General features: G+C 73.4%; 73 protein-coding genes and 3 pseudogenes (2 of these 76 running past the window's edge). 36 read left to right on the top strand and 40 right to left on the bottom strand.

The window, feature by feature from the left end:
- The 9 genes from KPL59_RS25605 to KPL59_RS25565 form a co-directional block, all read right to left on the bottom strand.
- Nucleotides 1-1,054: the beginning of a non-ribosomal peptide synthetase gene (locus KPL59_RS25605; RefSeq protein WP_226362288.1), read on the bottom strand. The gene continues 13,160 nt to the left of window position 1, outside the view; only the first 1,054 of its 14,214 coding nucleotides appear in the window; its start codon is at nt 1,052-1,054; its stop codon lies off the left edge, out of view.
- A 118-nt stretch (nt 1,055-1,172) separates the two neighbouring features.
- A complete protein-coding gene (locus tag KPL59_RS25600; protein ID WP_226362287.1) occupies nt 1,173-4,628 on the bottom strand; it encodes a non-ribosomal peptide synthetase in 3,456 nt (1,151 codons plus the stop codon).
- Nucleotides 4,629-4,663: 35 nt separating this feature from the next.
- The gene (gene panD, locus KPL59_RS25595; protein ID WP_043282205.1) at nt 4,664-5,071 is read right to left on the bottom strand and encodes an aspartate 1-decarboxylase; all 408 of its coding nucleotides are present in this window, start codon (nt 5,069-5,071) and stop codon (nt 4,664-4,666) included.
- Between the two features lie 69 nt (nt 5,072-5,140).
- Nucleotides 5,141-5,350, bottom strand: coding sequence for an MbtH family protein (locus KPL59_RS25590; RefSeq protein WP_020627831.1), 210 nt, complete (start codon nt 5,348-5,350; stop codon nt 5,141-5,143).
- 612 nt (nt 5,351-5,962) lie between these two features.
- The gene (locus tag KPL59_RS25585; protein WP_170918283.1) at nt 5,963-6,955 is read right to left on the bottom strand and encodes an iron-siderophore ABC transporter substrate-binding protein; all 993 of its coding nucleotides are present in this window, start codon (nt 6,953-6,955) and stop codon (nt 5,963-5,965) included.
- A 717-nt stretch (nt 6,956-7,672) separates the two neighbouring features.
- Nucleotides 7,673-7,816, bottom strand: a complete 144-nt coding sequence (locus KPL59_RS25580; protein ID WP_226359095.1) for a hypothetical protein — start codon at nt 7,814-7,816, stop codon at nt 7,673-7,675.
- 210 nt (nt 7,817-8,026) lie between these two features.
- Nucleotides 8,027-8,299, bottom strand: a complete 273-nt coding sequence (locus tag KPL59_RS37140) for a DUF1918 domain-containing protein (protein WP_308187950.1) — start codon at nt 8,297-8,299, stop codon at nt 8,027-8,029.
- Between the two features lie 44 nt (nt 8,300-8,343).
- On the bottom strand, nt 8,344-8,736 hold the full coding sequence (locus KPL59_RS25570; RefSeq protein ID WP_226362286.1) for a hypothetical protein: 393 nt from the start codon (nt 8,734-8,736) through the stop codon (nt 8,344-8,346).
- Between the two features lie 626 nt (nt 8,737-9,362).
- Nucleotides 9,363-9,944: a TetR/AcrR family transcriptional regulator gene (locus KPL59_RS25565; protein WP_060712267.1), complete on the bottom strand. Its 582-nt coding sequence runs from the start codon at nt 9,942-9,944 to the stop codon at nt 9,363-9,365.
- A gap of 97 nt (nt 9,945-10,041) precedes the next feature.
- On the opposite strand from KPL59_RS25565, the gene KPL59_RS25560 reads away from it, so the two are divergent.
- Nucleotides 10,042-11,544, top strand: coding sequence for an MFS transporter (locus tag KPL59_RS25560; RefSeq protein ID WP_226362285.1), 1,503 nt, complete (start codon nt 10,042-10,044; stop codon nt 11,542-11,544).
- A gap of 161 nt (nt 11,545-11,705) precedes the next feature.
- Nucleotides 11,706-12,452 (top strand): Crp/Fnr family transcriptional regulator, encoded by a 747-nt coding sequence (locus tag KPL59_RS25555; protein WP_226362284.1) that lies wholly within the window; start codon nt 11,706-11,708, stop codon nt 12,450-12,452.
- A 137-nt stretch (nt 12,453-12,589) separates the two neighbouring features.
- Here KPL59_RS25555 and KPL59_RS25550 read toward each other — a convergent pair whose 3' ends face one another.
- Nucleotides 12,590-15,547, bottom strand: a complete 2,958-nt coding sequence (locus tag KPL59_RS25550) for a BTAD domain-containing putative transcriptional regulator (protein ID WP_226362283.1) — start codon at nt 15,545-15,547, stop codon at nt 12,590-12,592.
- Between the two features lie 194 nt (nt 15,548-15,741).
- Here KPL59_RS25550 and KPL59_RS25545 point away from each other — a divergent pair, with 194 nt between their 5' ends.
- Nucleotides 15,742-16,077 carry a hydroxyisourate hydrolase gene (locus KPL59_RS25545; RefSeq protein WP_226362282.1) on the top strand — a complete coding sequence of 112 codons (336 nt, stop codon included), beginning with the start codon at nt 15,742-15,744 and terminating at the stop codon, nt 16,075-16,077.
- On the opposite strand, the gene KPL59_RS25540 is transcribed toward KPL59_RS25545, so the two are convergent.
- Together KPL59_RS25540 and KPL59_RS25535 are read right to left on the bottom strand one after the other, a co-directional pair.
- Complete coding sequence (locus KPL59_RS25540) at nt 16,010-16,264, bottom strand: acyl-CoA carboxylase epsilon subunit (protein WP_226362817.1); 255 nt, start codon at nt 16,262-16,264, stop codon at nt 16,010-16,012. The two genes, KPL59_RS25545 and KPL59_RS25540, sit on opposite strands and share 68 nt — an antisense overlap.
- Nucleotides 16,265-16,284: 20 nt before the next feature.
- Nucleotides 16,285-17,868: an acyl-CoA carboxylase subunit beta gene (locus tag KPL59_RS25535; RefSeq protein ID WP_374111667.1), complete on the bottom strand. Its 1,584-nt coding sequence runs from the start codon at nt 17,866-17,868 to the stop codon at nt 16,285-16,287.
- Nucleotides 17,869-18,069: 201 nt separating this feature from the next.
- On the opposite strand from KPL59_RS25535, the gene KPL59_RS25530 reads away from it, so the two are divergent.
- The 13 genes and pseudogenes from KPL59_RS25530 (at nt 18,070) to KPL59_RS25470 (ending at nt 52,001) form a co-directional block, all read left to right on the top strand.
- Complete coding sequence (locus tag KPL59_RS25530; protein ID WP_226362281.1) at nt 18,070-19,311, top strand: NAD(P)/FAD-dependent oxidoreductase; 1,242 nt, start codon at nt 18,070-18,072, stop codon at nt 19,309-19,311.
- 30 nt (nt 19,312-19,341) lie between these two features.
- Nucleotides 19,342-20,499, top strand: a complete 1,158-nt coding sequence (locus tag KPL59_RS25525; protein ID WP_226362280.1) for an SRPBCC family protein — start codon at nt 19,342-19,344, stop codon at nt 20,497-20,499.
- The gene (locus KPL59_RS25520) at nt 20,496-24,416 is read left to right on the top strand and encodes an amino acid adenylation domain-containing protein (RefSeq protein WP_308187949.1); all 3,921 of its coding nucleotides are present in this window, start codon (nt 20,496-20,498) and stop codon (nt 24,414-24,416) included. Before KPL59_RS25525 ends, KPL59_RS25520 begins: the two co-directional genes overlap by 4 nt.
- Nucleotides 24,358-29,853 (top strand): polyketide synthase, encoded by a 5,496-nt coding sequence (locus KPL59_RS25515; RefSeq protein WP_308187948.1) that lies wholly within the window; start codon nt 24,358-24,360, stop codon nt 29,851-29,853. Before KPL59_RS25520 ends, KPL59_RS25515 begins: the two co-directional genes overlap by 59 nt.
- Nucleotides 29,850-38,519 carry an SDR family NAD(P)-dependent oxidoreductase gene (locus tag KPL59_RS25510; protein ID WP_226362279.1) on the top strand — a complete coding sequence of 2,890 codons (8,670 nt, stop codon included), beginning with the start codon at nt 29,850-29,852 and terminating at the stop codon, nt 38,517-38,519. Before KPL59_RS25515 ends, KPL59_RS25510 begins: the two co-directional genes overlap by 4 nt.
- Nucleotide 38,520: 1 nt before the next feature.
- A pseudogene (locus KPL59_RS37825) lies at nt 38,521-39,609 on the top strand (polyketide synthase); the annotation flags it as partial.
- A 211-nt stretch (nt 39,610-39,820) separates the two neighbouring features.
- A complete protein-coding gene (locus tag KPL59_RS25500) occupies nt 39,821-44,665 on the top strand; it encodes a type I polyketide synthase (protein ID WP_226362278.1) in 4,845 nt (1,614 codons plus the stop codon).
- Between the two features lie 45 nt (nt 44,666-44,710).
- Complete coding sequence (locus KPL59_RS25495) at nt 44,711-45,829, top strand: DNA alkylation repair protein (protein ID WP_226362277.1); 1,119 nt, start codon at nt 44,711-44,713, stop codon at nt 45,827-45,829.
- Complete coding sequence (locus KPL59_RS25490; protein WP_226362276.1) at nt 45,826-46,944, top strand: polyketide synthase dehydratase domain-containing protein; 1,119 nt, start codon at nt 45,826-45,828, stop codon at nt 46,942-46,944. The genes KPL59_RS25495 and KPL59_RS25490 overlap by 4 nt, the downstream gene beginning before the upstream one ends.
- Nucleotides 46,845-49,733 (top strand): aminotransferase class I/II-fold pyridoxal phosphate-dependent enzyme, encoded by a 2,889-nt coding sequence (locus tag KPL59_RS25485; RefSeq protein WP_308187980.1) that lies wholly within the window; start codon nt 46,845-46,847, stop codon nt 49,731-49,733. Before KPL59_RS25490 ends, KPL59_RS25485 begins: the two co-directional genes overlap by 100 nt.
- Before the next feature lie 30 nt (nt 49,734-49,763).
- Nucleotides 49,764-50,069 carry a hypothetical protein gene (locus KPL59_RS25480; protein ID WP_226362275.1) on the top strand — a complete coding sequence of 102 codons (306 nt, stop codon included), beginning with the start codon at nt 49,764-49,766 and terminating at the stop codon, nt 50,067-50,069.
- 1 nt (nt 50,070) lies between these two features.
- A complete protein-coding gene (locus tag KPL59_RS25475) occupies nt 50,071-51,207 on the top strand; it encodes a class II histone deacetylase (RefSeq protein WP_226362274.1) in 1,137 nt (378 codons plus the stop codon).
- Nucleotides 51,204-52,001: a thioesterase II family protein gene (locus KPL59_RS25470; RefSeq protein WP_226362273.1), complete on the top strand. Its 798-nt coding sequence runs from the start codon at nt 51,204-51,206 to the stop codon at nt 51,999-52,001. Before KPL59_RS25475 ends, KPL59_RS25470 begins: the two co-directional genes overlap by 4 nt.
- Here KPL59_RS25470 and KPL59_RS25465 read toward each other — a convergent pair.
- Entirely contained in the window at nt 51,977-52,402 is a 426-nt protein-coding gene (locus tag KPL59_RS25465; protein ID WP_075333341.1) for a VOC family protein, read from the bottom strand. The two genes, KPL59_RS25470 and KPL59_RS25465, sit on opposite strands and share 25 nt — an antisense overlap.
- 111 nt (nt 52,403-52,513) lie before the next feature.
- A complete protein-coding gene (rfbB, locus tag KPL59_RS25460) occupies nt 52,514-53,494 on the bottom strand; it encodes a dTDP-glucose 4,6-dehydratase (protein WP_226362272.1) in 981 nt (326 codons plus the stop codon).
- A 393-nt stretch (nt 53,495-53,887) separates the two neighbouring features.
- Here rfbB and rfbA point away from each other — a divergent pair, with 393 nt between their 5' ends.
- From rfbA to KPL59_RS25435, 5 genes are all read left to right on the top strand, one after another.
- Complete coding sequence (rfbA, locus tag KPL59_RS25455; protein WP_226362271.1) at nt 53,888-54,766, top strand: glucose-1-phosphate thymidylyltransferase RfbA; 879 nt, start codon at nt 53,888-53,890, stop codon at nt 54,764-54,766.
- A 112-nt stretch (nt 54,767-54,878) separates the two neighbouring features.
- A complete protein-coding gene (locus KPL59_RS25450; protein WP_226362270.1) occupies nt 54,879-55,574 on the top strand; it encodes a response regulator transcription factor in 696 nt (231 codons plus the stop codon).
- A gap of 77 nt (nt 55,575-55,651) precedes the next feature.
- On the top strand, nt 55,652-57,034 hold the full coding sequence (locus tag KPL59_RS25445; protein ID WP_226362269.1) for a HAMP domain-containing sensor histidine kinase: 1,383 nt from the start codon (nt 55,652-55,654) through the stop codon (nt 57,032-57,034).
- Nucleotides 57,031-57,525, top strand: coding sequence for a hypothetical protein (locus KPL59_RS25440; RefSeq protein WP_226362268.1), 495 nt, complete (start codon nt 57,031-57,033; stop codon nt 57,523-57,525). Before KPL59_RS25445 ends, KPL59_RS25440 begins: the two co-directional genes overlap by 4 nt.
- Nucleotides 57,526-57,654: 129 nt before the next feature.
- A complete protein-coding gene (locus KPL59_RS25435; RefSeq protein WP_226362267.1) occupies nt 57,655-57,810 on the top strand; it encodes a hypothetical protein in 156 nt (51 codons plus the stop codon).
- A gap of 11 nt (nt 57,811-57,821) precedes the next feature.
- Here the strand turns inward: KPL59_RS25435 and KPL59_RS25430 are convergent, their stop codons facing one another.
- Together KPL59_RS25430 and KPL59_RS25425 are read right to left on the bottom strand one after the other, a co-directional pair.
- Complete coding sequence (locus KPL59_RS25430; protein WP_226362266.1) at nt 57,822-58,880, bottom strand: hypothetical protein; 1,059 nt, start codon at nt 58,878-58,880, stop codon at nt 57,822-57,824.
- Nucleotides 58,881-59,002: 122 nt separating this feature from the next.
- Nucleotides 59,003-59,767 carry a transposase gene (locus KPL59_RS25425; RefSeq protein WP_226359944.1) on the bottom strand — a complete coding sequence of 255 codons (765 nt, stop codon included), beginning with the start codon at nt 59,765-59,767 and terminating at the stop codon, nt 59,003-59,005.
- 294 nt (nt 59,768-60,061) lie between these two features.
- Here KPL59_RS25425 and KPL59_RS25420 point away from each other — a divergent pair, with 294 nt between their 5' ends.
- Nucleotides 60,062-60,655: a hypothetical protein gene (locus tag KPL59_RS25420; RefSeq protein WP_226362265.1), complete on the top strand. Its 594-nt coding sequence runs from the start codon at nt 60,062-60,064 to the stop codon at nt 60,653-60,655.
- A 31-nt stretch (nt 60,656-60,686) separates the two neighbouring features.
- On the opposite strand, the gene KPL59_RS25415 is transcribed toward KPL59_RS25420, so the two are convergent.
- From KPL59_RS25415 to KPL59_RS25405, 3 genes are read right to left on the bottom strand one after another with little or no spacing between them, the layout of a single operon-like run.
- Nucleotides 60,687-61,832, bottom strand: a complete 1,146-nt coding sequence (locus tag KPL59_RS25415; protein ID WP_226362264.1) for a DUF1972 domain-containing protein — start codon at nt 61,830-61,832, stop codon at nt 60,687-60,689.
- A gap of 26 nt (nt 61,833-61,858) precedes the next feature.
- The gene (locus KPL59_RS25410; protein ID WP_226362263.1) at nt 61,859-62,611 is read right to left on the bottom strand and encodes a CDP-alcohol phosphatidyltransferase family protein; all 753 of its coding nucleotides are present in this window, start codon (nt 62,609-62,611) and stop codon (nt 61,859-61,861) included.
- The gene (locus KPL59_RS25405) at nt 62,608-62,754 is read right to left on the bottom strand and encodes a hypothetical protein (protein WP_226362262.1); all 147 of its coding nucleotides are present in this window, start codon (nt 62,752-62,754) and stop codon (nt 62,608-62,610) included. Before KPL59_RS25405 ends, KPL59_RS25410 begins: the two co-directional genes overlap by 4 nt.
- A gap of 346 nt (nt 62,755-63,100) precedes the next feature.
- Between KPL59_RS25405 and KPL59_RS25400 the strand changes: the two genes are divergently transcribed.
- From KPL59_RS25400 to KPL59_RS25390, 3 genes are read left to right on the top strand one after another with little or no spacing between them, the layout of a single operon-like run.
- Nucleotides 63,101-64,552, top strand: coding sequence for a polysaccharide biosynthesis tyrosine autokinase (locus KPL59_RS25400; protein WP_226362261.1), 1,452 nt, complete (start codon nt 63,101-63,103; stop codon nt 64,550-64,552).
- Nucleotides 64,549-65,922: an oligosaccharide flippase family protein gene (locus tag KPL59_RS25395; protein ID WP_226362260.1), complete on the top strand. Its 1,374-nt coding sequence runs from the start codon at nt 64,549-64,551 to the stop codon at nt 65,920-65,922. Before KPL59_RS25400 ends, KPL59_RS25395 begins: the two co-directional genes overlap by 4 nt.
- Complete coding sequence (locus KPL59_RS25390) at nt 65,919-66,950, top strand: hypothetical protein (RefSeq protein ID WP_226362259.1); 1,032 nt, start codon at nt 65,919-65,921, stop codon at nt 66,948-66,950. The genes KPL59_RS25395 and KPL59_RS25390 overlap by 4 nt, the downstream gene beginning before the upstream one ends.
- Nucleotides 66,951-66,952: 2 nt before the next feature.
- Here KPL59_RS25390 and KPL59_RS25385 read toward each other — a convergent pair whose 3' ends face one another.
- Entirely contained in the window at nt 66,953-67,927 is a 975-nt protein-coding gene (locus KPL59_RS25385) for a glycosyltransferase family 2 protein (protein WP_226362258.1), read from the bottom strand.
- 80 nt (nt 67,928-68,007) lie between these two features.
- Here KPL59_RS25385 and KPL59_RS25380 point away from each other — a divergent pair, with 80 nt between their 5' ends.
- Nucleotides 68,008-68,913, top strand: coding sequence for a glycosyltransferase family 2 protein (locus KPL59_RS25380; RefSeq protein ID WP_020628291.1), 906 nt, complete (start codon nt 68,008-68,010; stop codon nt 68,911-68,913).
- On the opposite strand, the gene KPL59_RS25375 is transcribed toward KPL59_RS25380, so the two are convergent.
- From KPL59_RS25375 to KPL59_RS25365, 3 genes are read right to left on the bottom strand one after another with little or no spacing between them, the layout of a single operon-like run.
- The gene (locus tag KPL59_RS25375) at nt 68,882-70,126 is read right to left on the bottom strand and encodes a hypothetical protein (protein WP_226362257.1); all 1,245 of its coding nucleotides are present in this window, start codon (nt 70,124-70,126) and stop codon (nt 68,882-68,884) included. The two genes, KPL59_RS25380 and KPL59_RS25375, sit on opposite strands and share 32 nt — an antisense overlap.
- Before the next feature lie 14 nt (nt 70,127-70,140).
- Nucleotides 70,141-70,590, bottom strand: coding sequence for an adenylyltransferase/cytidyltransferase family protein (locus KPL59_RS25370; RefSeq protein WP_226362256.1), 450 nt, complete (start codon nt 70,588-70,590; stop codon nt 70,141-70,143).
- Nucleotides 70,591-70,619: 29 nt separating this feature from the next.
- Entirely contained in the window at nt 70,620-72,371 is a 1,752-nt protein-coding gene (locus KPL59_RS25365) for a sugar transferase (protein WP_226362255.1), read from the bottom strand.
- A gap of 61 nt (nt 72,372-72,432) precedes the next feature.
- Between KPL59_RS25365 and KPL59_RS25360 the strand changes: the two genes are divergently transcribed.
- Both KPL59_RS25360 and KPL59_RS25355 read left to right on the top strand, forming a co-directional pair.
- Entirely contained in the window at nt 72,433-73,428 is a 996-nt protein-coding gene (locus KPL59_RS25360; RefSeq protein WP_226362254.1) for a hypothetical protein, read from the top strand.
- 251 nt (nt 73,429-73,679) lie between these two features.
- Nucleotides 73,680-74,789, top strand: coding sequence for an ROK family transcriptional regulator (locus KPL59_RS25355; protein ID WP_226362253.1), 1,110 nt, complete (start codon nt 73,680-73,682; stop codon nt 74,787-74,789).
- A gap of 65 nt (nt 74,790-74,854) precedes the next feature.
- On the opposite strand, the gene KPL59_RS25350 is transcribed toward KPL59_RS25355, so the two are convergent.
- Both KPL59_RS25350 and KPL59_RS25345 read right to left on the bottom strand, forming a co-directional pair.
- Nucleotides 74,855-75,619, bottom strand: a complete 765-nt coding sequence (locus tag KPL59_RS25350) for a transposase (RefSeq protein WP_226359769.1) — start codon at nt 75,617-75,619, stop codon at nt 74,855-74,857.
- Nucleotides 75,620-75,801: 182 nt separating this feature from the next.
- Entirely contained in the window at nt 75,802-76,224 is a 423-nt protein-coding gene (locus KPL59_RS25345) for a hypothetical protein (protein ID WP_226362252.1), read from the bottom strand.
- A gap of 147 nt (nt 76,225-76,371) precedes the next feature.
- On the opposite strand from KPL59_RS25345, the gene KPL59_RS25340 reads away from it, so the two are divergent.
- Nucleotides 76,372-77,136, top strand: coding sequence for a transposase (locus KPL59_RS25340; RefSeq protein WP_226359656.1), 765 nt, complete (start codon nt 76,372-76,374; stop codon nt 77,134-77,136).
- 12 nt (nt 77,137-77,148) lie between these two features.
- Here KPL59_RS25340 and KPL59_RS37820 read toward each other — a convergent pair.
- The 3 genes and pseudogenes from KPL59_RS37820 to KPL59_RS25325 form a co-directional block, all read right to left on the bottom strand.
- Nucleotides 77,149-77,874 (bottom strand): annotated as a pseudogene (locus KPL59_RS37820) (ABC transporter substrate-binding protein); the annotation flags it as partial.
- Nucleotides 77,875-78,088: 214 nt separating this feature from the next.
- Nucleotides 78,089-79,195, bottom strand: a complete 1,107-nt coding sequence (locus tag KPL59_RS25330) for a HAMP domain-containing sensor histidine kinase (RefSeq protein WP_226362251.1) — start codon at nt 79,193-79,195, stop codon at nt 78,089-78,091.
- The gene (locus KPL59_RS25325; protein ID WP_075306665.1) at nt 79,174-79,845 is read right to left on the bottom strand and encodes a response regulator transcription factor; all 672 of its coding nucleotides are present in this window, start codon (nt 79,843-79,845) and stop codon (nt 79,174-79,176) included. The genes KPL59_RS25330 and KPL59_RS25325 overlap by 22 nt, the downstream gene beginning before the upstream one ends.
- Before the next feature lie 97 nt (nt 79,846-79,942).
- On the opposite strand from KPL59_RS25325, the gene KPL59_RS25320 reads away from it, so the two are divergent.
- The 3 genes from KPL59_RS25320 (at nt 79,943) to KPL59_RS25310 (ending at nt 81,620) form a co-directional block, all read left to right on the top strand.
- Entirely contained in the window at nt 79,943-80,395 is a 453-nt protein-coding gene (locus KPL59_RS25320) for a hypothetical protein (protein ID WP_226362250.1), read from the top strand.
- A 101-nt stretch (nt 80,396-80,496) separates the two neighbouring features.
- Entirely contained in the window at nt 80,497-81,162 is a 666-nt protein-coding gene (locus KPL59_RS25315; RefSeq protein ID WP_226362249.1) for an NIPSNAP family protein, read from the top strand.
- Nucleotides 81,159-81,620, top strand: coding sequence for a MarR family winged helix-turn-helix transcriptional regulator (locus tag KPL59_RS25310; protein WP_226362248.1), 462 nt, complete (start codon nt 81,159-81,161; stop codon nt 81,618-81,620). Before KPL59_RS25315 ends, KPL59_RS25310 begins: the two co-directional genes overlap by 4 nt.
- A gap of 95 nt (nt 81,621-81,715) precedes the next feature.
- On the opposite strand, the gene KPL59_RS25305 is transcribed toward KPL59_RS25310, so the two are convergent.
- Entirely contained in the window at nt 81,716-82,330 is a 615-nt protein-coding gene (locus tag KPL59_RS25305) for a TetR/AcrR family transcriptional regulator (protein WP_226362247.1), read from the bottom strand.
- Between the two features lie 220 nt (nt 82,331-82,550).
- On the opposite strand from KPL59_RS25305, the gene KPL59_RS25300 reads away from it, so the two are divergent.
- Complete coding sequence (locus tag KPL59_RS25300; RefSeq protein WP_226362246.1) at nt 82,551-83,000, top strand: hypothetical protein; 450 nt, start codon at nt 82,551-82,553, stop codon at nt 82,998-83,000.
- A gap of 95 nt (nt 83,001-83,095) precedes the next feature.
- Here KPL59_RS25300 and KPL59_RS25295 read toward each other — a convergent pair whose 3' ends face one another.
- The 11 genes and pseudogenes from KPL59_RS25295 to KPL59_RS25245 form a co-directional block, all read right to left on the bottom strand.
- Nucleotides 83,096-84,094, bottom strand: a complete 999-nt coding sequence (locus tag KPL59_RS25295) for an ABC transporter substrate-binding protein (protein WP_043282725.1) — start codon at nt 84,092-84,094, stop codon at nt 83,096-83,098.
- A gap of 90 nt (nt 84,095-84,184) precedes the next feature.
- A complete protein-coding gene (locus KPL59_RS25290; RefSeq protein WP_226362245.1) occupies nt 84,185-84,883 on the bottom strand; it encodes a formyltransferase family protein in 699 nt (232 codons plus the stop codon).
- Nucleotides 84,880-86,175: an MFS transporter gene (locus tag KPL59_RS25285; protein ID WP_226362244.1), complete on the bottom strand. Its 1,296-nt coding sequence runs from the start codon at nt 86,173-86,175 to the stop codon at nt 84,880-84,882. Before KPL59_RS25285 ends, KPL59_RS25290 begins: the two co-directional genes overlap by 4 nt.
- Nucleotides 86,175-98,600: a non-ribosomal peptide synthetase gene (locus tag KPL59_RS25280; RefSeq protein WP_226362243.1), complete on the bottom strand. Its 12,426-nt coding sequence runs from the start codon at nt 98,598-98,600 to the stop codon at nt 86,175-86,177. Before KPL59_RS25280 ends, KPL59_RS25285 begins: the two co-directional genes overlap by 1 nt.
- Nucleotides 98,597-100,444, bottom strand: a complete 1,848-nt coding sequence (locus KPL59_RS25275; protein ID WP_308187947.1) for a condensation domain-containing protein — start codon at nt 100,442-100,444, stop codon at nt 98,597-98,599. Before KPL59_RS25275 ends, KPL59_RS25280 begins: the two co-directional genes overlap by 4 nt.
- A 230-nt stretch (nt 100,445-100,674) precedes the next feature.
- Nucleotides 100,675-106,467: pseudogene (locus tag KPL59_RS25270) on the bottom strand (amino acid adenylation domain-containing protein); the annotation flags it as partial.
- Nucleotides 106,468-106,586: 119 nt separating this feature from the next.
- Nucleotides 106,587-107,018, bottom strand: a complete 432-nt coding sequence (gene panD / locus KPL59_RS25265; RefSeq protein ID WP_226362242.1) for an aspartate 1-decarboxylase — start codon at nt 107,016-107,018, stop codon at nt 106,587-106,589.
- Between the two features lie 610 nt (nt 107,019-107,628).
- Nucleotides 107,629-109,500 (bottom strand): SIP domain-containing protein, encoded by a 1,872-nt coding sequence (locus KPL59_RS25260; RefSeq protein ID WP_226362241.1) that lies wholly within the window; start codon nt 109,498-109,500, stop codon nt 107,629-107,631.
- A gap of 184 nt (nt 109,501-109,684) precedes the next feature.
- Nucleotides 109,685-110,839: a 2-methylaconitate cis-trans isomerase PrpF family protein gene (locus KPL59_RS25255; protein ID WP_226362240.1), complete on the bottom strand. Its 1,155-nt coding sequence runs from the start codon at nt 110,837-110,839 to the stop codon at nt 109,685-109,687.
- Nucleotides 110,836-111,771, bottom strand: a complete 936-nt coding sequence (locus KPL59_RS25250) for an oxaloacetate decarboxylase (RefSeq protein ID WP_226362239.1) — start codon at nt 111,769-111,771, stop codon at nt 110,836-110,838. The genes KPL59_RS25255 and KPL59_RS25250 overlap by 4 nt, the downstream gene beginning before the upstream one ends.
- Nucleotides 111,772-111,863: 92 nt before the next feature.
- Nucleotides 111,864-112,757, bottom strand: coding sequence for a LysR family transcriptional regulator (locus tag KPL59_RS25245; protein WP_226362238.1), 894 nt, complete (start codon nt 112,755-112,757; stop codon nt 111,864-111,866).
- Between the two features lie 111 nt (nt 112,758-112,868).
- Here KPL59_RS25245 and KPL59_RS25240 point away from each other — a divergent pair, with 111 nt between their 5' ends.
- From KPL59_RS25240 to KPL59_RS25230, 3 genes are all read left to right on the top strand, one after another.
- The gene (locus KPL59_RS25240; RefSeq protein ID WP_226362237.1) at nt 112,869-114,260 is read left to right on the top strand and encodes an MmgE/PrpD family protein; all 1,392 of its coding nucleotides are present in this window, start codon (nt 112,869-112,871) and stop codon (nt 114,258-114,260) included.
- 140 nt (nt 114,261-114,400) lie between these two features.
- Nucleotides 114,401-115,216 carry a mycofactocin-coupled SDR family oxidoreductase gene (locus KPL59_RS25235; protein ID WP_226362236.1) on the top strand — a complete coding sequence of 272 codons (816 nt, stop codon included), beginning with the start codon at nt 114,401-114,403 and terminating at the stop codon, nt 115,214-115,216.
- Nucleotides 115,200-115,343, top strand: the 5' end (the start) of a protein-coding gene (locus KPL59_RS25230) for a TetR/AcrR family transcriptional regulator (protein ID WP_226362235.1). The gene runs 438 nt beyond the window's last position; the window shows 144 of its 582 coding nt (coding positions 1-144); its start codon is at nt 115,200-115,202; its stop codon lies off the right edge, out of view. The genes KPL59_RS25235 and KPL59_RS25230 overlap by 17 nt, the downstream gene beginning before the upstream one ends.

Here is a 115,343-nt window from a genome sequence, read left to right as displayed (position 1 = left end):
GGCCGGTGAGCGACCGGACGGTGTCGTCGGACCGCACCTGCGAGCGCAGTACGACCAGGTTGCCGAAGTTGCCGACGAGCTCGGTGACCCCGCCCTCCTCGCGGTTGACCACGGCGGTGCCGACGGCGACGTCGCCGGTGCCGGCGAACCGGCTCAGCACGGCGCTGTAGCAGGCGAGGACCACCGTGTACGGCGTCGTGCCCAGCTGCGCGGACAGCTCCCGGACCGCGCGGGCGGCGGCCGGGGAGAAGCGCCGGTCGACCCGTCCACCCGTCTCGACCCCGGCCGTGGGGTCCTCGGCCGGCAGCCGGTCGAACAGCGCGGGGACCGGTTCGGCGAGCCGCTCCCGCCAGAACGCGGCGTCGGCGTCGTGGCCGCTCCCCTGCCCGGCCGCGGCCCACGCCCGCTGTTCGGCATCGGCGAAGTCCGCGACCTGGCGCTGCGGTGGGGTCGTGGTCACCGCACCGTCCAGGGCCTGCCGGTAGGCGCGCTCCAGGTCGCGGGAGATCACGGCGAAGGTGAGGCCGTCCCAGGCGATGTGGTGGACCTGCAGCAACACCGTCGTGCGTGCCGGGCCCTCCCGGACCACCGCCACCCGCAGCGCGGAGTCCGCGGCGAGGTCGTAGGGCCGCGACGCCCGCTCGCGGGCCAGCTCGCGAACCCGGGCACGACGCGCGACGGCGGCGGCCCCGGGCGCGTCGAGGACCTCCCAGGGGTAGTCGAGCGAGTCGTGCACCCGCTGGAACGGGTCGCCGTCGTCGCCCGCGTGATAGGTGGTGCGCAACACCTCGTGCCGGGCCACCAGCGCGTCGAAGGCCGCCCGCAGGGCCGCCACGTCGAGGTCGCCGTCGACGGTCAGCTCGATGCACAGGTTGAACGCGGTGCTGCCCGGCACGATCTGGTGGTGCAGCCACATCCGTCGCTGCGCGAACGACAGCGGGAACTCGGTCCGACCGGCCCGGCGCGGCGCGGCGCCGGGGTCGCTGCGGCGCAGGCCGGACTCGGCCAGGCGCCGGGCGATCAGGGCGCGCTTGCGCTCGTCGAGACTGGTCATGGTGGTGGCCTCCGGTGTCCCGGGCGGGACGGATGGGTGCGGTCGTTCGGGTGCGGTCGTTCGGGTGCCGCAGTTCGGGCGCGGCGCGGCGGCGGGGCTCAGCAGTGCGGAGGACCGCTCACCGGTCGGCCAGCGCCCGGTCGACCTCGTCCTCGGCGAGCGACTCGATCTCGTCGACGACCTCGGCGACGGCGTCGAGGCGTTCGGGCTCCTGCGCGCGCAGGGCCCGGCACAGCTCCCGCACCGTCGGGTGGGCGAAGACCGTGCGTGCGGAGACGGCGTCGGTGTCGAGCAGCTCCCGCAGCTGGGAGACGATCACCGTGACCAGGACCGAGTCCCCGCCGAGGGCGAACAGCGGGGTCTCGACGCCCACCGGGCCGTCGTGCTCGAGCACCTGCGCCCACACCCGAGTCACCACCCGCTCCAGGGCGGAGTCGGGCTCGACCCGGTCTCCGCCCTCGGCCACCCGCTCGGCGACGGCGGCCCGCACGGCCCGGCGGTCGATCTTGCCGTTCGCGGTCAGCGGCATCCGGTCCAGCGCGACGACCGCCCGCGGGACCATGTGCGGCGGCAGCGCGTCCGGGAGCGCGGCCGCGACGGTGTCGGGGTCGGCGGTGCCGTGCACGGCGACCGCGAGCACCGCGTCGCCGACGACGACGGCGACCGCGCGGGCGACCCCGTCGACGGCGGCGGTGGCGGCCTCGACCTCCCCCAGCTCGACCCGGAAACCGTTCAGCTTGACCTGGTCGTCGCGACGGCCGAGGAACTCGACGGTGCCGTCGGATCGGTAGCGGGCGAGGTCCCCGGTGCGGTACCAGCGGCGCCCGTCGAGCGTCAGGAAGCGGTCCGCGGTGCGGTCCGGGTCGCCGCGGTAGCCGTGCGCCACCCCGGCGCCGCCGATCCACAGTTCGCCGGGAACGTGGTCGGGTGCGTCGCGGCCGAGGTGGTCGACGACGCGCAGCGCGACCCCGTCGAGCGGGGTGCCGTAGGGAACGCACCGCCACTCCGGGTCGACGGCACCGGGGCCGTCGCCGACCTCGGTGACGGTGGAGTGGATCGCGGTCTCGGTCGTGCCGCCGAGCCCGGCGAAGCCGCAGCCGGGCACCCGTTCGCGCAGCCGGCACGGCAGATCGGTGCCCACCCGGTCGCCGCCGAGCAGGACCTGGCGCAGGGTGTCGCCGAGGTCGTGCCCGGTGGCCAGCAGCGCGTCGAGCAGCGCCGGCACGCAGTTGAGGATCGTGACGCCGTGCTCGCGGATCGCGCGTGCCCAGTGGTCGGGGTCGCGCTGGGCGCCCTCGGGCACGACGACGGCGGCACCGCCGGTGCCGAGCACCGCGAACAGGTCGAACACCGACAGGTCGAAGTCGAGTGCGGAGACCGTGAGCGTCCGGTCGCCGCTCCCGATCCGGTAGCGGCGGACGAGGTCGTCGAGGGTGGCGACGGCGGCGCGGTGCGGGACCTCGACTCCCTTGGGCTCGCCGGTGGAGCCGGAGGTGAACAGCAGGTAGGCGGCCTGCTCCGGGTCCGGGCCGGCCGCCTCGGGCAGCGGCGCGTGGGCCAGGAGCTCGGTGAGCGTCACCCGGTCCTCCCCCGGCTCGGCGGTGATCGCCCACCGGTGCCCGGACACCGCCCGGATCCGCTCGACCCTGGCGGGGGGCTGCTCCACGCCCAGCGGCACGTAGGTGCCGCCCGCGGCGAGCACCCCGAGCACCGCGACGACCTGCTCCGGTCCGCGCGGCAGCGTCACCGCGACCGGCTCGCCCGGCGCGACCCCGCGCTCGCGCAGCCCGGCCGCGACCCGCAGTGCCCGGTCGGCCAGCTCGGCGTGGCCCAGCACCCCGGAGTCGGCGACGACGGCGGGGGCGTCCCCGCGGGCGACGGCGCCGGCGAAGAAGTCGTGGTGCAGCGGTCGCGCCGGCGGCAGCTCGGCGGTGGTGTTGACGCGCTCGCGCACGGCGAGCTGGTCGGCGGGCAGCAGCGCCGGGACGGGTACGGACCAGGTCCGCTCCTCGCCCAGACCGCGCACGAGCCGGCTGAACGCGGCGAACATGGCCTCGCCGACGCCGTCGGGCAGCAGGTCGGCGCGGACGTCCCAGTTGACCACGATCTGCCCGCCGACCTCGGTGATCTGCGCGTCGAGCAGGACCTGCGGCCCCTGCGAGATCATCCACACCGGGTCGCCGAACAGCGCCCGCGCCTGCTCGTCGAACAGCTCGCCGAGGTTCAGCCCGCTGGTGAAGACCACCGGTGCGAGTACCTGCTCGCCCGCGCGGCGGCCGAGCTCGCGCAGCACCTCCACACCGGAGAAGGCGGCGTGCTCGGCGTCGGAGTGCAGCCGGTGCTGGACGGCCCGTGCCCGTTCCAGGAACGTCGCGGGCGTGGTCAGGTCGACCTCGAGCAGGACCGAGCCGGTGAAGTCACCGACGACCCGGTCGATCTCGGGGTGGACCGGGTCGCGGTCGAACAGCGGGACGTTCACCACGAACCGTGGCTGCGCGCTCCACGCGCCGACCACCTCGGCGTAGGCGGTGGCGATGACGGCGGCCGCGGTCAGACCGTGGCGGCGGCACGCGGCGAAGACCGCGTCCCGCTCGTCGCCGGCCAGGGTGAACGCGAGCCGCTGGGCGCGCGGCCGGCCGGTGCCGTGTTCCACCGCGGGCAGCTCGGGCGCCCCGGGCAGGTCGGCGGCCCGGGTCTCCCCGTAGGCACGGGCGGCGTCGGACACCGCCCGGCGTGCAGCCGGCCTGGCCTGCAGGTACTCCCGGTAGGTGACGCCGATCGGTTCGGTCTCGGGCGCGTCGAGGCGGTGGGCGTAGCAGTGGGCCAGGTCGGCGAGCAGCACCCGGAAGCTGACGGCGTCCGCGGCGACCATGTCGACGTCGACGTGCAGCCGGGCTCCGTCGGGCAGCAGGCTCACCGCGACCCGGAAGACCTCGCCCCGCTCGATCGCGAGCATCTCGTGCGACATCGCGTCCCGGGTCGCGGCCAGCCGCTGCTCGCGCTCGGTGTCGGACACCGCACGCAGGTCGTGCACGACGGGCGTGCCCTGGCCGTCGGCGGGCAGGATCTCCTGGCGGCCGTTGTCGGTGATGCGGGCGCGCAGCATGGGGTGCCGGTCGACGAGCCGGCGGACGGCCGCGGCCAGCCGGTCGGGGTCGAGACCGGGCCCGTCGAACTCCAGGTACAGGTGCGGGGCCACCCCGCCCAGGGGCTGGGCCGGGTCGCGGCCGGCCCAGTACGCGTGCTGGAGCAGGGCCAGCCCGAACTCGGCGGACTCGTCGGTCGCGGCGGGCTGCCCCGCGTCGGTGGGCTGCTCGTCGGTGCCGTCCGTCGCCGGGGCGGCGTCGGGACGGCGGGCCAGGAGCGCGGCCCACGCCGCGACGGTCGGGCGGGCGGCGAGGTCGCCGAACCCCACGTCGAGCCCCTCGTCGCGCCAGCGCGAGACCAGGCGCATGAGCGCGATGGACTGCAGGCCGAGCTCGAACAGGTCGTCGTCGTCGCCGACGTCCGCGGGCTCCTCGTCGACCAGGTCGGCGATCAGCTCACGGAGCTCGTCGGTGGACACGGGGCTCATCGGGGTGGTTCCTCCTGCGCGGTGGTTGCGGACGCTCAGCGACCGGCGAACTGGTCGAGGGCTCCGGGCACCGGAGCGGCGGGGTCGGTGTCGAGCTCGACGATCCGGTTGTGGGCGTCGACGTGGACGACCCGCGGCACGTGGTCGGCGACAGCGGACTGCGGGACCTGCTGGTAGGCGACGATGATCGTGAGGTCGCCGGGGTGCACGAGGTGTGCCGCGGCCCCGTTGACACCGATCACGCCGGTACCGCGCTCACCGGTGATGACGTAGGTCTCGAGGCGGTTGCCGTTGTCGATGTCGAGGACCTGGACCTTCTCGCCCTCGACCAGCCCGGCCGCGTCCATGAGGTCCTCGTCGACGGTGAGCGAACCGACGTAGTGCAGGTCGGCCTGGGTGACCGTGGCGCGGTGGATCTTGCCGCTGAGCAGCGTGCGGTACACCTGCGGGACGACATCGGCGACGCCGGACATGGGGGTTCCTTCCGTTTCGGGGGTGAGGGGTGGAGCGGGTCAGCCGGTGCGGTCGGCCAAGCTGCGCGGTCGCAGGTCGGTCCAGTGCTGCTCGACGTGCGCGAGGCAGGACGCGCGGTCGGCCGGACCGTGCGCGACCTGCCAACCCGCGGGGACGGCGGCGAACCCGGGCCACAGGGAGTACTGACCCTCGTCATTGACCAGGGCGTAGAACGTCCCGGTCTCGTCGTCGAACGGGTTGACGGACATGGCTGTCTCCTCTGTCGTCGGTCGGGTCGGATCAGCGCGCGGCGCGACCGGCGGGACACGGACCGGACCGCTCGGTGCCGGCGGACACCGCCCGCTCGAGCTGGTCGTGGCCGTCGCGGGTCGACGGTCGGGGGCTGCTGGTATCACGGAGAGCGACCGGGCTCCCGAGGCTCGCGCTCCCCGTCGTGGTGTCCTCGGTGAGGCTGCCGTGGTGCCGCCCGACCTCGTCCCGACACTCGGCGACGCAGCCGGTCGTCCGACCGCCACCGCTTCGCACCCTCGCGGGGTCGGCCATCACTGTCCCTTGCACATGGTCGGCTGCACTTCTCTAAGGCGAGCCTAACTTCATCACATCGATCAACATCCCGCCTAGAGAGTGACATCACGCAGAACTCCCACACCGCCCGAAACGCCAGGTCGGAGTAGCGTGAGGAGGCCAGCGTCACTCGTTTGACTGATCTCGTCGCGCGTTGGCGTTACTGCGTCCTGGTGTGACGCCCCGGGCCTCCTCGGCCCGTTCGACGGAGGCCCCGGCCCCGGGGATCAACCCTCCGCACACGACTGCGGCCGGCACCGGGGATGCCGGAGCCGGCCGCAGTGGAGGACGAGGGACTACTTGGACACGGCGTCCGACAGACGCGGGGCGATCCGGTCGACGATCCATGGGATCGACAGCGGGGACGGGTTGCGCAGCCCGATGAACTCGTCGTAGTCGTAGGTCACGACCGCGCCGCGCTGCACCACCGGCAGCCGCTCGTACAGCGGGTTCTGCTGGAGGGTCCTGAGTGCCTCCGCGTCACCGCCGTCGAACAGGACGAGGGCGTCCGCGTCGAGCGAGGCGATCTGCTCGGAGGAGAGCTGCACCCCGAACGACTCCCCCTTCGGCAGCGCGAGGATCTGCGGCGACAGCGAGAGCCCCAGCGCCGCGGGCACCGAGTTCATCGCGTCGTCCGGGTCACGCAGGGCGGTCACCGCACCGGGCTGCACGAAGCCGAAGGTGTAGGTGGCACCCTGCAGCGCCGGGTGCGCGGCCCGCGTCTCGTCGAGCTTCGTCTGCACCTGGCCGATGACCCGCTCGGCGTCGGCCGGCCGGCCGAGCGCCGTCGCGAGCTGCGTCGTCATCTCCTGCCAGGTGTCCTGGGCCGGGCCCTTCTGGTAGCCGATCGTCGGCGCGATCGCACTGAGCTGCTGGTAGGACTTCTGCAGCGCGAAGTAGCCAGGGGCGAAGATCAGGTCCGGCTTCAGGGCGGCGACCTGCTCGATGTTCACCTCGGTGGCCTCGCCGGTCACGGGGAGCACCTCGACGTCCTTGGCCCCCGGGGCCTGCGACGTCCACGGGGAGAGACCGGACTCGCTGCCGCTGGAGGACGCTCCGACGACGGGCGCCTGCAGCGCCAGTGCGACGTCGAACCCGGTGGGCCCGAGCGCCACGATCCGTGAGACACCGGGCGGCACGGTCGTGGTGCCCAGTGCGTGGGTGACCGTGACCGAGCCCTGGGCGGTGTCGGGGGCACCGGAGGACTCACTGCCGCAGGCGACGGTTCCGAACAGCAGCGCGCCGCACACGGCGGCACCGAGGAGTCCTCGGCGACTTAACTTAGGCATACCTCGTAAGTTACGCAGGAGGTACTCGTCCGCGGAAGATCGGTCGCGGTATCGGTGCGGCACCGCACAGTCACGATGGTCCGATGAGGACCGACGCGCATGAGCAGGGGCCCCGGGCCGTGACGGCCCGGGGCCCCTGCTCATGCGGTCGGAGGCGAGCGTTGGTCGGGGCGCACTCTTCGGCGCCCGGCGTCGTGCCGCGTTGGTCGCGTTCCCGGTCCGGCGCCTCCCGGGCCGGCGCGGTCGGGCGTGTCCTCGCGGTCGGTGGCGGTGTCGGTGCGAGGACGCCGGATCGTGCGACGGCGGGCGGTCCGAAGCCGGGCTTCGGGCCACGGACCGGACGCGGCGACGATGGCGAAGAACGCGGCGTCGGTGTCGGGCCCGGTCTCGACGTGGGCGGTGACCCCGCAGTCGGGTGAGGTACGGCCGTCGAGCGGCATCTCGACGACGGGGGCCGTGTCGGCTCGGGCCGGAACACCCGAGGGCGCTACACACGGGGCGTCCAGCATCGTCATCACCTCACGAGGGTCGAGGAGCGGAGTCGCCCCGGTCGGAGCACCGCGGACGGTGCCCGACCCGTGGGCGACTCCACCGTGCGGTTCGAGTGATGGTCGGTCGATGATCAGAAGTCTCGAGGTGGCTGCCACCCCCTTCCGAACCTGTCGTCGTGGCCGTTCCGTGGCCGTTCGGTGGCCGTGACCTCGGCGGACCGCCGCGTCAGGGAGGACCGGACCAGGAGCTGTCGTCCGCGATCGTCGACCCGATCGCGACGTGCGTCGGCCAACCCGGGGCCGCCGGGACGAACGGTCTGGCGTCCGGGTCGAGGAACCGGTCCAGCGCACGGAACGGATTGGTACGCATCACCAGGTTCTCACCTCCCTTTCCGACCTTTTCCACGCACACCGGGAAACGGGGCACGGCACGGACGACGTCACCATATCTGTCGCCCGGACTCACTTCGGCCTACCATTCCCGGCCTGCTCGGAGGAACCGTCGCTCACACTCGGACGGTTGTCGTGCGGTGTCCGATCTCTCGGACACCTCCACTAATAAGACACTCCACGGCGGTTGTCAAGGACGCGGATCCGATACCGGAGAACCGTCGTCGCGAACCGGTTCCACCCACTCGACGTCGCCCTCCCCGATCACGGTTTCCTCCGGGTCGGGCTCGGGCGCGACGAGCCGCACCCGGGCGTCGGCGCCGGGACTGTAGAGCGACTCCGCCCCATCGGCCCACCGGACCCGGTACGGCGGCTCCCCGTTCTGTCCCAGCACGCCGAGCACCTCACCGAGTCGGGCGGTTCGCCCCAGCGTGGCGGACTCGACGACGATGTGGTCGCCCACGACTGCCTGCATCGTTCTCCACCTTCCTCCTTCTCCTGCGGTGCTCACCCTCGGGACCGGGGGCTCGGTGACGCGACGCCCCGGCACGGGCGCGGTGACCGGCCCCCGTCGCGATGGTCCGGGGCCGTGACCAGCGTGTCCAGTGCAGCCGACAGATCGGGGAACTGCCCGATCCGCTCCAGCACGGCGTGGGCCCGCACCCCGGCCCGTGCCGCGAGGTGCCCCGCACCGACGAGGTGGAAACCCACCCCGCGGCGCGCGGTCGCGTAGGTGGCGTGGCGCAGAGCGGACAGCCCCGGCGAGGTCGCAGCCGCGACCCCGGCCAGGTCGGCCAGGATGTGCCCGGCCCGCACACGGGCGTCGTCGAGCAGGGCGAGGCGGGCGTCGACCTGGCGCAGGATCCGCGCACCCGCTGTGGTGTCCAGGAAGCCCCACACCCGGATCCGATACACATCCGGATGCGGGGAGTCCACTCTGATCCGATCAACTCCCATCACAGAAGCCCTCCTTCTCGCACCCCTGTTCCGGCGATGTCCGCGCGGCACCCCGGTCCTCGCGGAACCGATCGCGCGGCGCTGTCACATCGCGTTCTCGACACAGACGAACCGATTCCGACGACGGCCCTATTCCTGGCGACGCACCATGGGGGGTCGATATCGAGGGGAACAGAGAGACTTATTCAGGGTGATCATGAAGTGCGGTGTTTCTCCAGGTCGGGACCGCAGCGAGGTAGCCCGCCAGGCGGCCCTGAATAAGCCTCAGAGGATCGCGCCGACCATCTGCCGGGAACCGGAATCCGCGCACCGCACGCGGCCCTGTTCCTCGACACGGTCGGCGGACGACGGCTCGACGCGCGATCACGTGGCCCACCGGATCCCGTCGAGCCGCGCCGGGAGGGCGGACACCCGCACCGGAGGGACCGAGCACGGAGCCGGACCCGGAGCTGCGACGGTCGTGGGTCATGACGAGCGGACTACCCGGCTGCGCCGAGGGCATGCCGGCGGAGAGACCTCTGCTGCCCGGAGCGGACGACCCGGCCGACACCCCGGTCGGCGGTCCGACGTCAGCGGAGCGAGCAGAGCAGGCCGTGGAACGCGGTCCAGACGGCCTCGCTGTCCACCGTCCCCCGCGCCTCGGCCAGCCACAGGGCAGCCTCGTTCATCGCACCGGACAACAGCCTGGTCAGCGGCTCGACCGGCTGCGCCGCGATCACCCCGTCGTCGACGAGCTGCTGCAGCGACTCCGCCAGATGCCGCGCGGAGGTCTGCTCGTCCAGCCGCCGCCACTCCGCCCACCCCAGGACCGCGGGCCCGTCGATCAGCATGATCCGGGACAGCTCGGGGTCGTTCGACACCGACAGGAACGCCCGGCACCCTTCGACGAAGGAGACCCAGGAGTCCGCGTCGTCGGACACCGATGTGGCCACCCGGTCGGCGACCTCCGACTGGACCTGCGCGAGGACCTCGCGGAACAGGCCGATCTTGCCGTCGAAGCTGTGGTAGAGGGCCCCCTTGGTGACACCGGCGGCGGCCACGATCTCGGCCAGCCCGACCGCGCCGTAGCCACGCTGGGCGAACAACGTCCGCGCCTCCTGGATCAGCGCCTGGCGCGTCTGCTCCCGCTGCCGGACCCGCACTCCGGTCATCGACCCTCCCCGATTTCATGTACCGACGGTATGTGAACGTGCTACGGTCCCCTTGTACGTACCGATGGTACGCCAACTTCGACCAAGGAGTCCCGTCATGACCACCGTCGCGCCTCGCGAGCAGCGCGCCGGTACCCGCGAATGGCTCGGCCTCGCGGTACTGGCACTTCCCACCCTCCTCGTCTCGATGGACGTCAGCGTCCTGCACCTGGCCGGTCCCGCGATCACCCTGGATCTCGGCGCCACCGCACAGCAGATGCTGTGGATCATCGACATCTACGGCTTCATGATCGCGGGCCTGCTGGTCACGATGGGCAGCCTCGGCGACCGCATCGGGCGGCGGAAGCTGCTCCTGATCGGCGCGGCCGCCTTCGGCGTCGCGTCGATCGTGGCCGCACTGGCGACCAGCCCGGAGGCTCTCCTGGTCAGCCGGGCCGCTCTGGGGATCGCCGGCGCGACCCTGATGCCCTCGACCCTGTCACTGATCAGCGCGATGTTCGGCGACCCGCGCCAGCGCGGCATGGCGATCGGGCTGTGGGTCACCATGTTCTCGGTCGGGATCGCGCTCGGTCCGGTGATCGGCGGCGCGCTGCTGCAGGTCTTCTGGTGGGGCTCGGTCTTCCTGATCGCGGTGCCGGTCATGGCGCTGCTGCTCGTCGCCGGACCGCTCCTGCTGCCGGAGTACCGCGCCGACCAGGCCGACCCGATCGATCTGGCGAGCGTCGCCCTGTCCCTCGGCGCGATCATGCCCGTCGTCTACGGCCTCAAGGAGCTCGCGGTGGGAGGCAACGCCGGCATCGCCGCGATGGCGATCGTCGCCGGTCTGACACTCGGCGTCGTCTTCGCCCGCCGGCAGCGGCGCCTGACGACCCCGCTGATCGACCTCACCCTGTTCCGGAGCCGGGCCTTCAGCACCGCCGCCGTGGCCATGCTGCTGGCGATGTTCGTCGCCGGCGGCACCTACCTCTACGTGACCCAGTACCTGCAGCTGGCACAGGGGCAGTCCCCCATGGCGGCCGGCCTCTGGCTGCTGCCCGCGGCGCTCGGGCTGATCGTGACCTCGATGGCCGCTCCGGCCCTGGCCGGACGCTTCGCGCCGGCCCACATCGTCGCCGGCGGTCTCCTGATCTCCATCGTCGGACACCTGATGCTCGCAACGGTCGGCCCGGAGACCGGACTGTGGGTGGCGGTGGTCGGATTCAGCCTGACCTACGCCGGTGGCGGCCCGCTGATCGCCCTGGGCACCGACCTGATCGTCGGCTCCTCCCCGCCGGAGAAGGCGGGCTCGGCGGCCGCCGTCTCCGAGACCGCGACCGAGCTGGGCATGGCACTGGGCGTCGCGGTGCTCGGCGCGCTCGGCACGTTCATCTACCGCACTCAGCTCGTGGGATCCCCTGTCGGAGGAGAGGCGGGAGGTGCCGACACCTTCGCCGGCACCGTGGAGGCTGCCGGCCGGCTCCCCGGCACGGAGGCCGGAGAGCTGGTCGCAGCGGGCACCCAGGCGTTCACCTCGTCGCTGTCGACGATCGGCCTGGTCAGTGCGGTGCTGTCCGCCGTGATGGCGGTGGCGATCGTGCTGGGTCTGCGCACCAGGAGCTGACCGGCTCGGCGCGGTGATCGGGCGACCCGCACCGATCACCGCTGCCGCCGCCGTATCGGACATACAGCTCGATAGGGCCCTGATAGCCCACACACCTACGGTCGGACGTACCGAACTCACCGCCCAGACCGGGCAGGAGTCCGATACGCCGTGGAGGCGCTGTGGGGGAGCTCGCGCACAGGGTGGTGGGTCAGGCGGAACCGTTGCCGGCCCGCCGCCCCGGGAACATCGGGACGTCGAGCCGGACGGAGTTCCCGGACCTGCTCGGCGAGCTTGTCCGGAGAGGACAGCTGTCCTACACCCGGACGTCGTTCGCCGAGGGGAGCACCGTGTACCGCGGACAGCACCCCGACGAGTCGATCTACCTCGTCCTCACCGGACGGGTGAAGACCATCGTGCACTCCCGGTCGGGGAAGATGTGCCTGCTCCGCATCTACGGTGCCGGGGAGGTCGTCGGGGAGCTCGCACTCCTCGACGGCGCACGCACCGAGACGGCCGTGGCGATGGACCCGGTCGACATGCTGAGGTTCTCCGCCGAGGCGCTCTTCCGGGCTCTCGACGGCCGGGTACTGCACCGGCATCTCATCCAGCACCTGGCGGGCCGGCTCGCCGAACAGCAGACCTCGATCAGCCATCTCGTCACCGACGACAGCGAGCACCGCCTGGGTGTGACCCTGCTCGACCTGGCCCACCGACTGGGCCGCGCGGGGCCGACCGGGGTGACCATCCACGACCGCATCACGCAGGAGGAGCTGGCGCACATCGTCGGCACGACCCGGTCCCGGGTCGGGTACTTCCTGCGCCGGTTCGAGGAGGCGGGGGCCGTCGAGTTCCGGACCGGCCGCGTGCTGCGGGTCCGTCCGGCGGCACTGCGCTTCTACCTCGACGCCCGAGCCGACGCCGGCTGACCGTCACAGACCGCCGGGAACGGTCCACCACCACCACGAAGGAGCCGACCGGTCATGACGCACACACCCACCAGATCCACCACCTCCCCACGGCGACCGCGCAACACGGTCTGGGACTGATGAGGACGCCCCCGAGGTCAGGCCGGCGGTCGCGTACGCCCCGCGGCTCCTCCCGGGGCGTCACCACGGGCCACGGCCAGGGCGGCGCGGCACTGGTCCTCGAGCAGTGTCAGGCCCGCCCCCTCGATCACGTCCAGTGCCTGGACCGCAGCAGCGGCCGCTGCGGCACGGTCGCCGAGGCCGAGGTCGAGGCGACCGATGGCGAGCAGCGCGTGGGCCCGCATCCGCTTCTCGCCCAGGCTCTCGGCGAGGACGGCGGCCTGTTCGAACGACCGGCGCGCCGCGACCGGGTCTCCCCGCAGCTCCAGCGCCTCACCGAGTCCGACCATCCCGTGCAACGCGGCCGACCGGTCGTCGACCGCGCGGGCGAAGGTGAGCACCCGGTCGAACAACGCCTCGGCGGTCTCGCCCTCGCCGCGGCGGAGATGGACGAGCCCGCGCCGGTGGGTGATCTGCGCGGCGAGCCTGCGGTTGGGCAGGTCCTCCACCGCACGTGCGGCGTCCTCGATGACCGCCAGCGCCTCGTCGACCCGGCCGGTGTCCATCGCGAGCTGGGCCAGGTTGGCCAACACGTGTGCCGCCCCGGACCGGTCACCGTGCGACCGCAGCACCACCAGGGCGGCCCGGGACCGCTGGCACGACCGGTCGAAGTCCCCGGTGAGCCGATCGAGGATGGCGAGGTTGCGGTCCACGAGAGCCCGGCCGTACTCGTCGGCGAGGTCGGTGAACAGCTCGGCGGCCCGGTCGAGGTCGACCCGCGCCCGTCCGTAGCGCTGCTCGAACAGCTCGAGGGACCCGAGCGAGTAGCGGACGGCCGCCTCGCCGCGGTGGTCCCCCGCCCGGACCACCGCGCTGAGCGCGGTGAGGTGGGTCGAGCGCCACTCGTCGTAGAAGCCGTACGCCTCGAACAGCACCACCGCCGTGACGGCCAGGGACCAGCACTCGGTGTGCAGCCCGAGCGCCGATGCCTGGGAGACGGTGGCGACCAGGGCAGCGCGTTCACGCCGCAACCAGGCGAGCGGCTCGACCGGCAGTCGGTCGGCGGCGCGGCGGTCCGCCCCCGGCCGCGGCCCGTCGCCCGGCAGCCCATCGCTCCGCAGCAGCAGATCCCCGCCGTACTCGTGGACATGGGTCTGCTCGACCAGCCGCAGGAACGCCCGCACGACCCGGGTGATGGCCTCGACCCGACCGGACGGCGTCTCCTCGACCATCGCGCGTTCGCGGGCGAACAACCGGACCAGCTCGTGCAGCCGGAACTGACCGGACAGGGGATCGTCCGAGCCGACCTCGACGATCTCGAGCAGGTGCAGCTCCACGAGCTCGTCGAGATGCCTCTCCGCCGTACGTCCGTCGCAGCTCAGGAGCACCGCGCACACCCACCCGCCGGTGCGGGGGGTGTCGAGCAGCGCCAGCAGCCGCAGCAGTCGGCGGGCCTCGGGGGCCAGCGACTCGTAGGTCAGGAGCAGACTCCCCCGCACCGCCATGTCCCCGTGCTGGAGTTCGTCCAGCTGCATGGAGTCGTCGGCCAGGCGCGAGCACATGGCGCGCAACGTCCAGTGCGGACGGGCGGCGAGCCGGGCCGCCGCGATCCGCACCGCGAGCGGCAGGTGCCCGCAGAACCGTGCGAGGGTGCGGGCGGCCTCGGGATCGGCCCCGATGCGTTCACACCCGAGGATGCGTTCCAGCAGCGCCATCGACTCGGCAGGGGCGAACGCTCCGACCTCGAAGCGGGTGGCGCCCGGGAGGGCGGTCAGTCGCCGCCTGCTCGTGACGATCAGCGCGCTCCCCGGGCCCGGGGGGACCAGAGGGAGCAGCTGCGACTCCACGGTCGCGTCGTCGACGACGATCAGGACCGACCGCCCGGCGATGCGTTCGTGGAACGCCGCGTGCCGTTCGTCCGACGACTCGGGGATGAGCTGGGGCGGAGTCCCCAGAGCCCGCAGGAAGCGCTCGAGCGCCCGGTCCGTACCGGCCGGGTCGCTGCCGATCGAGGCGTAGAAGCAGCCGTCGGGGAACCTGTCGGCCGTGCGGTGCGCCAGGTGCAGCGCGAGTGCCGACTTGCCGACCCCGCCGTGCCCGGACAGGACGAGCACCGCGGCGGCGCTGCGGCCCCGGGTGCTCGAGCGGATCACACCGAGCATGCGACGGACCGCGGCCTCGCGGCCCGTGAAGTCACCGACGCCCGCCGGGAGCATCGCGGGAGCCGACGCGGCCGGCGACGGGCCCTGCAGCAACGAGGAGTCGCCGCGCAGGATCGCGGCCTCCAGCGAGCGCAGCGGCTCGGCGGGTTCGATGCCGAGCTCGGCGATCGACACGTCACGGGCACGCCGGTACTCCCGCAGCGCGTCGGCCTGCCGGCCGGCTCCGAACAACGCCAGCATGAGCTGGCTGCGCATCTGCTCGCGCAGCGGGTAGTCGAGGATCTCGCGGCTGAGCAGCGGTACCAGCTCCGAGTGCCTGCCGTTCGCCAGCATCAGCGCGGCCAGCTCCTCGATCACGACGGCGCGGCTCTCCTCCAGCACCACGGCCCTGTCGCGGACGGCGGGACTGGTGATCTCCGGGAGGACGACGGGCCCCCGCCACAGGGCGAGGGAACCGCGCAGGACGGTGACCGCCTCACTGGATCTGCCGGCCCGTACGAGCTCGCGGGCGCGGTCGACGGCGCGCTCGAACTCCAGCCGGTCCAGCTCGGCCGCGCCGGGTTCGAGGGCGTACCCGGCGCGTCGGGTCACGATCCGGGCCACGGCGGTCCCCAGCCGCTGCCGCAGGTGCGAGACGCAGATCTGGATCTGGCTCCGGGCCGTTGCCGGCGGAGCGTCCGGCCACACCGCGTCGATCAGCCGTTCGGTCGAGACCGTCGCGGGACAGTCGAGCAGCAGACAGGCGAGGACGATCTGCAGCCGAGGCCCTCCCGGGTCCACGGCCTGACCCGTCATGCGCTGGACGTCCAGCACGCCGAGAACCCGCAGTCGCACGGACGCCCCCCATGGCCACTGCCGCGATACGCCGTGAAAGCATTACCGACAGTAGAGATGCTGTTCGAAGAAGTCCACGAACGAGTGGCACACAGCGGACGAAACGGGGATTACGCATCGTCCGTTCAGCCGAGCGTCGTCCTCGTGGACCGCCGAACGGCGGTATCGGACCGGCCTGATGGCGGTGCGTCCCGATGACACTGACGCTCCGGGTGTACGACCTGTTGCACGGCCGCCCGGCGGCGGAGGTCCAGGCCCGGGTGGAGTACGAGGTGGACGGCTGCTGGGAGCTCGCCCGCGTCGCGCTGACCGACGGCACGGGACTGCTGACCGAGACGGGGCCCGACCGCCATCGGCTGCCGGTCCGCATCGTGATCGACGCCCGCCGGTACTTCGCCGCGCAGGGCGTCGCCGTCACCACCGACGAGATCACGGTCGACGCCGGGACCGCCGGCCCCGGGGTCAGCCGGGACGTCGTACTGCAGATCGCCCCGCACGGCTACGCGGTCTGGACCGGCCACTCCGGGTGAGCGGCGGCCGACCGGCCGCCGCCCGGGCTGCGCAGGGCGGTCGCCCCGGCCCTCGACGCCGGGGGCGCCGAGACCGTCGCGGGACCGCCTGACACGACGTGCGCCGGACCGTCCCGGCCGCCGCCGCGAGCACGGCGATCAACGCGGCCAGCTCGTCGTCGGTGGGTGCGCCGCGCAGTACCCGCACGTCCGGCGCCGCCTGCGCACTCACTGGGGCGGGTTCCCGTGCCGCGCCGCGTCGCCGACGTGCTTGTCGCTCAGCATGTCCAGCGTCCGGTGGATCAGCCTCCGGGTGTCGCGGGGGTCGATGACGTCGTCGACCAGGCCTCGCTCGGCCGCGTAGTAGGGGTGCACGAGCTCCTGCCGGTACTGCGCCGTGCGTCGGGCGCGGACGCCCTCCGGGTCCTCGGCCTGGTCGATCTCCCGGCGGAAGATGACGTTGGCCGCCCCGTCGGGGCCCATGACGGCCACCTCGTTGCTCGGCCACGCGAAGGACACGTCGCACCCGATGGAGCGGGAGTCCATCACGATGTAGGCGCCGCCGTAGGCCTTGCGGAGGATGACCTGGATCCGGGGCACCGTCGCGGCGCAGTAGGCGTAGAGGAGCTTCGCGCCGTGCCGGATGATCCCCCCGTGTTCCTGGCGGGTGCCGGGCATGAAGCCGGGCACGTCGACGAGGGTGACCAGCGGGATGTTGAAGACGTCGCAGGTCCGGACGAACCGGGCCGCCTTCTCCGACGCCGGGATGTCCAGCGCCCCGGCCTGGGCGAGCGGCTGGTTCGCGACGATGCCCACCACCCGCCCGCCGATCCGCGCGAGGGTGCACAGCACGTTGGGTGCCCAGAGCTCGTGGAGCTCCATGTGCTCCCCGTCGTCGACGATGTCCTCGACGACCTCCCGCATGTCGTAGAGCTTCGACGGGTCCGCGGGAACCAGGTCCAGGAGTCGTTCGCAGGTCCGCTCGGGCGGGTCCTCCACCCGCGTCGCGGGCGGTGACTCGTCGCCGTGGGCGGGTAGCAGGGCGATCAGGTGGCGGACGTCGAGCAGGCAGGTCGCCTCGTCGTCGTGCACGAAGGTCGCGACGCCGTTCGTCGCGTGCACGTCGGCACCGCCCAGGGCATCGTGCCCGATCTGCTCACCGGTCACCGCGGCCACCACGTCGGGTCCGGTCACGAACATCTGGGCCACGTCGCGGACCATGAACACGAAGTCGGTCAGCGCCGGGGAGTAGGCGGCCCCGCCCGCGCACGGCCCCAGCATCACGCTGATCTGGGGGATGACCCCCGAGGCGGCCACGTTCCGCCGGAAGATGCCGCCGTAGCCCGCGAGCGCCGTCACCCCCTCCTGGATGCGCGCGCCGGCCCCGTCGTTCAGCGACACGAGCGGGGCGCCGGCGGACAGCGCCAGATCCATCACCTTGTGGATCTTCTCGGCGTGCGCCTCACCGAGCGAGCCCCCGAAGATCCGGAAGTCGTGCGCGTAGGCGAAGACCGTCCGGCCGTGCACCGTGCCCCAGCCCGCGACGACGCCGTCGGTCTCGGGCCGCCTGCGGTCCATCCCGAACGCGGTCGCCCGGTGCCGCCGCATCGGCTCCACCTCGACGAACGACCCCTCGTCGAACAGCAGGTCGAGCCGCTCGCGCACCGTCAGCTTGCGCCGTGCGTGCTGCCGGGCGGTGGCCTCGGCCTCCCCCTCCACGACGGCGGCCCGGCGGCGGTGCAGGTCCTCGACCAGCCCACGAAGCGTAGGTGGTGCCGCCTGGTCGGACGGACGGTTCTCCACGGCGGTCACGGGCCGCTCCTCCCTGTTCCACGGTTCGCGACACCGACGCTAGGACGCGACCGACCACTCCCCTGCGCAGTTCTGAGCACTCCCCCGGCGGCTCGTCCCGACGCGCACTTCTGAGCGGTCGCCCCGGCGCGGCGTGCGTACCAAGGGCACCGGACACCGTCGGGCACCTCGCCCGACACCCGACCGACAAGGAGCACCAGCATGTACGACGCGATCATCGTGGGAGCCCGGTGCGGGGGAGCCCCGCTGGCCATGCTGTTGGCCCGGCGCGGCCACCGCGTGCTCGTCCTCGACCGCTCCGCGCTGCCGTCGGACACCGTCTCGACCCACTACCTCCACCAGGCCGGGCTCGCCCGGCTCCAGGCATGGGACCTGTTGGACGAGGTCGTCGCGGCCGGCACACCCGCGTCCCGGTCGATGCACTACGCGCACCGTGACGTGACGATGATCGGTTTCGCCGACCCCGTCGACGGCATCGACGCGGTCTACTGCCCGCGTCGGGTGGTGCTCGACGAGATCCTCGTCAACGCGGCACGCCGCGCCGGTGCGGAGGTCGTCGACGGCTTCGCGGTGACCGACGTGATCTGGGACGACGGGCGGGTCGTCGGGGTCCGGGGGCGCTCGGGCTCCGGTACCGACCAGGAGTTCCGCGGAGCGCTCGTCGTCGGGGCGGACGGGGCCCATTCGACGATCGCGAAGCGCGTCGGTGCGGAGACCTACAACGTCCGTCCGGCCGCGGGGTTCACCTACTACTCCTACTTCGAGGGTCTCGACGACTGGGGCATGCACCACCGGACCGGGCACCACGGGACGTGGGCCGGGACGTGGCCCACGAACGGTGGCCAGCTCGTCGCCGTGATCGGGCGCAAGGATCTGCTGCGCGAGTTCCGTCAGGACGTGCCCCGTCACTTCCAGGCCGTGCTGGACGACGTGGCCCCCGAGCTCGGCGAGCAGATGCGTGACCGCGGCCGGACGCTCGAGCCCTTCGTCCCGATGCGGTACCCGGACAACTTCTACCGTCAGGCAGCCGGTCCCGGCTGGGCCCTGGTGGGCGACGCGGGCTACCACAAGGACCCGCTGACCGGCTGGGGCATTACCGATGCGTTCCTGCAGGCCGAGATGCTCGCCGACGCGGTCACCCGGTCCGCGTCCGGCGAGACCGACCCCTCCGCGGCGCTGGCCGAGTACGGCAAGCGCCGTGACGAGGACACCGCGGTGCTCTACGACTACACCACGACCGTCGCCGAGCTCGACGAGCTGCCGCCCTTCTTCCAGGCGGTCCTGGAGGCCGCCGGATCCACCGAGCGGTGGACGACCGCGATGCTCGGCTGGATCGCCGGCGGGGTCCCCGACCACGAGATCTTCTCCCCCGAGGGGCTCCAGGCCCTCTACGACGACGCCGGCCTCCCCGAGGAGCGGCGCGTCTACGACCCCACGGCCTGACCGTCACCCGCCCGCCGCGAGGAGCCCACGATGACCAGCGTCCCCAGCATGTTCGACCGCATCGGTGAGCAGGATCCCGACCGCGACTACTTCGCCACCGGCGGTACCGGCCGCTCCCACGAGTTCTACACCGGCGAGGAGCAGTTCCGCCGGGAGATGAAGGAGATCTACGGCCGTCGTTGGCTCCCCGTCGACCACGTGTCGCGGCTCGGCGACAAGGGCAGCTACACGACGCTCGACATCGGCACCGGCTCCATCCTGCTGATCCACGGCGACGAGGGTGTCCAGGCCTTCCACAACTACTGCCGGCACCGCGGCTACAAGCTCGTCGAGGAGCCGACCGGGCGGCGCCAGAGCATCGTCTGCCTCTACCACTGCTGGGTCTACGACCGGAACGGGGCGTTGAAGAGCCTCAACGGCACCTATCTGGACCACTTCTTCGACAAGGGCGAGAACGGTCTGATCCCGATCCGCACCGAGATCCGCTTCGGTCTGGTGTTCGTCTGCTTCTCCGACGACGCCCCGGACCTCGACGACGCGCTCGCCGAGTTCGGCGAGTTCGCCCGTGCCTACGAGCTCGCCGACCTCCGGGTCGTGCAGGCCAAGGACTATCCCGTCGCGTCGAACTGGAAGCTGGTCGCCCACAACGTCAACGAGAGTCTGCACTTCCCGACCGCGCACAAGGACCTGCACCGCGTCACGGACTTCGACGACGCGGGCACCTACATGCTCGGTGGGGACCTCGTGGGTGCCTGGCAGGTCATCCGCGAGGGCTACAACTCGGTGTCCTCGACCGGACGCAGCGAGAGGCGCCCGATCCCGTCGGTTCCCGAGGGCGACCTGCAGAAGATCAACTGGATCACGATCCTCCCGAACCTGCTGTTCGGCTTCACGGCGGACTACGTGATGGCGCAGTGGGTGTGGCCGGAGAGCCCCGCGACCTGCACCGTCCGCCACTTCTGGCTCTTCCACCCGTCGGAGACCGCTCGTCCCGACTTCTCCCACGAAGCGGTCTTCGCCCTGTGGGACAAGGCCAACCACGAGGACTGGGAGCTGTGCGAGCGCACCCACCGGGGGCTGTCGAACCCGCTGTGGAGCCCCGGACAGCTCTCGCTCGACGAGGAGGTCGTGTCCCAGATCGACGCCTGGGTCGCCCGGGCCACCGGGGGAACGGGGACTGCGACGTGAGCGCCCGCTGCCACCTCCTGGGCGGGACGCGGGTCCTCACGCGCTGTGGTGACGCGCTGCTGGCGGCCGGGGCGACCGTCCGCGGTGTGTTCAGCGACGACCCGTTGGTCGAGGCGTGGGCGTCCGGGCACGGCATCCCCTGCCGCCCGGCGTCGTCCGACCTGGTCGCCGCGCTGTCGGCCGAGCCGGCCGACTTCCTGTTCAGCATCGTCAACCAGCAGGTCCTCTCCCCGGAGGTGCTCGCACTGCCGGCGATAGCGGCGGTGAACTTCCACGACGGTCCGCTCCCGCGCTACGCCGGCAGCAACGTCGCGGCCTGGGCGGTCTTCGACGGCGCGGTCCGGCACGCGGTGACCTGGCACGTCATGGCGGAGCAGGTCGACGCGGGGGCGGTGCTCGCCGAGCGGTGGTTCCCGGTACGGCCCCACGCGACCGGCCTGTCGCTCACCTGGGAGTCCACCGAGGCGGGAATCGCGCTGTTCGGCGAGATCGTCGACGACCTCGCACGGCGGTCGCTGCCGACCCCGGTCGACGTGGCCGGACGTGACCGGCGGTTCCACCGGCGCTCGGCCCGGATGGACGACGGGCTCGTCCACCCCGGCACCCCGGCCGACCGGGCGGAGCGGCTGGGCCGGGCGATGGACTTCGGCTCCTTCCCGAACCCGCTGGGCATCCCGGCTGTGCTGACCGGCGCCGGGGCGGTGCTGTGCCGTCAGCTGCGGGCGGCCGCGCGGGACGCGCACCGGGCCGCTCCCGCTGTCGCCGCCGTTCTCCCGTCCTCGATCACCGTGTCCGGCACCGACGCCGACCTGGTCCTCTCGGACTTCCTCGACCCGGACGGCAGCAGCCTGTCCGGGACCGCCGCGGCGCAGCGGCTCGGGGCGGTCGTGGGCGCGCCGTTGCCGCCCGTCGACGCGCCGCGGCTCGCCGCCGTCGCCGCGACGCTCGACGCGGTGCGCCGGCACGAGACCTGGTGGCGGGACCGGCTCGACCGGATCCGTCCCCTCCCGATCTCCGCCGGCGACTTCTCCGCCGCGACGGCCCACTACACCCGGCTGCCGTTGACCCTGGTGCCCGCCGCGCCCGAGGAGACCGCTGTCGTCGAGCAGTCCCTGTTGCGCGTGCTGTCCCGGCGCACCGGTGCCCGGAGCTTCGACGTGGCCTGGTCGACGGCCGCGGCGCAGGAGTCGGGACGGATCACCTCCCAGCTGGTGGTGGAACGCGTCCCGGTCCGCTGGGACGACTCGGACCGCCACACCTTCGAGCGCGCCTGCGCCGAGGCCGACGAGCGGGTGGGCTACGTCGCCGACCTGGAGATCCGCGCCGGGCTCGCTCCCCGCCCGCTCGGCTCCGACCTGCCCTCCTTCACCCGGGCGGCGCTGCTGCGCCGCGAGCACGAGCAGGACGCGTCCATCGACTCGGACACCGAGGTGGCGCTGGTGTCGGTGGCGGGGACCGCCCCGCTCCTGTGCGTGCGCGCGACGTGGCTGGACGGGGCCGCCGCGCTCGAGCTGGCCGAGGAGGTCGAGGAGGCGGCCCGACAGGCACTCGCCGGCACCGAGCCGGCCGAGCACGTCGTCGCGGTCCCCACCGCGGACCCGCAGGAGGATCCCGCACCGGCACCGACGGTGCTGGACCTGTTCGACGCCGTCGTGGCGAGCCGCCCGAACGCGGACGCCGTCCGCTGTGGAGGACGGACGCTCAGCTACACCGAGCTGGACCGCTGGGGCGACGCGGTCGCGGCCTCGCTGTACGAGGCCGGCGTCGGCCCGGGCGACGTCGTCGGGGTCCTGTCCGACCGGGGGCCCGACCTGCTGCCGGCGCTGCTCGGTGTGCTGCGCTGCGGCGCGGCGTTCCTCCCGCTCGACCCGGGATTCCCCCGGGAGCGGCTGCAGCGCTACCTCGAGGTGGCAGGGGCGGGCCCCGTCCTCGTCGACGAGGCGTGCGAAGGACTCGGCCGTGAGCTCGGCGAGGTGCGGCGCATCGGACCCGACGACGGGCGGGCGCTCGCCGTCCCGCCCGTCGTGCGACCCGGTGACCTCGCCTACGTGCTGTTCACCAGTGGTTCCACCGGTGAGCCCAAGGGCGTGGAGATCGAGCACGCCGCGCTGGGCAACTTCCTGACCGGGATCGCCGGTGTGCTGGGGAGCGCCCCCGGTGACCGCGTCCTCGCCCACACGACACTGGCGTTCGACATCTCCTTGCTGGAGCTGCTCCTGCCCCTGACCACCGGCGGCAGTGTGGTGCTCGCCTCGCGCGCCGAGGCCTCGGACCCGGCGCGGCTGTCGGGGCTGCTGGCCGACGTCGTCGTCGCCCAGGCGACCCCCAGCCTCTGGCGCATCCTGCTCGACGCCGGCTGGACACCGCACCCGGACCTGACGGTGCTGTCCGGTGGCGAGGCCCTCCCCCGGTCGGTCGCCGAGAAGCTCCTCGGCGGACGGGCCCTCTGGAACCTCTACGGCCCCACCGAGGCGACCATCTGGGTCTCCTGCGCCAGGATCGACGACCCCGCAGTGATCGGCCTCGGGGCGGCCCTGCCCGGGATCGGGCTGCACGTGCTCGACGACGACCTCGCACCGGTCGCCCCAGGAGGGACCGGGCAGCTCCACCTCTCGGGAGCCGGGCTCGCCCGCGGCTACGTGAACCGCCCCGACCGCACCGCCGAGGTGTTCGTGCGCGACCCGCGCAGCGGCACCCGGTACTACCGGACCGGTGACCTGGTCGCGGTGCATCCCGACGGCGGCCTGGAGTGGCTCGGACGGGTGGACGCGCAGGTCAAGGTCCGCGGGTTCCGTATCGAGCCCGGCGAGATCGAGGCGGTGCTCGAATGCCACCCGTCGGTCGGCTCCGCGGTCGTCGTGGCGACGGCCTTCGAAGGCACCGGCGAGCCTGCGCTGACCGCCTACCTCACGACGAGGGGCGACTGCGACCGCGAGGATCTGGTCGCGGCGCTGCGCCGCGAGCTGCCCGGTTACATGATCCCCGCTGCCTTCGTCCCGATCGAGCGGTTCCCGCTCACCGGCAAGGGCAAGATCGACCGGGCACGGCTGCCGGTCCCCACCCGGGACACCGTCCTGAGCGCCGGCGTCGCGCGGCCCGCGGTCGCGCCGCCGGCGGTCGAGCCCGTCCTGCCCGTCGAGACCGCCCGACCGGCAGGAGCCGTCGCAGCACCGGCCCCGGCCGATCCGGTGGCCGTGACCGGCGAGGTGCTCGGCGAGGTGCTGGGCATCGCGGCGCTGGGGGCGACCGACGGCTTCTTCGACCTGGGCGGTAACTCGATCACCGTCGTCACCGCGGCCACCGCACTCACCCGCCGGCTCGGGACCGCGGTCGGGCCGACGGACATCCTCGCGACCGGAACCCCGGCGCGGCTGGCCGAGCTCCTCGGCCTGTCCGGGCCGTCCCGGGGGAAGGCCGACGTCGTCGCCGGTAGGAGCACGCCTGCGCCCACCGCGACGCACACCCCGCCACCGACGACGGACACGGGCGAGCGCGGCGTGCCGTCCGTGCCGGTGCACGACCGGCACGCGGTGGTGCCTCCACGGGAGACGGCCGCCGACGAGCCGATCGCCGTGGTGGGCATGGCCTGCCGGTTCCCCGGCGCGGCCACCCCGGACGAGTTCTGGGCGTCCCTGACCGCCGGTCACGTCTCGATCGGCACGGCCCCGGTCGGGCACCGGGGCTGGGGCTCACTGTGGTCCGACGACGACCCGACCACGGCCGGCTGGCTGGCCGGCGTCGAGCTGTTCGACGCGGACCGCTTCGGGATGTCGGACCGCGAGGCCCGCCGTACCGACCCGCTGCAGCGGCTGCTGCTCACCGTCACCGCGGAGGCCGTCGAGTCGGCCGCACGATCCGGTGTCCCTCGGACGTCGCACCGGGGTGTTCGTCGGGACCATCGCCAGCGACTTCGGTGAGCTCGTGGCCGCCGCTGACGGCCACGCCGACCCGCACGCGGCGACCGGCTCGGCGATGGCGCTGCTCGCGAACCGGGTCTCCCACGTCTTCGACTGGACCGGCCCGAGCTTCTGCCTGGACACCGCCTGCTCCTCGTCCCTGGTCGCCCTGCACCAGGCGGTGCTGCAGCTGCGCGCCCGGCAGAGCGACGCGGCCGTGGTCGCGGCGGCCAATCTCATCCTCACCCCGTCCAAGTCCCGGTCCTTCGCGCGCAACGGGATGCTCTCGCCGCGCGGCCGCTGCCGGGCGTTCGACGAGGAGGCCGACGGGTACGTCCGCGGTGAGGGCGCCGCCGCCGTCGTCCTGAAGCGGTACTCCGACGCCGTCCGTGACGGCGACGCCGTCCTGGCCGTGGTCCGCGGCGTCGCGGTGAACCACACCGGTGCCAGCACCGGATTCCTCACCGCTCCGAACGGGCCGGCCCAGACCGAGGTCGTCCGGGAGGCGCTGTCGGCCGCGGGGATCGGCCCGCACGGCATCGGCTACGTCGAGGCGCACGGCACCGGGACCCGGCTCGGCGACCTGGTCGAGCTCGAGGCACTCGGCGATGCCCTCGGCCCGGCCGCCGCAGGATCGGTGCCGATCGGCTCCGTGAAGAGCAACATCGGCCACCTGGAGCCCGCCGCGGGGCTGGCGGGTCTGATCAAGACCGTGCTGGCCCTGCAGGCCGGCAGGGTTCCGGGGACGCCCGGGATCGAGACCCCGAACGCCCGCTTCCGGTTCGAGAACTCGCCGCTGTTCGTCCCGGACCGAACCGTTCCCTGGACGGGTCCCCGGGTGGCGGGGGTCAGCAGCTTCGGGTTCGGCGGGGTCAACGCACACGCGGTGCTCGCCGCCGCCCCCGCCGCGGTGCACGACGACGGCGTCCTCGGGCTGCTGGTGCTCTCGGCCGGCTCGGAACGCGCGCTGCACCGGCTCGCCGAGCGGTTCCTGATGCTCCTGCGGTCCGAGCACCGTCCCGCGATCGCGGCGTTGTGCGCCACCGCGCTGCGCCGTCGCCACGGTCACCACCGGTTCGCCTGCGTCGTCGACTCGGCGGAGCAGGCGGAGGACAAGCTGATGCTGTTCCTCGCGGGCAACCGCGACAGTCGGTCGAGCCACACCGGGGTCACGAACCCCACGGCGCCGCCGGGGACGTTCTCCGTGACCGGCGTGGACCGCACGGACCTCGACGAGGCGGCGAGGCGGTTCGTCGCGGGTGAGCACCCCGTGGTCACCGGACCCGCACGCACGGTGCGGATCCCGACCGTTCCCCTGGAGGAGCGCCACCTCTGGATGGAACGTCCGGCCGCGGCCCCCGCCGCGATCACCGCAACGGCGCGGCGCGGGGGGCCGGCCCATCCCGGCGCGGCTCTGGGCGCCGTCGCATCGTTGTTCGGCGGGCTCCGCGAACGCGAGTGGGCCGACCTCCCCGAGGCCGAGGGTCACGTGGTGCTGGGGTCCCGGGTGCTGCCGGGCGCGGCGTACCCGCAGAAGGTCGTGGACCTGCGCGGAGGGCTGCCCCTCGCGCTGCAGGACATGACGTTCCGGGCCGTGGTCAGCCCTCCCACCGGCCTGACCGGGCGGCTCGAGGACGGGGCCGTTCGGTTCCGCGACGACGCCGGGGTCCTGGTGTGCGACGCCCGGCTGCTCGACACCGTCCCGGCGCGGCCGGTCGTCCCGGCCCCGTCCGACGGTGTCCCGGCCGATGTCGCCGCGTTCCATCTCGACCTGGAGCGGCACGGCCTGCACTACGGCGAGCGGTTCCGCTGCCTGCACACACTCGTCGTGGGCGACGGGGTCGCCTCCGGCGAGCTCGCGCTGGTGGGCGACGGCACCGCTGCCCTCGAACCGACCCTCATCGACGGCGCCTTCCAGGTCGCGCTCGCCGCCTGCGGCACGTCGGGCCTCTACGTGCCGTTCTCCGTGCAGCGGCTGGCCGTGTACGGGCCGCTGCCCTCGCGGGTCACCGTGCACGCACAGCGGGTCGACCGCGGCACCGGGGAGGACCGCACCGTCACCGCCGACATCACCGTCAGCGCGGACGGGCAGGTGCTCCTGCGGGCCGAACGGGTGACCTGGACCCGCCTCACCGCGGCGGAGGGCACCGCACCCGGGAGCGACGCGACCGGGTCGGCCGCGGACGGTCCGGGTCCCGGCGGGACGACCGTGCCGCCACGGGCACCCGCGTCGAACGGGGCGCCGGCTGCCGGTCCGGTGCGGGACGCCGGCGGAGGGAGCCGGGTGCCCGTGGGCGCGCGGGACCTCGGGACCGCTGTGGCGGAGTGGGTCGCCCGGGCGTTGGAGGTGGATCCCGCCGAGATCGAGCCCGACCGGCCGCTGCAGGACCTCGGTCTGGACTCGATGCTGGCCGTGTCCGTCGCCCAGGACCTGCGGGACCGGCTCGGTGTGGCCCTTCCGATGACGCTGGTGCTGGAGGTCGGCACGCTGGACGGGCTGGTGCGGGAGCTGGCCGAGGTCTACGGCGTGACGTCCGCGCCCGGGTCCGACGGCGACGCCGGTTCCGACGACGGGGCCGGTTCCGACGACGGGGCCGGGACCGGCGGGCCCCCCGGGTCGGATCGCACACCGCCTCCGACGCCGGTCGACCCGCCGGTCGCCGCGCCAGCGGATCCCGCGCCGCCGGTCCCCGCCCCCGCGGCGGCCCGGAGCACCGGGCGGGGTCCGCGAGGTCCGGTGTCCGACGACCGCGACCTGCACGACATCGCGATCATCGGCGTCGACGGGGTGTTCCCGGGCGCCGGGGACGTCGACCGGCTGTGGGACGTGCTCGTCGAGGGCCGCGACTGCCTGAGCGAGGTACCCGCAGACCGTTGGAACCTCGACGAGTACTACGCGACCGACTCGACCCCCGGCACCGTGTACCTGCGCCGTGCGGGGTTCGTCGACGACCTGGAGGGGTTCGACGCGTCGTTCTTCCGGGTCGCACCGGCCGACGCGGGCTGGATGGACCCGCAACAGCGTCACCTGATCCAGTCGGCCTGGCGGGCGCTGGAGGACGCCGGTCTGTCGGGGCGTACCGCGGACACCACCGTCGGCGTCTACGTCGGCGCCAGCTACCAGCACTACCGGGACCAGGTCGTGGGTGACGTGGTCCAGACCGCCGCCGGGCTCGGCAACCACAACGCCATGCTGGCGAACCGCGTGAGCTGGTTCATGGACCTCCACGGTCCCAGCATGACCATCGACACGCTCTGTTCGTCGTCGCTGGTCGCCCTGCACACCGCCGTCCGCAGCCTGCGTGAGGGCGAGTGCGGCGTCGCGCTCGTCGCCGGGGTCCACATGGCCCTGTCGCCGCAGTACTTCCAGCTCGGCTCGCGTCTGCGGTCGTTCTCCCCCACCGGGTCGTCACGGGCGTTCGACGACGGCGCCGACGGCTTCGTCCCGGGAGAGGGTGTCGTCACCGTGGTGCTCAAGCCGCTGCGCGACGCGCTCGTCGACGGGGACCCCGTCCACGCCGTCGTCACCGGCACCGCGGTCAACCACGGCGGCCGGGCCGCCGGGCTGACGGTGCCCACCACCAACGCCCAACGCGACGTCGTCGACGCCGCCCTGCGCGACGCCGGGGTGTCCCCGGACTCCATCTCGCTGGTGGAGGCGCACGGCACCGGGACCGGGCTGGGCGACCCCATCGAGATCGACGGGCTGACCCGGGCATGGCGCCGGCACACCGACCGCCGCCAGTTCTGCGCGATCGGCTCGGTCAAGTCGAACATCGGCCATCTCGAGCCTGCCGCGGGCCTGGCCGGGCTCGTCAAGATCCTGCTCGCCCTCGAACACCGGACGATTCCCGCGACCCTCAACCTCGCCCGGCCGAACGACCACATCCGGTTCGAGGACACCCCGTTCTTCCCCGTGGTCGACCCCCTGCCCTGGCACCGGGACGAGCGGCCCCGTCGAGCAGCGCTGTCCGCGTTCGGGATGGGCGGGGTCAACGCGCACGTCATCATCGAGGAGCCGCCGGCGCGCACCGACCCCCCGCGTCCGGGCGAGCGGCCCGACGGTTCGCACCTGCTGCGGGTCACGGCGCCGTCCGAGGACGGTCTGCGTGCCGTGGCCGCGGCCTACGCAGGCCACCTGCGGGCCCGTCCTGCCGACCGGGTCGACGACGTCGCGCGTACCGCCAACACCGGGCGGGCGGGGCACGGGCTGCGGCTGCTGCTGCATGCCCGCGGCCGGGACGGGATGGTCGCCGCCCTGGACTCCGTCGCCGAGGGTCGGGGGCCCGTGCCGGCACGTGCCCGCCGCGCGCGCACCCCGGTCACCTTCGCCTTCACCGGCCAGGGGGCCCAGTGGCCGGGTATGGCCCGGGAGCTCCGCCGGTCCGAGCCGATCTGCGCGGCGGTGCTCGACGAGTGCGCCGCGGTCCTGCGCGGTCACCTCGACGTGCCGTTGGAGACCCTCCTGGAGGAGGATCCCCTCGTCGGAACCGACCGGGCCCAGCCCGCGATCGTGGCGACCCAGGTCGCCCTGGTCACGCTGCTCCGCAGCTGGGGTGTACACCCCGACGCGGTCGTCGGTCACAGCGTCGGTGAGCTGACGGCCGCCTGGGCCGCGGGCGTGCTGGACCTGCCCGACCTCATGCGGGCCACCGCCCTGCGCGGCCGGCTGATGGCCTCCGCGCCCGGGCCCGGCGCGATGGCCGTCGTCCGCGGTGACGTCGACACCGCGCGGGAGGCGATCGCGGCCCATCCGGACCTGGAGATCGCGGCCGACAACGGTCCCGGCGCGACGACCGTCACGGGCCCGGCCGTCGCGATGGCCGCGTTCCTGGACTCGGGCACGGTGCGGGCCACCGCGCTGCCCGTCGCGCACGCCTTCCACTCGGCGGCGATGGCCGGCGTCGTCGGCCCGTTCGCCGACCATCTCGCGGGACTGGCGCTGCATCCGCCGTCGATCCCGTTCGCCTCGACCGCGAGCGGACGCCTGCACACCCCCGGGACCGCCACCGACCCGACCTCCTACGCGGGAGCGGTCCGTGCTCCGGTCCTGTTCGGACCGGCGGCGGCGGAGCTCGACGCCCGTGTCCCGGACGAGCAGGACCACGTCTGGTGGGAGATCGGCCCACAACCCGCGCTGCTCCCGCTGCTGCGCCGGATCGCCTCCCCGCGCGACGGGCGGACCCGGTTCCGCTCCACGCTGCGCCGGGAGGAGGGCACGGCACCGCTGCACCGTGCCCTGGCCGACCACCACGACGAGACCGACGCGACGCTGGACCCGGCTGCCCACCACCGGGGCAAGCCGCACGTCGGCGTGCGGATCCCGACCTATCCGTTCGCCCGCATCCGGCACTCCGCCCTGCCCGACGCGTCCGTGGTGGGCGCCCCGGGCGACGGCGCCGCGGGAGCGGCCGGCCACCCCTTCCTCGACGGACGTTCCGGAGGCCTGGCGTCATGACCGACTCGCAGCTGCTCCAGCTGACCCTCACCGAGGCCGACCCGCTGGTCGGCGAGCACCGCAAGGACGGCAGGGCGCTGCTCCCGGCCGCCGTGCAGATCGAGCTGGCGCTGGTCGCCGCGGGCGGCACCGAGCTGCGGGGCGTGTCGTTCCGCAGGCCGGTCGTGGTGCCGCCGGACGCGACGACGACGGTGCGGGTCGTCCGCTCCGGGGAGGGCGCCGGGTCCGTGGAGCTCCTGGCGGACGGGACGAGCGGACCGGTCGGGGCGGCGACCCCGTCCGCCGCCGCGTCGCCGCCCGGCACGGCACCACCCGCCGTGGCTGGTACGACCTGGGACCCGCACCTGGTGTACGCGGCCTGGTCGGGGGCCGGCCTGGAGTACGGACCCTCCTACCGCACGCTGACCTCACTGGTCGTCGGTGACGGGGCGGCGGAAGCCGTGCTGCGCAGCGCGGACGCCCGTCCGTGGATCGGGCACCCGCTGCTTCTCGACGGGGTCCTGCAGCTGTCGTCGGTGGTCCTGCAGGAGGCGACGGCGCCGGGAGGACTGCGCCCGCTGTACCCGGTCGGGGTGGACCGGCTCGTGGTGCACGCACCCCTGCGTGGTCCGGAGGTGTCGGTCCGCGCGTGGCGCACTGCGCTGGCCGAGCACGGGACGGGCCGCGGTGACGCCGTGGTCCTCGACGGGACCGGCCGGGTCGTGGCCGAGCTGGTGGGGCTGCGGATGCGTGGGGTCCCCACGACGGCCGCCGCACCGTCGGAGGCCGTCACGGCCAGGACCCCGGCCCCTGCACCTGCACCTGCTCCGATGAGGGTTCTGCGCTGGTCGCCGTCCGGACCCGGTTCCGCACCGGCACCCGGCGGCCGCTGGGTGGTCCTGCACCACGGCGGCCCACGGTCCCCCGGTGCCGAGGCCGCCGCTGCGTTGCGGGCGGCCGGCTCCCGGGTGGAGGAGGTCGCGGACGGGATCCCCGACCTCGACGGGCTCACCCGCCTCTGGGACGAGGCAGCTGCCGGACGGCTGGACGGAGTCGTCATGGCGACCGCGGTCGGGGACCCCGCCGACGACGGGGAGCGGGACCTTCTCGAGGCATTGCACGTCGTCCGGTCCCTCACCGAGCGTCGCCGGAAGGGACTGCGGCTCGTCGTGCTCACCGAGCGGGCCGCCGCGGCGGCCCCGGACGACCGGCCCGACCCCGGCCGCGCGTCGGTCTGGGGGTTGCTGCGGACCGCGGCCGTCGAGTACCCCGCGCTGTCGCTGCGGATGATCGATCTCGCCGGCACCGGGACCGTGGGTGCCGATGATCTGGGGATCGGCCCGGCCGAGAGCGCGATCCGGGGCGGGGTACGACTGTGCCCCGCCTGGGAGCCCCTGCCCGCCGGGCCCGGGACCGCACTGCCTGTCCGGGCCGACGGCGCCTACCTCGTGCTCGGCGGGCACGGCGGGCTCGTGCTCGCCGTGGCGGAACGGTTCGCCCGTGACGGCGCCGGCGAGATCCACCTGGTGAGCCGGTCGGGGGGCTCGCGGCTCGCCCCGTCGGCGACCACCGCGATCGCCGCACACGGCGCCCTCGTCCGGTCGCACGCGGTGGACGTCGCAGTACCCGGCGCCCTCGCCGAGCTCGTCGCCGGACTGGGCGGGCGGCCCCTGCGCGGAGTCGTGCACGCGGCGGGGGTGCTGCGCGACGGCCTGCTGCGGGGTGTGTCCGCCGCGGACCTGCGCTCGGTGGTCGCGCCGAAGGCCGACGGTCTGCGCGAGCTCGTCGCCGCCGTCGACGGGGTCGAGCTGGACCTCGCGGTGCTGTTCGGGTCGGTGTCGGGCGCGTTCGGCAACCTCGGGCAGGCCGGGTACGCCGCGGCGAACGCCCACCTCGACGGTGCCGCCCACCTGCTCGGCGCACCGTGGATCAGCATCGACTGGGGGCTGTGGGGCGAGACCGGGATGGGTGTGGAGGTCGCCGCGCAGCTCCGCCGTCGGGGGGTGGAGCCGCTGGGCACGGTCGAGGGTCTCGACGCGCTGACCGCCGCGGTCCTGTCCGGCGAACGACAGGTGGTGGTGGCCCACCCCGACCGAGCACCCGGTACCGAGGAGGCCCGTCCCGACGCGCCCCCGGCCGCGTCGGCCCGCCCGGCCGATCCGAGCCCGGCACCGCCGCCGGCCGCCGGCACCGACCCGCTCACCGCCGAGGTCACCGCCGAGGTCACCGCCGCGCTGGTCGACCGCCTGGGTGCCGAGGACCTGGCCCCCGACACCTCGTTCGCCGAGTTCGGCATGGACTCGATCACGAGTGTCGAGCTGACCGAGGCCCTCGGTGCGCGCTGGGGCCTGACCCTGCCCCCCACGCTCTTCCTGGAGCATCCCGACGTGCGCAGCGTCGTCGACGCGCTCCGCGACCGGCACAGCGTCGCACCGGCATCCGGAGTCCCCACACCAGACCCCGCTCCCGCGGCCGATGTCTCCCGGGCCGGGCGGCCCGGGCCGCGGCGGGAGCCGCCCGAGGGCGCGATCGCCGTCGTCGCGGTGTCCGGCGACCTGCCCGGCGCCGAGGACCTCGACGACTTCTGGGCGATGCTGCGGCGGGGCGACGACGCCTTCGGCCCCGTCCCGGCCGACCGTTTCGACATCGGCGAGGTCCTGCAGGACCGGGACACCGCCACGACCGGCACCTACTGCGGCAACGGCGCGTTCGTCCGCGACATCGACCGTCTCGACCCGCGGTTCTTCGAGCTCGCCGTCCGTGAGGTCGCCGAGATGGACCCGCAGCAGAAGCTGCTGCTGGAGCACGCCTGGTCGGTCGTGCAGGAAGGCGGAGCGGCGGACCGGCGCGACGTCGGTGTGTTCGTCGGGGCCACCTACACCCACCACCGTGACGCGGCCGGCCTCGACCGGGTCGGGCCGCACACCGCCCTGGGCTCGATGAACGCGTTGCTCGCCAACCGGATCTCCTACGCGCTCGACCTGACCGGGCCCTCGATGACCGTGGACACGCTGTGCTCGTCCTCGCTCGTCGCCCTGGAGCAGGCGGTGTCGGCGCTGCGGGCCGGCCGGTGCTCGACCGCCGTCGTCGCTGCCTGCCACGTCGGTCTCACCTCGTGGTACTACCGCAGTCTCAGCCGCCTCGGCGCGCTCTCCGCAAACCTGCCGCGCCCGTTCGACGCCGCGGCGGACGGCTTCGTCCCCGGCGAGGGTGCGGTGGCAGTCCTGCTCCGGCCACTGGCCGACGCACTCCGCGACGGCGACCACGTCTGGGGGGTCATCCGTGGGGTCGCCACCAACCACGGAGGTCGTGCGGGCGCCCTCTCGGTCCCACGCAGCGCTGCGCAGGCCGACGTACTGCGGGCCGCACTCGCCGACGCCGGGCTCTCCCCGTCGTCGGTGGACCACGTGGAGACCCACGGAACGGCGACCCCGCTCGGCGACCCGATCGAGATCGCCGCACTGGCCGAGGTGTTCGGGCCGGACCGGGCCGCACCGGTGCTGCTCGGCGCGCTGAAGGGCAACATCGGGCACCTCGAACCGGCCAGCGGGCTCGCCTCCCTGGTCAAGGTGCTGCTGTCCCTGCGTCACGGCGAGATCCCGCCCGTCGCCGGACACCGTGGGCCCGGCGAGCGGCTCCGACTGCCCGCGGGCGTGCTGGCGATCCCCACCACATCGACCGCCTGGCCGGCCGGCGACCGGCCCCGGCGGGCCGGGATCAGCGCGTTCGGCATGGGCGGCACCAATGCCCACGTCGTCGTCGAGGACTGGCCGGAGCCCGTCGCAACCGTTCACGACCCGGGCGCGGCCGGGGTCCTGCACGTGTCCGCGCACACGCCGGAGGCCTTGACCCGGCGCCTCACCGACCTGCTCGCCGCCGTGCACGACGGCCTCGACCCCGGAGTGCTGCACACCTCTGCCGGGGTGGGCCGCAGGCACCTGGCGCTGCGGGTGGCGATCGTCGCCCGCGGTGCCGAGGAGCTGGCCGACGGGCTGCGCCGCGCGCTCGGGTGCGGGCCGGGGTCCGTCGTGCACCCCGACGGGGCGGACGACACCGTCGCTGGACTCGCGCAGACCGCCCGGGTCTGGGTCGACGGCGGCCCCCGCGGCCCCCTCGGCCCGGGAGCCGCCGCGCGGCGTGCGCCACTGCCGTCCTACCCGTTCCGTACGCCGGCGCCCCCCTCGCCGTCCACCGCCCCCGACCCGGCCGGAGCCGCCGCGCTGATCGCGGGACACGAGGTCTTCGGGCAGCCCACGGTGCCCGCGGCGCTGCTGTTGTCCCTGGGCCTCGATCGGGCCCCGGTGCTGCGTGACGTCGAGTTCCCCGCCCGAGGGACGGCGACGTCCCTGCCCGAGCACGACCTGGACGACATCATCGACGGTGCGGTCGCGACCCTGCACCAGCAGGGCCGGGTGATCGCCCGGCTGCGTCCGGAGCCCGGTCCGACGCAGGTGCCCGCCCCCGACGTGACACCGTGCCCCCGCGTGCTCGACCCTGCCGGGCTGTACGCGTGGTTCGACACCCACGGCACCCGGTATGCGCCAGCACTGCGCCGCATCGGCGGTATCCGGCACGGCGAGGGGGCGGTCGCCGCCGATCTGCTGCCGGGGGCGGGACCGGCGACCGACCGGGTCACCGCCGTCGACGCGGCGCTGCAGGCCATGGCGGTGCTGACCCTGGGAGATCCCACACTGTCCGACACCACCCTCCTTCCGGTGGGCATCGGCCGGGTCACCGCGACCGGTGATCCCGCCGAGGCGCTCTCGCTCCGGTTGCGCTCGCGAGGGTGGCAGGACGGCACGCACGTCGCCGATGCGTGGCTGCTGGGCGTCGACGGCCCGGTCCTCGTCCTGGAGGGCATCCGGTTCCGGCCGGTGGCCGGCACCGGCGGAGCATCACCGCCCGCAGATGCCCCCGGGACGTCGCTCACCCCGGAGGGTCTGCTGGAGATCCTGCGCAGGGTCCTCGCCGACCCCTCGGTCACGGTGACCACGCCGCTGTCCGCGGTGGGGATGGACTCCCTGCTCGCCGGCGAGATCGCGGCCGAGATCGGGGCTGCCGCGGGCACCCCGGTGTCGGCGGTCGAGGTACTCGCCGCCCGCGACGGCCGTGCCCTCGCCGACGCGCTCGGGCTCGAGGTCGGCCCGTCCGCCACCCGGGAGGACGCCGCCCTCCGGTCCACCCACCAGGACCGCGCGGACGAGCCGTCCCTCGCTCCCCTGACCGCGGACCCCGCGCTCGTCGAGGCGGTGGAGGAGGCGGTGGCCCCCGCGGTGTCCGCGCGCAGGCGGCCGCCCGTCGCACCGTCGGGGGACCGCCACGACATCGCCGTCATCGGCCTCGCGGGTGTCCTGCCCGGTGCCGACGACATCGACAGCCTGTGGCCGTTGCTGCGAGACGAGAGCGATGCCCTGCGGCCGGCGCCCGCGGATCGGTGGGACCGGCCGGACCGGCCGGTCGGCGGGTTCGTCGACGGCGTCGCCGGCTTCGACGCCGACCTGTTCGGACTTCACCCGCGCCAGGCCCGCCTGCTCGACCCGCAGGCACGGTGGCTGCTGCGCACGGCCTGGCAGGCGTGGGAGTCGGCCGGCGTCGACCCGACCTCCGCGCCCCGCCGGACCGGGGTCTTCGTCGGTGCCAGCTACCAGCACTACCGCGAGTTCAACGTGGACCGTGAGCTGGACGCCGCCGCGGGCCTGGGGAACCACAACGCCTTCCTGGCGAACCGGGTCAGCTGGTTCTTCGACCTGCACGGCCCGAGCCTCACCGTGGACACCCTGTGCTCGTCGTCGCTGGTCGCGCTGCACACCGCCTCGCGCAGCCTGCGCGACGGCGAGTGCGACCACGCCGTCGTCGGTGGGGTGCGGCTCGCACTGTCGCCGCTGCACTACACGGCGATGACCAACCTGGGGGCACTGTCCCCCAGCGGGTCCCCACGGGCGTTCGACCAGGACGCCGACGGGTTCGTGCCCGGGGAGGGCGCCGTGACCGTCGTCCTCCGACCGCTCCACGACGCACTCGCCGACGGCGACCCGGTGCACGCCGTCATCACCGGCACCGCGGTCAACCACGGCGGCCGGACGTCCGGTCTGACCGTGCCTGCGGTGTCGGGGCAGCAGGAAGTGATCACCGCGGCGCTGCGCGATGCCGGCGTGTCCCCCGACACCATCAGCTACCTCGAGGCCCACGGCACCGGGACTGCCCTCGGCGACCCGGTCGAGATCGACGCGCTCACCCGCGCGTGGGCTCCCCACACCACCCGGCGGCAGTACTGCGCGATCGGGTCGGTCAAGACGAACATCGGTCATCTCGAGCCGGCCGCGGGACTCGCGGGACTCGCCAAGATCATCCTCGCCCTCCGGCACGACACCCTTCCGCCCACCCGCAACCTGGACCGACCCAACGAGCACATCCGCTTCGAGCGCACGCCGTTCCACCCCCTCTTCACCCCCACCCCCTGGCGCCGCAACGGCACCCCCCGCCGCGCCGCTCTCTCGGCCTTCGGCATGGGCGGCGTCAACGCCCACGTCGTCATCGAGGAGCCGCCGCCGATCGGGCCGCGCACACCGGTCCCGCCCCGGGAACACGCGTTGCGGATCTCCGCGGCGACCGAGGAGGGCGTACGCCGACTGGCTCGTTCCTACGCCGACCGGATCGGCGACACCGGCGACGACACCGGTCGCGGCACCGGAGACGACACCGGAGACGACACCGACCTCGCCGACGTCGTGCACACCGCCAACACCGGACGCGCCGAGCTCTCCCACCGCGCCGCCGTCGCCGGTGGGTCCGCGGCCGAGCTGCGCGCCGGGCTGCTGGCAGTGGCCGACGGGACCGCCCCGGTGGTGTGCGGCGGGGGCGCTCCGCCACCGGTGGCGCCACGGGACACGGCGGACCTGGTCGCCGCGGCATCGACCGGTGCCGACGGGCTGGACTGGTCGCTCTTCTCGGCACCGACCGCACGACGGACCGCGGTGCCCGGTTACCCCTTCGCCGACGAGGACCACTGGAACACGGTCGGGCGGCCGCCGCAGGACCCGGTGATCGCACCGTCCGCCGCCCGTCCGGTGTGGCGTACGGCGTGCGTCCCACCGGCCCGGCCCCCGGCCGGACTGTCCGTCTTCGTCGAGGGGGGAACCGTCCCGCGGGCGACCCTGATCGCCCGGCTCGTCTCCGACGGCTGCGTTCCCGCCACGGCGCTGTCCACCGCCGACGCCGTGGTCGTGCTCGACGACCCGGATTCCACCACGGCCACGTTCTGGGACCGGCTGCGCAGCGTCGCCGCTGGTCTGCGGACCGGCGCGGCCTGTCTGTGGGTGCTGCACGGCGCCGCGGCCGTCGGGTCGCAGGAGAGGCCCGAGCTGCGACCGTGGTCGGTCGCGCGCGGCGCCGCCGTACGCGCGGCGGCCGCGGAACGCGGCTGGTCGGCGGCCAGCGTGGACGTCCGGGGCGACGATCCCCGGGCGGTGGAGGCGCTGCCCGGCGAGCTGTACTCGCTCGTGACCGGGCAACCCGCCGAACCGGAGGAGCGGGCGCTGCGGTCCGGTGATCGTCTGCAGCGCAGCCACGAGCCGCTCCCGGGTCCGGCCCCCCGCGACGCCGACGCGTCCGGCTTCCACCTGGTGATCGGCGGTCACGGAGCGGTGGGCCGCGAGCTCGTCGCGGCGCTGGCCGCCCACGGGGCACGGGCGATCGGGGTGGTCGGCCGTTCGGCCGTCGAGCCACCGACCGTCCCCGGTGCGGAGGTGGCCTGCGACCGCGCCGACGTGACCGACCCGGACGGGCTCGACGCCGTCGTGACCCGGTTCGTCGAGCGGTGGGGGCCCCTGCGCGGGATCGTCCACTGCTCCGGGGTGGTGAACCCGGTGGGAGCGCTCACCCGCCGGAGCCCCGCGGACGCCGAACGGGTGCTCGCCCCGAAGTGCGCCGGTTCCGACGTGGTCGTCGCGCTCGCCCGCCGGCACACCGCACGCTGGGTCGTACTGGTGTCGTCCATCGCGGGCTGGCTCCCGGAGGCCGGCCGCGGGGTGGTCGACTACGCCGCCGCGAACGCCTACCAGCTCGCCATGGCCGAACGGGAGGACGGCCCGTCACTGCGGGTGACCGCACACGCCTGGCCCGACTGGACGGGCACCGGCATGGCCGCCGATCCGGCCTTCGCCGCCCGCCACTCGCTCACGCCGCAGGAGGGCCGGGCCGCGTTCGGTGCCTCGTTCGACCTCGGCGGTGCGGTGGTGCTCCTCGGCGCCGCCACCTGCCCCGGCGACGGTGACCCGGTCCCGGCGGCGCCCGGCTCCCCTCTCCACGGGGTCGGGCCGAAGGGGGCCGCCGTCCTCGGCGCCACGGCGCCGGATCGTGCACGGGCGGTCTCTGCGGTCTCCGGAGCGTTCCGGGCGGTGCTGGGCGAGGACCCCGGGGAGGTCGCGCTCGAGGCACTGGGCCTGGACTCCATCACGGTCGCCGAGCTCGCCGCGGCGATCGAGTCCCGCACCGGCAGCCCGCTGGACCCCTCGGTGCTGTTGCGGGCCCGCGGCGTCGCCGACGTCGTCGACGTCGTCGCCGGCACGGCACCGCGCTCCCCGTCCACCACGGCGGGCCGCACCCCCGCGGCGACGGCACCGGGGGCCGATCTCCGGACCCTGCTGACCGAACTCGACGACACCCCTCGCACGGACGGGAAGGCCTGACATGTCCGACCACCCGACCCATGACCTGGCCGTCATCGGCCTCGCCGTCCGGCTCCCCGGAGCAGAGGACGTGACCGACCTGCGCACGTTCCTGGCCGGCGACACCGTCGCGGTGTCGCCGGTCCCGGCCGCCCGCTGGGCCCCGGGCCTGCTGCCGCGCCCGGGCCTGCGCGGGGGCTTCCTGCAGGATCCGCACTCGTTCGACCACGAGGCGTTCGGCCTCTCCGCCGAGGACGCCGTCCGCATCGACCCCCAGCACCGCGTGATGCTGGAGATCGGGGCGCGCGCCCTCGAGGAGGCCGGCTATCGGGGCCGCCGGCGGTTGCGGGCCGGGGTGTTCGTCGGCAGCAGGATGAACGCCTACGGCTACGACGCGGCCCTCCCCGGCCCCGGGTCCCCCACCGGGCCGCCCGCCGCCACGCTGTGGGGCCGGTCGCAGAACTTCGCCGCGGCCTGGCTGGCCGACCGGCTCGACCTGGCGGGGCCGGCGCTGGTGCTCGACACGGCCTGCTCGTCCTCGCTCACCGCCCTGTGGGCGGCCTGCCTCAGCCTGCGCAGCGGTGACTGCGACCTGGCCGTGGTCGGCGGCGTGGACCTGCTCGTCGACCCGCTCACCTACCGACTGCTCGACGCGGCCGGGGCCCTGTCCGCCGACGGGCTGTGCCGCACGTTCGACCGTCGCGCGGACGGTTACGTCCCCGGGGAAGGGGCGGTCGCCCTGGTGCTGAAACCGCTGGCGGCGGCGCAGCGCGACGGCGACCGTGTGCTCGGGACGATCGTGCACGTCGCCGCCAACAACGACGGCGCGACCATGGGTGTCACGACACCGAACCTGGAGGCTCAGGTCGAGCTCCTCGACGGGGTCTATCGGCGGGTCGACCCCGACACCGTCCAGATGGTGGAGACACACGGCACGGGCACCGCGATCGGCGACCCGATCGAGGTCCGCGCCCTCTCCGAGGTGTTCACCCGGCACGGGATGGCCCCGGGTTCGGTCGCGCTCGGCTCGCTCAAGCGGCGGATCGGGCATCTGCACTCCGCTGCCGGCCTGGCCGGGCTGGCCGGGCTGCTCTGCGCGCTCGCCGAGGAGATCGTCCCCGGCCTGCACGTCGAACAGCCCAACCCACGGCTGCAGATCGACGGAGGGCCGCTGCGGCTGACCGGGGCGGCCGAGACGTGGCCCGCGGCGACGGTCCGGGGGGGGGGCCGGGCTGAGCGCGTTCGGCTTCGGCGGGACGAACGTCCACGCCGTGGTCACCGGGGCGCCGCCGGGCCCGCCGCGTGCCGGAACCGGTCCCCACGTGCTCACGCTGTCCGCCCGGACGTCGTACGGGGTGCGCGAGCTCGCCGCCCAGTGGCTGGAGCTGCTCCCCCGGCTCGGTCCCGGTCTCGACGACGCCTGCGCCGCCACCCGGCTCTCCCGCCCGCACCTCGCGGCACGGATCGCGGTGTCCGGCGACGGCGCCGACGCGCTCGCGGCAGCCCTGCGGGACGCGCTGTTGCGCACCGGGCCCGGGTCGGCACCACACCGAGCACCGGCGCCACCCGCCCCGGGCGGCGACGCCGGGACCTGGCTGCCCTGGCTGGCCGAACAGGTCCCGGCCGTCGCACGGCTGGTGGACCGGTTCGTCACCGCCACCGGGGACCCGATCGGGGCCTGGGGTGCCCGCCGTACCGCGCTCTGCGGCGCGATCGCCTGGCCGGTCGCGCTGGTCGCCCTGGGGGCACCCGACGCGGCGCTCCCCGGGGAGGGGCCGGGTGCGGTGACCGCCGCCTACGCACTCGGCGACGACCCCGACCCCACCGCGACGGTCGCGGCGCTGCTCGCCGCCGGAACCCCGGTCGAGGGCCCCGGTCCTCTCGACGGCACGACCGGCCCCGCCGACGTCGCCGGCAGGATCGCCGCGGTCCTCGCCGCCCTGTACGCCGACGGGCACGACGTGGACTGGAGCCGCCACCGCGCCGGCCGGCCGTTCCGGACGGCCGAGGTCCCGATGGCCCAGGCCGACGGGCGGGTGCTGGACCTGCGGGAGCCGCAGCGGTCGGCCGAGTCCGGCGGGCCGCTGCGGGTGCTGCAGACCCTCGGGGCGGACGGCTTCGCCTTCGAGCGGGTCCACGGTCCCGGCGAGGTTCCCGTCGCGCAGCACTCGGTGTTCGGCGAGGCGATGCTGCCGGGGATGGCGTGGCTGGACCTGCTGAGGGCCGGAGCGGTGGCCGCCGGCGGGACGTTCGGTGGCCTCGCCGACCTGGTGTTCCACCGCCCGTTGCGGGCGGCGCAGCCGGAGGTCGTGACGTGCAGGGCCGCCGGCGACGGCGCCTTCGAGCTCCGGGGACCGGACGGCCCGTACGCGCACGGGCGCTACGTCACCACCGCCGTCGCCCGGCCCGCCCGTCTGGACCTGGACCCGCTGCTGGAGACCTGCGGTCCGCTGAGGTCCGGTACGACGCTCTACCGCAGGCTGCGTGCACTCGGCTATCGGCACGGCCGCTACTACCGCAACATCTCGTGGGTCGCGGCCGTCCCCGACGGCACGCTCGCCCGCGTCGAGGGAGCACGTCAGCGCAGCTGGAACGACGACGGGGTCGAGCTGTTCCCCGGGTTGCTCGACAGCGTCACGATCGCCGCGCTGGACCTGGACCACGCGATCGCGGGCCGGGCCGACGCCCCGGTGTTCATCCCCTTGTCGATCGGCGCGGTGGAGGTGCACGGATCCCTGGAACGAGCCGCGTTCGTCCACACCCGGGTCGGGTTCTGGAACGAGGAGGCCTGCCGGGTCACCCAGACCGTCACCGACGACGCCGGGTCGGTCGTGATGGTGCTGCGTGACATCTCCTCGAAGCGGGTACCGGCAGCCGCCTTCGCGCCGACCGATGCGGCGACGTCCGCGCCGACGGCGCCGGAACGGGCCCCCACCCCGGCGGCGGTCACGGCGGAGGCGACGCCGGCGACGGCGGTTGCGGCGACCGGTCCGTCCTCGCGGACCGGCGTGGCGGCATCGTCCGGTGCGGACGGGCGACCGGCCCCCGCCGTGGTGCTCGACTGGTTCCTGGACGAGGCCGGGCTCGGTCACGACGACACCGACGAGGAGTTCCTGTCCACCGGGTTCGACTCGGTGGGTCTGGTCGACCTCAGCGAGCGTCTGTCCCGCGAGCGCGGCCTGTCGCTCTACCCGACGGTGTTCTTCGAGTTCCCGACGCCAGGACGGTTCGCCGCTTTCCTGGCCGAGGACGCGCCGGAGCTGGTGCGCGCGCTGCGGGCCGAGCGGCCCGGCCCCGACGACCGGACCGACGACGCATCCCGACCGCCGACGGGCGGCCCGCCGCCCGCGGACCCACCCGGCACGGACCGGCCGCCCGTACCCCCGTCGAGGCCCGTGGCCGCGGGGCCGACCACCCCGGCACCGCTGGCCGCCACACCGACGCCGGCACCCACCGTGGCCCCGGCGGGCGAGCCGGCCGCGACACCGGCGGGGAGACCCACCGGCCCGCGCCCGGCCGACCCGGCGGACCGGAATCCGTCGCGCGACGTCGCGGTCGTCGGCATGGCCGTCCGCGTGCCCGGGGCCTCGACCCCCGAGCAGATGTGGCAGCTGCTGCGGGACGGCGTCGACACCGTCGACGAGCTCCCCGCCGGCCGGTGGGCCGGCCACCCGGACTCCGCCCCACGCGCGTCGTTCCTGCCGGAGGTCGACCGGTTCGACCCGACACCCTTCCGGATCTCGCCGCGCGAGGCACCGATGATCGACCCGCAGGCCCGGATCGTCTACGAGACGATCTGGGAGGCGTTGGAGGACGGCGGTCGGATCGGCCCGCGGGCCGAGGGCAGCAGGACCGGGCTGTGGATCGCCTACAGCCACGACCACTACCACGAGGAACGCGCCCGGCTCGGCGTCGGTGACGGCCGCGGGCTGGGCCTCGAGGCGATGATCCCGAACCGGCTGTCGCACCTGATGGACTGGACCGGACCCAGCATGGTGGTCAACACGCTGTGCTCCTCTGCCCTGGTCGCCCTGCACACCGCGCTGGCGCACCTGCGCTCGGGTGACATCGACACCGCCGTGGTCGCCGGGGTGCATGCGGCGATCAGCCCCGAGTACTTCGCCTCGATGACGGCGATGCGGGCCCTGTCCCCGCGGGCCCGGTGCGCCGCCTTCGACGCGGGTGCCGACGGTTTCGTACCCGGTGAGGGTGCCTCGGCCGTCGTGCTGCGCCGCTCGGCCGACGCCGACGCCGAGGGCGACCGGGTCCGCGGGCTCGTCATCGGCGCAGCCGTCAACCACGGCGGCCGCACCAGCCGGTACTCGGCCCCGAGCCCGACGGCCCAGCGCGACGTCATCACCGCGGCACTGCGGGACGCCGACGTGTCGCCGGACTCCATCTCCCTCGTGGAGGCGCACGGCACGGGCACCACGCTCGGCGATCCGATCGAGGTCGACGGGCTGACCCGGGCCTGGCGTCGGCACACCGACCGCCGCCAGTTCTGTGCCATCGGCTCGGTCAAGTCGAACATCGGCCATCTGGAGCCCGCCGCCGGGCTGGCCGGGCTGGTTAAGGTCCTCCTCGCCTTCGAGCACGCCACGATCCCGGCCACCTTGCACCTGACCAGGCCGAACGACCACATCCGGTTCGAGAACACACCGTTCTTCCCCGCCGTCGACGCGCTGCCCTGGCACCGGGGCGACGGTCCCCGGCGCGCGGCCCTGTCGGCGTTCGGGATGGGCGGGGTGAACGCCCACGTCGTGCTGGAGGAGCCCGCCCCCCTGGTGCGACCCGCCGCTGCGGCCGGACGCAGCCATGTCCTCACCGTGTCCGCTCCCACCGAGGACGCCGTGCGGGACCTCGCCGACCGCTACGCGCGGTCCGTCACCGCTCTGCCGGCCGACGACGACCTCGCCGCCGTCGCCTGGACCTCGCGTGCGGGGCGGGCCCGCCAGCGCCACCGCGTGGCGGTCCACGGCACGCCGCGCGCCGAGCTCACCGCACGGCTCACCGCCGTCGCGACGGGGGCCGCGGACGCGGCGCCGGTCATCCGGACCGGGACGGGAGCCGGAGGTCCGACGGTGTTCCTGTTCACCGGCCAGGGCTCCCAGTACCCGGGCATGGGCGCCGACCTCTACCGCGACGAGCCCGTGTTCCGTTCCGCCGTCGACGACTGCACGGCGATGCTGGCGCCCTGGCTCGCGGTCCCGCTGCCGGAGCTGCTGTTCCGGTCCGAGGCCGGAGTGCTGACCCGGACCGACCACGCGCAGGTCGCGATCGTCGCGGTCCAGGTCGGGTTGGTCCGGCTGCTGGAGTCCTGGGGGATCCGTCCCGGGCACGTGATCGGGCACAGCGTCGGCGAGCTCACCGCCGCATGGGCCGCGGGGTGCCTCGCGCTGCCCGACCTCATGCGGGTCACCGCCTGCCGGGGGCGGGCCATGCTCGCCCAGCCGGCGACCGGCTCGATGGCCGTCGTGCACGCCGACCGGGTGACCGACGCCGAGATCCTGCGCGACCACCCGGGGCTGGAGGTCGCCGCACACAACGGGCCGCGCAACACCGCGGTCGCCGGCCCGCGGGAGCACATCGTGGCGCTGCGGGATCGGCTCACCGCGACGGCGCAACCGGTGGCGGTGACACCGTTGAGCGTCAGCCACGCGTTCCACTCGCGGGACATGTCGGGCGCGGCGCCCGCGCTGCGGGCGGAGCTCGCGACGGTCGCGTTGCGGCCCCCGGAGATCGCCTTCACCTCCACCGTGACCGGGACCCGGCACACGGCGGAGACCGCGACCGACCCGCAGACGTGGGCCGACGGTCTGGTCGGGCCGGTGCTCTTCCACGAGGCACTGACCGAGGTCCACCGGAGCCGGCCGGCGGGCTACTGGGAGATCGGGCCACAGCCCGTGCTCGCCCGGCTCGCCGCCGACCTCACCCCGGAGGCGGGGTTCGTGCGCTCGACCCTCGCCCGCGGCCGTACCGACGCGCTGTACCGGCACCTGTGCGACCACCACAACACCACCGACCCCGAGGTCGTCCTCGCGGGCACACCGCGGACGCCCGGGCCGGGTATCGCCGACCTGCCCCGGTTCCCGTTCGCCCGGACCCGCTACTGGGTCGACGACACCGGACGTCAGGACCGAAAGCCGACTGATAGGACAACCCTCTAACGTCGACGATCGGTTCCCCCGCGACCCCGGAGAGTGAGTACGTCCATGACGGAGTACGGCCTGAAGCGACACTTCGACAGCGGAGCGGCCCGCCTGCTCGGAGACCTGGTGACGCAGGTGCACCCGCAGTTCGACCTCGAGGGGTACGTCACCGAGGTCGCGGCGCTGGTCCCCCCGCTCGAGCTGAAGGACCGCGTCCGGGTCCTCTCCGACGGCCTGCGCAGCAGGCTCCCGGAGGACTATCCGCAGGCCCTGGCGACCTTGCTGTCGATCCTCGGCGAGGAGCTGGCCGAGGGCGACGGACTGTTCAACACCAGCTGGTACCTCATGCCGGTGGCCCGGTTCGTGGAGGACCACGGTCTCGGTCACCCGGAGATCTCGCTCGACGCGATCGAACAGATCACCCGGCGACACACCGGTGAGTACGCGATCCGGCCCTACCTCGACCAGCACCACGAGATCACGATGGAGCGGGTCCGGGCCTGGGCCGGATCACCGAGCCTCAACGTGCGCCGGCTGGCGAGCGAGGGGATCCGGCCGCGGTTGCCGTGGGCGCGGACCCTGCACCGGTTCGTCCAGGACCCCACCCCTGTCCTGGAGGTACTGGAGGCACTGCGTTCGGACCCCTCGCCCTACGTCCGGAAGTCGGTCGCCAACAACCTCAACGACATCGCCCGCGACCACCCCGACGCCGTACTGGACGTGCTCGAACGGTGGGCCGCGGAGAGCCCGACCCCGGAGACGGAGTGGATCAGCCGGCACGCGCTGCGGGTTCTGGTGAAGAACGGCGACCAGCGGGCACTCGCCCTGTCCGGTGTGACCGGCGGCGAACACGTCCGGGCGGACCGGCTGGTGCTCAGCCCGACCACCATCCGGCTCGGCGAGTCGGTCACCCTGCGCGCCGAGATCCGCAACACCGATCGGCACGCGCACACCGTCGCCGTCGACTACGTCGTGCACCACGTGCGCAACAACGGGCGCACCCTCCCCAAGGTCTTCAAGCTCGCCTCGGTCGAGCTGGGGCCCGGCGAGAGCCGGGTGGTGGAGAAGCGCCACCCGGTCCGGGAGATCACGACCCGCCGCTACTACCCCGGCACCCACGTCATCGACCTCCAGGTCAACGGTCGGGTCGTCGCCGCCGACGGATTTGAGCTCGTCACATGACCAGCCGGCGGACGCTCACCGCGGACGATCCGGTGGTCGCCGACCACCGCATCGACGGGGTCGGGGTGCTCCCGGCGGCGGCACAGATCGACCAGATGCTGCGGGCCGTCAGTGCCGGCGCACCCTCGCGGCGGTGGTGGCTGGAGCACGTGGTCCTCGCCGAGCCGCTCGTCGTCACCGACCGCGGGTCGGCTCTGGAGGTCGACGTCGCCGACGACGGCGCGGTGGTCCTGCGGGCCCGCCGGGCGGACGACCCGGACTCCCCGTCCCGGCTGCATGCCCGTGCGGTCGCGGCCGGGGCACCCCTTCCCCCGCCGACCTACCTCGACACCGCCGCGCTCGAGGCCTCCGCCGGACCCGAAGCGCCGCTGGCCGTCCTGGACGACTGGCGCGCGGGCAGCGGGATCGTCTACGGCGAGCGGTACCGGGTGATGCGTTCGCTGCGCCGCGACGGCGACCGGATGTTCGCGGTACTGCGACCGACGACCGACGAGCCCGGCGCCGTGATCGACCCGGCCGTGCTCGACGCCCTCCTCCAGGGGTTGGGTCTGCTGGACGACGGCGCCGCAGGGCGCTGCCTGCCGTGGTACATCGGGCGCATCTCCGTCCGTCGTCCGGTCCGGGGAACACTGCTGGCCCTGGTCGAGCGGACCCCAGGCGGCCCGGACGCCGCCGGCTGCCGGGGGCGGGCGACGGTCTGCACCGAACAGGGTGAGGTCGTCCTCGAACTCGACCGCATCGTGCTGCGGACGGTCGCCCCGCCGGGCCGCACCGCCGCCGGCATGCCGACCCGCTCGTCCGGGACGGCCGGCTGCACGACGGTCCCCGGCTGGCGGGCCGCTCCGGCACCCGCGCCGACACCTCGGGACACCTCGGGACACCTCGGGACACCTCGAGGATCCTGGTCCTGGGCGACGCCCCCGGGCTCACGGGACCGGTGCGACGTCTCGGGCTCGAGGTCATCACCGACGGGACATTGCGGTCCCACCTGGCCGAGGAGCCGCCGGAGCTCGTCGTGCACGCCCCGGCCCCCGGCGGGGACGCGTGCACCCAGGTGCTGCAAGCGGCCGCACTGGCACGCACGCTGTCCGGCATCCGACCGTTCCCCGCCCTGACCGTCGTGACCCGCGACGCCCACGGAGAGCGTCCCGATCCGTCGCACACCGCGCTGTGGGGCCTGTTCCGTTCGGTGCGGACCGAGCACCCCCGGACGCCGGTCACGTTGCTGGACCTCGGCGGCGAACCGGCGGGGTCGTTCTCCGTCCCGCACGACGGCGGCGAGTACCGCCGGCACGGCGACGAGCTGCTCGTCCCCCACCGTCGCGACGCCGGCCCCGCCGACGGGCCACCGTTCGATCCGAGGGGGCGGCGCGTGCTGGTCACCGGGGGTCTGGGCGGACTCGGGCTGCTCGTCGCGGAGCTGCTGGCGGAGCTCGGGTGCGCACACCTGACCCTCGTCGGCCGCACCGCGCCGTCGGGGCGTCGGGGGGAGCGGATCGACCGGCTGCGCGAGCGGTGCGAGGTCCAGGTCCTGACGACGGACGTGGCTGTTCCCGACCCGGCGCTGGGTCGGGAGCGCTTCGACCTGGTGATCCACTCGGCCGGAGTGCTGAGGGACGGCCTGGCCCGGACGCTCACTCCTGAGCGGATCGCGGAGGTCCTGGCCCCCAAGATCTCGGGTGTGCAGGCACTCGATGCGATGTTCGACCGCGACCACCGCCCCGGCGCGGTGGTGCTGTTCAGCTCGATCAGCGCGGTCGAGGGGAATCTGGGCCAGAGCGCGTACGCCGCCGCGAACGCGTTCCTCGACGGCTACGCGGCCCGCCGCCGCTACGACGGCGAGCACTGGTGGAGCCTCGACTGGGGCCTGTGGAACGCCGGGATGGGCGAGGGCGTGGTCACCGCGGCCGCGGCCCGCGGCATCCCGGCGCTCGAACCGGATGCGGGTCTGGCGCTGCTGCGTGAGGTGCTGACCCGCCCACCCGGCCAGTACGTCCTGTCCGCACCCGCCCGACCGAAGGACGAACCGATGACCAGCACGCTGGACACCACCGACGCATGGACATCCGTGAGCGCGATCCTCACCGGCACGATGCACCTGCCCGCGGTCGCTCCGGGCGACGATCTGCTCGAGCTCGGGCTGGACTCGATGATGGCCGTCGAGATCACCGCCGGCCGGGCGAAGGCCGGCTACGAGCTGGACCCCGCGCTCCTCTTCGAACTGACCAAGGTGCAGGACCTGCTGGACCACCTCCGGTCCCTCCCCGTGCCTGCCCCGACTCCGGGCGGCGGGGTCCCGTCCGTGCCCACGACCGATGCCGGGGTCTCCTCGGTCCCGACGTCCGCACCTGCCGGATCCACGACCTCCGACGTGCGCCCCGCGTTCCGGCCCGACTGGGACCGTTTCCGTGCGGAGCCGGTCGGTCCCGGGCACCCCGCGCCCGCCCCCTCGATCACACCCTCGTCGACCCCGGCCCCGTCGACCCCGGCCGCGGTGATCGCGCCGGCGCCCGCGGTGGTGCCGTCACCGCGCCCGGTCCCGGCACCGCACGCGGTGACGCGGCCGGTGCCGCACACAGCAGGGGCCGGCGCCGTGGGATCGGACGTCCTCGACCGGCCCGGCCCGCGCCCCGAGGGAGGCGCAGCAGGGGCCCCGACCGGGCCTCGGAGCGTGCCGGGACGCACACTGCCGGGCCGGCTGACCGACCGCCCCGGCGGGGGCTTCCTCGACCGCCGGATCGACGACCTCTCCCGGGAGGACCGGGCCGTCGTCGCCGAGGGTCGCTACTTCTACGAGCCGGTGGTCGAGGAGGAGACGGGCTCCTGGATCCGCTTCGACGACCGCTGGTACCTCAACTTCGCCTCCTACAGCTACCTCGGCCTGATCGGGCACGACTACATCGGGGCCCGGGTGCAGGAGGCGGTGCGCCGGCACGGCACGGGTGCGCACGGTGTCCGCCTGCTCGCGGGCACCCTCGGCCTCCACCGCGAGCTGGAACTCGCGATCGCCCGGTTCCTGGGCACGGAGGACGCCATCGTCTACTCCAGCGGGTACATGGCGAACGTGGCCACGGTCGGCGCACTGGTGGGGCCCGGCGACACCGTGATCGGCGACGTCTACAACCACGCCAGCATCCTCGACGGGTACCGGCTGTCGGGAGCCCGGGTCCTGACCTACGCCCACAACGACCTCGCCGATCTCGAGCGGGCGCTGCGCCAGTCCGGCGACGGCGGCAGGCTCGTCGTCACCGACGCCGTGTTCAGCATGGACGGCGACATCGCGCCGCTGCCGGGCATCGTCGATCTCTGCGAACGCTTCGACGCCCCGCTGATGGTGGACGAGGCCCACAGCCTGGGGGTGCTCGGCCGGACCGGACGAGGCATCACCGAGCACTTCGGCATCGCCGCCGACCGTGTGGCGGTCAAGATGGGAACACGGTCCAAGACCGTGCCCAGCGCCGGCGGCTACGTCGCCGGGAGTGCCGACCTGGTGTTCGCGCTGAAGAACAACGCCCGCGGCTGGATGTTCTCCGCCGCGGTCACCCCGGCGAACGCGGCCGCCGCGCTCGCCGCCGTCGAGGTGATGACGGCCGCACCGGGAATGGCCGAGCAGCTGCGCGGCCGCACCGGGCGCTACCGCGACGCGCTGCACCGGTCGGGCTTCGACACCCTGCACAGCGAGTCGCCGGTGGTGCCGGTCCTCTGCCGCGACGACGGCCAGGCCCAGGACCTCGCCCGGCTGTGCCAGGCCGACGGGGTGTTCGTCCAGCCCATCGTCTACCCGGCCGTGCCGCGGAGCCTGCCGCGGCTGCGGACCATCGTGAACCTGTCCCACACCGACGACGACATCGACCTCGCCGTGGAGGTCCTGACCCGCGCCGGCCGCCGGCTCGGTCTCGTCTGATCCGTCCGTTCCGTCCCGAAGGGAAGCATCATGGGTGACATCAACGGCAAGGCGTTCTTCGGTGCCGTGCTGCGGGCAGTGGCCTGCACGCGCAACCACAACGACGACTCGGCCGAGTACGAGGCGGGGGGCATCGTCCCGGCGGGACGGATCCGTGAGATCGAGACCGAGATCGGCGACCGGGACCCGACGACGTCGGAGGTCGAGCAGGTGCTCGCACTGCTCGACACGGTCCTGACCACCAAGCGGACCACCGCCGAGGATCGCGCGTTCCACACCGGGCATATCTCCCGGGTCTCCGGCCTCTCGGTGGTCCGCGCCGGCGCGGCGGTCTGAGATGACCGCGGGTGGGCCGGCCGGGCCGCCGACGGCGTGGTTCTCGCACGAGCTGTGCTTCTGGCACGACCCCGGTGCGGGCAGCGGTCACCTTCCCGTCGGACCGGGGGTGGAGCCGCTGCGCCAGTTCGCCGTCGACCCCGACCTCCGGCGCGCCGAAGGGCTCGTCCGGCTGTCGGGCGTCCTGGACCGGTTCACCCGCCACACCCCCTCCCCCGCACCCGATGCGGACCTGCTGCTCGTGCACACGCGCGAGCACGTCGACCGCGTCGAGGCGACCTCGGCCCGGGGCGGCGGCGATGCCGGGGTGTACGCCCCGGCAGGACACCACAGCGCAGCCGCCGCGCGGCTGGCCGTCGGTGCCTGTACCGCGGCCGTCCGGGAGGTGCTCGCCGGCCGGCACCGGCGCGCGTACTGCCTGGTACGCCCGCCCGGTCACCACGCCGAGCCCGACCGGGCCATGGGGCTGTGCCTGTTCAACAACCTGGCCGTGGCCACCCGGGTCGCCCAGCAGCAGGGCGCCCGCCGGGTACTGGTGGTCGACATCGACGTGCACCACGGCAACGGACTGCAGCGCGTGTTCTGGGAGGACCCCGACGTCTGCTACGTGTCGCTGCACCAGGACGGACTGTTCCCGCCCGCATCGGGGACGGCCGCCGAGACCGGGTCCGGAGCGGGCGCGGGCACCACCATGAACGTGCCGCTGCCCGCGGGCACCGGACACGGCGGGTACGTGGCGGCGGTGGAGTCGCTCGTCCTCCCGGCCGCCAGGGCCTTCGGGCCGGACCTGATCCTGGTGGCGGCCGGACTCGACGCGGGCGGACACGACCCGATGGGGCGGATGATGGCGACCAGCCGCACCTTCCACACGATCGTGGGCGCTCTGTGCGACCTCGCCGACGAGCTCTGTTCCGGGCGCATCGTCCTCGCACACGAGGGCGGCTACTCCGCGTGGTACCAGCCCACCCTCCTGCTGTCGGTCGCGACCGCGGTGGCCGGTCTGCCCGCCCCGGACGACCCGTTCCTGCACTCCCTGGAGAACCTTCCCGGGCAACGACTCACCCCGCACCAGCGGCGGGTCGTCGATCACCTGCAGGCCCGTCATCCGCTGCTCGCCGCGCCGGCGGTGGCGTCATGACCGGCTGGCTCGCCGCGCTCGGCCGCCGCACCGGCCGGAGCCGGCCGCAGCCCGTCGGTCGGATCGTGGTCCTGCCGCACGCAGGCGGGTGGCCGTCGGCGTTCCGGTCGTGGATCGGCCTCGTCCCGGCCGACGTGGAGCTCCTCGCCGCCCACCTGCCGGGTCGTGGGACACGCTCGACCGAGACACCGCTGCGCCGGACCGGGCCCATCGTGGCGCAGCTGGCGGACGAGGTCGCCGGTCGCGACCCGCTGCCGACGGTCGTGCTCGGGCACAGCTTCGGGAGCGTGCTCGCCTACGAGCTGACCCGCGCGCTCGAACGACGCGGGATGCCACCGCGGCTCGTCGCCGTCTCGGCGCGCCAGCCACCGTGCTTCCCCAGCCGGCCGCCCTACTCGCACCGGCTGAGCGACGACGACCTGGTCCGCCACGTCCATCGCATCGGTGGCGCCCCCGACGGAGTCACCGATCCTGGCGGGCTCCTCCGTCCCTCGCTGCCGGCCATCCGGGCGGATCTGGAGGCCCTGGAGACCTATCGACGTCCACCGAACGGGACGAACGTCCCGATCGTGGCCCTCTGCGCGACCGACGACCCGATCGTCATCGCCGAGCGCATGTTCCTGTGGTCGGTGGAGACGACGTCGGACTTCCGCAGGCTCTCGTTCGACGGCGGTCACTTCTACCTGTACCGCAGCTCCGCTGCGGAAACGATCGTCCCCGTCCTGCTCGACGCGCTCCGCGCCGACACGGCGGTGGGCCCGGCCGTGACTCAGGTGGTGGCGTCCTCGGCGTAGAGAGCGGCGAACTCGGCCGAGGGTTCGATCGGGGTGATGACGTCGACGAGGACGCCGTTCGGATCGGCGACGATGAAGTGCCGCTGCCCGAACGGCTCGTCCCGCAGCTCCAGCTCCGGCGTCACCCCACCGTCGACGACGACTCGCTTCCACTCGGCGTCGACGTCGTCGACCTCGATGTTCACCAGGAGCCCCTGGACCGGCCTGCGGTAGGCGCTGGGCAGCGTGGGGTGGTCGTGGGCAATCAGCGCGAGCTCGAACGGGCGGGAGCCGGGCGATCGGAGACTGACGTACCAGTCGGCCTCGAACGTCGTCTCGAAACCCAGGCGGTCGACGTAGAAGTCCCTCGACTGTTCGATCCGGTCCGTGCACAGGACCGGGTACACACTGGCTGGCCGCATGACTCTCCCCGTCGCCCAGAAGACCTGGCGATCATAGCGACGACCGACATGTCCGTGGCGTCCCGTACGGGCGATCTCGACACCGGACCGTGTACGGCTCTCGACGCGCGCTCAGGCCGCGACCGGGCTCGTCGACGTCCACCAGACGCGGTTGCGCCTGTACCACTCGACGGTGCGCCGCAGCCCGTCGTCGAACTCGACCTGCGGCCGGTACCCGAGCTCGGCGCGGTTCTTCGACCAGTCGACGCAGTAGCGGCGGTCGTGCCCCTTGCGGTCGGCGACCCGTTCCACCATCGCCTCCGACGCACCCACCAGTCCGAGCAGCCGGCGGGTGAGCTCGATGTTGCTGAGCTCGGTCCCGCCGCCGATGTTGTAGACCTCCCCGGGGCGGCCACCGACCGCCACCATGGCGATGGCCCGGCAGTGGTCGTCGACGTGGAGCCAGTCGCGCACGTTGCGGCCGTCCCCGTAGAGCGGCACCGGGCGACCGTCGAGGAGGGTGAAGACGAACAGCGGAACGAGCTTCTCCGGGTACTGGTGCGGCCCGTAGTTGTTCGAGCAGCGGGTGACGCAGACCGGCAGCCCGTGCGTCCGGTGGTAGGCCAGAGCCAGCAGGTCCGAGGCGGCCTTCGACGCCGAGTACGGCGAGTTCGGCTCGAGCGGGTCGGTCTCGACCGACGCACCTGTCTCCACCGACCCGTACACCTCGTCGGTGGAGACGTGCACGAACCGCTCGACGCGAACCTCCAGCGCGGCCTGGAGCAGCACCTGGGTCCCGACGACGTTGGTCGAGACGAACTCGGAGGCTCCCTCGATCGACCGGTCCACGTGCGACTCGGCCGCGCAGTGGACCACCACGTCGACGCCGCTCATCGCCGCGGCGACGGTCCCGGCGTCGCGGATGTCACCCGGCACCACCCGCAGGCGCGGCGAGTCGCGCACCTCGGTCAGGTTGGCGAGGGTGCCCGCGTAGGTGAGCAGGTCGAGGACCACGACCTCGGCTCCGGCGAGCGCCGCGTAGCGGTCGGCGAGGACGGCCCGGACGAAGTTCGAGCCGATGAACCCGGCACCACCGGTAACGAGAATCCGCACGTGGAGAACCTTCCAGGGGATCGGGGCTGTCGGCCGACCCATGTCGGCCGGGACGTCGCCCACGGTGGGCCTCCCCTGTCCGCACCTCGTCCTCGTCGTGTCGCGATGGCGTCACAGTCCGCCGTGCCGGCCTGCTGCGACCCGTCGGCCGCTGTGACGCAATCACGACACGGCGAGCACACGGTGATGACCTCGCGCGAGCATCGTGGGGCGACGAGACGGACCTCAGGGACGGCGTCGCCGTCCCACGGCAGCTACGACGAGCGGGCTGCGCGAGACCCGAAGGAGCTCCGTGGTGCACCCCACCGATGTCTGCGCAGACGGGCACGTGATGTCCGACGCGGGTCCCGGCGCGCAGCTCGGCCGCCCTGCGCACGCGGCTCTGGGGCAGCGGTGAAGGGAATCATCCTCGCCGGCGGCAGTGGGACCCGCCTCGATCCCCTCACCCGGGTCGTGTCCAAGCAGCTGCTGCCCGTCTACGACAAGCCGATGATCTACTACCCGCTCTCGACGCTGATGCTCGCCGGCATCCGGGAGATCCTGGTGATCAGCACGCCCACCGACCTGCCGGACTTCCGACGGCTCCTGGGCACCGGCGACGAGCTCGGCCTGGAGATCACCTACGCCGAGCAGCCCTCCCCCGACGGCCTGGCACAGGCGTTCGTGATCGGCGCCGACCACATCGGGGACAGCACCTCGGCGCTGGTGCTGGGCGACAACATCTTCCACGGACCCGGCTTCTCCGGGATGCTCCACCGCAGCATCGAGGGCCTGAACTCCGGCGACGGCTGCGTGCTGTTCGGGTACCCCGTGCGCGACCCACAGCGCTACGGAGTGGGCGAAGCCGACCCACAGGGCAGGCTGATCTCCATCGAGGAGAAGCCCGCAGCCCCGCGCTCGGACCGAGCCATCACCGGGCTGTACCTCTACGACCAGCAGGTCGTCGACATCGCGCGGTCGGTGCGCCCGTCGGCCCGCGGCGAGCTGGAGATCACCGACGTGAACCGTGTCTACATGCGGCAGGGGTCGGCACGGCTGGTCGACCTGGGCCGCGGCTTCGCGTGGCTCGACACCGGCACCCACGAGTCCCTGCTCGAGGCCGCGGACTACGTGCGCGTGCTGGAGAACCGGCAGGGCGTGCGCATCGCGTGCGTCGAGGAGGTCGCGCTGCGCATGGGCTTCATCGACGCCGACGCCTGCCACAAGCTGGGGGAACGCTACGGCGCCTCCGGCTACGGCGCCTACGTCATGGAGGTCGCGGCCACCTTCTGAGCGACGCCCCGGCGACCGCACACCGACCATGAACAGCGTCAGCGACCACCCGCCACCGGGCCGCAGTGGCGGCCCGGCAGCGGCATGCCCGCTCGTGCGTCATGATGTCGACATGGCACGGGCCCTGCTCATCGAGGACGACACATCGGTCGCCGAGGGCCTGCGGATCGCGTTGACCCACGTGGGCCACGTCGTCGACTGCGCCGTGACCGGCTCCGAGGGCCTGGCCCGGGTCGCCGGGGGCGACTACGACGTCGTGGTGCTCGACCTGATGCTGCCCGACATCGACGGGTTCGAGGTGTGCCGGCGGTTGCGTGCAGCCGGGTCGATCCCGATCGTGATGCTGACCGCTCGTGACGACGACATCGACGTCGTGGCCGGTCTGGAGGCCGGCGCCGACGACTACGTCGTCAAGCCGGTCGCCGGTCGTGTGCTGGACGCCCGCATCCGGGCCGTTCTGCGACGGACGGCCGAGCGACCAGCCGTGATGAGCGACGGCCGACCCGAGATCGTGCGACAGGGTTCGCTCACGATCGACCGGCAGGCTCTGGTCGTCACCTCGCATGATCGCGTCGTGACGCTCACCCCGACGGAGCTGAAGCTGCTGCTCGAGCTCGCGGACGCGCCGGGCCGTGTGCTGAGCCGCCAGCAGCTGCTGTCGGCGGTCTGGGACCACAGTTACCTCGGCGACTCCCGACTCGTCGACTCCTGTGTGCAGCGGCTGCGCGCGAAGATCGAGGACGACCCCTCGTCCCCCACCGTCGTGCAGACCGTGCGCGGATTCGGCTACCGTTTCGGCGGACCGTGACCGGCCGCACCGTCGATTCTCAGGTGGCTCCCGACGGTGTTCGCGCGTGGCCTCTCCGTGGCCTGCGCCTGCGTCTGGTGGTCGCCTTCGCGATGCTCGGCTTCGCGGTGGCCACCGGCGTCGCCGGCGTCGAGTACATCACCGCGCGAGACGCCATCGTGCAACGGGCCCAGGACATCGCGGTGACGAGGTTCCTCCGCAAGGTGGAGTCGCTCAAGCCCCTCCCCGTGCGGCCCGAAGCAGAGCTGTTGTCCTTCATCGGAGCCAGGATGGGCATCGGAACCGAGCACCAGGCGCTGGTCCTCCGCGGAGACGGCCAGGCCTCCTACGGGTTCGACCAGAATGTGGTGTCGCCCCAGCTCCGCGACGCCGCCGCTGCCGGATACCTGGTCTCACAGCGGGTCGCCTACGACAACGCCACCTGGCTCGTGACGGGTGTCCAGCTGTCCATGCAGGATGGGACCGGACCGCCCGAGGATCCGTCGACCCGGATCAGCGTCTTCGTGCTCGACTCGCTGGCCGGCGAGGAGAAGGTCGTGGACGATCTCGCTCGCGACGCCTGGCTGGTCGGCGCCGCGGGGGTGGTCGTGGCGCTCGGACTCGCGATGTTCGCCGCTCGCGGAGTGGTGCGTCCGGTGCGGGCGTTGCAGCAGACCGCGGCTCGGCTGGGTGCCGGGGACCTCGAGGCGCGGGCGACGGTCCCACCTGGCGGTGACGAGCTCGCCGCCGTGTCCGCGACCTTCAACGAGATGGCGGACTCGCTCCGCGACCATGTCGTCCAGCTCCGTCGTATGGAGACCGACGCACGCCGGTTCGTCGGCGACGTCTCGCACGAGTTGCGCACCCCCCTCACCGCGATGACCGCCGTCCTCGACCTGCTCGATGACACGGCGGACCAGCTGCCCCAGGACGCCGCTCGGGCGGTCCGTCTCATCGGCGTCGAGACCCGCAGCCTGACCCGGCTGGTCGAGGACCTGATCGAGGTGACCCGCTTCGACGCCGGCACCGCCACCCTGCGGGTGGACACCGTCGACATCGCCGACGCGATCCGGGCCACCCTCGATCGGCGTGGCCTCGTGGTCGACACCGACCTGCCCGACGGTGTCGTCGCCGTCATCGATCCGCGACGGCTGGACGTCATCGTGGCCAACCTGGTCGGCAACGCCGTGCGGCACGGGGCGCCACCCGTGCTGGTCACCGCCAGTGCCACGGCCGACACCGTGACCGTGCAGGTGAGGGACTCGGGACCCGGCATCGACGAGAGCTCGATGGAGGACGTCTTCCAGCGCTTCGTCAAGGCCGACCAGTCACGGAGCCGCTCCGAGGGAAGCGGTCTGGGGCTGGCCATCGCCCGCGAGAACGCCCACCTGCACGGCGGCACGCTGACTGCCGCGAACGGCCCGGACGGTGGCGCGGTGTTCACGCTGCGCCTGCCGCGGTACCCGGAGGGGCGCAGGTGAGGCGGGCACTCGTCACCGCGGGGCTGGCCGGCCTGCTGCTGGTCAGCGGATGTGGTGTCCGGCCCAGCGGAATGAACACCGTGGCGTCCGCACCTGTCGAGGCCCAGGTCATGACCGATGACCAGGTCCTGTCCGAGATCGACCCGAACGTCCGCGAGATCTACCTGTTGTTCCGGGAGAAGCCGACTCCGGTGGTTCGGTTCGTCGGCCCCGTCGACGACGCCGACCTGCTGCTCGTCCTGCTCGACGGCCCGACGCCGGCCGAGCGCTCGGCCGGCCTGAGCACCGCGCTACCCCCGTCCGTCTCACTGGTGAGTGCGGAACGCTCGGAGCAGGGTGTCGTCGTCACCCTCGGGAACGGTGGGACGCCCCTCGGGCGGCTCGCCGAGCAGCAGATCGCCTGCACCCTCATGACGCCGGACCACACGGAGGCGATGGTGTTCCTCTACGAGCTCGGCACGCAACCGCGTCTGCTGGCCTGCGAGTACTGATCGACGGCACACCGTCGGTGACCATGTCACCGGTGAGCCCGCGACCGTGACACGCTCGCGACACGGTCGGGACATGACCATGCGGCGATGGCAGCAGGCGGCGGTTCAGCCAGGGACGGGGTAGGGCGGGTGCCCGGAGGCGTCGGGGTCGGAGCGGTGCTGATCGCCGACGCGATCGTCGTCCGGGGCCGGGCGGCGCGTCCTCGGACTCGCCGCCCGACCCGGATGGTGTCGAACTCGGCGGCCTGCGCCGCAGCGCAGGCCGCCGAGTCGCACCGGACCTGATGGCCCGTCGGTCAGCGCTTCGGCGGACCCCAGACCTGCACCTCAGCGAGGCTGAGGAACTCGTTGGGATCTGCCAGCTGCACCATGACGTACCGGCCCCGGCTGGGGCCTGCGGGCTTGCCGGTACCGAGCATGCTTTCCGACACGGTCGGCACGTACTCCATCGAGGTCGTCAGCGACGGGCGGGGTTGCTGCTGCACCCGGGCGCTGGTGACGCCCTGAGCCTTCCGCTGGTCCGGTGTGAGGGACGTGTCGAAGGGCTTGTCGGACACGAAGATCCAGTAGTCCTTCAGCCGCTCGGTGTAGCCGTCGGTCCGGTTCCACACCGTGACGTTGCTGATGTCGCGTGACTGCCCCAGGTCCACCTGCCACCAGGCCGGCACCCGGCCGTCTCCCCTGTCGGTGTGGATCACCTCGCCATAGGGCAGGCTGCCTGCGGTCTTGCCGTCCACCGCGATGTTGGCGCCGACCGGAATGCCCTTGTAGAACCCGTAGGTCGACGACATCGACGCCGCACGCCCGACCGCGAAGTTCTCCGCGCCGTCCGGGCCGGTCACCGGCGGGGTGGGCGGCGTCGGCGGGGTGGGGGGCGTCGGCGGGGTGGGGGGCGTCGGCGGCGTGGGCCGCGCGGCCACCGTCACCGGGTCCGTCGACGCGGTCTTGCCGCCACCGTCGCGGGCGACGATCACGTACTTGTCCGCAGCCCCGGTCGGGGACGGGTCGGTCAGCTCCACCGGCCGTCCCTTGTCCTTCTCCCAGAACCCGGGGGTCGTCGCCTTGCCCGAGGCCACCGGCTTCGCCGTGTCGTCGTTGCGGACCAGGTCGTAGGTGAGCTCGGTGTCATCGGGGTCGAACATCGCGTTCGACAGGGTCACCTTCACCGACTCCTTGCCGTCGGTCGTGATCCGATCGGCCTTGATGGTTCCCGGGGCCTCCTTGGACGGGCCGTAGGCGTTCGGTGCCTTCGCGTGGGTGGCGAAACGGACGAGCCCCTGCTGGGACTTGTTCAGCACACCTCGGAACTCGCCGCCCATCGAGACGTACTCGGAGGTGCCGGCGATGCTGTACACCGCCTGCTTCAGCTCCTTGTCGCCGACCGTCCACCTCGGGGAGAACTGCATCAGGTTCGACGTCCGGTAGGCCGAGAAATCGTTCCCCCGGTTGTCCTTGATGGAGGCTTATTCAGGCTCCGTCAGGTAAGTGTGTAGAAGATGAGTCCGATGACTGCCGAGATTGTCGTTTTAAATGTGGCGTAGGGCCGCCGGTAGTCTGTGTGGAGAACTTTCCACGTTTTGATATGGGCGATGACTCGTTCGATGGTGGCGCGTGTGTGGTTGAGGCTCTTGTTGAATGTTTTTTGCCAGTCGAGAAGTTCCCGGCCGGGTGGTTTTTTGAACGGGGTGAGCATGCCGCGCCCGATGTATCCTTTATCGCCGATCGGGGGGTATGTGGCGAGGTGGTCGAGGGCGCCGGATTGGTCGAGGCAATATAGGTCGTGTCGGGAGCCTGGGGTCGGGTCGGAGATCCACGACAGCTGCCCTTCCAGGGTGGCTGCGACCTGGACGACGACGCCGGTGGTGCGATGCTTGCCCGACCACAGACCCGGCACCGCGGCCCATGACCAGCAGGGCAGCAAGGTTCCATCGATGATGTACTGCCGATCGGCACGAAGCTCCTCTGCCGTCGGAACGACACTCCGCAGCGCCTGTGCCAGCAACGGTGTCACCCCCGTGATCGCTCGACTAACCGTCGACTGCGACACCCCATAGGTTTCCGCCAACTCCCACTGCACACGATTCCCGCGCAGATACGCCAACGTGATCACCACCGACCAGAACAACCCCAGAACCGGCGGCCAAGACAAACGTGCCTCCGTCGCGTCCCGCTGATCCTGCTCATACACTATAGCGACAAGATCCTGAATTTCATCACGCCGGAAACCAGTGGTATAGTACATACTGCGGCAGCCCGTTCATCTCGGATTGATTCGGCAAACCAATATTCGCGATGGACGGGCTGTCGCCCAACCCGACACGCCGGGCTAGATCGTTATTTCACGGGGCCTGAATAAGCCTCTCGGTCTCATTTCTACCTTTCTCATTCCCTGCTCCATTCCTGGTCAGAGTGTTGTCCGTGCCGGGCGGCGCGGATGTCGGTCTCCATTAATCTCGCGGCGGTGGACTTTTGTCCGAGGCGAAATGGCCTAACGTCGGCGGCCTCGTCCACTACCCGATCGACTCCTAGGAGCCTCATGCGCAACCCGACGCGTTCCGTCGTCGCCGCCGCGGTCGCCGCTGCAGCAGCCGGCCTGCTCAGCTCGTGCTCGGCGGACAGCACGACGCCGACTGCCGCCCCGGCACCATCGGTCGCCTCGGCACCCTCGGCTGCCCCAGCACCCTCGAATGCCTCGGCACCCTCGGATGCCTCTGCACCCTCGGCCCCCTCGCCCGGAGGCCCGCCGCCCGAGCTGGGCCCCACCACGCAGGCCCGGCTCAACTCGCCCACCAACCTCGGCGGGCTCGAGGTCACGGTGACGTCGATCCGGCCCGTCCAGCTGGTTGCCGAGGGGCCGGGAGAGCTCGCCGGGCCCGGCGCCGCGGTGACGATCCGGCTGACGAACCGGACCCCGAAGCCCATCGACGGCGGCCTCGACGTCAACGCCCGGTACGCCGACAAGGCGGCCAGCCCCAACAGCGGCCCGCCGTCCAAGCCGGCGGGCACCCTCGAACCCGGCGCGTCGGCGGATGCCACGTACGCCTTCCTCGTCCCCGCCGACCAGGTCGACCAGCTCAAGCTGTCCATCACCTCGACGAACGCACCCGACATCGTGGTCATCACGCGCTGAGGGCCGGGGTCCGGCGATCGGCCCACGGTCGTCATCGCCGGACCCCCGCCGGGGCGACGCCGGCCCGGCGACCGCGTCGGGAGCGTCGCCCGGCGTGCAGGTCCGCGCACAGCTGCGCGTAACCCTCGGCCACGTCGTCCCAGTCGTAGACGGTCCGCGCCCGGCGCCGGGCGTCCGCACCACGCCGGGCCGCCGCCACGGGGTCGGCCTCGACGGCCTCCACCTCACGCGCGAGCGAGTCCGGGGAGGCGAACCACCGGCCCGTCTCGGCCAGCACCTCGCGGTTGAACTCGATGTCCCATGCCACGACCGGCGCACCGGCACCCATCGCGCGCAGGAGCGACGGGTTCGTGCCGCCGACACTGTGGCCGTGCAGGTAGCTCGCGGCGCCGGCGTAGAGGGAGTTCAGCAGCTCCTGGTCCCAGAGCGACCCGAGCAGACGCACCCGGGGATCGGAGCCCGCCAGGTCACGGACGTGCCGCTCGTGGCTGCTCGGATAGGGAACCGAACCGACCACGACCAGTGGCTTGTTCGCGCGCGAGGCGAGGTACCCCGCGACCACGACGTCGACGTGGTTCTCCGGCTCCATGCGTGCCACCACGAGGTGGAACCCACCGGGCCGCAGCCCCAGCTCGGCCAGCCGTCCCGCGTCCGCGGACTCGATGATCGGGGCGCCGTAGGTCAGCACCACACTGTCCGCGGCATGGCGCCTGCGGTAGTAGGCGGCGATGGCAGCCGCGTCGGCGATCAGCGCGTCGGCGAGGCCGACCGCGACCTTCTCGACGGCGCGGTAGTAGCGCGCGCCGTTGCCCGACCACTTCGCGCGCTTCCATTCCAGTCCGTCGACGTGCACGGCGACCGGAATGCGGGCCGCGCGGATCAGCGGCAGCAGCGGGGCGTTCGCGGCGTTGAAGACCAGGGCCACGTCCGCCCGGTGCCGGAGCAGGTGGGCGACCGACACTGCGGTGTGGCTCAGCGTCTCGATCGACGAGCGGCGCACGGAGGGCAGGCGGACCCGCTGCATTCCGCGGTAGGTCGGGCTGCGGTCCTCCCCACGGCAGTACACCGTGACCGTGTGTCCCGCCCGGACGAGCCGGGTTCCGATCTCCTCGACCGCGGTTTCGAACCCGCCGTAGCGGGCGGGCACGCCGCGGGTACCGATCATGGCAATGTGCACGGGTACGTCCTGTTCTCGGAGCCAGGTCAACGGGAGAGCCGGGTCATGTCGCGGAACCACCTCGGTAGTGCGAGCAGCACGTAGCCGGAGGTCCCGACGAGCAGGAGCAGGTAGGCGGGGGCGAAGAACGCGGGCCACCCGGAGACGGCGACCGCGACGCACAGCAGCCCGTAGTCGGTCGGGACGACGGCCAGCGCGCGCACCAGGCCGGCCCGGCGAGGCGGCGCGTCCTCGCCCGGCCGCGGGTGGGCACGGCGCAGCTGGTCGGTCAGGATCGTCGCGAAGAAGTGCACCGATGCGACCAGCGCGAACACCACGGGCACGGCCAGCCATCCGGTGTTCACCTCACCGGACCGGAACCAGGCCACCAGGATCGCCAGATGCACCGCCGGGACCTTCGCGCTGTCGAGCACGTGGTCGAGCCACTCCCCGGCCGGGGAGCTGGTCGCGGTCAGCCGCGCGAGCTGACCGTCGGCCGAGTCGAGGGCGTAGCCGATGATCAGTCCGGCCGCCGAGAGGATCCCCGTCGCCGGGCCGGCCGGGCCGAGGACCAGCCCGGCGATCGCGGAGAACGAGAACACCGCGCTCAGTGCGGTGACCTGGGTGGGCGACATCCCCGCCCTGAACGCCACCGCGGCGAGGACCCGCCCCAGAGGGCGGTTGACGAAACGCGACCACGCCGGTGTGCCCGGGGTCGGCGGCTTCTGCGCGGCACGCAGCAGCTGCAGCACCGAGCGCAGCGGCACGTCACGACGATCGACGAGGCTGCTCGGGGTCACCACGCCCCCTGGTGGGTCATGTCCCGCAGAGGGCCCTCGGCCCCCAGGACCGCCGTCGCCTCCGCACCGGCGTCGTGCAGCCCGCGCACCGACTCCAGCGTCGTGCGGTCCGATCCGTACAGCTCAGCGGACGGGTGTGTCACCAGGACCCCCGTGGACCGCATTCGGAGACGAGCAGGCATCGACCAACCTTTCGCGCATACCCGGCCCACGTGTGCAGACAATGCGGACCGGGAGACCAGCACACCCGGAGCCGACCTGACATAAATGGGAAGCGTCGGATTAATTTGGTGCCCGGGTGGCAACGTGGTGGATACTGCGATAAACCAGGTGTCGATGTCCAGCGGTGATGACGATTCCGGCATCGACAGGCCGATAATTCACGACCAGCGATGACTAGGACACGGACCGTCGCCGACGCCCGACCACCAGATCCACACGATCCCACTCCTGTTCCGATGGAACGCCCTGCACGCGAAGGGACCGCGCTTGTCTGTCCGCGACCTCTGGATCCTGCTGCGAGACAGTCGTGTCCTCGTCATTGCAGGCATGGCGATCGGCCTGGCCGGCTCGCTGTTCGCCTACGCATGGCTGCCGACCGCATACACGGCGTCGACATCGATGTACGTCGTCGCCACCGGCCCCACACCGCAGTCCGCGTTCTTGGGCGCCCAGCTCTCCACGGAACGCATGGCGACCTACACCGATCTGCTCACCTCGCCGCGGGTAGCCGACGCGGTGATCGACAAATTGCGACTGCCGGACACCCCGGACGAGTTGATCGACACATTCGACGCGCGCAATAAAAACAAGTCGACCGCAATTCAGCTCGATGTGACCGCCACCGATCCGGGCGAGGCCGCGGCGATCGCCAACGCCGCAGCCGACACCTTCGTCGACCTCGTGGCAGAACTGGAGAAGCCGGCCGCCGGTGCAGCCGGTACCCCGATCACCGTGCGCATCGTGGGGACCGCCACCCCACCGCCGACGCCCTCGAGCCCCGGCCTGCTCCTCCTCGCGCTGCCCCGCGTCGTGCTCGGTCTGCTCGCCGGGGTGGTCGCGGCGCTGGTGAGGGAGTCCGTGGTCCGGCCGATCCGGCGCGGCGACGACCTCGAACGGCTGGTGGGGTCACCGACGCTCGCCGTCGTGCCCCGCGATCCCGGCACGACTCGCGGATCGCTGGCCGTCCTGGACCGGCCGTCTTCACCGGTGGCAGAGGCCCACCGCTCGCTCGCAGCGGTGGTGGCCCACCTCGTACCCGGACCGGCCGCCACGGTCGTGGCGTTCTCCGGGGCGCGGGCCCGGGCGGGCACCTCCACCACGGTGGCGAACCTCGCCCTGGCGCTCGGCGTCGCCGGCAACCGGGTCCTGGTGATCGACGCCGATCTGCGGCAGCCGTCCCAGCACCGGCTGTTCCAGGTGCCCGAGGGCGTCGGTTGGGCCGGCGGCCCGGCCGGCGAGGCGACCACCGGGGAGACGATCGTCCGGTCACCGCGCGGGCCGGTCGACGTGCTGGCGAGCCCGGCGCCGTCCACAGGTCCTGCGACGATGACGACGCCGGCGGTCGTGCACCACCTGCTGGACGCGATGCGCGACCGCTACGACCACATCCTCGTCGACCTCCCACCGGTACTCGCGGCCGCCGACGCCGCCGTCATCGGCTCGGCCTGTGACGGAGTGGTCCTCGTCGCCGCCCACGGCCGCAGCACCGCTGACGACGTCAGGAGCGCAGCCGACCGGCTCGGGCTCCTGTCGGCGCGGCTGCTCGGCTCGGTGCTGACCATGGGCCGCCGCAGCGAGTGGCCCGCCCACCAGGGCCCGGCCACCCCCTCTCCGTCCAGCGCCGGCGCATCCGTCGCGGCCCCCGAGGAGGACCGGCCACTCACCGCGGAACCCGCCCCCGAACCGACGTCGGCTCCGGAGGGACCGCGAACTCGGTGAGCACCGCACACTCCCCCGCCACCGCCCCGGTGTGGTGGACGTTGGTCGGACGCAACGTGGCGGCCAAGGCCGCGGTCATGCTGTGCGCCGCGCCGCTGAGCGTTCTCACCGCCCGCCTGATCATCACGGAGTACGGGGTCGACGCCTACTCCCAGTTCTCCCTGATCGCCTCCCTGACCGCACTCGTCCCGTTCGCCGACCTCGGTGTGTCGGCCGCCATCGTCAACCGCGTCGCCGGATCGGACGACCCGCGGACCGACCCCGAGGTACGCGGCACGCTCGTGGCCTCGCTACGGCTGCTGATCTGCTCGGCGCTCGTGATCATGCTGATCGGTGCGACCGTGAGCGCGCTGGGGCTGTGGCGGACCCTGCTGGGCAACGGGCTCATGAGCGGGGGCGAGACGACCGCGCTGCTGTGCGTCGTCGTGTTCGCCCTCACCCTTCCCCTCGGGATCGGCCAGCGGGTGCTCAACGGGCTGTCCCGCAACCACGTGCAGGTCCTGGTCAGCGGCATGGCCGCACCGCTGATCCTGGTGTCGTTGCTCGTGCTCACCGTGTCCGACCTGCGGGTGGCCACCTGCCTCGCGCTGCTGTCCTACCTCGCCTCGACGACGGTCGCCGCCGTCGGGATGTGGCTGGCAGCCCGAGCGCTGCGGCCCCAGATGGGCCGCGCGGTCCGGGACGTCCCCAGGTTGCGCACGGCACACACCACCCCCGTGTTCGGGGTGGCGGTCCCGCAGCTGGTGCAGATGCTGGCGCTCCCGATCGCGATGCAGACCGACCGGCTGCTCCTGAGCCACCTGTCCGAGAGGGACGAGCTGGCCCGCTACACCCTCGCAGCGCAGCTGTTCGGTCTCGTCCTGCAGACGGTGTACGCGGCCGGCATCGCGCTCTGGCCGGTGTTCGCGCGCGCACGCGCTGACGGGCAGATCCGATCGCCGGTCACGATGGCGGCCGGGTTCGCGGCAGGCGGGTTCGCCGGCGCGGGCTGCCTGGCGCTCCTGCTGCCCTGGGTGGCCCCGATCGTCGCGAGCGACAAGATCACGCTCACCACCACCCTCGCTCTCGCCTTCGTCCTGTTCGTCACGGTCGAAGCTGCCAAGTACCCGCTCGGCATGTACATGACCGACGAGCGTGGACTGCGCTTCCAGATCCTGCCCATCCTGGTGCTGGTCCCGCTCAACCTGGGAGTGTCGTGGTGGTTGATCGGTCCGCTCGGGGCCGCCGGGCCGGTTCTCGGCTCGGCAGTGGCCGTGTTCGTCTGCCAGGTGTTGCCCAACTTCGGCTACGTCCGTCGCGACCTCACCCGGCGGCGCACACAGCAGTCTCCGAGCGACGGCGCCGACCGCCCTGCCCTGGAGCGGCCGTGACCACGTCCCGCCCGCTCACGGTGTTGATGTCGTTCCCGCGACCGCGCGCGACCACCAACCCCTACATCGTGCAGCTGCACGACGCGCTCACCGGGCTGCCGGACGTGCAGGTGCTGTCGTTCTCCTACCGCGCCGCGTTCACCCGCCGGATCGACCTGTTCCACGCGCACTGGCCCGAATCGCTGATCAGCGGTCGGAGCCGGCCGAAGGACGCTGTCCGCCAGGCGCTCTACCTGCTGCTCCTCGCCCGGCTGGCCCTGACCCGCAGCCCGATCGTGCGCACGCTGCACAACATCGGGCTCCCCACCGGCCTGTCGCGCACCCAGCGCCTGCTCCTGCGGCTGACCGAACGACGTACCCGCGCCGTGATCGTGCTCAATCCGCTCACCCCGGTCCGCCCGGGCCTCCCGGTCGCACGGATCGCCCACGGCCACTACCGCGACTGGTTCGCCCCGTTCCCACGGCCCGCGACCGTCCCGGGACGGATCACCTACGCCGGCTGGGTCCGTCGCTACAAGGGCGTCGACGACCTCGTCGCAGCGTTCGTGGCCACCGAGGACGCGGACCTGAGCCTGCGGGTCTGTGGGCACCCGTCGTCGGTGGAGCTCGGCACCGGCCTGCAGTCCCTCGCCGCGGCCGATCCCCGGGTCGGGCTGTGCCTGCGTCACCTCGACGATGGCGAGCTGGTGGCCGAGCTCGCGGCGGCCGAGCTGGTGGTCCTGCCGTACCGCTTCATGCACAACTCGGGTGCCTCGCTCGCCGCGCTGTCGGTCGGGACGCCGGTCCTGGTCCCCGACAACCCGGTGAACCGGCTGCTCGCCGCCGAGGTCGGCGCCGGGTGGGTGCACCTGTTCGACGACACGCTCACCCCGCAGACCCTGACCTCGACGCTCGCCGCGGTGCGCGCCGCGCCGCCGGGTGCGGCACCGGACCTCTCGGCCCGCTCCTGGGAGGGCGCCGGGGACGCTCATCGCCGGCTGTACCGGGTCGCGCTCGGCCGGCCGGCGCAGCCGGGTGGCGAACCGTGACCTCAGCGGCGCCGGTACTCGAGGTAGGACCAGCCCCACGCACCCGTGACCATCCCCGCACCGCGCGCGAGCGTGCGGACACCACGGGCCTGGTGGCCGGCGGAACCCGCGAGGGTGCCGGCCGCCGCCCGCGCAAGCCCGCCCACCACGCGCACGGCACCGGCCCCGGTGAGCTGCACCCGTGTCCGGAGGCGCCGGCCCACACCGGCCCCGCGGAGCAGCGCGACCGAGGTCGTGCCCCAGCTGTTCCCGCTGCTCAACGCGCGCAGCACGACCCAGCGACGAGTGACCCGCGAGGTGGGCACGACGTCGGTCACCACGGCCTCGTCGCACCACACCATCCGACCTCCGGCCGCATGCAGCTGTCGCGTGAACATCGTGTCGTCCCCGCCGGAGATGCCGAACGCCTCGTCGAAGCGCAGTCCGGCACGTCGGACGACGTCGAGGTCGAGCAGCAGGTTGTTGGTGGCGGCCACCTCGACGGCGGTGCCGGTCGGCATCCGGCGACGGTCGAAGAACCGGCCCGCCCGCACCCAGGGGTCCGGCTCGCGGACGAAACGCGACACCACCGGCCCCACCACCGCGGCGCAGTCGTGGCTGCGGTAGGTCGCCAGCAGATCGGCCAGCCAGCCCGGGCCGGGGCGCTCGTCGTCGTCGATGAACACGAGCAGACGGGCGTCCCGCGCGGCGTCGAGCGCACGGTTGCGTGCAGCGGAGATCCCGGGGACCGTCTCGTTCTCGTAGCGCACGCGGACGGACGTGCCGATCCGCGAGTGGTCGTCGGCCACCCCACGGACGAGCGGCTCGGCGCCACCCTGCGGGTCGTTGTCCACCACGAGCACCTCGACGCGCATGCCGGGGGCCTGGACCGACCTGGCCTGCTCGACCAACGCGGGCAGGACCTCGGCGAGATCGTCGGGTCGACGGAACGTCAGCACCGCGATGACCACCTGTGGCGATGCGCACCGCACGCTCATCCCCCACTCCCTTCCATCGGATCGACACACCGCGACCGGCTCCCCGACACCGGGACCGGTCCGTACGAGGAGAACCAGCCATGCAGGACCGTCTCGCCGTCGTCGTGGTCAACTACGGCTCCCACGACATGCTGCTGGCCAACCTGCGCGGGATCGGCCGCCCCGAGCTCGACCCACTCGTGGTCGTCGTCGACAACCCGACGACGGCGGACGAGCGCGCCCGGCTCTGCCGGCTCGCCGAGGAGACGGGCTGGCACACGGTGCTTCCGCAGGCGAACCTCGGGTTCGGTGCCGGGATCAACCTGGGCGTCGCGCACGCCCGCGCGCTCGGTGCACGAACGTTCCTGATCCTGAACCCCGACGCGCGCATCGCGGGCTCGGACCTCGCGGCGCTGTGGGAGCGCCACGCGCGCACCCCGTGGAGCCTCGTCGCGCCGGTGGTGCGCCGCCCGGACGGGTCGGTCTGGAGCCGTGGCTCCCACCTCCGGCTGGACTCCGGCTCGCACGGGCCGCTCCGGAGCGAACCGGACACGCGGGTCCTGCCCTGGATCTCCGGCGCGTGCTTCGTCGTCGGCGAGGCCCTGTGGGACGAGCTCGGCGGGTTCGACGAGGACTACTTCCTCTACTGGGAGGACGTCGACCTGTCCGTCCGCGCCACCCGCGCCGGCGCCGAGCTGATCGTCGTCGACGACGCCGAGGCCGTCCACGACGAGGGTGGGACACAGAGCGACCGGCGCGGTCACGCCCGCGGCAAGTCCGACCTCTACTACTACTACAACATCCGCAACCGGCTCCTCTTCGCCGCCAAGCTGCTCGACGACGCCGACCTCCGCCGGTGGCGCAGGCGCGCGGTACGGGCCGCTCACGACGTCCTCCTCCAGGGCGGGCGCCGCCAGTTCGGCCGCCCCCTGCGGCCGCTTCGCGCCGCGGTGCGCGGCACGGTCGCCGGGCTGGTCACCGCCCGTCGCCTGCGACCGCAGCGGTGAGGGCCGCCGGAGGCGTCCGCGAGCCGTTCGTTTCCTGCGTGCGCCACCGCTGGTCGACGCACATCGGTGTGGCGGCCAGCCCGGCGATGAAGAACACGTAGATCTCGTACTGGGTGATGAACGCGACGGTCACCAGAGCCGGGGCGGTCGCCACCAGCGCGAACACCGGCATGGTGGCCCGCCGGTTCAGCACCTGCACCACGGCGAGGAGCCATGCCACCACCATCACGACCACCGGGACCCAGCCGTACCGCAGACCGGAGAGGATCAGTGCGTTGTCGATGGAGTGGTAGGCGCGGTAGTACACCGCGCCCTCGCCCACCACCTGACGAGCAGGGGAGCTCCCGAACGCGACCATGGTCGGAACGAGCTCCAGCAGGTCGCCCCGATACTCGCCGCTCTCGGTCGCCTCGCTCCCGGCGGCGGTGAACACCGACCCGACGAACGGAGCGAGCGCGAGCGCCGCGACGCAGCCCAGACCAACGACACCGACGCGGAACCACCGACCCACGACCGGCCCGCCCAGGAGCAGGACCAGCCCGGTCGCGAACACGAAGCACAGCATCGACGTCCGGCTGAACGTCACCACGACGGCCGCACCGAGCACCGCCAGCGCGACCGCCTTCCACCGGTCCCGCAGACCCGACCCCAGCACGAACGGCACGGCGATGGCGGTACTGACGCCCAGCGCGAGCGAGTGCCCGAAGGCCCCCTCCGCCCGCAGGAACCCGCCCCGCTCCTGCAGCGTCCCCCACTCCTCGTACAGCCGACCGTCACGGACCAGCTGGGTGAACACGTTGGTCCCCGTGACGAACTCGGCGACGGCGAGGAGTCCGACGAGCACGAACACCCCGGTGGCCACCCCGTACACCGTGCCGAGCGGGACCCGCGTCAGCATCAGACGCCCCAGCACGTAGCCGAGTGTCCACTGGCTGACCAGGATGAACACGTCGTCGGGGGCGACGTGCCCGGTCACCGCCGGGACCGCGCAGCACACGAGCAACGACGCGAACAGCAGGTCACCGACACCGAGCCCACTCGGACGAACGGGACGGAGGAGGGCCAGGACGCCGACCAGGACCACGCCCACCAGCACCGCGGGCATGACGGGGAACCGGATCTGCACCCCCAGCCACACCGGTACGAAACACACCACGGCGAACCAGGCGACGACCACCACTCGCCGGGCGGGCCCGGGGGAAGACTCGATCACCGATCGGACCGGGTTCACGCCGACCGCGGGGGCAGCGGACGCACGTGTCCCGCGGCGAGCTCCGTCAGCGCGGCACGCAGCAGGGTGCTCGACGTGTGGGCCGTGTAGGGCAGGTAGACGACCTCGACCCCGACCACCGCGAGCTGCCGTTCGAGGGCGTCGCCCTTCGGGGTGCCACGCCAGTCGTCTCCCTTGAAGATCACGTCGAAGCCGGTCGCGCACCAGGCGGCCAGCTTGCTCGGCACCTCCTCGATGTGGACCGCGTCCACGCAGTCCAGCGCGCCGACGATCTCGGCGCGCTCGGCGAGCGGCGTCACGGGAAGCCTCCCCTTGGCCGCCGACGCCATCTCGTCCGAGACCACACCGGCGATCAACCGGTCGCACCGCTCGGCCGCGCGCCGCAGGATCGTGAGGTGTCCGATGTGGAACAGGTCGTACACGCCAGGGGCGTAGCCGACGAGCATGATGTGTGTCCCTCCCCGTCTGCCGACGGTCAGTAGGCGCCGTGTGACCCGAGCACGGCGTGCAACGTCTTCCAGAGGATCACCAGATCCCCGGTGAGCGACCAGTTCTCGACGTAGCGCAGGTCCAGCCGCACCGACTCCTCCCACGACAGGTCGCTGCGCCCGCTCACCTGCCACAGCCCGGTCATGCCGGGTTTGACGAGGAACTTGCGGGCGGCTTCGGGGCCGTAGGTGGCCACCTCGGCCGGCAGCGGCGGACGTGGCCCGACCAGCGACATCGAACCGCTGAGCACGTTGAACAGCTGCGGCAGCTCATCGAGGGAGTAGCGGCGCAGGATCCGCCCCACCCGGGTGACCCGTGGGTCGGACCGCATCTTGAACAGCGGCCCGGCCCCGGTGTCGGACGCGGCCAGCTCGACCAGGCGATCCTCGGCAGCCGGGACCATGGACCGGAACTTGATCATCTGGAACTCGGTCCCCCCCAGGCCGACGCGCCGCTGCCGGAAGAACACCGGGCCGCCGTCGGACCGGATCAGCACCGCGATCAGCAGGAGCACCGGCGCGACCAGGACGAGCAGGGCCAGGGCACCGAGCACGTCCATGCTCGTCTTGACCACCTGCCGTACGCCACCGAGCTTCGGGCGGGACAGCGCCAGCAGCGGAAACCCGTCGACCGGCCGGACATGGAGCCGGGGACCGGCGATCTCCATCAGACCCGGGTCGACGATCAGGTCGGCCCCGGCCTCCTCCAGGTCCCATGCGAGCCGACGCAGCCGCGCACCGGTGAGGCCGGAACCCGAACTCACCGAGACCACCTCGAACCCCCGGCTGCGCACCACGGCACCGAGGTCGTCGATGTCACCGAGAACGGGCACCCCGTCGACGTCGGCCTCGCCGCCCGTGCCCGTCCCGGAGGGCGTGCACGCTCCCGTGACGACCCAGCCGGAGTACGGATCACGACGCGTACGCAGCACGAGGTCCCGGACCGCACGCGGGTCACCCACCGCGAGGGTCGAACGGCTGCACCGACCGGAGCGGCGCGCGGCATGCAGCGGTCGGCGCACGAGCCAGCGGCCCAGCACCAACAGCACCGTGGTGACCGGGATCGCCCCGAACACCCACGGACGCACCGACAGCGAGCCGAACGCGAGGCCGGCGAGGCCGAGCAGGACCGCGGCCAACGCGCCGGCCCGACCGACCCGGTGGTACTCCGTCGTGCCGTGGCCGAGAACGGACGCGTCCCAGGCCTGGGTACCTGCCGCCGCCGCCAGTATCAGTGCCGGCGCCACGAGCGCGACCGGAACATGCGCCAGCGCACCCGACCCGGAGACCCCGTGCCGGTATCCGAATGCCCAGAACACGGCCGCTGCGACGACCACGACCGTCCCGTCGACCGCGAACACCGCGCGACGGAACTGCATCCACCACCGTGCGGGGGACGGCGCCGCCACCGACACCGGCGATGGCCGGACCGTCGGTGGCGGCAGGTCCGTCGAGGGAGCCAACCTGCTCGGCCGGGGAACCGACTTGACCATTCCATCCTCTCGACATGAAGCAAAGGAACTGTGCCGACGAGGCGACTCGCTGGCCGATGACCCCACCTTGCGCGAGCACTGACCCGGATTAAATGAGCAGGGCCGGTTCAATGTCGGAATCAGGCCGTTCGGAGTAGCGACCGTTGACAGGTGGGTACTGTCAGCACCAGGTCGATCACGACGAGCTTCCTGGCGCCCCGCGCTTTGCCGCCCGACGAATGCGCTGCGGATCGAGACGACTGTCACGTTCCCCTCGATCGCCGAAATCGGACGGGAACATCATCGACAAGCCGACCGAGGAGCCACCATGAACCGACGGTCCCTGCTGAAGATCGCCGCAATGACGGCATTCACCGCTGCATTGCCGGAATCATCGGAACGCGGAGAGGGCGACCTGGCCACATCGACCGCCGAGCACCGTGGCGGATCGAACTTCGGCTGGTACGACCTGGCAGCGGGCTGCCGCCGTGAACCGTACGGGGTGATCAGTGCCTACCACCGGGCCCCGCGGCGGATCCTGGACCGGCTTCGGCAGATGCACGCCGCGGGGCAGCGACGGCTACGCATTCCGGTGTTCCACAAGCACGGACCCGACGAGGGGACCTTCATCGACTCGACCGGTGGCCGGATGAGCGATCGGTCGGTCGCCGCGCTCGCCGGTCTGCTCGCCGCCGTCCGCGCGACGGGCTTCCAGGAGGTGGAGATCGGGCTGTTCCCCGGCAAGCAGAACTCACCGAAGAGCTGGACGCGCTGGGAGCAGGGCCTCTACCTGGAGAACCTCGGCATCGTCGAGCACGCCCGAGCCGTCGTACGGGCCTCCGGCCTGCCCTACCTGCTGGACCTGTCCAACGAGCTCGTACCACCACCGGGCCGGCCGGTGGCGCTGCGCTGCGCCCGACAGCTGTGGCAGGACTACACCGAGCGCCACGGCACCGCCGACACCGTCGGGTTCTCGTGCATCGGCGACACCGAACGGTTCACCATGCTGCCCGAGATCTACCGCGACGTCGCGCCCGACCGTCTCGAGTTCCACTTCTACGGCACCCCGGCCAACGACGAGTGGGCACGTTTCCTGTCCGCGCACCGAACCACCCGTGCCGCCGGCCTCGGGTCACGGCCATGGGTGATCGGCGAGGTGTTCTCCGACGACGCCGTCGCCGCCGCGAACTTGGCACGGGCGGTGCGGGCGACGGGGCAACGAGTGCACGCCCTCTACCAGTGGCCGCTGACCCGGCGGCAACTCTGCGCGGACGTGGAGACCGTGCCCGTGTCGTTCGCGGCCTACGCCGCTCACGGGTTCTGACCGCCGGGAGCACGGTGACCCGGCGTGCCCGGTCCCTCACCGGCTGCAGATCTGTCACATCGGCGACATCGCTGTGACACGGCTAGGACAGTTCCGTGACCTGCCGACGACGACCGCCGTGCAGCCTGAGCTGAGCTCAGCCCCGGGCCCGGCTCAGCCGCGCCGAGCGATGCCCGGATGCCCCACGGCCCCGTCCGCCCGCCCGAGGGGTGAGTTCGGCCCGTCCAACAGCCAGCAGTAGGTGAGGGAGCATGCGCAATCGCGAACTGGTGCTCAGTTCGATCCAGCAACACCCCAATGTGACCCGGTCACAGATCGCTGAGCTGCTGGGATTGCCCCGCACCACCGTCACCGCCGCGGTCGCCTCCCTGGTCTCGGACGGCAGGGTGGAGGAGAACCCCACCCGACCCACCCACCGACGGGGCCGACCGGCGATGCTGCTGCGTGCCAGCGAGGCCGTCCGCCTCGTCGCGGCGGTGATCGTCCACCGCCACCACGTGCGGGTGACCCTCCACGACTCCGACGCCAAGCAGTGGGGCAGCGGGCGGAGAAGCCTGGCGCAGCTCGCGGAGGGCAGTGTGCTCCCCGTGGCGCGCGCCCTCCTGGACGAGCTCCTCGCGGAGGTGCGCACCCCACTCACCCCCGTTCTCGAGCGCGTGGTGGTCGGCGTCCCCTGCTTCCCCGACCCCGAGGGACAGATCTCGATGACCACCTTGGTCGAGGAGGCACTCTCGGACCGCACGCGGGCCGGCGTCCTCGGCGAGGCCCACCGACCCGCGCTCGTCGCCTACCACGCCAGCCTGGCCGCGCTCGGGGAGTTCGAGTTCGGCGCGGCCCGCCGGAACCCGGAGTTCGTGTACCTGAAGTGCTCGAGGAACAGCATCGGAGCCGCAGTGGTCATGAACGGCACGGTCCGCCGCAGCGGGCGGGAGCTCACCGGATCCATCGCGCACCTGCACGTCGAGGAGGACGGCCCGCCGTGCCTCTGTGGCAGGCGGGGGTGCCTGGGCAGCGTCCTGGGCCCGACACGAGCCGAGATCCCCCGCCAGCGTGACTCGGAGGATGTCACCAGCGATGAGGCCCACGGGGACGACCGTCCCCTGTCGCGGCGTGGACGACGCGCGCTGGGCACCACTCTCGGCCGTCTCCTCGCACCCACCTGCGCGATCCTCGAGCCACAGGCCATCGTGATCGACTCGGCCCTCCGCCCGTTCGACGACGAGATCAGAAGGGCCATGACCGCCACGCTCCGGGACCACGCCGGCCCGGCAGCCGTCCGTGGGCTGGAGATCATCACCGGCGCTCTTCCCGACGCCGAGAGCGCCGGCGCCACCGCGTTGTCCCGCCGCGCCGCGATCTGAACCGGCACCACCGGGGAACGACCGCCGTGGACAGCGCAGCGACATGGAGGCTTATTCAGGCTCCGTCAGGTAAGTGTGTAGAAGATGAGTCCGATGACTGCCGAGATTGTCGTTTTAAATGTGGCGTAGGGCCGCCGGTAGTCTGTGTGGAGAACTTTCCACGTTTTGATATGGGCGATGACTCGTTCGATGGTGGCGCGTGTGTGGTTGAGGCTCTTGTTGAATGTTTTTTGCCAGTCGAGAAGTTCCCGGCCGGGTGGTTTTTTGAACGGGGTGAGCATGCCGCGCCCGATGTATCCTTTATCGCCGATCGGGGGGTATGTGGCGAGGTGGTCGAGGGCGCCGGATTGGTCGAGGCAATATAGGTCGTGTCGGGAGCCTGGGGTCGGGTCGGAGATCCACGACAGCTGCCCTTCCAGGGTGGCTGCGACCTGGACGACGACGCCGGTGGTGCGATGCTTGCCCGACCACAGACCCGGCACCGCGGCCCATGACCAGCAGGGCAGCAAGGTTCCATCGATGATGTACTGCCGATCGGCACGAAGCTCCTCTGCCGTCGGAACGACACTCCGCAGCGCCTGTGCCAGCAACGGTGTCACCCCCGTGATCGCTCGACTAACCGTCGACTGCGACACCCCATAGGTTTCCGCCAACTCCCACTGCACACGATTCCCGCGCAGATACGCCAACGTGATCACCACCGACCAGAACAACCCCAGAATCGGCGGCCAAGGCCGTCGCAGGCCAGTCGCGTTCCGCTGATCCTGCTCATGCACCAGAGCGGCAAGATCCTGAATCTCATCACGCCGAAAGCCAGTGGCATAGTACATACTGCGACAACCCGTTCATCTTGGATTGATTCGGCAAATTAATCTTCGCGATGGACGGGCTGTCGCCCAACCCGACACGCCGGGCTAGATCGTTATTTCACGGGGCCTGAATAAGCCTCATGGACGACACGAAACAGAATCGCCACCGTCCGACCACGGGCGACTCCGAACGATTGTCGCCGTCAGTCGTGGTTCTTCCAGAAAGCGATCGACCTCTGCTTCATCTGAGCGACGAAGTCGACTGCCGAGATCTGGCCCTGCATGAGTGCTGCCGCGGGGGGATCGAGGACCTCGTGGGTCCACGGCCCGTACTCGAGGTCGAGACCCGAACCCCAGGGATAGACCTCGCGTCGGGAAAGTGCGTTCTCGAGTGACGCGAGCTGCCGCGGTGCCGGGATGTCGGCTCGCGGGGTGAGGTTGTCCGCCCGCTCGGAGATCTTCTCCAGCTGGCTGCGATTCATGAAGTACGCGATGAACTTCTGTGCCGCCGCGCCGTTCTTGGCGGACTTGGGGATGGCGAAACCGAAGAGTTCCACGCTCACGACCGGGTCGCCACCGTTGATGGCCGGGAGTTGGATGGAGGTCGGTCTGAAGCTCGGCGCCATGTACGGTTCGGCCTCGCTCGGAAGCCAGGAGGCTTATTCAGGCCCCGTGAAATAACGATCTAGCCCGGCGTGTCGGGTTGGGCGACAGCCCGTCCATCGCGAATATTGGTTTGCCGAATCAATCCGAGATGAACGGGCTGCCGCAGTATGTACTATACCACTGGTTTCCGGCGTGATGAAATTCAGGATCTTGTCGCTATAGTGTATGAGCAGGATCAGCGGGACGCGACGGAGGCACGTTTGTCTTGGCCGCCGGTTCTGGGGTTGTTCTGGTCGGTGGTGATCACGTTGGCGTATCTGCGCGGGAATCGTGTGCAGTGGGAGTTGGCGGAAACCTATGGGGTGTCGCAGTCGACGGTTAGTCGAGCGATCACGGGGGTGACACCGTTGCTGGCACAGGCGCTGCGGAGTGTCGTTCCGACGGCAGAGGAGCTTCGTGCCGATCGGCAGTACATCATCGATGGAACCTTGCTGCCCTGCTGGTCATGGGCCGCGGTGCCGGGTCTGTGGTCGGGCAAGCATCGCACCACCGGCGTCGTCGTCCAGGTCGCAGCCACCCTGGAAGGGCAGCTGTCGTGGATCTCCGACCCGACCCCAGGCTCCCGACACGACCTATATTGCCTCGACCAATCCGGCGCCCTCGACCACCTCGCCACATACCCCCCGATCGGCGATAAAGGATACATCGGGCGCGGCATGCTCACCCCGTTCAAAAAACCACCCGGCCGGGAACTTCTCAACTGGCAAAAAACATTCAACAAGAGCCTCAACCACACACGCGCCACCATCGAACGAGTCATCGCCCATATCAAAACGTGGAAAGTTCTCCACACAGACTACCGGCGGCCCTACGCCACATTTAAAACGACAATCTCGGCAGTCATCGGACTCATCTTCTACACACTTACCTGACGGAGCCTGAATAAGCCTCCAGGATCCCTGCAGGAACAACGCGGCCCTGCCCTGGGCCCACTTGATCTGCCCGGCCGGGAACTGCGCGTCGGTGTAGGCGTGGCCGAAGTAGCCGCGGCGCACCAGCTGCTCGAGCCTATCGACAGCGTCCAGGACGGCCGGGGCGTTCCACGCCTCGCCCGTCCGGTCGCCGGCCGACCGCACCAGATCCTGTGGTCCCAGCGCTCGCTGCAGGACCAGCAACGGCCAGAACGCCTTGTTGGTGTCGAGCGCGATCGGTGTCACGCCGCTCGCCTGGATCCTGGCGAGCACGGCGACGAAGTCGTCCCAGTTCTCCGGTGGCTTCGCAGCGACGTCCGGGTACTTCGCCGCGTCCAACCACAGTGCCTCGCCGGTCACCTCGTAGGGGATCAGGTAGGGCTTGCCGTCCCGCCCGTTGAGGAAGGGCCGGTACTTCGGTGGGATGACCTCCGAGATCCTCTTGTTCTCCCCCGGGATCGGCTGGTCGAGGACAGGGGTCATGTCCGCGGACTGGCCGGTGTCGGCCAGGACGGTGCGGAGCTTGGTCCTGGACTGGTCCACCAGGTCGGCGTAGGCCCCCTGGGGCAGCGACGGGGCCAGATTGTCCAGCACCCGCCGTCCTTGCCACCGGACGTCGACCGTGATCCCGGTGTCCCTGGTGAACTGGTCGATGGAGGACTGGAGGACCTGGCCCTGGGGCTCCGTGGGCCGCCACATCGACCAGTACGTGAACCTGGTTCCGTCGCCGGAGTCGACGCCGTCACCGGGGCCGCACGCCGCCGAGACGGCGACGACGCCCGCCACGGCCGCGGCGGCGACCAGACGTCGCCAACCCCGGCGTGACCGTACGGGAGCCTTCATGTGGTGGTTCCGCCCATCTGCAGGATCGGGCAACGGCCGCTCCCTCTCGTCGCGGCAGGCCGGTCGGCTCTCACCGTGCGGGCAGATCGACCCGCACCCGCAGGCCCCCACCGTCACGCGCCCCCAGTTCGAGGGACCCGCGGTGTGCCCGCACGATCGCCGCGACCACCGACAACCCTAGTCCCGCTCCGGCCGCGTGGCCGCTCCGCCCGCGGTCGTCGACCCGCCGGAACGCATCGGTCAGGCTCGGCAGCGCCTCCTGCGGTACGACGGGTCCGGTGTTGTCCACCTCCACCCAGGCGTGCCCGCCCTCGGTTCCCGTGCGGATCCCGACCCGGCCGCCGTCGAGGTTGTGGACGATCGCGTTGTGCAGCAGGTTCTGTGTCATCTGCAGCAGCAGCGGCGCCGATCCGGAGCAGGGGGCGGGTTCGGTCCCGTCGGCGTCGAGGGTCACCCTCCGGCGGTCGGCCACCGGGACCAGCGTCTCGACGGCTTCCTCCGCGACCAGCGACAGGTCCACCCGCTCGGTGGTCAGCTGCCCCTCCTGCGAGCGAGCCATCACCAGCATCGCCTCGGTGGTCGCGATGGCGTGTTCGTTGATCCGCCGGAGCCGCCCCAGCAGGTCTCCGGTGTCGAGCGAGCCGGGGTCGGCCTCGGCGACGTCGAGCAGCGCCCTCGTCGCGGCCAGCGGGGTCCGCAGCTCGTGCGAGGCGTTCGCGGCGAAGCGGCGCTGCTGGTCGTCGTGGCGCTGCAGCTGGGCGAGCATGTCGTCGAAGGTGTCGGCGAGCCGCCCGAGCTCGTCACGGGCGCCGGCGTAGCGGATGCGGTGGGTCAGCAGCCCTTGCGAGGTCAGCTGCGCGGCGCGGGTCAGACCCGGCAGCGGGCGCAGGATGCGGCCCGCCAGGAACCACGAGACCCCCAGGGCCACGCCGAACAGCACCACGACGACGACCGCGGCCCGCGGCGCGAACGCCTCGAAGATGTCCTGCCGACCCGGGGCCCACCCGTCGGTGTCCGCGCGGACGAGGGCGGCGTCGGGGATGTAGCGCAGGATGAACAGCGCCACCACCGCCAGCAGCACCGTTGTGGTCCCGAGGAACAGGCCGACGTAGCTGAGCGTCAGCTTGGCACGGATGCCCAGGTGCACCCGCCCGGTCACCCCACGCCGTCGGTACACAGCCGGTATCCGACCCCGGGCACGGTCTCGATGATCCACGGCTCGCCGAGTCGCCTGCGCAGTGCGGAGATCGTGACGCGCACGGAGTTGGTGAACGGGTCGATGTTCTCGTCCCAGGCGCGGGCCAGCAGGTCTTCGGCGCTGACCACACCGCCGGCCTCGCCCGCCAGTACCTCGAGCACGGCGAACTGCTTGGGTGTGAGCGGCACGAGTCTGCCGTCGCGGTGGACCTCGTGCCGGTGGGTGTCCACCCGCAGGCCGCCGTACTCGTGCACCACGGGCAGGGCACGCGTCGACCGTCGGGCCAGGGCGCGCACGCGCAGCTGCAGCTCTCTCATGACGAACGGCTTGGTGAGGTAGTCGTCGGCGCCGGCGCCGAAGCCGTCCTCCTTCTCCGCCAGGCCTCCTGCGGCGGTCACCATGATGATCCGCGGGCCGGGGCCGCGGTGCCCGATCCGGCGGGCGATCTCGTCCCCGTCCGGACCGGGCACGTCACGGTCGAGGACCGCGACGTCGTAGTCGTTGAGCCCCAGCAGGTCGAGCGCCTCGTGGCCGTCCGCGGCGACGTCGACGACGGCGGAGTCGGAACTCAGCCCGGCCCGCATGGCCTCCCGGATGTCCTGGTCGTCCTCGACGACGAGTACCCGCACGATCCCTCCCCGGCTCGCTGGACCGTCCAGACTAGGAGCCAGCACCGTCCGGCGTCGCTTACGGTCTCGCAACACCGCCGAGCCGAGGGTGGTGGACGTGACGCCGACGACCGCACACGCACCGACCGTCCCGAAGCATCGTCCCGCGCACTCCAGGGGCGCGTCGATGATCGTGCTCCCCGTGCTGACGGCCGTGCTCGGATGTGGGTGGGGTGCGCTGTCGGCCAGCGCCCGGCTCGCCGAGTTCGGCTCGATCGTCGCGGTGACCGACACCTGGTGGTCATGGGCCGCGGTCCTCGGGCTCTCGGCGATGGTGTCCCGCAGGTTCAGCACCAACCTGATGTCGGTGCTCGCCTGCGGCATCGCGGCGGTCAGCACCTACTACCTGCTGAAAGCGCACTGGATGATCGGGTTCTCCTCGCGCCACCGCGACTTCTGGCAGTACCTGCAGACGGACTCCTGGGAGAGGTGGACGCTGCTGGTACTCGTCTTCGCCGTACCGGCGGCCGTCGTCGGGACCGCCGTGGGCCGGCTTCTCCGGCTCCCCTGACCCAGCGGGTCGACACCGCCCGGCCTCGTCGACGGCGACTGCATAGGCTCCTAACATGTAGGTTCCTACTGTTCTGTCGCGGCAACCGGAGGGACCACCCCATGACCGAGCCGGCTCCGATCACGGGCGAGGACCTCGATCCCGCGTCCCGCGCGGTCCGCTACGAGTACACGACGCTGCACTTCAGGCTGACCGGCGCCGACGCCGCGCTCGCCGGGGTCGAGCCGTGGGTCACCGCACCCGACGCCCACGGCGAGTTCCTCGGCTGCTGGTACGCCGAACACGGACCGGTCGGCCGGGCCTATGTCCTCCGGTCCTTCGACGACGACGCCGAGCTGGCCGCCGAGCGCGCACGTGCCGCCGCGTCCCGCCACCCCTTCGGCGCCGGCGACCACCTCACCGACCTCTCGATGGCCGGCTTCGCCCCGTTCCCGTTCGTGCCCCGCGTCCGACCCGGCGGGTTCGGGCGGATCTACGAGATCCGCGACTACCACCTCGTCCCCGGTGGCCTGCCCGCCACCATCGACGGCTGGCGCCAGCGGCTGCCCGGCCGCCACGTCGTGGACCCGATCACGGTGGTGATGTACGCACTCGACGGGCCCGCCCGCATCGTGCACATCTGGCCGTTCGACAGCCTCGACCAGCGGGTCGAGGTCCGCCGCGACCTCGTCGCGACCCACCGCTGGCCCCCACCGGGAGGTCCGGAGCACATCATCGAGGCCGACTCGATCATGGCCTGGCCCGCTGCGTTCTCGCCGCTCGCGTGAGCGGCAGTGCTCCCGAGCCGGCCGGGTTCGGCGAGTTCCGCACGGCCTCCGGCGAGCTGTTCGCCCGCATGCGGCAGGTCCGCGCCGCCCTGGCCCGGAGCTGCGACCCGTCGCTGCCCCTGGCCCAGCTGCACCTCGTCGAAGAGCTCGACTCCAGTGGCGCACTGTCGGTCGGCGAGCTCGCCGCCCGCGCCGCCGTGTCCTCCCCCACCGTCACCGGGATGCTCACGACGTTGGAACGCAACGGCATCGTCGACCGTCGACGCAGCCCCCACGACCAACGGCGGGTCGAGGTCACCCTCACCGACCGGGGCCGCTCGATCGTCCGGGAGCAGCAGCATCGACTGAGCGAGCGTCAACGCCAGACCTTCGACCGCCTGAGCCCGACCGAGCGCCGCGAGACCGTCGACACCATGCGCAGGCTCACCGAGCTGCTCGGCCGGCTGGATCCACCGTGAGGACCGGGTTCCCGCAGCGGCGCACCTGACCGGCACCGCGCACGGGATCTCCACGGGCCAGGTTCGCCCGAGGACCGTCGTGAGGCCGAGCGCCCTCAGGGCGGGGGATCCGGTGTCAGGAGCGCCATGACCTCGGAGGTGACCTCGTCCCGCGTGCCCAACGCGGGACGAGGACCGTGCAGCCGGTCCATCACCGCGTGGTGGAAGCACCTCGCCTGCACCAACGCGGCGGCGGCATCGGGGTCGAGATCGGCGCGCACGGCGCCGGCATCGACGTAGCTGCGCAGCGCTACGGCCAGTGACCGCGTGAACTCCTCTGGTCCACCGGGGGCGCGCGCCAGCATGTCGCGGAACCGCTCGTGCAAGGTCTCGTCGGCCAGGACGGTCACCGCCACCGCCGCCATCCGCCGCTCGTGTTCATAGACCTGCCCGATCACTCCGGCCAGTGCATCGCGCACGACCTCCCCCGCGGCGTGGGGCGCGCCCTCGAAACCCATACTGCGCGGGACGCTGTCGAGAATCACCGCGAGGATCAGCTCCTCGCGCCCGGAGAAGTGCCGATACAACGCACCGGCCGACAGCCCGGCCTCCTTCGCCACGGCGTCGACCCGGACCCGGGCGACCCCTCGCTCGTCCATGAGCGTGCGCGTGGCCGCCAGAACACGGCTACGCGTGTCCGGTATATCGCTGCTACCGTCGTGAGTGAACATTCACTCGCACTCGTTCGCTGCTCGCTGTCCCACAGCCACGAGTATCCCCTCGAGAGGACCGGCGGCCGTGACCGACGAGCCCACCTCGGCAAGCGATGTCGCTCCACCGACCACTCACGCAGCCCGGTCTCCAGCAACGACTCCGCTCCGCGCCGCCACGGGGCGGACCCGACGCGGCCCGCGAGGCCGGCGGACACTGTCGCCGCGCAGCCGGAAGACCTTGCTCGTCGTCCACGTCGTGGTCTCGGTCGGCTGGCTCGGAGCGGCCGTCGCGATGATGGCCCTCGCGCTCCGCGGACTCCTCTCGACGGATCCGAGCGTCCGGGTCGGCGCCTACGCGACCATGCACTACTTCGACCTCGCGGTGAACGCACCACTCTCGATCAGCATGCTGATCACGGGCGTCCTCTGCTCGGTCCTCACACCATGGGGCCTGGTCAGGCACTGGTGGGTCCTCGCCAAGCTCGTCCTCAGCGCCGGGCTCCTGCTGGCCATCCCGTTCCTCTCCGCCCCCCGCCTGCACGAGCTCACCGAGACCATCCCGGCCGCGGCCGAACCCGCCGGCACCGCGGCAGAGGTCCTGGCCATCTCGATCACCGGAGTCACCGTCCTGACCGCGGTCACCGCCCTCTCGGTCGTCAAACCCTGGGGACGCACACCCTGGTACTGACCCCGGAACGACACGGATCTCGTACATCGCGAGCGGGGACACCGGATCCGCAGCCGCGCGGCGTTGGACGCCGGGCGGCTGCGGACCGGTCCCGGTCAGCCCGTCGCGGCGCCGACCTTCTTGAGGACGTCGAGCTGACGGTCGATGGTCCAGGGGATGTTGAGGACCGTCGGGTAGTTCTCGGCGACGCCACCGGCCTCGTCGGACTCGAAGTAGCGCTGCTGCTTCACGACGTCGAGGTTGGCGAACAGCGGGTCGGCGAAGAGCTGGGAGCGCAGGTCGGCGTTGGCGAACGACAGCGACAGGTAGTCGACGTCGAGCAGGCCGATCTGTTCGGCCGACAGCGACCGGTTCTTCACGTTCGCGGCGATCTCCGGGTCGATCCGCAGCCCGAGCGCGGCGTAGACCTGAGGCATGGTGGTCGTGGAGTCGGTGGGGACGACGAACGTGCCACGCTCGTAGTAGTAGGCGGTGGCGTAGGTCTTCCCCTGCAGGCCGGGGATGGCCGCGGCCGTGTCGGAGATCTTCTTCTCGACGCCCTGGACCACGCGGGCGACATCGGCCTCCTTACCGACGGCCTTCCCGATCAGCGCCGCGTTGTCCTGCCAGGTGTCTTTGTTCCACCCCTTCTGGTACACGACGGTCGGCGCGATCTGGCTGAGCTGCGGGTAGAACTTGTCGATCGTGCTCAGGTTCGTCGCCAGGATGAGGTCCGGCTGCAGCGCCGCGATCTTCTCGAGGTTGACCTCCTGGGACGGCTCGACCACCACCTCGCTGCCCGCGAAGTCGACCTTGCCCTCCTCCCAGGGGTAGGGCCTGCCGGGGGTGACGGCGTTCTCGTTGTGCCCGACGGTGGTGATCCCGATCTGGCTCAGCAGGTCCTGCTCGTAGCTGAGCGCCACGATCCGGGTGGGTGCCGCCGGGATCGTGGCCTCGCCCAGCGCGTGGGTGATGGTGACCGGGAACGTCCCGGAGGCCTGACCGGCGGGAGGCTGGTCGCCGCCCTGCTCCGCGGCGCCGCCACAGGCGGTGAGCGCGAGCACTGCCAGGATCGCGAGCAGCGCGCCGCCGACGATCCTCCTGGTTCCGTGCATGTCCATCCTCTCCTGTTCAGTGTTTAGGGCAACCTAAGTCAGGAGCGGGCGGCGAACGAGCATCGCCATGTCCCGGATTCATCACGTTCGTCACGTCCCGTCCGCGCCCCAGGCCTGCGCGGCCTCGGGCCAGACGTCGGCGAAGAACCCGAGCTCGGTCGCCCGGTCGTACCGCGGGTGGTCGCGCATGCCGGTGATCGCGCGGGCCTCGGCGAGGCCGTAGTAGCCGGGCACCCCGTCGGGCCGGTACGGGGTCGGTCCGGAGCCGGCGACCACCGCGTCGAGGTGCTCGGTGAAGACCTCGTGCGCGGCGTCGACGAGGTCGATCATCACGTCCTCGAAGACGGCGTCGTCGTCGATCGGGAACCGGGACTCGGCGAGCACCGGCCCGGTGTCGATCCCGGCCTCGATCTCGTGCAGGGTCGCCGCGAACTCCTGCTCGCCGTGCAGGATCGCGTACGCCACCGTCGCGAGCGGCAGCCCCCGATAACCGGGGAGCGGCCCGCCGTGCACGTTGAGCAGCCGCAGCCCCGAGCCGAGCAGGCCCTCGCGCAGCAGGAACGGGTTGTCGAGCGACCACAGGAGCCCGTCGGAACACCGGGCCGTGAGGTCACCGGCCAGCGCGTCGAGCGCGGCGCCGTCGGCGACCTCGTGCACGGCGACCTGGGGCGGCACCCCGTCGGGAGCGGCACTGCGCGGACCGTGGCAGACCGCGTCGACGGTGTGCCCGCGGTCCAGCGCGTACCGGACGGCCCGCCACAGCAGTGCCCCGTCCCCGACGAAGATCATGCGACTCGCTCCTCGACCGACTCCCGGGTGGCGCGGCGCAGCGGGCGCAGCAGGACCCCCGCCAGGAGCGCGACCACCGTCATCACGGCGTTGTAGACCCACAGGGCGTCGGCGTCGCCGACGATCCCCCCGACCGTCCCGGCGACGACGGCGCCGACCGCGGCACCGCCCATCGCCTGGGCGGAGAACAGGCTGTTGACCCGTCCGAGCAGCGCGTCGGGGGTGCGCAGCTGCAGCAGGGCGTAGCGCAGCACCTCCTCGACCGCGTTGACCGCGCCGGCCGCGACGAGCGCCACGAGCGTCAGCCACAGCGCGGGGGCGGCGCCGGCCAGCGTGTAGAGGGCGAAGCACCCGACCATCAGCACGAGCAGCAGCAGTCCGGGCCGTGGGTGGCGCCGGACCCAGCCGCTGGCCAGCGAGCCCACCACGACCCCGAGCGCGAGCGCGGCGTAGATCGCGCCGACGGCGACCGGGAGACCGTCGAAGCGGGCCGCGACCAGCGCCGGGACCAGCACGATCGAGCCGCCGCCGAGCATGCCCACCATCCCGGCGGCCATCACCCCGAGCACGACGGGCTCGCCCAGGACGAACCGGCCACCGGTGCGCAACGCGCGCAGCGGTCCCTCCACTGCGTCCGGGGCCGTCCCGTCCGCGAGGTGCTCCTCCGGGATGTCCGCGGTTCCCGCGACCCGGCCGTGGCCCGGCGGCGGGGTGACGGCGAGCAGCACCCAGGTGAGCGCGGCGGCCGCCGCACCCGCGGCGTAGTTCCAGGCGGCGGAGCCGACGGCGAAAGCGAGGCCGCCGAGGACCGGGGCCAGCACCGACCCCAGCCGCAGCGACACGGTGTTGAGCGCACCGACCGCGTGCAGCTTGGAACGGTCCACGATGGACGGCATCACGGCGAGCATCGCGGTGATGCAGACCGATCCGGACAGCCCGTTCGTGGCGACGAACAGCGCGGTCAGCGCGGTCGACCCCCACACCGCTGCGTTGACGGCGAGCAGGGCGAACGAGATCCCGCTCAGCGCCCAGGTGATGCGGATGAGCCGCCAGCGGTCGGTGCGGTCGGCGAGCACCCCGCCGCCGAGGAAGCCGAGCAGGAACGCGACCGACTCGACGGCGGCCACGAGCCCGACGGTCGGGGTGGACCCGGTGCGGCTGTAGACCTCCAGCGGCACGGTCACCGCGACGACGCCGACCCCGAACAGCAGGATCGTGCGCCCGACGAACAGGTTCCGGAAGGTCCGGTCCTCGCGCAGCGGGCTGAGGTCGAGCAGGATCCCGGCGGCCATCAGATCTCCTCCCGGGTGGTGCGCGCCCAGCTCTCGAGGGTCTCGGTCCAGCGGTGCGCGACCCGGTCGACGGCGTCGTCGTCGAGTACCCCGCGGGCGTGGGTGAAGCCGGCCTCCAGTTCGGGCCCGTCCGGGGTCTCGCGGGCGAGCACGTCGACCACGAGTGCGTGCCCGGACCGGACGTCGCCGGGCGCACCGACCTGGACCGCCGCGGTCTCGGGTGCGGCGGAGAAGGCGTCGTCGCGCGGCGGGGGGCCTGCGGCGATCCGACCGAGGTAGTTCAGCTCGACCTCGGCACCGGACGGCGGCAGGGCCTGCCCGCTCCCGGCGACGAAGCGGAGCAGGCCGTGGCCCACGCCGCCGTCGCCGAACTCGCGCTGGGCGCCGGCGACCCGCCGGACGGCGTCGTCCGGGTCGGGGCCGGCGGGGCCGACCGGGACCGGGGCGACGACGGTGAACCAGCCGACGGTGCGGGCGGGGTCGCACCGGCCGTCGGGGGCCTCGGGGTCGGCCAGGTCGTCGAGGCGCCCGTGGCTCTCGGTGTCGACCAGTACGGGTCCGCCGGGACGGAGCTCCTGCAGGGCCTCGCCGAGCGCGGCGAGCAGCACGCCGTCCGGTCCGGCGCCGCTGCGGCGCGGCAGGTCCACGAGCAGCGCCGTGCCGAGCCGGGCCGGGAGCGTGACGCTCGTCCGGCGCTCCCCCGCGACGACGTCGTGCGCGGCGCGGGGGCGGCGCAGCGGCAACGGTGCCGCCTCGGCTACGCGGCGGACCCACCCGTCGCGTTCGGAGCGGACCTCGGGGGACGCGGCGTGCTCGGCGAGCCGCCGCGACCACCGGGCGAAGGTGGTGCGTTCCGGGGGCGCGGGAGTACCGGTCCCACCGGGGCCCCAGGCGGCGATGTCGGCGACGAGCAGCCGCCAGGACACGCCGTCGACGGCCAGGTGGTGCGCGGCGACGACGAGGCGCCCGGGCGTCCGGGGTCCGCGGTCGAGCCACACCAGGCGCAGCATCCCGCCGGGAGCGGCGTCGAGCTCGTCGCGGGCGGCGACGGTCGCGGCGGTCACCGCTGCGGCCAGCTCGTCGTCGCCGAGACCGGTCGCGTCGACCCGGCGGGTGTGGGACGCGGCGTCGAGGGTCCCGGCCGGGGCGACGGCGAGGTGCTCCCAGCGGCCGTCGTCGCCGGTCACGAGGGCGGCCCGGAAGGTCGGGTGGGTGTCGAGCAGCCGCCCGGCCAGCCCGGTGAGGTCGTCGGCGGTGAACCAGACCGGGGTCCGCGCCAGGGTGGCCTGGTGGTATCCGGTGATCGGCCCGCCGAGCTCCTCGAGCCGGCGCATGACCGGCGTGAGCTCGATCCGGTCGGCCGAGACGGTGTCCGCCGAGACGGTGTCCGCCGAGACGGTGTCCGCGGGGACGGTGTCGGCACGAACGGTGTCGGCCGGCGCGGCGTCGGCGGCCGCCGGTGCCCCGCTGTCCGGTCCGGCGCCCGGTTCGCCGTCCGTCCCGGTGTGGTCCGGGAGGTCGGGGACGTCGCCGAGTGCCGCGGCGAGGCCGGACACGGTGGGGTGCGCCAGCACGTCGCGGACCCGCAGGGACAGTCCGGCGGCGCGGGCGCGGTCGGCGATCCCGATCGCGGACAGGCTGTCGCCGCCGAGGCCGAAGAAGTCGTCGTCGACGCCGACCGTGTCCAGCCCGAGGACCTCGGCGAGGATCCGGCAGAGGGTCCGTTCGACCGGGGTGCGCGGGGCGCGGCTGCGGGCGGTGGCGAGCGGCGCCGGTTCGGACAGCGCGGCGGTGTCGAGCTTGCCGTTGACCGTCAGCGGCAGGGCCGCGACGACCGACCACAGCGTGGGCACGAGGTAGTCGGGCAGCAGCCGGGCCGCGGTGTCGCGCACGGCGACGGGCTCGAGCGGGGTGTCCCCGGAGGCGGGGACGAGGTGGGCGGCCAGCCGCTTCGGGCCGGTCGCGGTGTGGTGCGCGACGACGGCGACCTGCCCGACGCCGTCGACGGCGGCCAGCACCGTCTCGATCTCGGCCGGCTCCACCCGGTAGCCGCGGATCTTGAGCTGGTCGTCGCTGCGGCCGAGGAAGTCCAGGTTCCCGTCGCCGCGGCGCCGCACCAGGTCACCCGTGCGGTACATCCGCTCCCCCGGGGTCCACGGGTCGGCCACGAACCGTTCGGCGGTGAGGTCCGGCCGGCCCAGGTATCCGCGGGCCAGGCCGATCCCGGCGACGTACAGCTCGCCGGCGACACCGTCGGGCACCGGCCGCAGCCACGGGTCGAGGACGACCGCGCGGGTGTTGGTGATGGGCCGCCCGACCGTCGAGGTGGCGCTGTCGTCGGTACCCGCGCCGAGAGTGTTGATCGTGTACTCGGTCGGCCCGTACAGGTTGTAACCCCACGTCCCCTCGGTGTCACGCAGCCGCGACCACACCGACTCCGGGACCGCCTCACCACCGAGCAACACCAACGGCGGCACGTGCGGGCCGTCGAGCAGACCCGCGGCGAACAGGTGATGGGCATAGGTCGGGGTTACGTTCACCACATCGATCCGATGCTCACCGCAGTACTCCACGAGCCGCTCCGCATCACGACGCAGCTCCTCGTCGCACACGTGGACCTCGTGCCCCTCGACCAGCCAGAGCAGCTCCTCCCACGACATGTCGAACGCGAACGACACCGTGTGCGCGATCCGCAGCACCCGACCACCCGCCGCCTCGATCGTCGGAGCGAAGATCTCCCGACGATGGTTGACCTGCATGTTCGTCAACCCACGGAACGGAGTCACCACACCCTTCGGCTTCCCCGTCGACCCCGACGTGAAGATCACGTACGCGGGATGGTCCAACCGACCCGGAGTCCCGGGCGCGAAAGCACCCAGCTCCTCGACGGTCAGCGGCGTGTCCGGGACACCGTCGAACAGACCCGCCTCGTCCAGACGCACCTGCGGCACGGACGGATCGAAGCGAGCGGCGACGGTGGAATCGGTCACCAGCAACACCGCCCCCGACGCGGCGAGGATCTCCGCCAGCCGCTCGTCGGGATGGTCCAACTCCAACGGGACATAGGCCGCACCGGCACGCAGCACCGCGAACAACGCCACCACGTTGCCCACCGACCGCGGCAGACCCAGCGCCACGACCGACTCCGGGCCCACCCCCCGACGCAGCAGGACCCGAGCCAGCGCAGTCACTCGGCGGTCCAGCTCGGCGAAGCTCACCCGCTCGCCCGCCGCGACCAGCGCCGTCCGCTCCGGGCAGGCCGCCGCCCGCTCCGCGAGCAGCTCGGCGATCGTCACGTCCGGCACCTCCGTCGCGGCGGTGCGGGCACGCTCGGCGGCGAGCGCGCGGTCGGCGGGGGCGAGCACGTCGAGCGTGCCGACCCGGGTCGCCGGGTCCCCGACGAGGCCGCGCAGCACCGTGACGAACCGGTCGGCGGCGCGGGCGACGGTGTCGGCGTCGAACAGGTCTTCGGCGTACTCGACGACCCCGGTCAGCAGGTCCGGCGCATCGTGGAAGTTGAACGACGCGTCGAACTTCGCGGTGCCGGTGTCGACGTGGTGCGTGCTCACCTCGACGCCGTCGAACCTCGGGTGCACGACGTCGGTCTCACCGGACAGGCAGACCAGCATCACCTGGAACAGCGGGCTCCGCCCCGGTGCCCGTGGCGGCCCGACGGCGCCGACGACGTCGGCGAACGGGACGTCGGCGTGGTCGTAGGCGGTCAGGTCCGCGGCCCTGGCCGCGTCGAGCAGCTCACCGACGGTGAGGTCGCCGCGGGCGTCCAGACGCAGCGCGAGGGTGTTGAGGAAGTAGCCGACGGCGTCGGTGAGCGACGGGTCGAACCGGGTGGAGATGGGGGTGCCCACCACGGTGTCCGAGCCGTCGCCGCCGGAGCGGTGCCGGGCCAGCAGCACGGCCAGGGCGGCGTGCAGCACGCCGGAGCGGTGCCGGGCCAGCAGCACGGCCAGGGCGGCGTGCAGCACCATGAAGGTGGTGACGCCGCGCTCGCGGGCGACCCGGTGCACCGCGCGGGTGAGCTCGGGGCCGATCTCGACCCGCGCGACGCCACCGGCCCCGGTCGGTGTGGCCGGCCGCGGGCGGTCCGCGGGCAGCGTGCACTCCGGTGGGGCGCCGTCCAGAACGCGGCGCCAGTGGTCGAGCTGGGTCGCGGCCGAGGTGGCGGCCCCGTCGGCCAGGCACGCGGCCTGCCAGTCGACGAAGTCGGCGTACTGCACCGGCGCCGGCTCGGGTGCGCCGCGACCCGCGCGGCGGTCGGCGTAGGCGCGTTCGAGGTCGCGGACCAGCGGGCGCCACGACCACTCGTCGGTGGCGATGTGGTGCAGGGTCAGGACGAGGACGTGGTCGGCCGGGTCCAGCTCCAGCAGGACCGCCCGCAGCGGCGGCTCCGCGGTGAGGTCGAACGGGTGGGTCGCGGCGGCGGCGATCCGCTCGTCGAGGGTCTCCGGCGTGACCCGCTCGTGCAGCACGGCCGCGCGCACCCGGTCGCGGTCGACGACGACGCCGACCGGGCCGCCGTCGCCGTCGGTGTAGACGGTGCGCAGCACCTCGTGCCGCACCGCCAGGTCGGCGACGGCGTCGGCGAGGGCGGCGGTGTCGAGCGGGCCGCGCAGGCGGAGCACGTTCGGCACGTCGTAGACGGCGTCCGGGCCGGACACCCGGTGCAGGGCCCACATCTGGCGCTGCCCGGCGGACAGCGACCGTGCGCGGCCCGTGCGGGCGGCCGGGCGCAGCGCCGGGCGGCCCGCCGGGCCACCACGCCCGGTCAGCTCGGCGAGCCCGGCGACCGTGGAGTGGTCGAACACGTCACGGACGCTGACGTCGCCGCCGAGCTCGTGGACCAGCCGCAGGGCGAGCAGCGAGTGGCCGCCGAGGGCGAAGAAGTCGTCGTCGGCACCGACCCGGTCCACACCGAGCACGGCGCGGAACGCGGCGGCGACCGCCTCCTCCGCCGGTCCGGCGGCGGCGCGGCCCCCGGCCGAGGACAGCTGCGGAGCGGGCAGCGCACGGCGGTCGAGCTTGCCGTTCAGGGTGAGCGGAACGGTGTCGAGCACGGTGACGACGGCGGGGACCATGTAGCCGGGCAGCAGACCGGCGAGCTCCTCCCGCAGCCGCGCACCGTCGGGGCGCGGGGCGGCCGTGCCGGCGGGGGCGACGACGTAGGCGACGAGCTGGGTGCCGCCGGGGCCGTCCCAGGGCAGGACGACCGCGCGGCCGACGCCGGGCAGGCCGAGCAGGGCGGCCTCGACCTCGCCGGGCTCCACCCGGAACCCGCGGATCTTGACCTGGTCGTCGGCGCGGCCGGCGAACTCGAGCTCGCCGCCGGGGCCGCGGCGGGCCAGGTCACCGGAGCGGTAGAGACGTCCGCCCCCGGCGTCGGCGACGAACCGGGACGCGGTCAGGCCGGGCCGGGCCAGGTATCCCTGGGCGAGCTGGCCGCCGCGGACGTAGACCTCGCCGACGACGCCGTCGGGCACCGGGCGCAGGCGGTGGTCGAGCAGCTCGACGTCGAGACCGTCGAGCGCGACGCCGACCGGGCTGACCCCGGCCTCGGCGTCGGCGCGGCGCAGGGCGCGGAACGTGGTGTGCACGCAGGTCTCGGTGATCCCGTACATGTTGACCAGCCGGGGTGCGTCCTCGGGGTGGCGCGCGTACCAGGGGCGCAGCCGCCGGGTCTCCAGCGCCTCCCCGGCGAACACGACGTAGCGCAGCGCGTCGCCCGCGCCGGCGGGCTCGGCCTCGGCGAGCTGGTCGAACGCCGAGGGGGTCTGGCTCAGCACCGTGACCCGTTCGGTGTGCAGCAGCTCCCAGAACGCCTCCGGGGAGCGGACGGTCTCCTGGTCGGGCACGACGAGGCGGGCGCCGTGGGCGAGCGCACCCCACATCTCGAACACCGACACGTCGAAGGCGATCGAGTGGAACAGCGACCAGGCGTCGTCGGCGGACAGGTCGTAGTGCCGGTCGGCGGCGGCGACGAGGTCGAGGACCGCGGTGTGCGGCACCTCGACGCCCTTCGGCCGGCCGGTCGAGCCGGAGGTGTAGATGACGTAGGCCGGCTGGGCGGGCGGCACCGCGACGGGTGCGAGCGGCGCCGCGTCCCGGGTGGTGTCCGGGTCGTCCAGCACGACCAGGTCGACGTCACCGGGCAGGGCCCGGGTGGCGTCGGTGACGACAGCGCAGCGTGGCCGCGCGTCGGACACGATCAGCGCGGTGCGCTCGGCGGGGGCGGTGACGTCGAGCGGCACGTAGGTGGCTCCGGCGCGCAGGACCCCGAGCACCGCGACGACCATCGCGGCCGACCGGGGGACGGCGATCGCGACCCGGTCCCCGGGGCGGACCCCGCGGGCGGCGAGGAGCCCGGCCAGGCGGGCGCCGCGGTCGGCGAGCTCGTCGTAGCGCAGGCGCTCGTCGGCGACGACGGCGGTCGCGCCGCCGCGGGCGGTGGCGACCTCGTCGAACAGTGAGGCGAGGGTGCCGCTGCCCGCGCGGGGCGGGACCGGCATCGCCCGCGCCCCGCGGTCCCCGCTCGGCAGCGCGGCGAGGCGCCGGTCCGGGTCGGCGACGACGGTGGCCAGCACCGCGCGGAGCCGCTCGACGACGGCGCCGACCTCCTGCTCGGTGAACAGGTCGGTGGCGTACTCGACGGCGCCGTGGATCACCGGCTTGTCGCCGGCGCGCTCGAAGAACTGCAGGGTGGCGTCGAACTTGGCGGTGCCGGTCCCGACCCACCGGGGCTCGACGTCGAGGCCGTCGAGCACCAGATCGCCCGCGTCGTCCTCGACCCGCAGGTACACCATCTCGACCTGGAACAGGGGGTGCCGGGCGGACGAGCGCTCGGGGTTGACCCGCTCGACGACCTGGTCGAACGGCACCGTCTGGTGGGCCATCGCGTCGAGGGCGGTGTCGCGGGCCCGGCCGAGCAGCTCGGTGAACGACGGGTCGCCGGTGAGGTCCAGGCGCAACGCGACGGTGTTGACGAAGAAGCCGAGGACGTCGGCGAGCGCGTCGTCGTCGCGTTCGGAGACCGGGGCGCCGACGACGGTGTCCGGGCCGGCGCCGTGCAGGTCGAGCAGGGTCGCGACGGCGGCGTGGAACAGCATGAACATCGAGACCCGGTGCGCCGCCGCGAGGCGCTGGAGCCCGGCGGTGAGCTCGGTGTCGAGGGTGAACCGCACCTCCGCGCCGGCCCCGGTGCGCGTCTCGGGGCGACCGTGCCGCAGCGGGAGGGTGCACTCGGTGGGCACGCCGTCGAGGACGCGGGCCCAGTGGTCGAGCTCGGCAGCCGCGAGCGAACCGGCGTCGCGGGCGTCGCCGAGGCGTTCGGCCTGCCACGCGGTGAAGTCGGCGTAGCGGACCGGCAGCGGCGTGAACCCGGGGGCGTGTCCGGCGGCGCGGGCGGCGTAGGCGGTGCCGAGGTCGCGCACCAGCGCGCGGAACGACCAGTCGTCGACGGCGATGTGGTGCACCACGAGCACGACGAGGTGCCGGTCGACGGCGGTGCGCACCACGTGCAGCCGCAGCGGCGACTCGGCGTCGAGCGCGAACGGGGCCCGGACGAGGTCGGCAAGAAGGTCCGACACCTGGTCGTCTCCTGCTCCGGTGCGGTCGTGGACCTCGGTGCGCGGCGCGGTGCCGGGCAGGACGCGCTGGACGAGCCGGCCGTCGACGTCGTGGTAGGTGGTGCGCAGGATGTCGTGCCGGGTCGCGAGGTCGTCGACGGCCGTGCGCAGCGCGGCGACGTCGAGCGGGCCCTCGACCTGCCAGGTACGTGGGATGAGGTAGGTGGCGGACGGTCCGGCGAGCTGCTCGTGCGCCCACATCCGGACCTGGCCGGGCGAGGCGGGTGCCTCGATGCTGCCGCCGACGCCCTGGCGGGGCCGGGCGGCGACCTCGGCCAGGGTGGGCCCGGCGTCGCCGGTGGTCTCGGTCTCGCTCGCCGGGGCGGGATCTGCCGGGGCGGGATCTGCGCTGCCATCGGCCGCGTCCGCGGGGGCGCCGTCACCGAGGTGCTCGGCGAGGCGGGCGACGGTGCGGGCCTCGAAGACGTGTCGGGGGCGGATCCGCAGCCCGGCCTTGCGGGCCCGGTTCGCGGTGGTCAGCGCGGAGATGCTGTCACCGCCGAGGGTGAAGAAGTCCTCGTCGACGCCGACCGTGTCCACCCCCAGGACCTCGGCGACGATCCGGCAGAGGGTGTGCTCGGTCGGGGTGGCCGGTCCACGGCTGCGGACGGTGGCGAGCGGCGCCGGTTCGGGCAGCGCGGCGGTGTCGAGCTTGCCGTTCACGGTCAGCGGCAGGGCGGCGACGACCGACCACAGGGTGGGGACCATGTAGTCGGGCAGGGCGCGGGCGGCGGCGTCGCGGGCGGTCCGCGGGTCGGCCGCCGGGCCGACGAGGTAGGCGGCGAGGCGGCGCTGCCCGGGGACCTCGGCGTGCTCGCGGGCGACGACCGCGACCTGGTCGACGCCGTCGACGGCGGCCAGCACCGTCTCGATCTCCCCCGGCTCCACCCGGTAACCGCGGATCTTGAGCTGGTCGTCGCTGCGCCCCAGGAAGTCGAGGTTGCCGTCCGGGCGGCGCCGGACCAGGTCACCGGTCCGGTACATCCGGCCGCCCGGAGTCCACGGGGCGGCGACGAACCGCTCCGCGGTCAGGGCGGGACGACCGAGATAGCCGCGGGCCAGGCCGGCCCCGGCGATGTACAGCTCGCCGACGACGCCGTCGGGCACGGGGCGCAGCCAGCCGTCGAGGACGTGGGCGGTGGTGTTGGTGATGGGGGTGCCGACGGTGGACGTCGGGCTGTCGGTGGTGCCCGCGCCGAGGGTGTTGATCGTGTACTCGGTCGGGCCGTACAGGTTGTAGCCCCACGTCCCCTCGGTGTCGCGCAGCCGCGACCACACGCCGTCCGGGACGGCCTCACCACCCAGCAGCACCAACGGCGGCACGTGGTCACCGTCGAGCAGCCCGGCCGCGAACAGGTGGTGGGCGTAGGTCGGGGTCACGTTCACCACGTCGACCCGATGCTCACCGCAGTACTCGACGAGACGCTCCGCGTCGCGACGCAGCTCCTCGTCGCACACGTGCACCTCGTGGCCCTCGACCAGCCACAGGAGCTCCTCCCACGACATGTCGAACGCGAACGACACCGTGTGCGCGATCCGCAGCACCCGTCCGCCCGCGGCCTCGACCGTCGGGGCGAAGATCTCCCGACGGTGGTTGACCTGCATGTTCGTCAACCCGCGGTAGGGCGTCACGACCCCCTTGGGACGCCCGGTCGATCCGGACGTGAAGATCACGTACGCGGGGTGGTCGAGCCGGCCGGGGGTACCGGGTGCGGAGGTCCCGAGCTCGTCGTCGGTGAGTGGCGCGGTGGCGATCCCGTCGAACAGGCCGGGTTCGTCGAGCCGGACCTGCGGCACGTCGCCGTCGAACCGCTCGGCGACCGAGGTGGTCGTGACCAGCAGCCGTGCCCCGGACTCCGCGAGGATCGCGCCGAGGCGGTCGTCGGGGTGGTCGAGCTCCAGCGGCACGTAGGCGGCTCCGGCGCGCAGCACCGCGAACAGCGCGACGACGTTGCCGACCGAGCGGGGCAGCCCGAGTGCGACGACGGTCTCGGCGGTGGCGCCGCGGGCCCGCAGCACGCGGGCGAGCGCGTTGACCCGCGCGTCCAGCTCGGCGAAGCTCACCCGCTCCCCCGCCGCGACCAGGGCCGTCCGCTCCGGACAGGCCGCCGCTCGCTCCGCGAGCAGCTCGGCGATCGTCACGTCCGGCACGTCGACCGCGCCGGCGGCGGCCCGCGCGGCGCGGGCCTCCTGCTCGGCGGGGGTCTGCAGGTCGACCGCGCCGGCCGGTGTGCCGGCGGTGGTGACCGCGCGCAGGGCCTGCACGAAGCGGTCGAGCAGTCGCTGCGCGGTCGCGGTGTCGACGAGGTCGGGGCGGTGCTCGAGCCGGACGACGATCCGCGGCCCGGGGGTGAGCACCCAGGTGAGCGGGAAGTGGGTGTGGTCGGAGTAGTCCATCGCCGTGACGGCGTTGTCGCGGGCGAAGCCGGTGAAGGTGTCGGCGTCGAGGAAGTTCTGGAGCACGTAGAGGCTGTCGAACAGGTCCCCGTCGCGGCCGGCGAGGACGTCGCCGAGGCCGGCGTGGTCGTGCGGCATCAGACCCGCCCGGTCGTCCTGCAGCCGGCGGGCGTGGTCGAGCAGGTCGCGCCGGGGATCCAGGCCCAGGCGCACCGCGACGGTGTTGAGGAAGACGCCGACGGTGTCCTCCAGGCCGTCGCCGTCGGCCGGGCGGCCGGAGACGGTCGCGCCGAACACGACGTCGGTCCGGCCGGTCTCGGCGCCCAGGACGAGGGCGAGCGCGGTCTGCGCGAGCGCGTTGAGGGTGACGCCGCCGCGCCGGGCGGCCGCCTCCAGCCGGCCGGTCAGGGCGGCGGGGAGCTCGACGTGCAACACCTCGGGGACGACGAGCTCGCGTCCGCGCACGCCGTCGGTGACCAGGGTGGGCTCGACCCCGTCGAGGTAGGTGCGCCAGGCGGCGAGGTCCGCGTCGCGGTCGGCGGCGGCGAGCGCGGCGAGGTGCTCGGCGAACGACCGGCGCGGCCGCTGCGGCACGCCGCCCCGGTACAGGGTGAACAGGTCGTCGAGGACCCGGGAGCGTGACCAGCCGTCCCACAGCAGCAGGTGGTAGGTCAGCACCAGCACGTCGTCGTCGGGTGTCCGGACGACGGTCAGGCGCAGCAGCGGCGGGTCGGCGAGGGAGAACCGGACCTCGGCGTCGCGGGCCAGGACCGCGGCGAGCTCAGCCTCCGGGTCCTCGTCCGCACGCAGGTCGACCTCGGTGACCTCCACCGGGTGCTCGGCGCACCAGAACTGCACGGGCCCGGCGGCGGTGTCCCCGGTGAAGCCGGCACGGACCGCGGGGTGCACGGCGCCGAGCCGGGCCGCGGCGGCCCGCATCCGGTCCAGGTCGATCCGGTCGGCGATCCGGAAGGTGTTCTGCGCGTAGTAGACGTCGCGCTCGGCGTCCATGACGCTCTGCACGTACATCCCGGCCTGCAGCGGGGACAGCGGCAGCACCGCCCGCACCGGGGCGGGCGCCGCCGCGGCCAGCGCGGCGAACTCGGCCGGGTCCGGTGCCACGGCGGTGGCGACCAGCTCGTGCGCGGCCCCGGCGAGCGCGGCGGCGACGGCCTCGGCCACCCGGCCGGCGTCCTCGCCGATCCCGCCGCGGACGACCACGGTCGTGGCGTCGACGTGCTCCACCAGGTCGACGACGAGCCCCACCTGTCCGAGCTCGTCGGAGAGCGCGGTGTCCCCGTGGACCCGCACGGCGTCGGCCCAGTCGATCGGCAGGACCGCGTCGGGCTCGGGGTGGCGCCGCAGCAGCACCGTGGCCCCGCCCAGCGGGGCCAGCTCCCGGGCGCCGCGGGCGTCGAGGAAGCGGTGATGGTCGAACCCGGGGTGTGGTCCGGCCGAGGCGCGGGTCGCCCCGGCCGGGGTGACGCGCACCGGCTCGGTGCCGGCGAGCGGGACGACGGCGCGGTCGAGGTCGGCGCCCAGGTCGGGCCGGGTGCCGTCCTGCACGTCGACGACGAGCTCGTCGGCGGCGTGCCCGGTGTCGCGCAGGGCGGCGGCCAGCGCGAGGACCGCGACGTCGACGACGGCGGCGCCGTCCGCGGCGGGGCTGCCCGGACGGGCCGTGGCGACCGCGCGGCCGGGGGCGCCCCCGGCGGACGGGGTGGCGCCCGGGGCGAGGATCCCGGTCCAGGAGCGGACGACCTCCGCCGACGGTGCGGGCCGGGCCGCGAGGGCCTCGGCGCAGTCGTCGGGCCCGGTGCCGGTCGGGGGTCGAGAGCCCGCCGGGTCGGAGTAGGCGGCGGCCAGGTCCTCGGCCAGCAGCACGACACCCCGGTCGTCCGCGGCGATCTCGTGGACCACGAGCAGGACCGCGTCGCCGCTGTCCTGTGTGTCGCCCGCCGTGTTGTCCTCTGTGCTGCCCGCTCTGCCGCCGGTTGTGCTGCCGCGCAGCAGCGCGATGCGGGTGAGGTCACCGGCGAACGGGTCCAGCTCCCCCGCCAGGGCGGCGAGCGCCGCACCCGGGTCGTCGGCCGGGGCCGCGGCGAGCCCGGCCCGGCGCGGGCCGCCGGTCTCCAGGACCCAGACCGAGGGCGCCAGCTCCTCGACCCGCGCGGTGAGCCACGGGTGGCGGTCCCGCACCTGCTCCCAGGCCGCACGGAGCCGGTCGGGGTCGACGGCGCCGTGGTGGCGCAGCAGCAGACCGCGGACCCGGCCGGGCCCGCCCTCGGGCGACTCCTCGGCCAGGCGGGCCACCGACGGCAGCAGCGCCAGCTCCCGCGGCTCGGCACCGGCCTCGGCGTGGGTGTGTGCGGTCTCGGGCGGGCGGGTCATGCCGATCCTCCGGACGTGCCCGCGGCTGCGGGGTCGTTCACGATGTCGATCAGTGCTTCGGCCCAGTGCCGGGCCAGGAGGTCCAGGTCGTCGGCGTCCAGCACGGCGCCCGGGGCGGTGAGTGCGACGTGCAGCTGCGGGCCGCGGGGCCCGCGGCACACCATCGCTTCGATCTCGCAGGTGTGCGGCACCTCCAGGTCGGGGTCCTGCTCGGTGCGCGCGGCGATGCGCCGCGGGTCGTCCGGCCCCACGACCGCGGACACGCCGTCCATCCGGCCGAGGTAGTTGACCAGGACCGGCGGGGTGCCGAGCGCGGCCAGGCGGGGGCCGGTCTGCGGGTGCAGGTAGCGCAGCAGCCCGAACCCGATCCCGGTCGCGGCCGGGCCACCGAGCCGGTCGCGGACGTCCTGCAACAGGGCCGCGGCCCCCTCCCGGCGGACCAGGTGCACCGGGAACAGCGCGGTGAACCAGCCGACGGTCCGCGACAGGTCGACGCCCGGTGCCAGCTCCTCACGCCCGTGCCGCTCCAGGTCGACGACGAGGTCGTCGCGGCCCTGCGGGGACCAGCGGTGCCACGCCTCGACCGTCGCCGCGAGGCTCAGCTCGGTGCCGTCCCAGGGGGACCGCAGCAGGCGGTCCGTCACGTCGGCGGGGAGCACCCGGGTCGCCGTCCGGGTCGCGCTGCGGGTCGCCCGCCGGGTGTCGGTGTCGGCGTCCGTGCCGGCGTCGGGAACGACCGGGGTGGCCGCGGCGAGCACCTGCTGCCAGTGCCGGTACTCGGCCAGCGTCGCGCGGTCGGCCGCACGCTCGGCGAGCAGCCGGCCGTACTCGGCGAGCGAGGTGACCGGCGGGGCGAGCCGCACCGGGCGGCCCGCGGCGGCGGCCGTCCACGCCTCGTCGAGGTCGTCGAGCAGGATGTGCCAGGACACCCCGTCGACGGCCACGTGGTGCGCGACCAGCAGGAGCAGGTCCGGCTCGTCGCCGTCGACGGTGAACAGCACGGCCTGCAGCACCGACCCGGCCTCCGGGTCCAGCCGGGCGGTCGCGGCGGCCGACTCCTCGGCCAGCACCCGTCGCCCGTCCGGGCCGTGCGGGTCGGGCAGCGCCACCTGGTGCACGCACCCGTCCACCGCGACCTCGGCGGCGGGGCGCACGTGCATCTCCCGCAGGCCCTCGGTGACCCGCAGCCGCAGCGCCTCGTGGGTGGCGACGAGTGCGGCCACCGCGGTCCGCAGCGCCGCGACCGACCGGCCCGGGCCGACCTCGACCAGCACGGACTGGTTGTGCCTGCGGTGCGACCCGGACAGCTCGGCGAGCCGCTGCACGATCGGGAACGGCGGCACCTCGGCGGCGCCGTCGGTCGCCCGGGTGTCCCCCGCCGGGCGGGCCACCTCGGCCAGGGCGGCCGGTGTCCGCTCGCGGAACACGTCCTGCGGACCGAGCACCAGCCCGGACCGGCGGATCCGGTTCACCAGCCGGATGGCCAGGATGCTGTCCCCGCCGACGGCGAAGAAGTCGTCGTCCGGGCCCGCCGCCGTCCCCAGGACGGCGGCGAACGCCTCCAGGACGGTGGCCTCCTCCGGTCCGGCGGCGGCCCGGGCGCCGGGGGCCGGCGCGGCGTCGCCGGGGGCGGGCAGCGCCGCACGGTCGAGCTTGCCGTTGACCGTCAGCGGCAGCCGGTCGAGCACGACCAGCGCGGAGGGGACCATGTACGCGGGGAGCCGCTCGGCCAGCCGCGACCGCAGCGCGACCGGGTCGGGCTGCGCCCCCGGGCCGGGGACGACGTAGCCGGCGAGGCTGCGGTGCGGGGTTCCGTCGGACTCGACGGTACGGACGGTGACCACCGCCGTGGCGACCCCGGGCAGCTCGCGCAGGGCGGCCTCGACCTCGCCGAGCTCGATCCGGTAGCCGCGGATCTTGACCTGCTCGTCGGCCCGGCCGGTGAACTCCAGCGCGCCGTCGGGGCGCCGTCGGGCCAGGTCACCGGACCGGTACAGCCGGGTGCCCGGGGGCCGTCGGGGTCGGCGACGAAGCGGGTCGCGGTCAGCCCTGGCAGGCCGGCGTAGCCCTGGGCGAGCTGCGGACCGGCGACGTAGATCTCGGCGACGGTGCCGGGCGGGGCCGGGCGCAGCCGGTGGTCCAGCAGCCGCACCTCCAGGCCCGCGAGCGGCTCACCGACCGGGCTGACCGGACGGTCGCAGTCCGCCGGCCCGATCTCCCGGTAGGTGGTGTGCACGCAGGTCTCGGTGATGCCATAGAGGTTCGCGAGCACCGGGCTCCCGGCCGGGTGGCGGTCGAACCAGCCGCGCAGCAGGCGCGGATCGAGCGCCTCCCCGCCGAAGACGACGTAGCGCAGGCTCCGCGCCGGCGGGCGGGCGCCGCCCCGCGCCGGGGGCTCGGCCGCGGCGAACGGGTGGAACGCCGACGGCGTCAGGCTCAGCACCGACGCCTCCTGCTCGACGACGAGACTCCACAGGTGCTCGGGCGAGCGTGCGGTCGCGGGGTCGACGACCACGACGGCGCCGCCGGTGGCCAGTGCACCCCACAGCTCGAAGACGGAGAAGTCGAACGCCACCGAGTGGAACAGCGTCCAGGTGTCGTCCGGACCGACCGTCATCTCCCCCTGCGGCCCGACGGTCGCGGCCAGCATGGCCAGGACCGCCGTGTGGGAGACCTCCACGCCCTTGGGGCGGCCGGTGGAGCCGGAGGTGTAGATGACGTAGGCCGGGGTCGACGGGTCGACCGCGACGGGCCGGTCGAGCCGCCCGGCACCGGCGGTCTCGGGCGTGTCGGCGGTGTCGACGCTGAGCACCTCGACGCCCGCGTCGGTGACCGTGGACGGCGAGTCCGCTCCGGCGAGGACCAGGCGTGGCCGGGCGTCGTCGAGGATCGTCGTGGTCCGCGCCGAGGAGGCGTCGACGTCGAGCGGGACGTAGGTCGCCCCGGCCCGCAGCACGGCCAGCACCGCCACGACCATGTCCGCGCCGCGCGGCAGCCCCACCGCGACGCGGTCGCCGGGTCCGGTCCCGCGGGCGACGAGCGCCCCGGCGAGCCGGGCCACCCGCTCCTCCAGCGCGGCGTAGTCGATCCGGTCCTCGCCCGCGACCAGTGCGGTCGCCGTCGGGTGCCGTTCGGCGGTCGCGGCGAGCAGCTCGCCGAGGGTCGCGGCCGGGCCGAGGGCCGCGGCCGGGGGCCGGGCGACGGCGGGGGCGCCGAACCCGCGCAGCGCGGACAGCGGCACGTCGGGCGTGTCGACGAAGCGGCGCAGCACGGCCACCAGCCGGTCCAGCGCCGCCTGCACGGTGGCCGGGTCGTAGAGGTCGAGGGCGTACTCGACGACGACCCGCATCCGGCGGTCGTCGGCGGCGGCGGTCTCGAAGAAGGCGAACGTCAGGTCGAACTTGGCGGTCCCGGTCCCGACCCACCGGGTCGCGGTGTCCGCGCCGGCCAGCTCCAGCTCGCTGACCGCGGTGTCGGTGCGCAGGTACACCAGCTCGACCTGGAACAGCGGGTGGCGTCCGGACCGCTCCGGTGCCAGACGCTCGACGACCTGGGGGAACGCGACGTCCGAGCGGCCCATCGCGGCCAGGTCGGCGGTGCGGACCCGGTCCAGCACCTCGGCCGGGGTCGGGTCGCCGTCGAGGTCGACCCGCAGGGCCAGGGTGCTGAGCAGGAACCCGACGACGTCCTCGGTGCCGGCGTCGCGACGCCCGGACACCGGGCTGCCGATCACCACCGCGTTCCCGGCTCCGTCACCCGGGCCGCGGTCGGCGTCGACCGAGGCGTCCAGCAGCACCGCGAGCGCGGCGTGCAGCAGCATGAACATGCTGACCCGGTGCCGGTCGGCGGCCGCGCCCAGCGCCGCGACGAGGTCCGGGTCGAGCTCGCCGACCAGTTCCGCCCCGCGCCCCGAGGGGCGCTCCGGCCGCGGACGGTCGCCGGGCAGCGTGGTCTCGGCGGGGGCACCGGCGAGCGTCCGCTCCCAGAAGTCGAGCTGCTCGCGGGCGAGCGGGGTGGGCTCCGTCGGGCTCCCGACGGTGTCCGCCTGCCAGGCCGCGACGTCGGAGTAGCGCAGCTCAGGCTCGGTGAACCCGGGGTCGCGCCCGGCGGCCCGGGCCGCGTAGGCCGTCCCCAGGTCGGCGAGCAGGGTGCGGTAGGACCACTCGTCGACGGCGATGTGGTGGCACACCACGGTGAGCAGGTGCCGGTCGTCGTCGACGCGGACGACGTCGGCCCGGATCGGGGCCTCCCGCTCCAGGTCGAAGCGGTGGCGCACGAGCCGGGTCAGGAGCTCGTCGGGGTCGCGGCCGGCGAGGTCGCACCAGCCGACCGGCGCCCGGAGTGCACCGGGGGGATGGACGACCGCCTGCACGTCGGTGCCGCCCCCGGCGTCGTTCCCGGCTTCACCGGCGGTGTCGCCGTCGCGGTAGGTGGTGCGCAGGATCTCGTGCCGGGCGACGACGTCAGCCAGCGCGGCGCGCAGCGCCCCGACGTCGAACGGGCCGGTGACCGTCCAGGCCCGGGGCACGTTGTAGGTCGCGGCCGGCCCCTCCAGCCGGTACAGCGTCCACATCTGACGCTGCGCGGGCGCGACCGCGGTGGGTGCGCCGTCCGGGCGGCGCGCGGGCGCCCCCACGGCCGTGACCGCGGCGGCGGTCCCGGTCGACGTCGCGCGGTCCACCACGACCCGCAGCCGCGCCACCGTCGGCGCGGCGAACACCTCGGGCACGGCGAGGTCGGCGCCGCAGCGCTCCCGGATCCGGTTGACCAGGCGCAGCGCGGACAGCGAGTGGCCGCCGCGGGCGAAGAAGTCGTCGTCGACGCCGACAGCGCCGTCGTCGAGCCCGAGCACCTCGGCGAACAGGCCGCACAGCTCGCGCTCCCGGTCGTCGCGGGGTGCCCGCCCGGCGGTGACCACCGGTGCAGGCAGGGCCCGCCGGTCGAGCTTCCCGCCCGGGGTGTGCGGCAGCTCGGGCAGCGCGACGAGCACCGACGGCAGGAACGCCGCCGGCAGCCGCTGCGCCAGCAGCGCCCGGAGCGCGTCGGTGTCCGGGTCCGTATCCGGGTCGGTGTCCCCGGCCGCGGCGGGCACCAGGTACCCGACCAGCGCGGGACCGTCCGGTGTGGACCGTGCGACGACCGCGGCGCCGGCGACGCCGGGCAGCTCGCGGATCGCGGCCTCGACCTCACCCGGCTCGACCCGCACCCCGCGCACGGTGACCTGGTCGTCGACCCGGCCGAGGAGCCGGAACCGGCCGTCGGGCAGCCGCACCCCCAGGTCACCGGTGCGGTACAGCCGCGCACCGGACCCGTGGGGGTCGGCGACGAACCGCGCCGCGGTCTCCCCCGGGCGCCCGGCATAGCCGCGCGCCAGCTGGATCCCGCCGATGTAGACCTCACCGGCGACACCGTCGGGCACCGGCCCGAGGAACCGGTCCAGCAGCCGGACGGTCGTGGCCGGGACGGGTCGTCCCGCGGTGACCCGCCCGTCGTCGGCGGGGTCGACGGGGCCGGCCAGGACGTCGCCGGCGACCTCGGAGGAGCCGTAGGAGTTGACGATCTCGGCGCCGGGGGCCCAGCGGCGGGCCGCGGCCACGACCTGCGCGGTCAGCGGCTCACCGGAGCAGACCAGCCTGGTCAGCAGCTCCGGGCCGGGCGCACCGGTCGCCGCCAGGGCCGCCACCAGGGACGGCACCGCGGTGAGCTGGGCCGTGCCGGACCCGGCGACGTGCTCGGCGAGTGCCGCGGGGTCCCCCGCGGTGGCGTCGTCGGCCGGTACGACGCGAGCGCCGCCGGCGACCGCGGCGAGGAGCTCGGTGAGCCCGTCGATGAACGACACCGAGCTCTTCACGAGCCGGGTGTCGCCCGGCCGCACCGGCCACTCCGCGGCGGCCCAGCCGAGGCGGTGGGCCAGCGCCCCGTGGGTGCCGAGCACGCCCTTCGGCCTCCCGGTCGACCCGGAGGTGTGGATCAGGTAGGCGGCCGCTGCGGGGTCGGGCTCGGGGAACGGCGCGACCGGAGCGGCGGCGCCGTGCAGCGACGGCGGACCGAGGACCACGGCCCCGTCCGGGAGCTCGACCGGCGGGGCGTCGCCGGTCACTACGACGGCCGGAGCGGCGTCATCGAGGACCAGGCGCAGGCGCGGCGCCGGGTAGGTCGGGTCGAGCGGGACGAGCAGGCCACCGGCCCGCAGCACGGCGAGCAGCGCGACGACGAGCTCCGCCGAGCGGGGCAGCAGCACCGCCACCGGGGTCTCGGCCGCGACACCGGCCGTGCGGAGCCGGTCGGCGAACGCGTCGACCGCGGCGTCCAGGCCCGCGTAGTCCAGTTCCCCGCCGTCGTGGACGAGCGCGGGGGCGCCGGGCGCCGCGTCCGCGCGGCGGCGCAGCACCTCCGCGGGGGAACCGCCGGGCACCGAGGTCGGTACCTGGGTCGGTACCGGGGTCGGCACCGTGCCGGGGGCTGCCGCCGGGCCGGCCAGGAGCGTCGTGATCGGCGTGGCCGGGCGGGCGGTGGAGAGCACCCGCTCGATGCGGTCGAGCACCGCCGCGACGACCGCGTCGTCCAGACGCGCGACCGTGTGCACGGCCTCGACCCGCAAGGCGTCGTCGTCGGCGAAGAACTCGAGCACGAGCGGCTGCGCGGCGGCGCCCGGGTCGGTGCGGGTCACCGTCGTGCCGGCACCGGGCAGGTGCGGCCCCGTCCCGCCCCGTGGGACGAGGTCGACGGTGACGTCGGCCAGGTCGGCCGGACCGCCGCCCGAGCGGGATCCGAGGGCGGCGACCAGCGCGTCGTAGGGCGTGGCGTGTCGGCGCGCCCACCCGGCGTCGGCGGCGACCCGGGCGACGAGGTCGGAGACCGTGTCCCCGGCGTGCACCGTCGTGGGCACGACGACGAGGTCGGCGAGGTTCCCCACCACCTCGTCCGCGCGCTCGGCGTCCCGCTCGGAGACCACGGTCCCGATGCGGATCCGCGGGTCGGGCCCGATCGGGGCGAGCGCGGCGGCGGTCGCGGCGAGCAGCACGGTGTAGGGGGTCACGCCGAGCTCGCGGGCGAGTCGGCGGGCCCCCGCGGCGGCCTCGGCGGACAGGTCGCGGTCGGTGCGGCGGGCCATCTCGGCCGGCGCGCCCGGGTCGGCGGGCAGCTGGTGGGCGAACGGCCCCGGCACCTCCTCGGCCAGCGCCTCGCGCCACGGGGTGAGGTCCGGGGCGTCCGACGCACCGTCGGGGGCGAACCGGCCGGGGCCCGGTGCGGGCGGCTCGTCGAGCGGTGTCCCGGCGCGGGCGGCGGCGTAGGACCGCTCCAGGTCCCGGGCGACGACGGCGAACGTCGGTCCGTCCCAGGCGACGTGATGGGTCGTGAGCAGGACGGTGAGCCGGGAGGCGGACTCGCGGAGCAGGTCGAGGCGCAGCGGCGGCTCGACGGCCAGGTCGAACGGCCGCCGGACCCGCTCGCGCGCGATCTCCTCGACGCGGGCGGCCCGCGCGTCGTCGTCGAGCCGGGTGAGGTCGGTGAAGACGACGGGCTCCTCCGGCGCCGAGTGCACCCGCTGCGTCAGTGCCGTCTCGTCCCCGGTCCCGCCGTGGAAGGTGGAACGCAGCACCGGGTGCCGTGCCACCAGGTGACGCAGCGCCGCCACCAGCGCCGGCTCCGACACCTCGCCCTCGACGGTGAGCCGCACACCGAGGTTGTCCGCCACGCCGTCCGGGTGGACCTGCTGGCGCAGCCAGGCCCGTCGCTGGCCGGGGGTGAGGCCGAACTCGGTCCGGCCGTCGTCGGCGGCGGGCTCCTCGCGGTCGCGCTGCAGGCCGGCCTCGGCCAGGCGACGGGCGATGAGCTCGCGTCGACGGTCGTCGAGTGTGGTCATGAGATGCGGTCCTCCGGTACGGCGGCGGTGCTGGTGGACACGGTGTCGTCGACGCGGGCCGGGTCAGGGGTCACCGTGGGCGCCCTCGGCCCGCGCCTCCTGCGTTGCGGCAGGTGCGGTCAGCGACCGGCGGTCTGCGCGAGCGCACCGGGCACCGGCTCGGCCGGGTCCACGCCGAGCGCGACGACCCGGTTGTCGGCGTCGACGTGCACCACCCGGGCGACGTGGTCGGCGACGGCGGGCTCGGGCACCTGCTGGTAGGCGACGATGATCGTCAGGTCACCCGGGTGCACGAGGTGCGCGGCGGCGCCGTTCACGCCGATGACGCCGCTGCCGCGTTCCCCGGTGATCACGTAGGTCTCGAGGCGGTTGCCGTTGTCGATGTCGAGGACCTGGACCTTCTCGCCCTCGACGAGGCCCGCGGCGTCCATCAGGTCCTCGTCGACGGTCAGCGAGCCGACGTATTGCAGGTCGGCCTGGGTCACGGTGGCGCGGTGGATCTTCCCGCTGAGCAGGGTGCGGTAGCGGACGGTCTCGGTGGAGCCGGGCATGACGGAACCTTCCTCACCGGATCACCTCCGGCGCGGGCGTGGGGGTTGCGGAGCGGATCAGGCGCCGGGACGTCCGACCCGGGCTCCCGGGGAGCAGATCGGTCCAGGTGCGCGCGACGCGGCCGGGTGCTCGGCAGGTGCCGCCGCCGGGCGGCGGACACGGGCACGTGGCAGGGTCGAGGACCCCGACCGCCGCGACGACGTCGAACGGCACGCGGCCCGGGCGGCCTCCGTCGCCTGTCACCGTCGCGCCACCCCTTGCTTGCCTCGCCACACCTGAACTTAGGCAAGGCTAAGCATGCGGGTGGATGCGAGGGTTCCGCCGAATGGATGACGCATTCCGATCACCGTCACGGGCCGGGATCTCCGCATGTCAGCGACCCGCGCCGACGGGAGGGACGCTCCACACACGGCGTCTGCGGATCCCTGATGGTCCGAACGGGTGTGAGCACCGGCATGGCCCCGCCCGCGCCCGAGGCACGACAGGGGGCCGTGTCCGGCCGACCGGCGGCGGGTGACCCACGATCGCGGGCACGAGTCGGCGCCGCGCCGGGTACCGGGCCCGGCGCGACGCCCCCGGGGGACGGTCGCGCCGGGCGCGGGAGGAGGGTCAGGGTGCGACCGGCTGGAGCGACCGGAGCGTGTCGCCCCAGCCGACGGTCTCGGTGGTGACGGTCCGCAGTCCGGCGTCGGCGACGACGGCCGAGAGCTCCCCGGCCGTCCGGCGGCCGGAGCCGTGCAGGACGAGGGCCAGCAGGTCGTCCTCGGCCTCGTGCTCGTCGAGGTCCTGCTCGTCGAGCACGTCCTCGAGAAGCAGGATCCGCCCGCCGGGGGCCAGGCACTCCCCCGCGCGGCGGAGGATGTGCACGGCCTCCGGGTCGGGGTACTGGCCGAGCACCTTGCCGAACAGGATCGCGTCGGCGGCCGGGACCGGCTCGGCGATGGTCTGCACGACGACCTCCACGCGGGAGCGGGCACCGTCGTCGGGGACGGTGCGCAGCAGCTCGGACCGGGTCCAGTCGGCGTCGGAGGGGCCGGCGACGATCGTGACCCGCGTCCCGGGGCGGCGGGCGACGACGGCGGCCGCGGCGGACACCGCGGCGTCGGCGTGGACGACCAGGTGGTCGACACCCTCCAGGGCTGCGGAGTCCGCCACCGGTGCGGCGATGTAGTCGGCGAACTGCGCGGTGTTGTCCAGGAGCCTGCGGGCGAACTCCTCGTCCCCGCGCAGGCTCGGGTAGTCGCGACCGGTGACCGCCGCGAAGGACTCCCGGCCGGTGCGCACCGCCTGCTCGAGCCCCAGGAACCCCTGCTCGCGGCGGGCGCCGACGCCGTCGCGGCGCACCACGTCGAGCACGTGGTCCTCGGTCAGGTAGAAGCCGGTGTCGGTCAGCGTGTACCCGCCCTGCTCGTCGCGGTCGAGGATCTTGATCGCCACGAGGTACCGCAGCAGCTTCTCCAGCGCCCGCGGGTCCGCACCGGCCCGTTCGGCGAGCGACTTCGGATCGCGGATCCCGCCGGCGACGAGCTCGCCGAGGCCGAGGTTCGCGGCCACCCGGATCGCCAGTGGGGGCAGCAGCTCGGCCTGCTCGTGGAAGGTCTCGAACGCCTCGGCGTTGCGTTCCTCGTCGGTCACCCGGGGGTCGGACTCGAGTGTGACCACCTCGCCGAGCTTCCAGTAGCCGGTGAAGTCGATCCGGCGCCGGTCCACCCCCGCCGCGACGAGCAGCCGCCGCAGGTCCCGGACGACGGACTGCTCCCCCGCCAGCCAGCCGGCGGTGGCCGCGGCGTCCCAGCCCGGACCCTCGGTCACCGTGCGCAGGCACTCGGCCAGCTGGGTCGACGTACCCGGCCCGGCGCCGTCCCGGACCAGCCAGGTGACCTCGACACCCGGGTGCTCGCGCAGCGGGAGCCGGTGGGCCGTCTCCGCGACCTCGATGAACACGTCGGCCCGCAGATCCGCCGGCGCGGTCTCCAGCAGCCGCGAGACCGCGGGCAGCGCGGTGTCGTCCCCGGCGACCAGCAGCCGTTCGGCCGTGGCCGGCAGCGCGAGCGACGCCGCCGGTCCCGCCACGTGGACCCGGTCCCCCGCCTTCGCGCGGTAGGCCCAGGTGGTCGCGATGCCGACGCCGTGTCGCACGAACTCCACGTCGAGCTCACCGGCGACGGGGTCGTGGCGGCGGACCGTGTAGACCCGCCAGACCGGCCGGCGCCCCTCGGGCAGCTTGATGCCGCCGTCGCGCAGGATCGGCAGGACGGGCTCGGTCTCCCCCGGGTAGGGGAAGATCAACCGGACGTCGTCGTCGAAGCCCGTGCTGGTGAACGCGGGCCAGGCACGCCCCTCGTCGTCGGTGAACGCCCCGAGCTGCTCCCCGGTGAGGGTCACGCGTCGCAGCGCGGGCGTGACGTCCACGATCCGCGAGACGCTGAGCTCACGCACGGCGATGGGGTAGACCGAGACGGCACGGTCCTGGTTGGGCATGGGGGCTTCTCCTCGCACGGGCACAGGGACGGAGCACGGCGATCCGTGGCGTCCGGCCCAGGCGTTTCCGGCGAACCCGCCCTATCGGCCGCGCGGCTCCGCCTGCGACTCTAGCCACCGGTGTCCGGGCGGCCGTGAGCTGCCGACACGGCGTCGTCACACGGCCGTACCCACCTCCACGCTCTCAGGTGGGACGCGGGTAGTACGCCCATCCCTTGGCCAGCCGTCGGGCCGTCCGACTGATGCCCAGCATGCGGAACTCGACGGACCCGGACCCGGACCCCGCCCCGGCCCCGGCCTGCACGCGGACCGGCATGACGCCGGATGGGTGTCCGATCAGGACGGTGTCGGGCCTGCGTTCCGTCGCGACCTGGTGCACGGTGGTGCCCGGCAGCCGCGACGCCGCGGCGAGGCTGATGGACGCGGTCCCGGCCATGCTCTCGTGCAGACGGTTCATGAACATCAGTCGGGCCCGCAGGTCCATGTCGTCGGAGGCGACGGCCTGTCCGTTGAGTGTGCTGTAGCCCCCCGGCGGTGCCACGGCCCCGACCATCGGGATCGCCGGAACCTCGGTGTCCACCTGGGTCCACTCCTGGCACAGGCCGAGTCGGACGCAGACCTTGCCCCGGATCTCCCGGATGGCGGACACGAGCTCCGATCGGCCGTTGAGCTCGAGACCCTCGCTCCCGGTGAGACCGAGGTCCGCGGCGGCGACCCAGGCGATCGGATTCCCGGCATCGACGATCGACAGCCGGACCGTTCGCCCGTCCTCGAGCTCGACGGTGTCGAGTGGGTTCCCGGTGGGGAGCAGCCGGCCGGTGACGGCCCCGACCGTTCCCGACCAGTCCATGACGATCTCGGCGCCCGTGCCCGGTACCCCGGGGATCGCGAAGTCACCGTCCACCCGGGCGGCACCGTCGCGGACCGGGACGTGCGCCACGAGGACCTTGTCGGTGTTGGTGTTGCGGATGCGGACGACGGTGGTTCCCTCCTCGACCGGGACGAGCTTCTCGTCCACGGCGAACGGTCCGACGCCGGAGGAGATGTTGCCGCAGTTGCCGTTGTAGCTCACCAGACCGGTCTCGATGTCGACCTGTGCGAACGTGTAGTCGACGTCGGCGTCGGCGGCGTCCGACGGCGCGATGATCGCGATCTTCGAGGTGATCGGGCGTGAGCCGCCGAGACCGTCGATCTGCAGGACGTCGGGTGACCCCATCAGCCGCGCCAGGAGCGCGTCGCGAGCGGGACCGGGTGCGGGGATGTCGGCGGCGTGCAGGTACAGGCCCTTGCTGGTCCCGCCCCGCATCTGGACCAGCGGGACCGACAGCTGGTCGCTCATCGCCGTGCCCCCACGTGCTCGCGCGGCGCGGCGACGTCCGACACCGCGGCGGTCGCCGGCCCACCGGCCGGTGGGCGCGGTCCGTCGTCGGGCCAGCGGAGCCACTCACTGATCCCGACGGTCTCGAAGAGCTCACCCGGCCCGGCGGCGTCCAGGGGCGGGAGGCCGGTGTCGCGCAACGAGGCCAGCGCGCTCTGCACCGCCGCGGACGCCGCCGCGAGGCCCATGATCGGATAGATGGCCAGCCGGTACCCCAGGTCTGCGTACTCCGCGTGGCCCAGAACCGGTGTCCGGGAGTTCGCCATGACGTTGACCACGAGGGGGACCTCGATGGCGGAGCCGATACGACGCAGCTGGTCCAGGTCCTCGACAGCGTCGACGAAGACCATGTCGGCACCCGCGTCGGCGAACCGGCGCCCACGCTCGACGGCCTCGTCGATCCCGTGGGTGGCCAGCGCGTCGGTACGACCGATCACGACCAGGTCGTCGTCGCCGCGGGCGCGGACGGCGGCACGGACCTTGGAGACGGCGTCGTCGCGGTCGATCACGGACTTCCCGGAGAGATGCCCGCACCGTTTGGGGAAGACCTGGTCCTCCACGTGGAGTGCCGCGGCACCTGCCCTGATGTAGGTCTCGACGGTGTGCCGCACGTTGAGCTCGTTCCCGTAACCGGTGTCGGCATCGGCGATCAGCGGCAACGACGTCGCACCGTTGAGCCGGGCGAGGTGCGCTGCGACGTCCGTCGCGGTCATGAGGCCGATGTCGGGTCGTCCGAGCAGGCTCACCGACGCCGCCGCCCCACTGACGTAGGCGGCCGGGAAGCCCGCCTGCTCCGTGAGCGTCGCGCTGAGGGCGTCGTACACGCCCGGGACCACGACCATCTCCTCGCCCGCGATCAGGGCGCGCAAGGTCTGAGCCGACTCGTTACTCATGAGGAGGGGATCCTCTCCGCTGCCGGGTGCTTGTCACCCGCCACTGTGCGCCCCGCGGCGGCCCCTCCGGAAATGACGCATGTGCTGTGAAATCATGCGCGCTGCGCATAGTCGGTGCCGGCGACGTGGGCGGCGAACCGTCGCGCGGCCGGTGCGGTGGCACCCCCGGCACGGCACAGCAGACCGATCGACCGGTACGCACCGTCGTCGGCGAGCGAGACCGCCGTCGTTCCCTCTCGGGTGTCCGCCGCCCGGCTCCACTCCGGAACGATCGCCACGCCCATTCCCTCGCCGACCAGTGCCTGCACGGTGCTCAGCTCCGTGGCCTCGAACACCACACGCGGCGTGACCCCCGCCCGGGTGCACAGACGTTCGGTGGTCTGACGGATCCCGAAGGCCGAGGGGAAGCTGACCAGGTCCTCGGTGGCGAGCTCGGTCACCGGCACCGACCTGCGCGCGGCGAGCCGATGACCCGCGGGAACCAGCAGGACGAGGCGCTCCTCGAACAGCGGCGTCCACTCCAGGTCACCGTCGGCCGGGCGCGGACCGGTCAGTGCCACGTCGATGCGGTGGTCGCGCAGATCGTCGAGCACGGTGTCCGCGGCCCGCCCGCGGAGCTCGAAGGTCGTCGCGGGCGAGGTCGCCCGGTACTCGCGGAGGAGCCGGGGAACCAACCACACCCCCAGGGAGTGCAGGAACCCCAGTGCGACGACGCCGCCCTCCGGATCGGCCAGGGAGGCGATGCGCCGCTCGGCGGCGGCGATCTCCGTCACCGCGCGCACGGCGTGCGCGCGCAGCACCTCGCCGTAGCGGTTCAGCCGTAGCCGGTTCTGTCGCCGGTCGAACAGGCGCACCCCGAGACCCCGTTCGAGTCGGGCCAGCGCGCGCGACAACGTGGGCTGGGAGATGTTCATCTTCTCCGCCGCCGAGGTGACGTTCTCGCTCTCGGCCAGCGCGAGGAACCAGTGCAGTTCTCGGATCTCCACACAGCGACTATGCCCCACGGACATGATGCGGTGCACAGCCCGTCATTTCACACCGCGGCCCCGGAGACGCACGATCGCCACGACAGTCACCAGTACGAGGAGGCGGTTGGCATGACCGTGCAGAGCCCGACGACATCGCTCTCGATCGACGTCGCGGACGTCGTCCGTCGCACCGGCATCTCCGACGTCCCGCCACCGGTCCTCGAACGGGCGCGCCATCTGATCCTCGACGCGGTCGGGATCGCCTTCGCCTCGAGCGGGTTCGGGTTCGCCGACGTCGCCGCCAGGGCGGCGACCTCGTTCGGGCCGGGCGAGCAGCCGGTACTGGGTCGCGCCGAGCGGCTCAGCCTCCGCGACGCAGCGACCCTGAACGGCATCCTGGTGCACGGTCTCGACTTCGACGACACCCACAGCCGCGCGGTCGCCCACGTGTCCTCGGCGGTGCTGCCCGCCGCCCTCGCCTCGGCACTCGACGCCGGGTGCACGACGAACGAGTTCCTCCTGTCCTATGTCCTGGGTGTGGAGGTCATGGCCCGGGTCGGGTCAGCGGCCCGCGGCCAGCTGCACGACGTCGGCTTCCACCCCACCGCGATCGCCGGTGCGTTCGGGGCGACCGTCGCGGCCGGGAAGAACTACGGCCTCACCGCCGGTCAACTCGCGAACGCACAGGGGATCGCCGGCTCGTTCAGCGCCGGACTGATGGAGTTCCTGCAGGACGGCGCGTGGACCAAGCGCCTGCACCCCGGCTGGGCGGCGTCGAGCGGGATCACCGCGGCCCTCTACGCGCGTGCCGGCTGGACCGGCCCCCCGGCCGTCTTCGAAGGCCGCTTCGGGCTGTTCGCCACCCATCTGCAGCAGCGCACCGACGTCAGGCCCGACATCGTCGCCGACGGCCTCGGCTCGGAGTGGGAGCTCCCGGCGACCGCGGTCAAGCCCTACCCGGTGTGCCACTTCAACCACGCCTTCATCGACGCCGCCCTCGATCTCCGGCGACAGCACGCCCTCCGACCCGAGGACGTCGCCGCGATCACGTGCGCCATCCACCCCGTTCCGCGCAAGGTCGTCTGCGAGCCGACGGAGGCGAAGTGGGCGCCACGGGACGACTACGACGCCAAGTTCAGCCTCCCCTTCGTCGTCGCCGCCGCCCTGGTGCGTGGCCGGTTCGGCCTCGCCGAACTCGAGGACGACGCCCTCACCGACCCCGAGATCCTGGCGACCGCCCGCAAGGTCCGGGTGGTCGACGACCCCGACAGCGCCTTCCCGGAGGCCTACTCGGGGTTCGTCGAGATCGAGACCGTCGACGGGACGTCGGTCTCGCACCGGGAGCAGATCAACCGCGGCCATTCCCGACGTCCCCTCGACGCCGACGCGGTGATCGCCAAGTTCCGACAGAACGTCGGTCGCGTCGCGGACGACGCCGTGATCGACCGCGTGCAGCAGGCCGTCCTCGGGATCGGTGACGACCGCCCCGTCGCCGAGTTCGCGGACGCGTGCAGCAGGTAGCCCGGAACCGGGATCCGTCACCCGCAGGGCCCTCGATCCTCGTCACCGTTGTGCCGCCGCCGGCGCGGCACGGCTCGTCGCGCGTAGGCTGAGTGAGCACTCAGTCAAGTGGGCCGCACGCCGGGCGAAGGGACTCCGGCATGTCAGGACGGGTCGCAGGGAAGGTCGCGCTGATCACCGGCGCCGCACGCGGTCAGGGTCGGGCGCATGCCGTCCGGCTCGCGCAGGAGGGCGCGGACATCATCGCCGTGGACATCGCGGGTCCGCTGCCCAGCGTCGCCTACGACTCGCCGACGCCCGCGGACCTGGAGGAGACGGTCCGGGAGGTCGAGAAGCTGGACCGGCGCATCGTGTCGGCGCAGCTGGACGTGCGGGACCTGGACGGCCTGAAGTCCGTCGTCGACGGCGCGGTGACCGAGCTCGGACGGCTCGACGTCGTCATCGCGAACGCGGCGATCTGCGTGCCCAGGGCCTGGGACAAGGTCACTCCGACGATCTTCGACGACACGATCAGCATCAACGTCCGCGGTGTCTGGAACACCGTGATGGCGGGTGCCCCACACCTGGTCGGGGCCGGTGGCGGATCGATCATCATCATCAGCTCGGCGGCCGGGCTGAAGGTCCAGCCCTTCATGGTGCCCTACACCACCAGCAAGTTCGCCATCCGCGGCATGGCGAAGGCGTTCGCCGCCGAGTTGGCCGCGCACCACATCCGGGTGAACACGGTCCACCCCACCGGGGTCAACACGCCCATGGGCTCGGGTGGCATGTTGGAACAGCTCGGCGAGGCCATGCAGACCTACCCGCGCCTGGGCGGCATGTTCACCAACCTGCTGCCCGTCGAGCAGATCGAGCCGGAGGACGTCGCGGACGCCGTGCTCTTCCTGGCCTCCGACGAGTCCCGGTTCGTCACGGCCCACGAGATCGCCCCCGACGCCGGTGTCACCGAGTACTGACGGCGAGGGCACGTCGGCTCGCGAGCAGATCCTCGCCGCCGCGGAGACGCTGTTCGCCGAGCGCGGCTTCGACCGCACCTCGACGTCGGCCCTGGCCGCGGCGGCCGAGGTTCCGCAGGGCCTGATC

This window comes from Pseudonocardia sp. ICBG1142, from assembly GCF_020496255.1.
GTDB lineage: Bacteria > Actinomycetota > Actinomycetes > Mycobacteriales > Pseudonocardiaceae > Pseudonocardia.
The sequence above is the reverse complement of the archived record's forward strand: the minus strand, read 5'-3'. Positions and strand labels throughout refer to the sequence as shown.

Bases quoted from the DNA above. Each gene is read 5' to 3' on its own strand.
- KPL59_RS25600 (WP_226362287.1), bottom strand. From the start codon at position 4,628: ATGAGCCCCGTGTCCACCGACGAGCTCCGTGAGCTGATCGCCGACCTG.
- KPL59_RS25590 (WP_020627831.1), bottom strand. From the start codon at position 5,350: ATGTCCGTCAACCCGTTCGACGACGAGACCGGGACGTTCTACGCCCTG.
- KPL59_RS25585 (WP_170918283.1), bottom strand. From the start codon at position 6,955: ATGCCTAAGTTAAGTCGCCGAGGACTCCTCGGTGCCGCCGTGTGCGGC.
- KPL59_RS25580 (WP_226359095.1), bottom strand. From the start codon at position 7,816: ATGCGTACCAATCCGTTCCGTGCGCTGGACCGGTTCCTCGACCCGGAC.
- KPL59_RS25565 (WP_060712267.1), bottom strand. From the start codon at position 9,944: ATGACCGGAGTGCGGGTCCGGCAGCGGGAGCAGACGCGCCAGGCGCTG.
- KPL59_RS25560 (WP_226362285.1), top strand. From the start codon at position 10,042: ATGACCACCGTCGCGCCTCGCGAGCAGCGCGCCGGTACCCGCGAATGG.
- KPL59_RS25545 (WP_226362282.1), top strand. From the start codon at position 15,742: ATGACACTGACGCTCCGGGTGTACGACCTGTTGCACGGCCGCCCGGCG.
- KPL59_RS25530 (WP_226362281.1), top strand. From the start codon at position 18,070: ATGTACGACGCGATCATCGTGGGAGCCCGGTGCGGGGGAGCCCCGCTG.
- KPL59_RS25525 (WP_226362280.1), top strand. From the start codon at position 19,342: ATGACCAGCGTCCCCAGCATGTTCGACCGCATCGGTGAGCAGGATCCC.
- KPL59_RS25510 (WP_226362279.1), top strand. From the start codon at position 29,850: ATGACCGACTCGCAGCTGCTCCAGCTGACCCTCACCGAGGCCGACCCG.
- KPL59_RS25495 (WP_226362277.1), top strand. From the start codon at position 44,711: ATGACGGAGTACGGCCTGAAGCGACACTTCGACAGCGGAGCGGCCCGC.
- KPL59_RS25490 (WP_226362276.1), top strand. From the start codon at position 45,826: ATGACCAGCCGGCGGACGCTCACCGCGGACGATCCGGTGGTCGCCGAC.
- KPL59_RS25480 (WP_226362275.1), top strand. From the start codon at position 49,764: ATGGGTGACATCAACGGCAAGGCGTTCTTCGGTGCCGTGCTGCGGGCA.
- KPL59_RS25475 (WP_226362274.1), top strand. From the start codon at position 50,071: ATGACCGCGGGTGGGCCGGCCGGGCCGCCGACGGCGTGGTTCTCGCAC.
- KPL59_RS25470 (WP_226362273.1), top strand. From the start codon at position 51,204: ATGACCGGCTGGCTCGCCGCGCTCGGCCGCCGCACCGGCCGGAGCCGG.
- KPL59_RS25465 (WP_075333341.1), bottom strand. From the start codon at position 52,402: ATGCGGCCAGCCAGTGTGTACCCGGTCCTGTGCACGGACCGGATCGAA.
- KPL59_RS25450 (WP_226362270.1), top strand. From the start codon at position 54,879: ATGGCACGGGCCCTGCTCATCGAGGACGACACATCGGTCGCCGAGGGC.
- KPL59_RS25425 (WP_226359944.1), bottom strand. From the start codon at position 59,767: ATGTACTATACCACTGGTTTCCGGCGTGATGAAATTCAGGATCTTGTC.
- KPL59_RS25420 (WP_226362265.1), top strand. From the start codon at position 60,062: ATGCGCAACCCGACGCGTTCCGTCGTCGCCGCCGCGGTCGCCGCTGCA.
- KPL59_RS25385 (WP_226362258.1), bottom strand. From the start codon at position 67,927: ATGAGCGTGCGGTGCGCATCGCCACAGGTGGTCATCGCGGTGCTGACG.
- KPL59_RS25380 (WP_020628291.1), top strand. From the start codon at position 68,008: ATGCAGGACCGTCTCGCCGTCGTCGTGGTCAACTACGGCTCCCACGAC.
- KPL59_RS25370 (WP_226362256.1), bottom strand. From the start codon at position 70,590: ATGCTCGTCGGCTACGCCCCTGGCGTGTACGACCTGTTCCACATCGGA.
- KPL59_RS25360 (WP_226362254.1), top strand. From the start codon at position 72,433: ATGAACCGACGGTCCCTGCTGAAGATCGCCGCAATGACGGCATTCACC.
- KPL59_RS25355 (WP_226362253.1), top strand. From the start codon at position 73,680: ATGCGCAATCGCGAACTGGTGCTCAGTTCGATCCAGCAACACCCCAAT.
- KPL59_RS25350 (WP_226359769.1), bottom strand. From the start codon at position 75,619: ATGTACTATGCCACTGGCTTTCGGCGTGATGAGATTCAGGATCTTGCC.
- KPL59_RS25345 (WP_226362252.1), bottom strand. From the start codon at position 76,224: ATGGCGCCGAGCTTCAGACCGACCTCCATCCAACTCCCGGCCATCAAC.
- KPL59_RS25340 (WP_226359656.1), top strand. From the start codon at position 76,372: ATGTACTATACCACTGGTTTCCGGCGTGATGAAATTCAGGATCTTGTC.
- KPL59_RS25315 (WP_226362249.1), top strand. From the start codon at position 80,497: ATGACCGAGCCGGCTCCGATCACGGGCGAGGACCTCGATCCCGCGTCC.
- KPL59_RS25305 (WP_226362247.1), bottom strand. From the start codon at position 82,330: ATGTTCACTCACGACGGTAGCAGCGATATACCGGACACGCGTAGCCGT.
- KPL59_RS25295 (WP_043282725.1), bottom strand. From the start codon at position 84,094: ATGCACGGAACCAGGAGGATCGTCGGCGGCGCGCTGCTCGCGATCCTG.
- KPL59_RS25290 (WP_226362245.1), bottom strand. From the start codon at position 84,883: ATGATCTTCGTCGGGGACGGGGCACTGCTGTGGCGGGCCGTCCGGTAC.
- KPL59_RS25285 (WP_226362244.1), bottom strand. From the start codon at position 86,175: ATGGCCGCCGGGATCCTGCTCGACCTCAGCCCGCTGCGCGAGGACCGG.
- KPL59_RS25280 (WP_226362243.1), bottom strand. From the start codon at position 98,600: ATGACCCGCCCGCCCGAGACCGCACACACCCACGCCGAGGCCGGTGCC.
- panD (WP_226362242.1), bottom strand. From the start codon at position 107,018: ATGCCCGGCTCCACCGAGACCGTCCGCTACCGCACCCTGCTCAGCGGG.
- KPL59_RS25260 (WP_226362241.1), bottom strand. From the start codon at position 109,500: ATGCCCAACCAGGACCGTGCCGTCTCGGTCTACCCCATCGCCGTGCGT.
- KPL59_RS25255 (WP_226362240.1), bottom strand. From the start codon at position 110,839: ATGAGCGACCAGCTGTCGGTCCCGCTGGTCCAGATGCGGGGCGGGACC.
- KPL59_RS25250 (WP_226362239.1), bottom strand. From the start codon at position 111,771: ATGAGTAACGAGTCGGCTCAGACCTTGCGCGCCCTGATCGCGGGCGAG.
- KPL59_RS25240 (WP_226362237.1), top strand. From the start codon at position 112,869: ATGACCGTGCAGAGCCCGACGACATCGCTCTCGATCGACGTCGCGGAC.
- KPL59_RS25235 (WP_226362236.1), top strand. From the start codon at position 114,401: ATGTCAGGACGGGTCGCAGGGAAGGTCGCGCTGATCACCGGCGCCGCA.